This is a genomic window from Pseudomonas sp. D3-10 (assembly GCF_051132175.1).
Taxonomy (GTDB): Bacteria; Pseudomonadota; Gammaproteobacteria; order Pseudomonadales; family Pseudomonadaceae; genus Aquipseudomonas.
The window spans coordinates 629,176-744,518 of record NZ_CP071668.1 but is presented as its reverse complement, the minus strand read 5'-3'; the positions used below and the strand labels follow the sequence as shown (position 1 = coordinate 744,518).

Below are 115,343 nucleotides of genomic sequence, written 5' to 3'. Positions count from 1 at the left end.
GGCACGGATTTCCTTGGCGTATTTTTCGCCCAGGTAGGCCCCACGAACATAAAGCGCCAGGTCGGCGCTGCGGACCTGGCCCAAATCCTGTCCAACGGACGAGCGCACACCTTGTTTCGGGTTGTCTATCCCAGCGTTGTCGTCGTACCCATAAATCGCGAGTTCCAGCAGGCTGGTTACCCTCCTGTCACTTCCCAGCCCCGGGAAGTAGTCGATAAGAACCGTCTCCGGATCCACCGGTTCTCGTACGCCCTTGCTGCGCATATACGGAGCAATCGCTTGCGTGACGGTACGCTTGGCAAAGTCGACAAAAAGTTCATAACCCGCCAACTGCTCATCGAAGACCTGCTGATGGACCAGGGACTCTTGCTTCAAGCCACTGATGCTTCGCCGCGATTCAAGTGGCAAGGCCGAGTACCAGCGAGGCGAGTCGTGCCATTCCACCTGCTGCAGATTGTGGTTCAGCCCTGTCAGGACAGCCTGCTCAAGACAATGCCTGAGCCCTTTTTGCGTCCCTCTGGGGTCCCTGCTCAGATCCCATGTGGTCGGCTTTTGCCTCACGCCGACAAAATATTCCCGAGCGCTGTCACGTTCAACCGGGGATATCTGCTGCACCAGGTATTCACGACCCGTTTCGCTCGCAATCCAGCTACCGATCTCGGCGCTCACGGCCCGAAGCGAAGGCAGGGCGATCCACTCCTGCCCATCGGGCTTACCAGGGGCATACAGCAGGGGGGCGCTGGCTTGTCCCTGTGCATCGTCGTGGTAGAACAGCAGCAGATCGGCGCATCGGAACGAATTGGGCAGTTCGACATTGGTAACCTGCAATCCACCCACGCCTTGTCCAGCAAATGAGCTGTTCAGCAAGGTGTAGAGCTCGTCGTGGCTGGACACCGTGACTAGGCCCGCGCACCGCGCGACAAATGCGCTGTGTCGCAATCGCGCCATGAACCAATCGAGCAGGGCGTCCTTGAGGTCCGCGCGGTTGTACCGACTCGACAATGCAGAAAAGTAACCGGCAGGTGCGTCCAGGCTCGACAACATCTGCCCCACGAATGCCGAGGCAAGGGGCTCGTTGCGCAGCATGCCGCCATTCTCCACCAGGCGCACCGTCACCGCATCGGGCCTGACCGGCCCCGCCGCCACCAGTTCACTCAGGTTATAGGTTCGCACAGGCTGGCCAATGACCGCTCGCCACTGCAGCTGCACGCGAACCCTGTCAGGTTCGACTTCCATGTCCAGCTCGCGCCTGATGTAGCCTTGGGCCTGGCGCCGAGCGAACGCTTCCAGGGAGCCCAAGCCGTCGAGCAATTCATCGACCATTGCCTGGGTTTGCCCAGCATGTTCGCTCAACGCCTCCAACCGTTTACGGTCGGCTGCACCCAACCCCCGTAGCCAATCAGGCAATTGCGCACGCATTATCGCTTCCAATGCCCGTCGCTCCCGAGGGGTCGCCAGCGCATTCGCTTTCCCCATGTGGCGCCAGGATTGTTGCAGCTCCTCTATCCTTGCGCGCAGTTGCTCGACATCCAACCCAACCAACCTTTGCGGTTGAAGGATGGCGTCGATTGCCGCCACATGCTCGTTGAGTTTTTCCTGGACGATGCTTTCGAGCGCAGCATCGTGTCCGGCCATTTTCCAATGGCGCCGAAGATAGTCCTCGTAATGGTTGAGGATGGTCGAAGCGGTCCCTTCGAGGACCTGCTCGAGGATATCCCGACGTTCAGCCGAGAACCCCAGGTCAGCCCCCCCTTCCCAGCGATAAGGCGCATCCTGATGCTCGTCATAAACCGCGGGCGACGGGTCGATCTTGCGTTGCAACACCGCGTCGAGCAGCGTGCCAATGAAGTCTGAATCGATGTTGCCATGACGATAATGGGTACGCAGCCCGACCAGCAGATAAACTTCCAGCTCCTCCAGAAAAGTATTCTGGGCCTGCATCTTTGCCTCGATAACAGTCTGCCAGCCCGTCAGCTTTTCCAGAATCGCCTGGGCAGATGCCTCTTTCCGGTCAGATAACGACGTCGCGCCATCCCTGTCTTGTTGCCACTCGGCCATGTCGTCCATGCACATCCTTCCCTGTTGTGTGGATGCGCACCTTATCCGCCCTGCGGCAGGCCAATGTCATACATATATATATCGAAACACCAACCGGGCCAGTCCAGGCCTCGCTTATCCACTTTGGGAGCGACCTGGCGTACACTGCGCGCCTTTGCAGCCTCCTGCTGCCCCCTATCGATTTTTCAAAGGTGCCCGCCATGCCTTGGCTGCAAGTACGCCTGGCCATCAGCCCGGAACAAGCCGAAACCTACGAAGACGCCTTTCTTGAAGTAGGTGCCGTATCGGTGACTTTCATGGACGCCGAAGACCAGCCGATCTTCGAGCCTGAGCTCAACACCACCCCGCTGTGGTCCCACACCCACCTGCTGGCGCTGTTCGAAGGCGGCACCGAGGCGGCCAGCGTGCTCGCCCATTTGGAGCTGCTCACCGGCGGCCCGTTGCCCGAACATCACAGCGAAGTGATTGAAGACCAGGATTGGGAACGCAGTTGGATGGACAACTTCCAACCCATGCGTTTCGGCCAGCGCCTGTGGATCGTGCCGAGCTGGCATGCAGCGCCGGAACCGGACGCGGTGAACCTGCTGCTGGACCCGGGCCTGGCCTTCGGTACTGGCACTCATCCCACCACCGCGCTGTGCCTGGAATGGCTCGACGGCCAGGACCTGGACGGCTGCAATGTGCTTGACTTCGGCTGCGGCTCGGGGATCCTGGCCATCGCCGCCCTGCTGCTGGGTGCCAAGGAAGCGGTCGGCACCGACATCGATGTCCAGGCCCTGGAAGCCTCCCGCGACAACGCCGGGCGCAACAACATCGACGAAGCGCTGTTCCCGCTGTACTTGCCCGAGGATCTGCCGAAGGTACAGGCCGACGTGCTGGTGGCGAACATTCTTGCCGGCCCGCTGGTGTCCCTGGCGCCGCAATTGTCGAGCCTGGTCAAACCGGGCGGACGCCTGGCATTGTCGGGCATCCTCGCCGAACAGGGTGAAGAAGTCGCTGCCGCTTATGCCGCGGATTTCAACCTGGACCCGATCGCCAATCGCGATGGCTGGGTGCGCATCACTGGACGTCGGCGCTAGAATGACCGCCTGTATCGACCGGATTGCCGCATGACCGACAGCTTCGTCACTCAGTGCCCGCATTGCCACACCAGTTTTCGCGTCAGCCATGCTCAATTGAGCGTCGCACGCGGGGTGGTTCGTTGCGGCTCGTGCCTGCAAGTGTTCAATGCCGCGAAGCAATTGCTGGAGCAACGCGCCACCAAGGACGTCGCTACTGCTCCAGCTTCCCCGGCAAAACCCGTGGTCGAAGCGCCACGGGCGATCAGCCAGAAACAATGGACTGCCGCCGAACTGGATCTCGATGACCTGGACAAGGAACTGGCTCGTCTGGAACGGCGCGACAAACGCGCACCCGACACCTTCGGACGGCGCCGCGAAGACAACCTGAGCGCACTGCGCGAGCATCCTTCGAGCGACCAGGAGCCCTGGGCTGACAGCCTGTACAGCGAATCCACCGCCGAGCGCGCCGAGACCGCCATCCAGCCCCCTCTCGAACCGTTCGAGCCCCATGAACCGGCCCGCCCGCCGCGAACCGAGCCATCCTTGTCCCTGGCCCTCGAGCCGCTGGAACCGGACGATGAGCCCGTCGCCCCGCTGAGCCTGGCGCCGGACGAGGAGACCGACGAGCACCTGGAGCGACTGTCCGCCACGGACGACCTGGACGACGAGCCGGAGCCGCTGGCGACACCGCGCAAGAAACGTGATCGCCAGGAGCCCGGCATACGCGCCGAAGCCCTCCAGGACCTGGACGACGACCCGCTGCAACTGGATTGGCGCAAACGCCGCTCGCCCTGGGGCCGGCGCTTGCTTTGGGGTTTGCTGGTGCTGCTCGCCGCCGCCGCCCTGGGCGGTCAGTACATCGCCTATCACTTCGAGGAATTGGCTCGCCAGGACCAGTACCGCCCGTGGTTCCTGCAAATCTGCCCGGCCATCGGCTGCGACGTCCCCTCCAAGGTCGACATCGCCAAGATCAAGAGCAGCAACCTGGTGGTGCGCAGCCATCCAGAGTTCAGCGCAGCCCTGGTGGTGGATGCGATCATCTACAACCGCGCGCCCTTCTCCCAGCCCTTCCCACTGCTGGAGCTGCGCTTTGCCGACCTCAACGGCCACCTGATCGCCAGTCGCCGTTTCAAGCCGGGTGAGTATTTGGGCGGCGATCTCGAAGGCCGGGGGGAAATGCCGCCGCAGACGCCGATCCATATCGCCCTGGACATCCTCGATCCGGGACCGAAGGCGGTGAACTACAGCCTGAGCTTCCATTCGCCCGAATGAAGGCTGCAGGGTCGATCGATTGACGACGGCATTCTGACTCGCCCGACCCAAACCAAACCGCTGGCGATAACGGAATAGCTGTTCAGATTTTATCCAATTCGACCTTTATCCAGTCATCGAGAGCGGGTATCATGCCAACCCTTTTTCGAAGTCTCATGATCCGGCCCCACTTCAGGGAACTCCTATGTCGGCGGTACGCATCGGCCCATATACATTGCAGAACGGTCTGGTCCTGGCCCCTATGGCGGGCGTCACCGACCAGCCCTTCCGTCAGTTGTGCAAACGATTGGGCGCAGGACTCGTGGTTTCGGAAATGGTCACCAGCGACATGAGTTTGTGGAACACCCGCAAATCGCGCCTGCGCATGATCCACGAAGGTGATCCCGAGCCGCGCTCGGTACAGATCGCCGGTGGTGATGCACAGATGTTGGCGGAAGCGGCCCGAGCCAACGTAGAGCTGGGGGCGCAGATTATCGATATCAACATGGGCTGCCCGGCGAAGAAGGTCTGCAACAAGGCCGCAGGCTCGGCACTGTTGAAAGACGAAGCGCTGGTCACCGAGATCCTGCAGGCGGTTGTCGCCGCGGTCGATGTGCCGGTGACCCTGAAGATCCGCACCGGATGGGACCGGGAGAACAAGAACGGCCTGACGGTGGCGAAGATCGCCGAACAGGCAGGTATCACGGCGCTTGCGGTCCATGGCCGCACCCGTGCCGACCTGTACACCGGCGAAGCCGAGTACGACACCATAGCCGCGATCAAGCAGGCGGTGTCCATTCCGGTCTTCGCCAATGGCGATGTCGACTCGCCCGAGAAGGCCCGGTACGTGCTGGACGCGACCGGTGCCGACGGCCTGTTGATCGGCCGGGCCGCCCAGGGGCGGCCATGGATTTTTCGTGAAATCGAACATTACCTGCGCACGGGAGAAAAGCTCGCTGCGCCGCAGTTGTCCGAGGTGGAACGTATTCTGCTAGAGCATCTGGCCGCGCTGCATGCCTTCTACGGAGAAGTCATGGGCGTACGCATCGCTCGCAAGCATGTGGGCTGGTATCTCGCAACCCTGCCGGGCGCCAGGGAGTTTCGCGCCCGTTTCAATCGTTTGGATGGTACGCAAGCACAATGCGCCGACGTTCAGGCGTTTTTCGCCGAACGTTACAAGAGCCTGACAGGGGACGAAGGGGTGGCCGCATGACGATGATGACCGAGACTTTAGTGAGTGGAACAGCACCCGTGAGCGACAACGTGAATTTGAAACAGCACCTCAATACGCCCAGCGAAGAAGGCCAGACCCTTCGCGGGAGCGTCGAGAAGGCGCTGCACAATTATTTCGCCCACCTTGAGGGCGCTGCCGTCACGGATGTGTACAACCTGGTGCTCTCCGAAGTCGAGGCGCCTCTGCTCGAAAGCGTGATGAACTACGTCAAGGGCAACCAGACCAAGGCCAGCGAGCTGCTGGGCTTGAATCGCGGAACCCTGCGCAAGAAACTCAAGCAGTACGATCTACTTTAAGCATTCAATCAAACCAGAAAGGCGCCCGCGTAAAAAACGGTCGCCTTTTTTGCTGACTTCCCTTGCTTTTGATGGAACCTGAAATGACCGACCAGACCACCCGCCTGCCGATCCGCCGCGCCTTGATCAGCGTCTCCGACAAGACCGGGATCCTTGAATTCGCCCGCGAGCTGCAACAGTTGGGCGTCGAGATCCTCTCCACCGGCGGGACCTTCAAGTTGCTGCAGGACAACGGCGTCGCCGCGGTGGAAGTCGCTGACTACACCGGTTTCGCGGAAATGATGGACGGTCGCGTCAAGACCCTGCACCCGAAAATCCACGGCGGGATACTGGGCCGTCGCGGCATCGACGACACCATCATGAACGAACATGGCATCAAGCCGATCGACCTGGTAGCGGTCAACCTCTACCCGTTCGAAGCCACCATCAACAAGCCCGGCTGCGACCTGCCGACCGCCATCGAGAACATCGACATCGGCGGCCCGACCATGGTCCGCTCGGCGGCCAAGAACCATAAAGACGTGGCGATCGTGGTCAACGCCAGCGACTACGCCAGCGTGCTGGAAAATCTCAAGGCCGGTGGCCTGACCTACGCCCAGCGTTTCGACCTGATGCTCAAGGCCTTCGAACACACCGCGGCCTACGACGGCATGATCGCCAACTACATGGGCACCGTGAACCAGGCGGCCGAAACCCTGGGCACCGAAGGCCGCAGCGAATTCCCGCGCACCTTCAACACCCAATTCGTCAAGGCCCAGGAAATGCGCTACGGCGAGAACCCGCACCAGAGCGCGGCGTTCTACGTGGAAGCCAAGCCTGCCGAAGTCGGCATCGCCACCGCCACCCAGTTGCAAGGCAAGGAACTTTCCTTCAACAACGTAGCCGATACCGACGCCGCGCTGGAATGCGTGAAGAGCTTCGTCAAGCCAGCCTGCGTAATCGTCAAGCACGCCAACCCGTGCGGCGTGGCGGTGAGCCCGGACGCCGAGGGCGGCATCCGCCAGGCCTACGAGCTGGCCTACGCCACCGACACCGAGTCGGCCTTCGGCGGCATCATCGCCTTCAACCGTGAACTGGACGCCGAGACCGCCAAGGCCATCGTCGAGCGCCAGTTCGTCGAGGTGATCATTGCCCCCTCCGTCAGCGAAGAAGCCCGCGCTATTGTTGCCGCCAAGGCCAACGTGCGCCTGCTGGCCTGCGGCCAATGGTCGGCCGACCGGGCGCCAGCCTGGGACTACAAGCGCGTCAACGGCGGCCTGCTGGTCCAGAGCCGCGATATCGGCATGATCGGCAGTGAAGACCTGAAGGTCGTTACCCAGCGCGCCCCGAGCGAGCAGGAAATCAACGACCTGATCTTCGCCTGGAAAGTCGCCAAGTACGTCAAATCCAACGCCATCGTCTACGCCAAGAACCGCCAGACCATCGGCGTCGGCGCCGGTCAGATGAGCCGCGTGAACTCGGCTCGCATCGCCGCCATCAAGGCTGAACACGCTGGTTTGCAGGTCCAGGGCGCGGTCATGGCCTCCGATGCGTTCTTCCCGTTCCGTGATGGCATCGACAATGCGGCCAAGGTCGGCATCACCGCGGTGATCCAGCCGGGTGGTTCGATGCGTGATGCAGAAGTGATTGCGGCGGCAGATGAAGCCGGCATCGCGATGGTATTCACAGGCATGCGCCACTTCCGCCACTGATACACCGACCCACTGTGGGAGCGAGCTTGCTCGCGATAGCGCCGGTTCAGTCAGCATTGGCGTCCGCTGACGCACCGCCATCGCGAGCAAGCTCGCTCCCACAGAAAGGCAGCTTTAACGCTGCATCCAGAATCAGCGTCATCGAGGTTTTTTGAAATGAATGTTTTGATCATTGGCAGCGGTGGCCGTGAACACGCCCTGGCCTGGAAAGTGGCTCAGGATCCGCGCGTGCAGAAGGTCTTTGTCGCTCCGGGCAATGCCGGCACCGCCATCGAAGCCAAGTGCGAGAACGTCGCCATCGACGTGCTGGCCCTGGAGCAACTGGCCGATTTCGCCGAGAAAAATGTCTCGCTGACCATCGTCGGTCCGGAAGTACCACTGGTTGCCGGTGTAGTCGATCTGTTCCGCTCCCGTGGCCTGGACTGCTTCGGCCCGACTGCCGGCGCCGCGCAGCTGGAAGGTTCGAAAGCGTTCACCAAGGATTTCCTGGCGCGCCACAAGATCCCAACTGCCGACTACCAGAACTTCACCGAAATCGAACCGGCATTGGCTTACCTGCGCGAAAAAGGCGCACCGATCGTGATCAAGGCCGATGGCCTGGCCGCTGGTAAAGGCGTGATCGTGGCCATGACCCTGAGCGAGGCCGAAGAAGCCGTACGCGACATGCTCGCTGGCAACGCCTTCGGTGACGCCGGTTCCCGTGTGGTAATCGAAGAATTCCTCGACGGCGAGGAAGCCAGCTTCATCGTCATGGTCGATGGCAAGAACGTCCTGCCCATGGCCACCAGCCAGGACCACAAGCGCGTCGGCGATGGCGACAGCGGCCCGAACACCGGCGGCATGGGTGCCTACTCCCCCGCGCCAGTGGTCACCGCCGACGTTCACCAGCGCGTGATGGACCAGGTCATCTGGCCAACCGTGCGTGGCATGGCCGAGGAAGGCAACGTCTACACCGGTTTCCTCTATGCTGGCCTGATGATCGACAAGGCTGGTAACCCAAAAGTCATCGAATTCAACTGCCGTTTCGGCGATCCTGAGACCCAGCCGGTCATGCTGCGCCTGCAATCGAGCCTGGTGCTGCTGGTCGAGGCCGCTCTGGCCCAAGCGCTGGACAAGGTTGAAGCCCAATGGGATCCACGTCCGAGCGTTGGCATCGTGCTGGCGGCCGGTGGTTACCCGGGCGACTACGCCAAGGGCAGCGCCATCAAGGGCCTGGAAGCCGCCGCCCAGTTGGAAGGTAAGGTTTTCCACGCAGGTACGGCATTGAAGGACGGCCAGGTCGTGACGGCTGGTGGTCGAGTGTTATGCGCCACTGCCATGGGTGCCAGCGTCGACGCCGCTCAGCAGCAAGCCTACAAGCTTGCCGCGCAGATTGATTGGGAAGGCTGTTTCTACCGCAAGGACATTGGCTACCGTGCCATTGCACGCGAGCGTGGCGAAAACCTGGAATAATCCGGTCATTCAGACAGGCAAGGGTCCAGAGCTCTTGCCTGTCTGCTCGGGCGCCGCGCATAGTTATCATCTGGCATCAACCTACGAAGGGATTTCGCCGTGCGCTGGCTCAGGATTGCCATAAGCTTGACCGTTACCCTGCTGACGCTGCTCTGCGTGTTCCCGGCACAGGCTGCGCCCGGCAGCGGCTGGGCGGTATTGCTCGACGAACAGGGCGACCTGAAGCTGAGCGACATCCGCTCTGCCCGCTATACCAACCAGTTCAGCCCCATTGACCTGGATCACCTCAAGGCAGCCGAGCCGGGGGGAGCCCTGTGGCTGCGCTTCCGGCTTTCCCCCGACAGGCATGAACAGATCCTGCGGGTCTTCGCGCCCGATCTGTCGCGCCTGAATCTTTATGTGCTGGATGGCGACACTCTGGTCAGCCAACAAGTCACCGGCAACGCCATGCCGCATACCGAACCTACGGTGCCCAGCAGCGATTTCATGCTGCCCTTGCCGCGCAGCGATAAATCGCTGGACGTCTACCTGAGACTGGCATCGCGCTACGAACTGCGCCCCTATGTCACGTTGCAGCCGGCGGTCCTGGCGGCGGCCAACCAGAACCAGACGCTGGTCTATGGGCTGTTGTTCGGCTGTATCGCCATGCTGATCCTGCACAACCTCACCCGCTACGCTTATACCCGGTCGCGCAGTTGCCTGTGGCTGGCCGCCTGCGAAGGGCTGCTGATGCTCAGCCTGGTACTGCTGCTGAACCTCGCTGGGGCCTGGCTGCCTGACTGGCCGGCGATCCAGACGCCGGGTGCCTATCTGGCCTTGTTGCTGACCGCGCCCTGCGGCTTGATGTTCGCCTATCGTTATTTCGCCCCACTGGGACCGCATCCATTGGACCGGCTGCTGCTGGGCGAAATTGTCTTCATTATGCTCTGCAGCCTGTTGCTGTTATTCGTCAACACGCTGCCCCTCAATATCATGACTTATGCGCTGGTGGCCCTGGCCGGCCTGAGCATGCTGTTCGTCAGCGCCTGGCACTGGCAGAAGGGCTACCGCCCGGCGCGGCTTTTCGTCGCCGCCATGGTGGTGTTCAACCTGGGTACGCTGATCATTCTTCCAGCCCTGCAAGGGCTGACCGAAGTCGCGCCCCAAGGGCTGATCGTCACCTTGCTGGTCATTATCTGCGTCAGCGGCCTGCTGATGAGCGTCGCGTTGGGCGAACGCCAGCGATCGATCAATGAAAACCGTTTCAGCCTGAGCCGCGACCTGGCGGCGAGCAATGCCGAGATCAACGCCAAGGCCGAGTTCCTGGCCAAGATCAGCCACGAGATCCGCACACCGATGAATGGCGTGCTGGGCATGACCGAGCTGTTGCTGGGCACGCCGCTCTCCGTCAAACAGCGCGACTACGTGCAGACGATCCACAGCGCCGGCAATGAACTGCTTACCCTGATCAACGAGATTCTCGACATTTCCCGTCTCGAATCCGGGCAAATCGAGCTGGATGACGTGCAGTTCGATCTCAATGCACTGATCGAGGACTGCCTGAGCATCTTCCGCGCCAAGGCCGAACAGCAGAATGTCGAGCTGATCAGCTTCATCCAGCCCCAAGTGCCTCGGGTCATCAGCGGCGATCCGACGCGGCTGCGTCAGGCGCTGTTGAGCCTGCTGGAAAATGCCTTGAAGAAAACCGATGAAGGCGAGGTCCTGATCGTTGTCGCCCTCGACGAGCGCAGCAGTCAACCGCGCCTGCGAATCGCGGTACAGGACAGCGGCTCGCCCATGGATGCCGAAGAACGCGAAACGTTGATGCATGCCGAGCTGCACAGCAAGAACGTCCTATCGGCCACGCGCCTGGGCGGCAACCTGGGGCTGGTCATCGCTCGCCAGTTGATCATGCTGATGAATGGCGAATTCGGCATCAAGAGTGGCAGCAGCCAAGGCAGCACCTTGTGGCTGACCTTGCCGCTGGACCCAGACCGCCTGGAACATCCGACCGCCGACCTCGATGGCCCGCTACAAGGCGCGCGGGTTTTGGTGGTCGATGACAACGACACCTGCCGCAAGGTGCTCGTGCAGCAATGCAGCGCTTGGGGCCTGAACGTCAGCGCCGTACCGTCGGGCAAGGAAGCCCTCGCGCTGCTGCGCACCAAGGCGCACCTGCGCGACTACTTCGACGTGGTGCTGCTGGACCAGAACATGCCTGGCATGACCGGCATGCAACTGGCCGCCAAGATCAAGGAAGACCCAAGCCTCAACCACGATATCCTGCTGATCATGCTGACCGGCATCAGCAACGCGCCCAGCAAGATCGTGGCGCGCAACAGCGGCGTCAAGCGCATCCTCGCCAAACCCGTGGCAGGTTACACGCTCAAGACCACCCTGGCGGACGAACTGAACCAGCGTAATAAAGGCCAGGCGCCGAATGTCCCGGTCAACGCCGGTCTGCCACTCCCAGTGAAGGTCCCCAGCGATTTCCGCATCCTGGTGGCAGAAGACAACACCATCTCCACCAAGGTCATTCGCGGCATGCTCGGCAAGCTCAATCTGCAACCCGACACCGCCAGCAACGGCGAAGAAGCGCTCAAGGCGATGAAAGAGCAACGCTACGACCTGGTCCTGATGGACTGTGAGATGCCCATTCTCGATGGGTTCTCCGCCACCCAACAGCTACGCGCCTGGGAAGTCGGAAACCAGCGCACCCGCACGCCAGTGGTGGCGCTCACCGCGCATATCCTCGCCGAACACAAGGAGCGCGCTCGCCAGGCGGGCATGGACGGGCACATGGCCAAGCCGGTGGAACTGTCGCAGTTGCGTGAGCTGATCGAACACTGGGTGGCCCAGCGCGATCAGCAAAACAATACAGCGCATACGTCCTGAGCCGACAGGCGCCAAATCGCCTGATAGACTCCCGTCGTCTTCCTCTGTCACGAGCCTTGACCATGCTCCATGTGCTGTTCAGCGTTTACCTGAAAATGTTGGTGCTCTACAGCCCCTTTTTCGTGCTGTCGTGTTTTATCAGCCTGACACGCGGCTATTCCCGCAAGGAACAGCGTCGCCTGGCCTGGAAAGTCGCGACCGCAACGCTGGTTTCCAGCGTGTTGCTGTATTTGTTTGGCAGGGTGATCTTCAGCGTGTTCGGCATCACGGTGGATGCGTTCCGTATCGGCGCCGGCAGCGTCTTGTTCATTTCGGCCTTGGGCATGGCCCAGGGCAAGTCGGCGGTACAAACCGATAATGTTCAGCAGGACGTGACCATCGTCCCGCTGACCATTCCGTTGACCGTCGGCCCCGGCACCATCGGCGCCCTGCTGGTGATGGGCGTAAGCCAGCCGCACTGGGACGACAAGCTCATGGCGATCATCAGCATCGCCCTGGCCAGCTTCACCGTCGGCGTGGTGCTCTACCTGTCCAGCCGCATCGAGCGAATCCTCGGCGACCAGGGCTTGCAGATTGTCAGCCGGCTGATGGGGTTGTTTGTCTGTGCGCTGGCGGCCCAGATCATTTTTACCGGGGTGAGAGGCTATCTGGTGCCGTGACCTTGGCCGAGAAAGGAATTAGCTGCTCTTGCGGCGGCTGAAGCGTTTACTAAGAACTTCCCTGCGATGCTTGCCCAAATACCCTTCAATATCGTTCCTGAGTGCCTCGTAACGTTCCGGGTTGAAGGTCACGAACGATTTGCCCCGGAAGATATCCCGTGCCGACGCACGCCAGTTCACGAAAAGAACGCCACCGTTACTTGAGGAGCCGGTCTGTTTTATCGAACTGGAGGATGCGATGAGAATACCGTTGGGTAACTGCTCACAAGGAAGGACAGACAGGCGCGCACCATCGGCGGACTTGACTTGGGTATTGAATAGGTCAATGGTCTCCTTGTCCTGCTTCAAACCATCAATTGTCGTACTGACCACCGCACCAAGTACCGTTGCCGCCGGTAGGCTGGCTTTCACGCCATCGATAACTCCTTTGACGATGTCGCTGATGACATTGTCCATATCCACCTGTAGCGAATTTTCGGAATAGCGCGAGTAGCCGTCATCGGCCACAAAGCAGCCAAGATCCTGCAAGCATCGAATGAAAGCCTCATACCAGCCATGAGTATTCTTGCCGCCAGGCACCTCATAGTTGGCCTCCATGATTGACATGGTGATCAGGTTCTCCATGATCGCCATGTTATTGAGCGACATATTATTGCCATAACCCAAAAGTGCATCCCCGAGCATCAAGGCATCCATTTCCTTGTTGGGATTATCCTGCACTGTCTGCATAACGGACCTGCGCGTACGCCGCCCGGTATCAACCAACGCCTTCCGCCTATTGATGCGAGCACTCACCAACTCCAAACTTTGCGCAACGCTAACGACACTATCAAACTTTTCCATACTACTTTCCTTTTTTAATGACTGACCGCTCCTGCGGACAAAAAACAATCTAAACCACGCACAACCAAACTCACAATCAAAAAGCAAATACGATATATGTCGCACCACCCCTACCACCGCCAAAAACATATTTAGACGACAACTATCATTCCTACCTTTATAAACACTCTGCGATAGTAGCCCTTCAACTAACCCACCCTCTCTAATGAAGGAAATTTTTGTCATGGCCGACAAACCATTAACCGGACTCGTAACGGGCCCGAATCTGTTCTCATATATCGGGGCACTTTCCCTACAAGACCACGACGACATTGCAGACTGCACCAATATAGCCACCCTATCGGCCGACCTCGGCTATCTCCGTCACGCCAACCCCCGCGATTGGTTTGGCGAATATGTCAACACACTGAATTTTCTCGGCTGGGGGCTTTATGACGGGTCTATCTTCGAAAGCACACAACACTCTTTATCCGGTTCCGTGGCAGAGTTCCTGGTACGAAGCGCCGACGCCATGCGTGATTCACGGCAAGCGAATGCGATGATCGATACATTGGACACCTTCAAGGCCAACAGTCCTGCCCTGTTATCGTTCGATACGGAAACGCTCCAGGGCGAGTCATTTCAAATCGTCCCGGCCCGGTACGACTCACAAGGCAACCTGCATATCGCTCTGTTTAAGCTCGAACTGAGCGTAAATGTAAAAAGAAGCAGTTTTTTGTTCTGGAACTGGGAAAACCGCACTGCCCGAGTGATCCAACGCAAAGCGTACTTGAGACTTGACAGAAGCACGCTGGACACACGAAGGGAATTAATCCGGAAGAAACTTGACGAGCAAGTCATGAGACGATTTTCCCTACGAAGCAATCGCCGCATAAGCGGCCAGTAACGGAACTCAAGGGGGCGCTATCCGTTTAGCGCCCATTAAAAAGGGCTGCTAATGGATCACATGCGCAGCCCTTCTTCTTACCGCTCGATTTAGCCAGGGATCAACCCGCCAAATCGACTTCCCTCGCCGCCGATGTTTCCAGTAACTCCTTTAGCGTGATGCTCTGGCTACCCGACAAAGCGACCACCTGCGTCACCCATGTCGAAACGGAATAGTAACGAGCCCCGCCGAAACTGAACCGCACATTGCCACGCAAGCTGACATCGGTGGCAAACACCTCACGACAAATCACACTGCGTCCGCTGTTCGGATCAAAAATCACCAGGTGTTCATCGACAATGCTCAACTGTAGTTGCTCAGGCTCCTTGAGGTCCCAGACCAACGTGCCGGGAACGGTAGCCTTGTCGGGCAATGAAGGCCGGCAGTCAAGGATGACCGACTGGACTTGCCACCAGATGGACGGTGGAAGTCGGTAAGTCACCGCACCTTCGCCCATGCGCAGGACCAACGTTGTCACATCGTCTGGAAGCAGCGCGGGCAGATCATCAATCTTCGTTTCGGCGCTCTGGACAACCAGCACCTCGCCCTCACGCTGAACATAGCTGAGCGGTCCCGCATCCCCTTCGCGGGGGTATGTCAGCAGTTTCCCATCCTTGTTTTCGCGAAGTAACACGTTGGTCTGGTGCTGGGTTCCAAGCACCTCGAATCCTTGCGCGAAGGCAACCCTGGGCACCCGGATCATGCGCCCGGTATCGGCGACGAACCACGCCAGGCCATCAGGCACTTCCACCGTCAACAGGGCGCTATGGGCGACGGACCTCGCCAATCGCTCAAGCGCTTCTTGCTCTCGCCCGCCCTGGGTGACCACCCACTCACGGGTGACTCCGGTGAGCAAAGCGTGTCCAGGATCTCGCAGCATGATCACCAGGCCCTCCTCGGTGACACCACGCAATCCCGGTCCGTCGACCGTCAGGTTGACGAACTTCCAGGGCGCCCACTCACGTTTCGCAGGAGCCAACACGTCAGCCTGGAGCAACTGCGAACCTTGACCGAACGCGCGCTCCACCTGTTCATGATCGATCAGGGCCTGGCGAAGGACCTCGCCATTGGACATATCGAACAACCAGGCCGCCTCGCCATCCGGGGTGACGTTCAAAAGACGAAGGACGGTCGCGTGCTCCGGTTTAGCCAGCAGCAGCCTGTTGTCGATGTACCAGGCGTACAACCTCGTCTTGCCGTCGGGAGCGACCAGCCCCAGAAGATCGAAACGATCGGTGTTTTGCTTGCGGGCGAGTGACTCCAGGGCAGGCCACCAATGCTGTTGTTTCTGCGGCGGCGCCTTGAACCAATGTTCGTTTATGCCCCCAAACCGAAGGTCTCCCTGGCGGGTCAGGTTGAAGAACAAGCCGTCGGTCCTCATGGCCGCGTATCCGTTGTCCATGGCAACGAAATCCTCGACGAACCCTCTCTGCCGCCATTTATCGGACCAAACTGCCTTGCCATCGACAAGGGTGCGCTGCCGACGACACACCGTCCGGTATTTGCGGTCGAAAATCATGAATGCATCGATTTCGTCTGCCAGGCTCAACAGGGTCAGCTCGGTCCCGTCCTTGATCGTGTCAGGCCAGCTGCGGTAATGCTTGGGTGGCGGCACGGGACGAATGATCAGGTTATCGCCCCAGCGCACCCACGCCATATCCCTGTCTGCATCGTTCAGCTTCCAGCAGATCGATACAAAGGGCGCCGGTTGCCAGGTGACAGTTTCGAAAGTGTGCATCCCTCCAAACGTTGACGAATATTCAAAACCATCCGCAAGCACTAGCGACCAGTCGCGAAGGGTTTCGCTGCTCCCTAGAAGTGCTTCCAGATGGGGGTCCAAACCTCGTGTGATCGAAGTCAGCAGCAGTCTCTCATCCTGGATGACGTAAGCCAGAACATCGATGCTGCGATCCTTGCGGGTAATCTGCTGCACGATATGGATGATCCCCTGTGCGTCTGCCTCGACACTCTTGATCACCGCCTTTACGCTTATTGAACCCCACAACCAATAGTGTCGGCTCAACAGCCCTGTCTTAGCGTCGACTTGCCAGATCCTCACATCCTTCGTGTCATAGAACCAGGCATAACCATTTACCACCGCCCCAAGCGATGTCGGTTCGTCACCTATGATTTCATCGCGGATGTAGAGGAAACGGTCCTCTTTCGAGTCGTACCAAGCCGTAACGTGTCGCGGGGGTTTCGGGTCTTCGAACGGAATCAGGTATTGACGAACCGGCGTGTACGGTGCCGTCAGCCGGTGCTGTTGGTTCAAGGCCTTGAAATATTCCTGCAGTGCCTGCTGGCCCTGGCACTCCGGCACCACCTCCAGGACAACATTGAGCTGGCGAGAGCCTCGGTCTACCTGGAACACTTTTCCTTGGGCGGTCCGCAACAAAACCTCATGGCTTCCAGTTGCAGTGAATGTCACCTCAACGTCACCAATGGACAGACGTTCCGTGGATGGAAACTTGATATCGCTTTCCTCGGCCCAGGGAGCGTCCAGTATCCAGGTCGAATGACCTGATTGCGTTGTACCGAGAGCCAGCTTCACACCGGGGTTGATCAGCACCGCACACCGCTTGCCGGCGCCCTGGATGCGATAAGTGATCAATTTGTGCCAGATCGGCGGAAGCTCGGGGATCACCAGCGAACGATCGGTATCATCCAGCACTACATCGATCGTGGTTGAACTATAGTCCGGCTCGAAAAGACGATGGAGGATGTAGTCACTGGGAAACGAATAGAAGGAAAAAAGGAACAGCCATTCGCCGTTCGCCTTTCTTTTCTCCAGGCGTCGCGCCGTGTCGAAACCGGTGTCATGGCGCCAGTTCGCAAAGGGCAGAGCCTTGTATTCGTAGCGGTAACAGGTCTGCGGAATGCACGGCAAGACGATGGCTTGGCCGGCGGGCGGCGTGAAGCTGACTCGAGACGGCAAGTCCAGTTCCCCGCGGATATCGATCGGCTGGCCGCGGTCGGTCGAAAACGATGGCACGCCAAAATGATCGTACAAGGGATACAGCTTGGGACTGCCCAGGTTCAGGGTTCCATCGGCCAGATTCACGGCGTCGATGATCAGCGACGGGCGTGGCTTCCAGGCGCCATGAGCCGCGTCGAGCCGATAGGCGTTCAAGTGGGCTTTTGCCACCTCATCGAAAAACAACCCGACCTGCTTGGCTTCCTCGGCAATGTTGGCAAACCCCTGGGCCAGTGCGGCGACTCCAACGCCCAGCCCCGCCAGCAACACGGAAGCGCTGCCGAGGAACGCCCCGGTCGTGGCGCCCGCCATCAGGGCACCCGCCGACAATGCAAGGCCGCCCGAATCGAAAGCCAGTTGGGTACCGAACTGCGCGCGTTCAACATCGTTATGCGCGGTCGCTAATTGGTAGATGTCGAACCCGACATTCGCCAGTTGCAGCAACCCCCCCGTCGCTTCGCTCATAGTGGCGCCCACGGAGGCCTTGACCACCGGCGCGACGGTGCTAGCGATCAGTTTCTCCTCATCCAACGCTTTGCGAACCAGGCCGACCAGCCCGGCGACGTCGGCCACAGTGCCATGGGCCATTTGCGCGTAATTGACATAGGCATGCAATCGCACCGCCAGGGTGAGGGGACGGTCGGCCCCTTCCCGTCCCCTCAGCGCGTTCATCAACGCCTGGATGGCGAAACCGGCGTTCAACGTATGAACGCCGCCCACCGCATGGGCATCGTCCGTGGCGGTGGGCTGGTTGGCCAACGTCGAGAAACGTTCCGAAAGGTGGTTTTTTATGCGCAGGAGACGATGGTCATCGGTCTTGATCTGTACCGGATGCCCTGGATCGGCCGGATCGACCATGGTTATCCGGTACGTCCCGTCCGGATCACCCTCCAGAGTGTCGAACAGCGGTACGAGGCTTGAGGCAGACTCACTCGTCTGTTGCAAACGCGTTGTCGCGTCAGCGATCTGTTGCGCCCACCAATGGCCATCCAAGGCCAGCAAGCAACTGCCAAGTCGCGGATTGTCCTGGAGCGATTGTCCCCGGGCGCTGGCGATCCGCGTCCTGACAGAGCGTTGCGACTGGCCTCGTAAGGCGTCGGGTAGCAACAACTGCGAAACCCGTACCGTATTGGGTAATACCTCCTTTGCCACCCGGCTACCATCCAGCTCGATCAAGTCAAACGAAGGATGAGTCTCTTCGCCATATGCGCCGTACTGGGCGGCCATCCCCTGGGTGATAAAAAACTCTTCCAGCGCCTTCGTAAAACCCGTGGCGTCCTCATAACCGAACACGCCAAAATTCGGATCGTAGAAGTGGTAGGTTTCGTGTCCGCCTTCGATAGTCTTTGCGGCAAGCATGACGTGATTATCTGAATTGAGCATCAATGTACTGGCCGTCTTGTTCTGCAGAATATGCACGACCTCACCCAGATCAGCGCGTTCGAGGGCATTACCCACGTTGTCCACTTTCATCTCACGCAACGATTCCAGGCTGCTCATGAAATCAGGCGAGTCCCCCTCGTCAGATGCCGCGATCGCCAGCTCGAATCGATTACACAGGGTTCGAATGGCATCCGCCCCCTGAGAAAAAGCAGCCGCCATGGCCAGGGACAATGGGTAGCAACGCCCAGCTACGCGATCACCCGGGCCCTGGAACAGTAGGTCCTGTGGTACGGACCTGAAAGCGTTCGGGTCAACGGCAAACAGAACAGTGTTCAACCGCCTGACTATCTGGCTCCGGTATTCATGCATCGCCGCCTGCTGGACGCGCTCTACGTATTGACCCCACTGACGTAACGTCAACGGCTTTTCGAGCAGGGACCTCCTCAGCCCCAACGCGGTTTCGTCATGCCGGGGACCACCGTTCACCGCACTTTCAATCCCTGCCAGGAACGCCGGGGCCTGATGCGCATATAACGCGCGCTCGATTGCTGTGTAACGGTTCAGGGTCCCGGGTTTCTTGAAATCATTGAGCAGGTTTTCCAACTGCGGGCGAGCCGCGTCGAAACTGGCATTGTCCAGCCTCTTCAAACCGATCAATGCCCCAATCTGAAGGCGTTGCAGCGGTCCCAACTGGAGAACGTCAAGATGCCCGCCAGCCATCTCGTTCAAGAGTTGCCCAATGGATAACGGTTGCACCCGCTGTTCGCGCGGTGGCGCTGGCATGAGTTTTCCGTTGCTTTGGGCACGAATGGATTGGCGGTCATCGAACCCCAGGGGAATGACCTCATCGAATACCACCTCACCGGTGTGGCCCTGACTCATCGCGGCAATGAAGGGCTCGCCCAACTCATCGGCGAGTGGCTGTAGCACGTCGGTGGAGAGTACATGGCGCCCCTCGATCACCGGCCAGCCTTCCTCGAACTCGATACTGTACGGCTTGAGCAGTTCCGCCAGGTTCGCGGTGTAGCGGGCTTGCATTCGGCCCTCGGTCCAGCGAGCTTTTTCGGCCGCGAACCAGGCGTCCATGTCTGCGGCATTTTCCTTCCATGAATGGTCCTGCTCTTCCTCCGTCATGTTGTTGAAGCCCGTGTTCAACCGAACGGATTTGCGCAGCGCTTCAGCCCCCTGTGGCGTGAGGAACCTGCTCCCATACTCCATCAGGCCCGCCCGCACGGCGCCCGGCCCCGTCAGGAATATCGATCCCTCGGCCTGGGGACGTAAACCGTCACTGAAATAGTCCATTATTGCCACGCGAAGCCTCATGGCACGGCGATCTTCAATGCCGGTCTTTTCGTCGACGATATCGAATTCAACCTTGAGAACTCCCTCCGCAAGATTCGAGATGCGGTCGGCCTCATGGAAATTGATATTATCTTTTCCGGCTTCGCGCTCAACGGCGAGCAATGCCTGATGATGAATCTCGAAGCGCTCGATAATGGCATTGACCGCAGCCGACCCCGGATGGCTGACAATCAAGGCATTGGATTCCCCATCGTCGATCTGGGCCAGGCGCAAACTGTCGGCACGCGCACGGCCATCCGTAAACGGCGCAAACACCTCCTTCGACGACGGGGCAGTTTCTGCAAATTGTTCCAACGCCCCGCGATGCTCTTCAGGGATGTCAGCGGTGTAGTCCGTGTATCGATCGACCAGCGCCTGGCGACCCGGCATCCAACCGGGATTCTTGTTCAGCAGTAACTGCAACACACCCAGTCGTTCGGCACGCTTGAGACGGCTGACATCAATGCCCGCCATGCTCTGGACAAAGGGTGGCAAGAAGTCCACATCGCTGTAGATACCACCTTCGTCATGCACCACCAGCATCCGCACAATGTCCGAGGCTGCCGCGAGGTTGCCGCGCAAGGACATTTCACGATGATAAAAATCCCCCAGACGAGGGAAAGCCTGAAGCTCACGGACACTGCGCAGTTGCACGCCTTCGTCGCTCAAACCGTGCATGACTTTAGCGTTCTTATTCTTCAGTGCGCGCAGAACACTTTCATCGCGTTCATATCCGCGAACCAATAAATCGATGCGCGCCTCATCTGCATTTTTACCCTGCTGAACTGCCCGATCGATGTGCCTGGACATCTGGCGCTTTAGGGCCGTTACTCGCACTTCATAGCGATCCGCCAGTTCATGACCCGAGGTCGCGACCTGCTCTTCGCCACCCCATGTATCAGCCTTCGCCGCCTCAACGATAATTCGCGTAGTTTCGTGTACCAATAGCCCATCCGGGTCATGCCAGACATTCACGGTGAAATCTTTGGGCATTACCTGTTTCCACAGGCGAAGGTAATCCAGCTGAATATCGCCCAAGCCTCCGCCAAGCCAAACAAAATGCAGTTTTCGTGGCACTTCGCTGACAGGTTGTTTCATTAACTCAATACGGTTGGACAGGCGCGTTTCGTAACTTTCTACCCTGCGATGACTACGCCTCAGGCCCCTATCCTCGCTGGCCGGGTCCGAAGACGATTCTGACGCACGCCTACGCCTGCTTTGCCCCTGAAGCGACTCCAAGGTTCTTTTCAGGAACGCCAAAGGCGTCAGCATTTCAGGCGTATCTCGCGTTTTGACACAGCTGTCATAGTATCTAAGCGCTGCGTCGTATCCTTCGGTACCTGTATAAGGCGTCAATATTCGCTCTAGCGCATCGCGCGCCACCAACTTGTCGAAAGTGGCGTAATCCCTCACGGGTGAATCTTTGAATCGTTTCATAAAACGGCAATTCCATTTGATATAACAGCCCGACGGGGCGGGCATTGTTTTAATCGAGCACTTCCCTGCACTCGCGCATACTTTTAAAAAACAATAGAACAGTTCACATTTGACGACACAAACATAACCGTCACCCGGGCGAACCTCAACCAGTCGCTCCGTCAATCATCATTCAAGATAAAACCATTAAAAAGTTACACTTCACCGCGAGGCAGCCGAATACCGTCAAACAAGACCTGACAACTAACCTGAACTAACTCGCCTCAACGAATCGGTCCAGACTCATAAAAAGGAGGGTAACTTAAAGACAGCGACCCGAACGGGCCGCCAGATTTTTTCAGAGCGGTTTATCGCCGTACCACCGTGGGGTGTAGACCCAGTTCCCACCCTCGGCACGAGGGAAGACACAGGTCGTGGAAGAACCCACAAGCACCATCGTGCGCATGTCGACCTGCTCCGGGGTCAGCTGCCCCAGTGTCGTAACACGCAATGTCTGGCCGGGACGGCCTATGTCGCGCCCCAAGACCACCGGAGTATCCGGAGCACGGTGTTCTGCCACGATCTCAAGCGCACGGCCCAGTTGCCATGGGCGAGAACGGGAAATCGGATTGTAGAACGCCAGGGCCAGGTCGGCTTCCGCCGCCAGGGCCAGGCGCTTCTCGATAATCGACCAGGGCTTGAGATTGTCCGACAGCGACATCACGCAGAAATCGTGCCCCAGCGGCGCGCCGGCCTGGGCGGCAGTGGCCAGGGAGGCCGACACGCCCGGCAGGATTTGCAAGTCGACGTTATGCCAGCCCGGGTCACTGGATTCATGCAACGCTTCGAGCACCGCCGCCGCCATGGCGAATACGCCAGGGTCACCCGAAGACACCACCACCACCGATCGCCCCTGGGCAGCCAGTTCAAAGGCGTGCCGGGCGCGCTGCATCTCTTCACGATTGTCGGTGCAATGCTGCATCTGGTCGGCACGGAAAGGGCCGGCCATGCGCACATAGGTTTCATACCCCAGCACGTCGGTGGCGCGGTCAAGTTCGGCGCGCACGGCCGGCACCATCAGCTCGGCCGCGCCAGGGCCAAGACCGATCACCGCCAGACGTCCGCGCGCGCGTCCGATCCGTTGCGGATCGACGGGTTGTGCGGCCACGGCAATGGCGATATTGCCCGTGGTCTGAATCGATACCGGCTGCCCCAAGGCACCGGCCAGCCACTGCGCGACGCTGCCGTCGGGCGCGGCGAATCGCAGCGGTACGCCCAAGGCCGAAGCGGCTTGTTGCAATTGCGGGCGCGCCATGTCGCTGTCCGCCGCCAACAGGCAGGCCAGTGACTGCACTGCAAGCCCCGCCTGGGCCAGCGCTTGGACAATGGCGGTGGAATCGTCTGACGCGCCGGCGCTCACCGCGACCACGACGTTGCGCGGATAGATGCGCAACTCATCCGCCGCCGGCACGCCCGCGGCACTGTCGACACGAATCGCCAGCCGCGCCTGTGCATCCTGTGGCAACTGCGCCTGGTCCAGCCACGGCGCCGAGCCCTCGATCCGCACCGGCTCACCGGCCAACAGGTCGGACACGAAGCGCTTGCCTTGCTCCAGGTCGCCAAGGCTGTAGCCGCCTGGCGGATTAAGCAGGCATGTGCCGAAACGCAATTCGCCGCTGGTGGTGATGGCCGGCGCGACTTGGAGCGCCCCGGCAATCTCGCGGGCCATGACGTTCACGCCCCCCAGGCCGCCCAGTAACGGCACCACGGCGCTGCCATCCTCGGCCACGGCGAGCACCGGCGGCTCGACGCCCTTCTCCAGCAACAGCGGCGCCAGCGTGCGGATGACAATGCCAGCCGCGCATAGCGCGATGATCGGCGAATCCTCCTGATAGAGCTGGCGCAACGTTGCGCCAAACTCGGCGTATGGCCGATCGCTGCCCTCGACCCGGCCCGCCAGCCCATGGATCAAAGCCTCGGGATAACGCTGCTGGATTCGCCGGGCCGTTGCCAGGCTGCCGGTGCCGAGAATGACAATGGCAGGAGCTTTTGCCGTCATCCCTGCCACCGTTCGCCAGGGACGATGATCAGCGAGAAATACGGCGAGGACATCGGCTCGACTTCATCCAGCGGGACGATTTTCTGATTGGCCATGGTAGCTCGCTCCACATACAACGCCCGCCCATCCAGACCCAGCTCCTGCAACACCTGTCGAACCTTGGGGAAGTTGCGTCCCAGCTTCATGATGACCGCCGCGTCGGCGTCGGCCAGCCGGCGCTTGAGTTCCCCGTGGGGCAATACCCCCGAAAGCACCGACAAGCTCTGGTTGCGATAGACCAGCGGCGCGCCGAGCACCGAGGCACCACCGAGCATCGAGCACACGCCCGGGATGACTTCGGCGACATAACGCTCGGCCAGCCGATCGTGCAGGTACATGTAGGAGCCGTAGAAGAACGGGTCGCCCTCGCAGATGACCGCCACGTCGCGACCGGCGTCCAGGTGTACCGCCAACTGTTCGGCGGCGGTGTCGTAGAAGTCGGCGATCACCTCTTCATAGGACAGCGGCGCTGGCAGCACCTCGGTGGTGACTGGATAGACCAGCGGCAGCAACGTTTGCGCGACCTGCAAATGCGCCTCGATGATGCCGAAAGCGTTGCCCTTCTTGCCCTTCGCGACGAAGTACGCCACCACGGGCGATTCGCGCAGCAGGCGCAAGGCTTTGACTGTGATCAGTTCGGGGTCACCGGGCCCTACGCCGAGGCCGATCAGGCGTCCTGGCTGCTGCATCATTCCACCTCCGTGGCGAGGGCGTTGACGGCGGCGGCGGCCATGGCGCTGCCGCCGAGCCGCCCTTGCATGATCACGAACGGCACGCCCCGGCTGTTGGCCGCCAGCGCCGCCTTGGATTCGGCGGCGCCGACAAACCCCACCGGAAAACCGAGGATCAGGGCCGGTTTTGGCGCCCCGGCGTCGAGCATTTCCAGCAGGTAGAAGAGTGCCGTTGGAGCATTGCCGATGACCACGACGCTGCCTTCCAGGTGTGGGCGCCACAGCTCAAGGGCCGCCGCCGAGCGGGTGTTGCCCAGGTCCAGGGCCAACGCCGGCACGCGCTCGTCACGCAAGGTGCAGATCACCGGATTGTTGGCCGGCAGGCGAGCCCGCGTCACGCCCTCGGAAACCATCCGCGCGTCGCACAGGATCGGCGCGCCGGCCGCCAGCGCCTGGCGACCGGCCGTGCCCGCGCCCTCGGAAAACTGCAGGCCATCGACCGCCTCGACCATGCCGCAAGCGTGGATCACCCGCACCGCGAGTTTTTCCAGATCGGCCGGTATGCGCGCCAGGTTGGCCTCGGCGCGGATGATCGCGAAGGAGTTGCGATAGATCTCCTGACCGTCGCGGATGTAATCAAGCATCAAGGGGGCTCCGGGGATGAGCGTCGAGCCAGTGGTCGAGCGCTTCGATAGTCAGATTGTGCGCCTGCAACGCGCCGAAACCCGGCAGCGTCGCATCGCGAAAATACAGGTCATAACGACCGGGGGCGACCGCCAACAAGGTGACGGGCGCGATATGGGCCGCCGCGCAGGAACGCGGGCAACCGGACAAATGAATGCTCAGCGCCTGGCCACGGCGGTGCAGCCGCTCCGCCAATTGGTGAGCGTCGGCCTTGGTGTCGGCCATGGCCTTGGCGCAGCCACTGGACCCGGTGCACGCGATGAGCTGCGCCAGGGGCTGATCGACCGAAACCAACAGGCCCAGCGCCTGAAGCCGCGCCAGTACACCGGCGGCGTTATCGGCGCGAACGTTAGGCAGCAACAGGCTTTGCCAAGGGGTGAAACGAAGGCTGCCGTCGCCCTTCTCCCGCGCCAGCCGCGCCGCGCCGCGCAGCATGGCGGCATCGAGCCGGCCCAGGGGAACCGCGGCGCCAACGAAAACGCCCTCGTCATGCTGGGGATGAATACCGATGTGCAAGCCATCAGTCGAAGCAACCCGCCGCCAATCCGGGCAGGGTTGCAGCGGTACCCGGCGGGCCAAAAGCGTGACGAATTCATCCGCGGAGAGTTCAGCCAGCAACTCACGCATGCGGTTCTGGTCGGGGCGGGCCAGGTCGAGGAACAGCTCAAGTACCGCCACCACCAAGGCGTGCCCTTCGGCCAGGGGTACCCGTCCCGCCGGCTCGTCCAGCGGGACGCCAGCGAAGCCGAAGGCCAGCCAGGGCTCACCATCGCGTACCAACGCCGACAACCACAGGTCGTGGTGATGTTCCAGCATCGCCAGTGCTTCTGCACCGTCCAGTTGCACGGCGAACTTGGCCGACAGTTCATGGAAACGTTCGTGGGTTTGCAACGTAGTGAGGATCTGTTCGGCCAATGGGCGAGTGTCGATGAGCATCCGCCGATCGATGCCGGCCGAGGGGCTGAGCATGAGATTGCGCACGTCATCGCCGGCCGGATTGCGAGGGCCAAGCCCAGCAGCCAGCAAAGACTCGATCAGCGCGTCGCGCTCGGGGCCGATCCCACGAACTTGCAGGTTGGCTCGGTTGGTCGCCTCGATCACACCGCCGGCGAACCGCTCGGCCACCAATGCCACGGCCTCGGCCTGGTCCGCCTGGATCGAACCGCCATCGAGCTTGATCCGACAGATCCCACCGTCCAGCGCCTGGACGACACGCAGCAACCCGGGGCAACCCGAGGGGCGTATGACGTGGCGGGACGGACGTTCGTTCAAGTTATAACCGGCAAGTAGGAGCGCCGCATCGGCGAAAGGCCGCCATTATGCCTGCTTTGCCTGGGGTCATGAAAAGCTTGCTGGTCGGATTGCCGATCGTGCATACACAAATCCTGTATCCATCACACATCCCACTGTGGGAGCAATGCTGTTCAGCAAAGGCGAACACTTGGGAGCGAGCTTGCTCGCGATAGCGGTGTGCCTGAAAAAATGAGTGTTGAATGTGACGCCGGCATCGCGAGCAGGCTCGCTCCCACGAGGGATGGTCCACGCCTGATCCGCCAGGGCGCGGTATGATGGCGGCCCGGTTCGCGGACGCAACCAGTGCGCCGAACAACCCCATTTATTCGAGGAACAGAGATGACCCCCTGGCTGACTGTAGTGGGCATCGGTGAAGATGGCTTCAAGGGCCTGGGCCGAACGGCTCGCCATGCATTGCTGCGGGCGCCGCGGATTCTGGGCAGCGCTCGTCAGTTGGAACTGTTGCCACTGTGTATTCGCGGCGAAAGGGAGCTATGGCCCAGCCCGTTCTCCCTGGAGCCGCTGCTGGCTCGAAAGGGCGAAGCAGTGTGCGTGCTGGCCAGCGGCGATCCGATGTTCTATGGCGTGGGCGCCAGCCTGGCGAAACAAGTGCCGGGTGATCAGATGCTGGTCATCCCCGCGCCGTCCTCTTGTTCGCTGGCGGCGGCGCGCATGGGCTGGCCGCTGCAGGACGTGGTCCCGCTGTCGCTGGTGGCGCGCCCCCTGGCGGTGCTCAATGGGTATTTATCCACAGGCGTGAGGCTGTTGCTGCTGAGCAATGATCGCCACAGCCCCGGCGCGGTGGCGACGTTGCTGCGCGAGCGCGGCTTCGGCCCGAGCGCCATGACTGTGCTGGAGCATCTCGGCGGTGCGGCAGAACGCCGGATCGACGGTTGCGCCGCGCAATGGTCCGATGAAACCGTCGCCGACCTGAACCTGATCGCCATCGAATGCCGGGCCGAACCATCGACACAGCGCCTGTCACGCCTGGCCGGTCTGCCGGACACCGCGTTCGAACATGACGGCCAATTGACCAAGCGCGACGTGCGCGCCATCACCCTCGCCCGCCTCGCCCCCACGCCTGGTGAATTGCTGTGGGATGTCGGTGCCGGGAGCGGCTCCATCGGCATCGAATGGATGCGCACCCACCCCAGTTGCCGGGCCCTGGCCATCGAAGTCGACGAGGGCCGCCAAGGCTTGATCGAACGCAACCGCGACACACTCGGCGTGCCGGGCCTGCAATTGATTCGCGGCAGCGCCCCGCAAGCGTTGGAAAACCTGGAGCGGCCGGACGCGGTGTTCATCGGCGGCGGCGTCACCCGCGAAGGCGTACTCGACACCTGCTGGGCCCACCTCAAGCCCGGCGGGCGGCTCGTCGCCAACGCCGTGACCCTGCAGAGCGAAATGACCCTCATGGGCTGGCGCGAACGCCATGGCGGTGAGCTGACCCGCATCCACATTGCCCAGGCGCAGCCGTTGGGTGAGTTCGACACCTGGCGCCAGGCGCTACCGATTACCTTGCTGGACCTGACGAAGCCCCTCGATGCGTGACGAAACCGCCGAACAACCCGCCCCCCTGCGTAGCGGCCTGACCACCGGCAGTTGCGCCACCGCCACCAGCCTGGCGGCGGCCCGCTTGTTGTTGCGCGGCACCGAGGCCGACGCCGTGGAAATCGTCTTGCCCAAGGGCAAGCAGGTGCAGATGCGGCTGGAGTTCTGTCGATTGACCGAGCAAGGCGCCGAGGCCGGGACGATCAAGGACGCTGGCGATGACCCGGACGTGACCCACGGCGCCCTGCTGTTTTCCCAAGTGCGCTTGGTAGCCGAACCCGGCGTGCGCTTCGTCGCCGGTCGCGGCGTGGGCACGGTGACGCGACCGGGGCTGGTGCTGGGCGTCGGTGAGCCGGCAATCAACCCGGTGCCACGCCAGATGATCAACGATCACCTGGGCCGGCTGGCCGAGGAAAGCGGCTACGCCGGTGGCTTCGAAGTCACGGTCAATGTCGAGGGTGGCGAAGCCTTGGCGCTGAAAACCATGAACCCGCGACTGGGCATTCTCGGCGGCCTGTCGATCCTTGGCACCAGCGGCATCGTCCGGCCCTTTTCCTGCGCGGCCTACATCGCCTCGATCCACCAGGGCATCGATGTGGCGAAAACCAACGGCTACCTGCACATCGCCGCCTGCACCGGCAACGCCAGCGAAGACACCATGCGCCGGGTCTATAACCTGCCGGAAATCGCCCTGATCGAAATGGGCGATTTCGTCGGCGCCGTGCTCAAGCATGTGCGCAAGGTACCGGTGGAAAAACTCAGCCTCTGCGGCGGCTTTGGCAAGATCAGCAAACTTGCCGCCGGCCACATGGACCTGCACAGCCGCCATTCGAGCATCGACCTGCCACAACTGGCCGAATGGGCCGCCGCCCTCGGCGCCGATGAGGTTTTGCAACAGGGCATCCGGCAAGCCAATACCAGCCAGCAAGCCCTGGCAATGGCCAGCGCCGCCGGCATCGCCCTCGGCGATGCAGTGTGCGAGCACGCGCTGGCGTTCGCCCGCAGCGTGGTGCCGGCCCAGGTCCAAGTCGAAGTCTTCGCCATCGACCGCCAGGGTGGGATTGTCGGTCACGCCGGAGCCTTGTCATGAAGAGCCTTGAAATGAAACGTATCCTGCTCCTCGGTGGCGTCACCGAAGCCCTGGCCATCGCCCGCACGCTTGGCCCCCAGCACATCTACAGCTTGGCCGGCATCGGCCGCATCCCCACCGACCTGACCTGCCAGGTGCGCGTCGGCGGCTATGGCGGCGCCGCAGGATTGGCGCAATTCATCCGCGCCGAGGGCATCGACCTGCTGTTGGATGCAACTCACCCCTACGCCGCCCAAATCAGCCACAACGCCGCCCATGCGGCCCACGCCTGTGCCATCCCCTGCTGGGCCCTGCGCCGTCCGGCCTGGCAGCCCCGGGCCGGCGATGACTGGCGCGAAGTCGCCGACTGGGCCGAACTGATCCAAGCCCTGCGCCCCTTCCACCGGCCTCTGTTCACCCTTGGCCGAGAGCCGCTGCAACACATGCATGAAATCCCGCCAGAGCAATTCTGGACCTTGAGGGCGTTGGACGTTTACCCCGGCAATGAGCGCTGCGAAGTGATTGGAGCCCGGGGGCCGTTTCATATCGAGGGCGAGCGTGAGCTGTTCGAACGGCGGCGGATCGATGTGCTGGTGAGCAAGAACAGCGGCAGCACCGCGACTGAACCGAAGCTGGACGTGGCGCGGGAGCGAGGAGTGCCGGTATTGGTACTGAAGCGGCCAGTGTTGCCGGAGGTGGATCGGGAGTTTGGGACGGCGGATGAGGTGTTGCAGGGGCTGCGGCAGTAGGCCTGACAGAAACCTGCACAGTCCTACAAGCCTGTCCTGTCAGCACCACTCATCTGAAAATATTTTGCTACTGTTACTCACAAGCCCTGCGACCCTACACCGCACGTGGCTTTTTTACTTCTGCCTCCCGATCAGGCTAAATACCGGCCACCTGATCGCCCAACCGAGCGGATTGCCCCATGTCCCGACAACGGCTTGCATTTGCCTGGATCGCCTGCTTCGCAGTGCTGTTCAACATGCTCGCCATGCCGCTTTCCAATGGCAGCGGTGCGACCGCCGACACGCCAACCGAACAATTGCTCTGGGGCAGTTTCTGCTCTTCCGGCGGAACAAAAATGGTAGCGATTTCCCTGGGTAAGTTCGAACAGGGAACGCCGCGACAGGATCCTCACTCGACCATGCAGCATTGCTGGTGCTGCTCAGGCCCGGCGCCGTTGGTGGCGATTGCCGGGCACGCCCCGCAGTTGTATCTGGATGCGCAACTGGCCCATCGCAATGTCGTCCATTCGAAGCTCGACAGCCCCACGCCACGCCAACAATGGCCCAGTCTAAATCCCCGCGCCTCGCCTCTGGCCTGATTCTTCCGCACCCACCTGCGCCCTGAATCGTTCCGGAGAATTGCCATGTTGAACAGACTCATCCTGCTGGTCGCCCTGCTGCTTCCCGTTGGCTTCGCCCAAGCTCACCAGTACAAGGCCGGGGAGCTTGAGATCGCCCACCCGTGGTCCCAGGAATTGCCGCCCAATGCGCCGACCGTCGCCGGCTACTTCATTATCCACAACAGCGGCAGGTCCGAGGATAAACTGCTCAGTGTCGACTCACCCATCGCCGGCAAGGCCGAGCTCCATGAACATGTGATGCAAAACGACTTGATGAAAATGCAACCGGTGGACGGCATAGTTATCGCTCCAGGCGCAACGGTGACCTTCGCACCGATGGCGTACCACGTGATGCTGCTGGACCTGAAGGACCGTAGCCTGCTCAGCGACGGCAAACGTTTCCCCATGACCTTGCATTTCGAAAAGGCCGGGGATGTCACGGTGAACGTCACGGTGCAGAAAAAAGCCCCCGACGGCACCCAAACGCACATGCACGCCCAATAGACATAGCCGCCCATGCAACTTCGTCGCGCCAGCCTTTCCATGCACCGCCGTCAGCCATTGAGCCTGACCCGCGGTAGCTGGATCAGCCTGTTCGCCATGCTGATGATATTTATCGGCCCGCTGGTTTCCCAGTCGATGCCGATGGATCAGCGCATGTCCATGTCCACGCCTGTATCCATAGGCATGGACATGGAGATGGGCATGGACATGTCGGCGCACGAAGCGCCAGCAGATGACGATTGCCCGCCCCAGAGCGACCATCATGCGCTGTGGGAGAAATGCGGTTATTGCAGCCTGCTGTTCAACTGCCCCGCGTTGCCTGGCGGCCACACGTTCACCGTCTTCGCCACACCGTTTACCCGCACCTACACGAGCCCTTTCCCGCGCCTGGGCCATGCCCGACCGGCGCTCTTCCCTGGCGCCCGCACCCGCGCACCGCCCCTCGACGCGTAAGCCTGACGCTTGCTCACCCGCATGCGGGACAGCCCAAGGCTGTCCTGCATGCGGGTATGAGCGCCTGACAGCTTGGCCGAAGCAAACATAAAAAACTGTGGGAGCGAGCCTGCTCGCGAAAGTGATGTGTCATTCACATCATTGTTGGCTGGTCCGCTTTCGCGAGCAGGCTCGCTCCCACATCGATTGCATCGTTCAGCCCCCATTTGAAGAACCGAATTTGCCCTGCGGAGCGCTTTGCAATGAGCCTACCGAAACCGAACTTCTACAACCTGGCCTGGCGCTGGCATTTTTATGCCGGGCTGTTCGTGGCGCCGTTCATGGTCATGCTGGCCCTGACCGGCATCATTTACCTGTTCAAGCCGCAACTCGACCCATTGATGTACGGCAACCTGTTGAACGTACCGGCCGGGCATCACACCCTGGCAGCCGACGATCTGCTCAAGCAGGTCCGCCAGGCCTACCCCGAAGGCCAGGTCACGCAGTACCTGCCACCGGTCAGCGCCGAACGCAGCGCGCAATTCGTGGTGATCGACAAGGGCCACGAGCTGAACGTCTTCATCGACCCCTTCCGTGGCAACGTACTCGGCGAGCAGGATGCAAAAAACAATCTGCAAGCCATGGCCCGGGCGATCCATGGCGAGTTGCTGATCGGCACGGTGGGTGACCGCTTGGTGGAAATGGCCGCCGGCTGGGGCGTGGTGCTGGTGGTTTCCGGCCTGTACCTGTGGTGGCCGCGCGGGCAGTCGTCGGCCGGCGTCCTCTGGCCGCGCTGGAGCGCGCGCGGGCGGGTGTTCTGGCGTGACCTGCACGTCGTCGTCGGCTTCTGGGGCGCCGCGTTCCTGCTGGTGATGTTGCTCAGCGGCATGACCTGGACCGGCTTTTGGGGCAAGCAATACGCGGACCTCTGGAACCGCTTCCCGGCGGCGATGTGGAATGACGTGCCCAAGTCCGACGTCGAAGCCGGCAGCCTCAACAACGCTCACCGCCAGACCGTGCCATGGGCCATGGAGAACACGCCGATGCCGATGTCCGGCGACCATGCCGAACACATGGCCCACGGCGGCATGCACGAAGGCCCCGCCGCGCCAACCGTCAGCCTGCAGGCGGTGCAGGACATCGCCGCCGAACGCCAGGTCGAGCCCGGCTACAGCATCACCTTCCCAACGACCGCCTCGGGCGTGTTCACCATCGCCGTGTTCGCCGATGACCCGCGCAACGACGCGACTCTGCACGTGGACCAATACACCGGCAAGGTCCTGGCCGATGTGCGCTGGGAACATTACAGCGTCGTGGCCCGCGCCACCGAAACCGGCGTGATGCTGCACGAAGGCAAGATGTTCGGCCCGCTGAACCAGATCCTTGTGCTGCTGGTTTGCCTGATGATCCTGCTCAGCGCCGTGAGCGGCGTGGTGATCTGGTGGAAGCGCCGGCCCCTGGGCAAGTTCGGCGTCCCGCCGCTGCGCCACGACCTGCCGACGTGGAAGACCGGGGTGTTCATCATGCTGGCCCTGGCGGTGGTGTTCCCGCTGGTGGGGGTTTCGCTGGTGGTGGTGTGGTTGCTGGACCGGCTCGTCACACGCTTGAATCGTCAACCTGAGATCGTCTCATCTTCAAGCTGAAGACCGCGCGTTAACGAAAAGCGGCGCGAAACCTCTACAATCGCGCCCGCTTCCCAAAGGATGAATACCTTCCCCTGTAGGAGCGAGCCTGCTCGTGATCGCAATCGGTCAGTCGCATCTTAATCGGCTGACCCACCGCGATCGCGAGCAGGCTCGCTCCCACAATGGACTGGGGTTGCGAGCCAATAACTTGAGTGAACGCATGACCTCCCTGACCCTTTCCAATCTCGCCTGGACGCCCCTGGGCCATGGCCATTGCCATCACCAGTTCCAGCTGCGTGACGCCACGTTGCAGGTGGCGGCCGGGGAGTTTGTCGGATTGATCGGCCCCAATGGCAGCGGCAAGACCAGCCTGTTGCGCTGCGCCTATCGCTTCAGCCGGCCGGAACAGGGGGAGGTCAGACTCGAGCATCACAACCTCTGGCAACAATCCTCGCGCTGGTGCGCACAGCGCATCGCCGTGGTGCTGCAAGAGTTTCCCGACGCCTTCGGCCTGACGGTGAAAGAAGTGGTCGCCATGGGTCGCACGCCTCATAAGGGCTTGTTTGATGGCGACAACGAAGAAGACCGCAGATGGGTGCTCCAGGCGTTGGAATCGGCGGGGCTCGAAGGCTTTGGCGATCATGCCTTCGCCACGTTGTCGGGCGGGGAAAAACAGCGGGTGATCCTTGCTCGCGCCCTGGCCCAACAACCGCAGTTGTTGATCCTCGACGAACCGACCAACCACCTCGACCCCCACTATCAGTTGCAATTGCTCCAACTGATCAAGGGCCTGGGCATCGGCACCCTCGCCAGCCTCCACGACCTCAACCTGGCGGCCGCCTTCTGCGATCGCCTGTACGTGATCGAACATGGGCGCATCGTCGCCAGCGGCACGCCCAGGGATGTCCTCACCGCCGAGCTGTTGCGCGAGGTGTTCGGCGTCGAAGCCCTGGTGGACGAACATCCCCTGTCCGGCTACCCACGAATCACTTGGATAACCCAACCATGACCTTGCGCTTGCTGCTGTTGCTACCCCTGCTGCTGGGCAGTGCCCATGCCCTGGCCGAAGCCACCCGCTACCCCTTGACGATCCAGAGCTGCAATCGCCAGGTGGTGTTCAACGAGGCCCCTCGCCACGCCGTCAGCCATGACATCAACATGACGCAGATGATGCTCGCTTTGGGCCTCAAGCCGCGCATGGTCGGCTACAGCGGCATCAGCGGTTGGAAATCGGTGACACCCGAGATGGCGAAGATCCTCGAAGGCCTGCCGGAACTGGCCGCCAAATACCCCTCGGTGGAAACCCTGCTCGATGCCAACGTCGATTTCTTCTTCGCCGGCTGGGACTACGGCATGCGCGTGGGCGGCGACCTGACCCCGCAAACCCTGCAACCACTGGGCATCAACGTGTACGAGTTGACCGAATCCTGCGCCTTCGTGATGAAACGTCCGCCGGCTTCCCTGGAAGACACCTACAACGACCTGCGCAACCTGGGGAAAATTTTCGACGTGCAGGACCGCTCCGATGCGCTGATCGAGACGATGCAGGCCCAGGTGGCCGAGGTGCGCAAGCATCTTCCAACCCAAAGACCGCGCGTGTTCCTGTATGACAGCGGCGAAGATCGCGCCATGACCTCTGGGCGCCTGGGCATGCCCCAGGCCCTGATCGACGCTGCCGGCGGACGCAACATCCTCGATGACGTGGAAACCAGTTGGACCCGGGTGAACTGGGAGAACGTGGTGGAGCGCAACCCCCAGGTCATCGTGATCGTCGACTATGGCGAAGTCAGTGCCGAGCAGAAGCAGCAGTTCTTGCTGGCGAACCCGGCCCTGCAATCGGTGGATGCGATCAAGCACCGGCGCTTCATCGTGATCCCCTACGTGCAGGCCACCCCGGGCATCGATAACGTGCTGGCGGTGCAAACCCTGGCGCGGGGTTTCCACGGCCAATGAACGATCGTCGCTACGCCGCCCTGCTGATGATTCTCGGCGCGCTGTTGCTGGTGTCGTGCGTGGTGTCCCTGGGCTTCGGGCCGGCGCGCGTGCCGGTGGCCGTGGTCTGGGACCTGTTGCTGCACAAGGCCTTCGGTGTCGGCGAGGTGTATTGGACGCCCGGCCAGGAACATATCGTCTGGCTGATACGCGTCCCGCGCCTGCTGCTCGGAGCCCTGGTGGGCGCGGGGCTGGCGTTGATCGGCGCGGTGCTGCAAGCGGTCACGCGCAACCCACTGGCCGATCCGCATCTGCTGGGCGTCACCTCCGGCGCGACCCTGGGTGCGGTGATCGTGGTGTTGCATGTCGGTGAAATCATCGGCCTGCTGACCCTGCCCCTCGCCGCGTTCATCGGTGCATTGCTGAGCATGTTGCTGGTGCTGGCCATCGCTGCCCGCCACGGTCGCCTGGAGAGCGATCGCCTATTGCTGTGTGGCGTGGCGGTGTCCTTCGTGATGATGGCGGCGGCCAACCTGCTGTTATTCCTCGGTGATCATCGCGCCAGTTCGGCGGTGATGTTCTGGATGCTCGGTGGCCTGGGCCTGGCGCGCTGGGAACTGCTGGCCGTGCCAGCCGCCAGCGTGCTGTTGGGGCTGGTGTTGCTGCTGGGCATGGCCCGGCCCTTGAACGCGCTGATGGCCGGCGAGCAGACCGCCGTGACCCTGGGCCTGAACGCGGCGAAGGTGCGGCTGTGGATTTTCCTGATCGCGTCCTTGATGACCGGCGTGCTGGTGTCCATCAGCGGCTCGATCGGCTTTGTCGGGTTGATGGTGCCGCACATCGCCAGGCGCCTGGTGGGCGCCGAGCACCGTCGGTTGTTGCCTGCCTGCGTGCTGCTCGGCAGCCTGTTCCTGGTGTGGGTGGACGTGGCGGCCCGCACGCTGATCGCGCCGGAGGATTTGCCGATTGGGGTCGCTACCGCGGCCATCGGCGGGCTTTTCTTCATTGGCTTGATGCGCCGTCGTTGAAAAGATGCTTCTTTTTGTACACGCCGAACAGCTCGGTCCCCAGCCCTCCATGACGAAAATGCTCAAGCTCCGCTCGGACCATATCAATGACCAGCGCCCGATCTTGCGCTTGTTCAAGATTGAAATTTCCACTGTAGGCCAGATTGACCATTCGCCAGAGGAAGCAGTTGGTACGGTAAACATCCACAGGCTTGAGCCAGCGTTCAAGCAGCGCGGTAATGTCCTCGCTTCGAATCCCCTCGAAACACCCAATCGAGTGGTCCTTGTCTGGAATGACTGAATCGACGACCTGGGTATCGGCATTTAACCGATAACGCGCCGGCAAGGCTGAGAACGCCGCATCAGCAGCGACTATCGCGTCGGGCCACAAGCGATTGCCATTACGTCCCACCGCCTCCCCGACACTCCAGAACTCGCCGTCATTTTTCAAACTGCGGGAGATAAAGAACATGACCTTTTCCAGCTCTACCAAATGATGCAATGCCGAAACACAAATAATGACATCCCACTGCTCACCGGTAGGCACCAGGTTGTTCGCATCCGCCACGATCAAGTCGAGGCTGATGCCTGGCGGAAACTGCGTTGCAGCGATCTGCAGCAGGTCCTCATTGATATCCAACAGCGACCACTGCACCCCTTCGGGAATAGCCGCCGACAGGCCCGCCTCTATCCGCGCGGCGCCACTGCAGATCGACAAGACTTTTATTTCCCCATGATCCCTGACTTTCTGGCGCAGCCTCGCTTGGAAATCAGGCGGAGTTTGCGGGACATTCGCCCTCAGGAGACGAGTCGCATAGGAGTAGGCTGCCTCACCTTCGAACGGTTCGAGGATCACAACATCAGCCTGCGCACCACGCTCTGGCGCAGGAGCCATTCCATCCAATCGGCGCACGTTGCGAGCAACGCCCATTGCATTAGCACGCTGTTGTTCCTGCACTTTGGAGTAGAACTCGTTCCGGTAGACGCTACTGAAATGCGCTATCTCGTTTTTCATGCGCATTGAATGATGTGTCTTCGCCAGAAGGGCCTTCATCTCCCCCTCCCTGGCGATGCACAAGTCAGATATCGCTAGCCAGTCGGCGGTAGGATCGTTCTGCGCACCTGGCCCGCACTCTATCAAGAGACGGCCACGTTTGCCGGCCAACCAAGCCAGATCCAGCGTTACCGTCCTGCATTCCGACGGTGTAGGCCCTCCTTCAAAATGAAACATGCCAAGTGGACATTCGGCTTGGGCCCCATCATCCAAAAAAACAAAGGCACAGGTGAGCCCATCCAAACTGATGCTGGGCAGGGCAGCCGAAAAGCGAACGTATAACCTTGAATCAGAAGACACCGTCAGCGTGCTACTTCGAAGGCGTTCACCAGCGGTGAGAATCAGCGAATACCGTCCTTCCCTCAAATGCGTCACATGCATCCATCGGGGATGCTCGGCCCGTCTGACTTCAGGCAGCACGTCAAAAACAGCCGTCTCGTCCAAAAGAAAATGGTTCGCAACGCCAGCGTCATTCAAACGGATTCCCCTACTTCACAATGGCAGAAGCGTCAGCATAGTCGGGCAGTTGAAAATTTCACCTTGAGTCAACCCCGATCCACGCCCCAATGCGGAGCGGCACATTGCACCAACACCCGCGATACGGTCACTGATGGTGCATTGTCATTTTCCTGCCTCGCCGCCATCCCCGCGTTTCAACGCCTTTCTCCAACTGGGCACACCCCTTGCAAAAGCGCTTCCAGCGTTTGCATCTGCCCTTAAAAATCATAAGTCCACGGAGATCGCACAATGAAGCGTCGTAGCTTGATCAAGGCTTTTACACTCTCGGCAAGCATTGCCGCGATGGGCATGACCTGGACCGTCCAGGCCGCCGAGACCATCAAGGTTGGCATCCTGCATTCGCTGTCCGGGACCATGGCGATCTCCGAGACGTCCCTCAAGGACATGGCGTTGATGACCATCGACGAGATCAACGCCAAGGGTGGGGTCAACGGCAAGAAGCTCGAAGCGGTGGTCGTGGACCCGGCGTCGAACTGGCCGCTGTTCGCCGAAAAGGGCCGGCAATTGCTGACCCAGGACAAGGTCGCCGTGGTGTTCGGCTGCTGGACCTCGGTGTCGCGTAAATCCGTGTTGCCGGTGTTCGAAGAGCTCAATGGCCTGCTGTTCTACCCTGTGCAATACGAAGGCGAAGAAATGTCGCCGAACGTCTTCTACACCGGCGCGGCGCCGAACCAGCAGGCGATTCCGGCGGTGGAATACCTGATGAGCGAAGAAGGCGGCAGCGCCAAGCGCTACTTCCTGCTGGGCACCGACTACGTCTACCCGCGCACCACCAACAAGATCCTGCGCTCGTTCCTGCACTCCAAAGGCGTGGCGGACAAGGACATCGAAGAGGTCTACACCCCATTCGGCCACAGCGATTACCAGACCATCGTGGCCAACATCAAAAAATTCTCGGCCGGCGGCAAGACTGCCGTGATTTCCACCGTCAACGGCGACTCCAACGTGCCGTTCTACAAGGAGCTGGCGAACCAGGGCCTGAAGGCCACCGACGTACCGGTCGTGGCGTTCTCGGTGGGCGAGGAAGAACTGCGCGGCATCGACACCAAACCCTTGATCGGCAACCTGGCGGCGTGGAACTACTTCGAGTCCGTGGATAACCCGGCGAACAAGAAGTTCGTCGACTCCTGGAAAGCCTACGCCAAGGCCAAGAACTTGCCGGGTGCCGACAAAGCCGTGACCAACGACCCGATGGAAGCCACCTACGTCGGCATCCACATGTGGGCCCAAGCGGTGGAAAAAGCCAAGTCCACCGACGTCGACAAAGTCCGCGAAGCCCTGGCCGGCCAGACCTTTGCCGCACCGTCGGGCTACACCCTGACCATGGACAAGACCAACCATCACCTGCACAAGCCCGTGATGATCGGCGAGATCCAGGCCGACGGTCAGTTCAACGTGGTCTGGCAGACCGAAGGGCCGATCCGCGCGCAACCGTGGAGCCCGTTCATCGCCGGCAACGACAAGAAGCCTGACTACGCGGTGAAGAGCAACTGAGCCCATGGGAGTCGGCCCTGATCCCCGGGCCGACACACACCCCTTGTGGGAGCGAGCCTGCTCGCGATAGCAGCGGATCAGCCAGAAGACATGTGACTGACACACCGCTATCGCGAGCAAGCTGGCTCCCACAAAGAAAGAAGTTTGCGCAAGGCCTAGCATATGCCCACCGCCCTTTACCGCCTCATCCTCGCCCTGGCCCTGCTGTTGCCACTGGGCGCCCATGCCGGCGACGCCGAAGACTTCGTCGCCGCCAACCCGACCCAGCAGGCCAAGCTCCTGGAAACCTGGGCCGCGCAGCCGGAGCCTGAGCGTGTCGAACTGATCAACGCCTTGCAGCAAGGCCAGTTGACCGTCGATGGCCAACCCAAGACCCTGCGCCTGAACAACCGCTTGCGAGGGCTGATCGAAACCGCCCTGGCCAGCCATCAACTGCTCGCCGTCGATGCCGGCGTGCGCCTGGCTGCCGCGCAACAGCTGCAAAAAAGCGCCCGCCCGGCGCAACTGGCGTTCCTTGATCGGCAACTGGCCGGCGAGCAGGACGAAGATGTCCACGCCGCCCTGAGCCTGGCCCTGGCGAATTTGCAACTGGTGGACACCAACCCCGCCGTGCGCCTGGCGGCCGTGCGACTGCTGGGGGAAACCGGCGACCCGCTGGCCCGCACTCGCCTCGAAAACCTGCTCGAACCCGGTGTCGAAACCGATGCCGCCGTGCGCACCGCCGCCGAAACCAGCCTCGGCCAGGTCAAGCGCAAACTCCTGATCGGCGAGCTGCTGGGCCAGGCGTTCAGCGGCATGTCCCTGGGCTCGATCCTGCTGCTGGCCGCCCTTGGCCTGGCGATCACCTTTGGCTTGCTGGGGGTGATCAACATGGCCCACGGCGAGATGCTCATGCTCGGCGCCTATTCCACTTATGTGGTGCAGATGCTGTTCCAGCGCTTCGCCCCGAACGCCATCGAGTTCTATCCGCTGATCGCCTTGCCGGTGGCGTTTTTCATCACCGCCGCCATCGGCATGGCCCTGGAACGCACGGTAATCCGCCACCTCTACGGACGGCCCCTGGAAACCCTGCTCGCCACTTGGGGCATCAGCCTGATGCTGATCCAGCTGGTGCGCCTGGTGTTCGGCGCGCAGAACGTGGAAGTCGCCAACCCGGCCTGGCTGTCGGGCGGGATCCAGGTGCTGCCGAACCTGGTGCTGCCGTACAACCGCATCGTGATTATTGCTTTCGCGCTGTTCGTGGTGGTGCTGACCTGGTTGCTGCTGAACAAGACGCGCCTGGGCCTGAACGTGCGCGCCGTGACCCAGAACCGCAACATGGCCGCCTGCTGCGGCGTGCCCACCGGGCGGGTGGACATGCTCGCCTTCGGCCTCGGCTCGGGCATCGCCGGGCTCGGTGGCGTTGCCCTGAGCCAGATCGGCAACGTCGGCCCGGACCTGGGCCAGAGCTACATCATCGACTCGTTCCTGGTGGTAGTGCTCGGCGGCGTCGGCCAGTTGGCCGGCAGTGTGTTCGCCGCATTCGGCCTGGGCATCGCCAACAAGATCCTCGAACCGCAGATCGGCGCCGTGCTCGGCAAGATCCTGATCCTCGCGCTGATCATTCTGTTTATCCAGAAGCGTCCGCAAGGCCTCTTCGCGCTTAAAGGACGGGTAATCGACTGATGAACCAGCCCCTGATGCTTACGGCCACGCAAAAGGCCGGACCCAAAGTCACCCTCGCCGTCGGCGCGGTGATCCTCGCCGTGCTGCTGAGCCTGCCAGTGTTGTCGCTGTTGGCGGTGGATAACCCGCTGCATGTCTCGGCATATACCCTGACCTTGGTGGGCAAGATCCTCTGCTACGCCATTGTCGCCCTGGCGCTGGACCTGGTCTGGGGCTACGCCGGCTTGCTCTCCCTGGGCCACGGCCTGTTCTTCGCGCTGGGCGGCTACGCCATGGGCATGTACCTGATGCGCCAGGCCGCCGGCGATGGCGTGCCGGCGTTCATGACGTTCCTGTCGTGGACCGAGCTGCCCTGGTACTGGGCCGGCACCGACAGCTTCCTCTGGGCGATGTGCCTGGTGGTGCTGGCGCCGGGCTTGCTGGCGCTGGTGTTCGGTTTCTTCGCCTTCCGCTCGCGGATCAAGGGCGTGTACTTCTCGATCATGACCCAGGCCCTGACCTTCGCCGGGATGTTGCTGTTTTTCCGCAACGAGACCGGCTTTGGCGGCAACAACGGCTTCACCAATTTCCGTTCGATCCTGGGCTTTGGCATCACCGAGCCGGGCACCCGCGCGGTGCTGTTTTTTGCCACAGTGCTGCTGTTGGTGGCGAGCCTGTTCATCGGCTGGCGCCTGGCTCGCAGCAAGTTCGGCCGGGTGCTGACCGCCCTGCGCGACGCGGAAAACCGCCTGATGTTCTGCGGCTACGATCCCCGAGGCTTCAAGCTGTTCGTCTGGGTGTTGAGCGCGGTGTTGTGTGGCCTGGCCGGGGCGCTGTACGTGCCGCAGGTGGGGATCATCAACCCCAGCGAAATGTCGCCGACCAACTCCATCGAGGCCGCCGTGTGGGTGGCCCTCGGCGGGCGCGGCACGCTGATCGGGCCGTTGCTGGGCGCCGGCGTGGTCAACGGCATGAAGAGCTGGTTCACCGTGGCGTTTCCGGAATATTGGCTGTTCTTCCTCGGTGCCCTGTTCATCGTCGTGACCCTGTATCTACCCAAAGGCGTTATCGGGCTGTTGAAGAAAAGGGGCGAACAATGAAAATCACACCGACAGCGGATTTCATGCTCGAACCGATTATTGAACCCCCTCTCGATGCCAATCGGGACCAAGGCAGCAGCCGCGACGCCATTGGCCTCGGCCGGGCCGCCGGCGTAGGCCTGAACACCCGCCACGGCACCATCCTGACCCTGGAAGACATCAGCGTCAGCTTCGACGGTTTCAAGGCGCTGAACGACCTGAACCTGTACATCGGCGTCGGCGAACTGCGCTGCATCATCGGCCCCAACGGCGCCGGCAAGACCACGCTGATGGATGTCATCACCGGCAAGACCCGTCCCAGCCACGGCAAGGCCTGGTTCGGCGAAACCCTCGACCTGACGACCATGAGCGAAGTCGAGATTGCCCAGGCCGGCATCGGGCGCAAGTTCCAGAAGCCGACTGTGTTCGAAGCCCTGAGCGTGTTCGAGAACCTGGAACTGGCGCTCAAGACCGACAAATCGGTGTGGGCCAGCCTGCGGGCGAAGCTGACCGGCGAGCAACGCGACCGCATCAGCGAAGTGCTCGAGACGATCCGCCTCGCCCCTTCGGCCAACCGCGCCGCCGGGCTGCTGTCCCACGGCCAGAAGCAGTTCCTGGAGATCGGCATGCTGCTGGTGCAGGACCCGCAACTGCTGCTGCTTGACGAGCCGGTGGCGGGCATGACCGACGCCGAAACCGACTTCACCGCCGAGCTGTTCAAATCCCTGGCGGGCAAGCATTCACTGATGGTGGTGGAGCACGACATGGGCTTCGTCGGCGCGATTGCCGACCACGTCACCGTGCTGCACCAGGGCAGCGTGCTGGCCGAAGGGTCGCTGGAACAGGTGCAGGCCGATGAGCGGGTGATCGAGGTGTACCTCGGTCGCTAGATCGAAACATGCTGTTCCCTGTGGGAGCGAGCCTGCTCGCGAATGCGGGGTATCAGTCGGGATAACTGTGACTGACACACCGCATTCGCGAGCAGGCTCGCTCCCACAAGGGACACAAGGGGATTCAAGACATGCTGCAAGTCGACAAGCTGCACCAATACTATGGCGGAAGCCACATCCTGCGCGGCCTGTCGTTCGACGTGAAGGTCGGCGAGGTGACGTGCCTTCTCGGTCGCAACGGCGTGGGCAAGACCACCCTGCTCAAATGCTTGATGGGCCTGCTGCCGGCCAAGGAAGGCGTGGTGAATTGGGAAGGCAAGGCCATCACCACGTTCAAGCCGCATCAGCGGGTCCACGCCGGCATCGCCTATGTGCCGCAGGGCCGGGAAATTTTCGGGCGGCTGACGGTGGAAGAAAACCTGCTGATGGGCCTGTCGCGCTTTCCGGGCTCAGAAGCCAAGGAAGTACCGGCCTTCATCTACGAATTGTTCCCGGTGCTGCTGCAGATGAAACAACGCCGTGGCGGTGATCTGTCCGGCGGCCAGCAACAGCAGCTCGCCATTGGCCGGGCCCTGGCCAGCCGGCCGCGACTGCTGATTCTCGACGAGCCCACCGAAGGCATCCAGCCGTCGGTGATCAAGGAAATCGGCGCGGTGATCAAGAAACTCGCGGCCCGGGGCGACATGGCGATTTTGCTGGTGGAGCAGTTCTACGACTTCGCCGCCGAGCTGGCTGATCAGTACCTGGTGATGTCCCGGGGCGAGATCGTGCAGCAGGGCCGTGGAGAAAATATGGAAGCCGAGGGTGTGCGCGGATTGGTTACGATCTAGTCTGTAGCGTCCCGACGACAATCAGAAAATCATGAATCTACCTGTATCGCCATCCGCCCTGTTCACCCCCAGCTGGCACGCCGAGCTGGACTTGGGCTATGCCCGATTCGGTGATTGCACGCGCCCGGTCCAGCGCCGGCACAAAGGCCCGTTGCGGGTGCAGAAGCACTTGTACGCCGAAGGTCCCGAGGTGTGCCAGCACATCATCGTCCACCCGCCCGGCGGCATTGCCGGTGGGGATCGGTTGGACATTTCGGCCCAGGTCGGCCAGGGCGCCTGGGCGCAATTGACCAGCCCCGGCGCGGCCAAGTGGTACCGCGCCGCCGGCCCGGCGTACCAGCAACTGAGCCTGAGCGTGGCCCCTGGCGCGACCCTGGAATGGCTCCCTCAGGAAACCATCGTCTTCAGCGCGGCCCAGGCCGAACTCAGCACGAACATCGATCTGCAAGGCGACGCCCGCTTGTTCTACTGGGACATCGTTGCCCTCGGTCGGCCGGCCAGCGGCGAGCGGTTCGACGTGGGACACTTTCAGTCGTGGCTGGACATCCGCCGCGACGGCCAGTTGCTCTGGCACGAGCGTCAGCGCATCGCCGGTGGCGATGGGTTGCTCGACTCCCCCATCGGCCTGGGCGGCGACCCGGTGTTTGCCACCTTGCTGGTGACCGGCGAGATCGACAGCGAGCTGCTGGAGCGCTGCCGCTCCCTGGACCATGCCGTGCGTGGCGACCTGACCCAACTGCCCGGCCTGGTCGTGGCACGCTGCCTGGCGAGCGAGGCATTGTTGGCGCGGGGGTGGTTGATTGAGTTGTGGCGCTTGCTCAGGCCTGCATTGCTTGGAAAAGAAGCCGTGCCACCAAGAATCTGGAGTACTTAGTTATTTCCTCTGTGGGAGCGAGCCTGCTCGCGAAAGCAATAGAACATCCAACATGATTGTTGACTGACACACCGCTTTCGCGAGCAGGCTCGCTCCCACAGTGGAATGTGTCTACTGCAAAATTTTTATCTGCCCTTATGGATTGCACATGGACCTGACCCCACGCGAAAAAGACAAGCTGCTGATCTTCACCGCCGGCCTCGTCGCCGAGCGGCGACTGGCCCGGGGCTTGAAGCTCAATTACCCAGAGGCCATGGCCTACATTTCCGCCGCGTTGCTCGAAGGCGCCCGCGACGGCCAGACCGTGGCCGAGCTCATGCACTACGGCACCACCTTGCTGAGCCGCGAGCAGGTGATGGAAGGCATCCCGCAAATGATCCCGGAAATCCAGGTAGAGGCGACGTTTCCCGACGGCACCAAACTGGTCACCGTCCACCAACCCATCGTCTGAGGCAACGGCATGACTTATCAGATCCGAGACGCCCAGCACCGCGACCTGCCGGCGATCCGCGACATCTACAACGATGCCGTGCTCAACACCACGGCGATCTGGAACGAGCAGCCCGTGGACCTGGGCAATCGCCAGGCCTGGTTCAGTGCCCGGCGCTCCCAGGGCTACCCGGTACGGGTGGTCATCGATGCCGGGGACAACGTGCTTGGGTATGCCTCGTTCGGCGACTGGCGGCCGTTCGACGGCTTCCGCCACACCGTCGAGCATTCGGTGTACGTCTGCCGGGACCAGCGCGGCAAGGGCCTTGGCCCTGTGCTGATGAGTGACCTGATCGAGCGCGCCCGGGCCTGCGGCAAGCACGTCATGGTCGCCGCTATCGAGAGCGGCAACGCGGCGTCGATTCGCCTCCATGAGCGGGCGGGTTTCGTCACCACCGGGCAGATGCCCCAGGTGGGCACCAAGTTCGGCCGTTGGCTGGACCTGACCTTCATGCAGTTGGTCCTCGACCCCGGGGCGCCACCGCCCGCCATGGACAAGGAGTAATACCGAATGAACGCCGCCCAGTTGCGTCGAATCCACGCTGAAAGCTTTGCGCATTATCGCCAGGGCCTGGTCGACCTGTTGCTCGACGCTGTGGGTCATGGCGCCAGCGTGGGGTTCATGGCCGACCTGGATGCCGTACAGGCCAGGGCTTATTTCGACGAAGTCCAGGCCAGCCTCAATCAGGGTCACCTGCTGTTGTGGGTGGTGGTCAAGGATGAACAGGTACAGGCCAGCGTCCAGCTCGCCCTGTGCCAGAAGCCCAACGGCCTCAACCGTGCCGAAGTACAAAAACTGCTGGTGCGCGGCGACGCTCGTCGCAGGGGCCTGGGCCAGCAATTGATGAGCGCCCTGGAGCTCGGCGCCCGTCAGCACAAGCGTGGGCTGCTGTACCTCGACACCGAGGCCGGTTCCGAAGCCGAGGCGTTCTACCGAGCCATGGGCTACACCCGCGTCGGAGAACTGCCCGACTACTGCCAGAGCCCGGACGGGACCTACACCCCGACCGCCATCTACTACAAGACTTTGGGACAACCGCAATGATTCCAGGCCAATACCAGGTTCAGCCCGGCGATATCGAGCTCAACGCCGGCCGCCGCACCGTGACGCTGAAGGTCGCCAACAGCGGCGACCGGCCGATCCAGGTCGGGTCGCATTTTCATTTTTTCGAGACCAACGACGCCCTGGCCTTCGACCGCGCCGCCAGCCGTGGCATGCGCCTGAACATACCGGCCGGCACCGCCGTGCGCTTCGAGCCGGGTCAGAGCCGAGAGGTGGAACTGGTGGACCTGGCCGGGCATCGCCGGGTGTTCGGGTTTGCCGGGCGGATCATGGGCGACCTTTAGGTCACGGCATTTGCGTTGGCCCCTTCGCGAGCAGGCTCGCTCCCACAAGGGAATGCGATCAATTGTGGGAGCGAGCCTGCTCGCGAAAAGTGAGCGCAGCGAACGGCCTTACTATTAATTGAGTCTCAAGGCGAGCACATGAAGATTTCGAGACAAGCCTACGCCGACATGTTCGGCCCCACCGTCGGCGACAAGGTCCGCCTGGCCGACACCGAGCTGTGGATCGAGGTGGAAAAGGATTTCACCACCTACGGCGAAGAGGTGAAATTCGGCGGCGGCAAGGTGATTCGCGATGGCATGGGCCAGAGCCAGCTGTTGGCTGCCGAGGTCGTCGACACGCTGATCACCAACGCGCTGATCATCGACCACTGGGGCATCGTCAAGGCCGATGTCGGCCTCAAGGAGGGACGCATCGCGGCGATCGGCAAGGCCGGCAACCCGGACATCCAGCCCGACGTCACCATCGCCATCGGCGCCAGCACCGAAGTGATTGCCGGCGAAGGCATGATCCTCACCGCTGGTGGCATCGACACCCACATCCACTTCATCTGCCCGCAGCAGATCGAAGAAGCCTTGATGAGCGGCGTCACTACCATGATCGGCGGCGGCACGGGCCCGGCCACCGGAACCAACGCCACCACCTGCACCTCCGGGCCGTGGCACCTGGCGCGCATGCTGCAGGCCGCCGATGCCTTCCCGATGAACATGGGTTTCACCGGCAAGGGCAACGCCAGCCTGCCGGAGCCGCTGGTCGAACAGGTCAAGGCCGGGGCCATCGGTCTGAAGCTGCACGAAGACTGGGGCACCACCCCGGCGGCCATCGACAACTGCCTCAGCGTGGCCGACCAGTACGACGTGCAGGTCGCGATCCACACCGACACCCTCAACGAGTCCGGTTTCGTCGAGACCACCCTGGCCGCGTTCAAGGGCCGCACCATCCACACCTACCACACCGAAGGCGCCGGTGGCGGTCACGCGCCGGACATCATCAAGGCCTGCGGTTTCCCCAACGTGCTGCCCAGCTCCACCAACCCGACCCGGCCGTTCACCCGCAACACCATCGACGAACACTTGGACATGCTGATGGTCTGCCACCACCTGGACCCGAGCATTGCCGAGGACGTGGCGTTCGCCGAAAGCCGTATCCGACGCGAGACCATCGCCGCCGAAGACATCCTCCACGACCTCGGCGCTTTCTCCATGATCAGCTCCGACAGCCAGGCCATGGGCCGCGTTGGCGAAGTGATCACGCGCACCTGGCAGACCGCGGACAAGATGAAAAAGCAACGCGGCGCCCTGCCCGGCGACGGCGAAGGCAACGACAACTTCCGCATCAAGCGCTACATCGCCAAGTACACCATCAACCCGGCGATTACCCACGGCATCAGCCATGAAGTGGGCTCCATCGAAGTGGGCAAGTGGGCCGACCTGGTGCTGTGGCGCCCGGCATTCTTCGGCGTCAAGCCGACGCTCATTCTCAAGGGCGGAGCGATTGCCGCCAGCCTGATGGGGGACGCCAACGCCTCGATCCCGACGCCGCAGCCGGTGCATTACCGGCCGATGTTCGCCAGCTACGGCGGCTCGCGACACGCCACCAGCCTGACGTTCATCAGCCAGGCCGCCGCCGAGGCCGGGCTGCCGGAACAGCTTGGGCTCAAGAAAAGAATCGCCGTGGTCAAAGGCTGCCGCGACGTGCAGAAGACAGACCTGATCCACAACGACTACCTGCCTAGTATCAACGTCGACCCGCAGACCTATCAGGTCAAGGCCGACGGCGTGCTGCTGTGGTGTGAACCGGCCGACGTGTTGCCGATGGCGCAGCGCTATTTCCTGTTCTGAACAGAGCCGGCGGCGAGAAGGCAAGTGCCCTCGCCGCCGGTTCGCCTTACAGGTCTGTACTCTCCTGGGGCGAATCCAGTTCATCCTGGGTCAACGACTGGATCAGCTCCGCTTCCTTGAACCTTTGCTGCAAGTCCAGCGCCTCGGTTCGACTGTTGTAGTCCGCTTCCTCCAGGGTTCCGTCCGCTTTCTGCTCATCCAGCGCCAGCAGATCCTCAGTGAGGGCGTCGGTCAATGCCTGGAAGTCTGCCGCGTGTTGCTGCTTCAAATAGTCGATCCAGAAATCACGGCCCACCAGTGACTGCATTTGTTCGGGCGAGTCGTCCAGGGACAACACCTCGGCGGCCGCGGCATCAAGCATGGCGCTGGAGACGTTGCCCAGGCTGGTGAAGCGTCCACCTTTCGGTTGCCCCGGCAATTCCAGCCGGTCCCGGAGCCCCGCACGATAGGCCAACCGGACCTCGACTTCCTCGATCTGCCTGATCAACTCGGTCTTTTGCGCGGCGGTGAGTTCTTCACGAGCATTGATGGCAGCACGACGCCCCTGGATGTCCCGCAGCGCTATACGCTCCACTTCATCCAGCCGGAACAATCCCTTGGCCAGGCGAATCAGCGTGGCAGCCTCATCCCCTTCCACCGGCAACGCCTTGGCGTTGTGGATCATCAATTTGATTTCCAGATTGCTGAACGACAACGAAGCACGATCTTCACAGGCCGGCTCTCCAGCCAATTCAAAAAGCTCACGACGCAAGTCAGTGGAATCCCGGGCAGCCTCCAGCATTTGCCAGACGCGGGCCTGCAGGTCCGAATAGTTCTCGGTGTCCTGGTAGGACCCGATCAATCGACTCAATAGCTGAAAGAACTCCCCGGATTGCGGCTCCGCCTGGAGGCTTCGCCACAGGTCTTTTCTATCCTGCTGTTGTTCAGGCGGCAGATCACGCAACCATGGCCGCACACCTGTGCGCCCACCCACCGGAGCGTTGGCCGCCAGCTGGAGTGTTCCTTGCATTCGCGGGGCGGTCCATTCGGGATGGGCCTGATGAAGATTCGCCCAATACTCACGCAGGCGCTGCCTGGTCGCCTCGCCCATCGGATTGCCCTGGATAAAGGTCACGCCATTGAGCCGGGCCATGGCGTGGGCCTGGTCGGCGGGCGGATCGATCACGTGTGCCGGCACTTCGGTCAGTTGGTTGGCGCGCAAGTCCAGTTCCTCCAGCGGCTGTTCCAGCAGGCCCGTGGGCCAAGTGTCGATCCTGGTGTTTCGAAGCGACAGCTCCGTCAGGGCCGGCATGGCGCTGAAGTCCGGCAAACGACCCAGTGGATTGTCGTTGAGGGTAAGGAATTCCATGGCGGGCAGGCCGGCCAGGATCTCAACGCCACGCGGCGTCAGGCCGATCTGGTTCGATGCCAGCGTGAGGTTGTTCAGACGGGGCATTGCCGCCAACGCCTCCGGCACTTCGGTCAGGTTGTTAAAGCTCATGTCCAGCCAACGAACGGCAGGAAAACGCGTGAGGAAACCGTTGCAGGCTTGTTGCGACAAACCCATGTTATTAAGTTTCAGGAAGGTCACGTGGCTGAAATCAGCCGACAGTTGCGGCAACGACCTCATATGCATCCAGCTCAAATCAAGCTCATACCCGACACGCCGGCCGTCGACCACGATGATGGCCCGGGACTGGCGCCTCCAACATTTACGGATACGATCGGCGGTGTTTTGCTTGACTCGTCGCCATGACGCCGCTAAGTCGTCGTTCCCTTCATCCGTCTCGGTGGAAGCGACCCAACGGTCCAGCTCGTCGCGCAACGTACGGTACTCGGTTTCAAGGCGACCGATCTCCACGGTCGCTCTGTCGCCCAGTTCCCGCACGAAGGCCCGGGCTTCCTGGGACGAATAATCGGGAAACAACTCTCGCACCCGTCTTTCAGGCGACCGGCCCAGGCGCAGCCATTCCAGCGGCCCGCCCAATGGATAGCCGTATCTGCCCGAGGCCAGGCGCATTGGCGACACGAGCAACGGTTTGACTGCCGGCATCTTCAAGACCTTTGCCAATGAACCCCGGCTCACCGGCGCCGCGCCGATAGCCGTCTTCAGCAACGCGCCATGATGAATCGAGGGGCGGCCCATGGCCTGGCGTTCGGCATCCGGCAGCGCATGCTGCAAGGCCGCATAGAGGCTGCCCTCGCTGCTCAGGTCGTTGCCGCTGTCGTCATGGGCTTGATAGAGATCGTCACGCTTGACCACGATCTTGACCTGCGTCGAGTCCGACGGCCCGACACTGTCGATCAATCTGCCCGAGGTGAAATCCTCCCTCAGTTCGATGCGTACCGTATCGCTCCAACCCGCCAGGGTCTTGAGGGTCGCCAGCGCCAGGCGGGGTGTATCCGCCGTGGCCAGGCTCTCTTGGTATAACCCTTCGTAGGCCCGGTTCAAGCGGATCGCCCGCTGGAAGTGACGCAGCTCTTCGGCGATGCGCAGCGGGAGGGGTTTGGTCTGGGTCGCATCGGTGTAATCCCATCCGGCCATTTGCCGGGTTTCGCCGGGACTGGCGTGGACCATTATCTGCTCTATGGCGGCCGCCGGAACCGAAGGAAAACGGGATTGGATCAGCTTGACCCGCGGGTCTTTCGACACATCGCCCTTGGCGTAGTGATCATGGATCAGTTGGTTTTTCTCACGCACCGCCACTTCAAGGAGATTCTTGCGAAACTGTTGGATCCGGGCGTTCATGTCGGTTTTCGCGATGGCCGGCCGCGTGCCGGCCAACAGATCATTGCCCGTCGCATCCACGGCCTCGATCAGGTTCCTGGGGAATGAAGATGAATCCACTTCCGTATCGCTGACGATGACTTCACGGACCATGGACGTTCCATCCGTTGGGTGAGCGTATTCCCACAGAGACTTGCCCGCGCTGTCGATCACCTTCAGCTTCAAGTTTTCTGGCCATGGGCCGTAACCCGTGAGCAAGTGCAGCTGCGTCATCGAATCGGCTTTCTCATAGATCAGCGGATCTTCGCTTTGCATGTGCAGCAGGAAAGCATCGACCTTGCGAGCGATGTCGAAGCGCTTGATCGTGTCGTCGAGCAACACCGGCACCGGCTCGCCCTCGGCGTGCATGCGCCGCAGCGTGTCCTCGCTGGTGCCACTGGCGGTACGAATGTGCTCGAGCTCGGCATCGCTGAAATCCTTGACCCGATGGCCGAGCCGGCGCATCAGGGTCGTACCGTCCCAGCTTCGCGGCTGTTCCAGCTCATGGTTCCAGGCACCGCTGCCGTTGTTTGTCAGCTCGGGCTGATAGGCATCCGGCCGGGAAGGATGGCGAATGCGATAACGTTGGGTGGCCGGGTCTTGCTGGACTTCGTAGTGACTGTCGTCCAATGGCAAGACGTCGCGGCCATTGACGCGGTGCAAGCCCAGGGCATCGGGTTGCGAATTCGCGGGCGGCTCCAGATCGCTCCGGTAAGGCGCCAGGTCGGGTCGCCAGAGCCGTCTTTCGCCAGTCGGCGAAGTGACGGGCGCCAATTGATCCACCGTAGCCGACGGCATGATGCGCGGGAGCACTTTGGCGCCTGCCACCATGAACGCGGCGTTAAGCGCCAGGCTGGAAACGTGCGCCCATATTTCCTTGGTTTCTCCCTGCTCGAACGCCTCGATGCCTTCGAACGCCTCGTACAGCATCTGCAACGCCCACACCGCCATCATCACCTGACCGAGCCCGGGAACAACGAACGCCGCCATGTTGAGCACATCGATGACCGTGCTTTCCCAACTTTCCAGGCGCGCCTGACGCGCCTTCTTGTCTTCATCCCCTGTAGGAACTGCCGCGACCCGTGCGTCTTGGTAAATCTTGCGGACCTGATTTACCCGTAGCGTCTCCCACAAGAAACCCTTGAGGTCGGACGCGCTCATCGGCAGCCTGGGCAGGTTCGACTTGAGGGGGAAGTCGCCTTTGGCATCGGTTTGCGAAGAGGGTTTGAAGAGACGGTTGAAACGCTCGAAGAAATGCCCTTGCTCATGCAACGGCACGAAGCGGCTGAAGAAGCGCCGGTAGTCGAGGTTGTGGAGGCGGCGACGCAGTTCGACCATGAATTCGTAGCTGGAGGCGTATTCCTTCACCGGGTGCTCGGGGTCGTCCGGGATATACGCCACGACCCGCTCCAACCGGGTACTGCGGTCGCGCTCTGGCCCGATCAGCAAAGGCCCGACAAGCTCGACGTCAAGGACCGTCAACGTCGCGAAGGTCACCGCGCGGCCGTCCAGCTCGGCCGAGGGCTGCCCACCCACTACCCGCTGCAACATTCGGTAGGTGTCCTGCCGGATGTCCGCCTTGGCGTGGGCGATCTCGGTACTGATCGTGAGGAGTTGCTTGTGATGCTCGCGCAACTGTTCATCCAACCGTTCGCGGGCCTGGCGGTCGTTCGGTTCCAGGATGGTCGTGAGGTGTTCCCGATACTTGCGTCCCAGGTCGAGCTTGCGGCATAGCTTGATGAACGCCTCGGGGGCTATGGGCAATGCTCCCGCGCGCACGGATTCCAGGGTATGACTCAAGGTGCCATCGGCGGACACCGGCGTGGTGGTAATGAGGTGGCAATCATCGCAGTCGAGCTTGTGCTCTTCATCGGGTTCGAAATTGGCCAGCGCGACGTCCAATAACGAACCGCCCCGGTATTGGTAAGTGTCGTAGCCCTCGCCCGTCAGTCGATGGAGCAAGTTGATACCCATGTCGGTACGCGTCTTGACCGCGAACTTGCGGGCAAAATAAACCTCCCGAACATTGAGCGTACGCCTGAAGGTTGTCTGGATGGCCTGGCTGAGCAAGGGTTCGGCGAAGGTCCGTATGTCCTGGACCTTGCCCAGCGCGTAGTCGACCTGGTTGAAAATTGCGCAGTAGCGCTCGTGAATGCTTTTTAGGTTGGCCCTGGTCTGGTGGGTCGTCTTCACGTACCAGTCTGGAAGCTCCAGGTCATGATCGCTCAGCGCCTTCTGGCGCTGCGCGGTGGCTTTCATGTAGCAGGAGGAAATGCGACTTCTGAGCAGATCGTCGTGCTCGCCGTGTTTCGAAGCGGGTGAAGTCGTGGCGCTTTTTGCAACGGTAGGCTCTGGCATATCGGGTCATCCTTGAGGTTGGAAAACCCGAGCCTATCCATTGCTCGCTCCGTGAATGCGGTAACTATTTATCGCTTCCATCACAGGACATGACAAACAACCCACCGCGGCCTCACCCCCGCTCCGGACCCAAGAATCCGCGTTACAGATCAGTACTTTGCACCTGCGCGTCCAGCTCTTCCTCGGTCAATGACTGGATCAGCTCCGCTTCCTTGACGCTGTGCTGCAGGCCCAGTGCCTCGGACTTGGTCCCATAGTCAGCCTCCTCCAGGGTTCCGGCCGCCTTGGCCTCATCCAATGCAAGCTGGTCGGTGATAAGGGTGTCGGTCAGCGCCTGGAACGCGGCTTCATGCTGCTGTTTCAAAAAGTCGATCCAGAATTCACGCTCCAGCAGCGATTGCACCTGCCGAGGTGAATCGTCCAGGGCCAGGACCTGGGTAGCGGCTGCATCCAGCATGTCCTGGGTGACGTTGCCCAGGTGGACAAAACGCCCGCCTTTCGGCTGCCCCGGTAACGCCAGCCGATCCCTCAGCCCCACCCGGTAGGCGAGGCGCACTTCGACTTCCTCTATCTCTGCCAGGTGCCGGGCCTTCTGCTCGGCCGACAGGTCCCGGCGGGCCGTGATGGCGTCACGCCGTCGCTGAATGTCCTCCAGAGCGATGCGCTCCACTTCATCGATGCGAAACAATCCCTTGGCCAATTTGATCAACGTCCCGGCCTCAGCCTCGCCATTGGCCGTGGCCTTGGCGTCGTGAATCATCAATCTGATTTCCAGGTAGCTGAACGATAACGCTGCGCGGTCCTCACACGCCGGAGCCCCCGCCAGTTCGAACAACTCACGACGCAGGTCGGTGGAAGCCTCGGCCGCTTCCAGCATTTGCCAGACACGCAACTGCAGGTCCGAGTAGCTTTCTTCGCCTTGATAGGAGGTGGCCAGGCGATTCAACAGCTCGAAGAACTCACCCGATTGCGGTTCACTCGCCAGGCTTTGCCACAACGCGCGTTTGTTGGGTAATTGGCTGTCGGGCAAATTCTGCACCCACTGCTGCACATTGGCCGCCGTTCCCACCGCGACATGACCAAACGCCCCGTGTTGACGCAACGTTATCCACTCGGGATGCTCACGCCACAGGTCCGCCCAGTAATCATGCAGGCGCTGCTGGGTCGCTGCGTTCAATGGATTGCCTTGGAGGAAAGTCACGCCGTTGACGCGGGCCGTGGCAAGGACGTCAGCCGCCGCCGGGTTGAGCAGCGCCTCCGGAACGTCGGTCAACTGGTTGTCGCGCAAATCGACGAACTCCAGCGGCAAGCCGTGCAGGCCGGCGGGCCAGGTGTCGATTCCGGTGCCCTTGAGGCCCAGGCCGCGCAAATCGGACATTCGACTGAAATCCGGCAGCTGCCCCACGGGGTTGTTTTCCAGATTGAGGACCTTCAGTCGGGTAAGACCCTGCAGGACTTCAACACAACGAGGGGTCAGAGTAATGGTGTTGTCCTTGAGCAGCAGCTTGGTCAGGCCATCCATTGCCCCCAAGGCCGCGGGAATTTGGGCCAGGCGGTTGTCAGTCATGTCCAGCCAGCGAAGAGAGGAAAAACCGGAGAGAAAACCTTCGCAGGCCTGTTGTGACAGGTCCATGCCTGCCATTTTCAGCGAGGCCACGTGGCTGAAATCCGCCGACAGCTCCGGCAGGTAACCGACTGTCAGCCGGCCCAGATCGAGCTGATAGCCCGCCGCGCGGCCATCCGCGGCTGTCTCCACGGCGGTCTGGCGCCTCCAGCAACGCTTGATCTGATCGGCCACCCCGCGCTTGCGCACGGGTGGCACCTGCTCCATGCGGTCGCCCGAATAAATCCAACTGGTCGTATTGGCCCAACGGTCGAGGTCCCGATCCAGCATGTCCAGCTCGATCTTGCGTCGCTTGAGCTCCGCCACGGCGCCGTCGCCCAATGAAGCCAGCAACGCCCGGACCTGTTCGTTCGTATGGTTGGGGTACAACTCCAGAACGCGACTTTCCACCGAACGCCCCAGCCCCAACAAGGCTCGCAGCCCGCTCAGCGGGTATCCCACCGCGCCCGACGCCAGGCGCATCGGTGAGCGGAACGATGGCTTGATGGCGGGCAAGTTCAAGATTCGCGCCAACGAATTGCGCGGCACTGGCGCTTTCCCGAGGGCCTTTTCCAGCAGGCCGCCCTGGTGGATCGAAGGGCGCCCCATGGCCTGGCGCTCGGCGTCCGGCAGGGCGTGTTGCAACGCGTCGAAGACGCTGCCCCAATGGCTCAATTCATTGCCCCGGTCATCAAGGGCCTGGTAGCGAGCACCGTCCCTGACCACGATCTTGGTCTGCGCCGCCTCCAGCGGCCCGATGCTGTCGACCAAGGCGCCGGAGGCATGATCGTCTCGCAGTTCGATACGCACCGTGTCGCTCCAGCCGGGCAGGGTCTTGAGCGTTGCCAGCGCCAATCGGGGCGTGTCCGCGGTCGCCAACGCAGGCTGGTACAGGCCTTCATAGGCCCGGTTCAAACGCACCGTTCGCTGACAATGACGCAGTTCCTCGGCGATGCGCAGCGGAATCGGCTTGGTCTGGGTGGGATCGGCGTCATTCCACGCGGCCATCTGCTGAAGCTCCCCACGGTTGGCATCGGTGATCATCTGCTCGATGGCCGCGGCCGGCACCGATGGGAAGCGGGATTTGATCAACGCCACCCGAGGGTCGACTGGCTCTTGGCTCCTGGCGTAGTAATCATTGAGCAACTGGACTTTTTCACGCCGCGCCACTTCCGCGAGGTTGTTCCTGAGCTGGCGAATCCGAGCATCCATGTTCGTTTTCGCTATCGCCGGACGGGTGTCGGCCAGCAGATCCTTCCCGGTCGCGTCCACCGCCTCGATCAGATTCTTCAGCACCGAAGAGGTACGCACCTTTGCCTCGGGAATGATCACATCACTCACCGGAGCCGAGCCCTGGGATGGACGAACATACCGCCAGAGCGTCTTGCCCGCCCCGTCCACCACCTTCAATCTCAGCCCGCTTGGCCAGGGGCCATAACCGGCAAGCAAGTGCAACTGCGTCACTGGATCGGCTTCGTCCTGTCGCAGCGAATCGTCGCTTTGCAGTTGCCCGATAAAATTGTCGACTTGTCGCGCCAAGTCAAAGCGCTTGACCGTATCGGCCAGCAATGCGGGCATCGGCTCGCCTTCCACATGCATGCGTCGCAACACGTCCTCGCTGGTGCCACTGGCGATGCGGATCTGCTCCAGTTCGCTGTCGCTGAAATCCTCGACCCGATGGCCCAGCCTGCGCATCAGGGTTGTGCCTTTCCAACCCTGTGGTCTTTCGAGTTCATGGTTCCAGGCGCCGCTGCCGTTGTGCGTCAGCTTGGGCTGGTAGGCATCCGGCCGGGAAGGGTGACGGATGCGATAGCGGTGGGTAATCGGGTCCTGTTGTACTTCGTAGTGGTGCCCGTCCAATGGCAGGACCTTGCGGCCACTGACCTCGTACAGCCCTAGACTGTCCGGGACGGCGCCGGCGAGTGGGCGCAAAGGACTGCGGTACGGCGTGAGATCAGGGCTCCAGAGTCGCGACTCCCCGCTGGCCCGTTCAACCGCTTCCAACCGATCCACCCTGGCCGATGCCTGGATCTTCGGCAACACTTTGGCGCCTGCGACGATAAACGCGATATTGAGCGCCACGCTGGAAAAGTGCGCCCACATCTCCTGGGTCTCCCCCTGCTCGAACGCCTCGATACCTTCGAACGCTTCTTCGAACATCTGCACGGCCGCCACGGTCAGCATCAGTGGCCCCAACGCAGGCACCACGAATGCCAATTGGTTAAGCACGTCGATCACCGTGTTCGTCCAACTCTCCAGGCGCGCCAGGCGGGCGGCTTTGTCTTCATCGGCGGTGGGCACCGCCACCGTTCGCGCGTCCATCTCGATTTTCTGCAGTTGCTCGCGGCGCAAGGCTTCCCACAGCGAGCCGGTGATGGGCGATGCGGCCATGCGCAAATTTTTCAACGAGGGCTTGAGCGGATAGTCCGATTGGGTATCGGCCTCGGGAGAGGGTTGGTACAACTGGTCGAACTGCTTGAAAAAATGCCCTTGCTGGCTCAGCGGTACGAAACGGCTGAAAAACTGTCGGTAGGCGATGCCATGGAGGCGCCGACGCAGTTCCACCATGAACTCGGTGCTGGACGGATACTCCTTGAGAGGATGCTCGGGATCGCCCGGTAGATACGCCACCACACGCTCCAGGCGCCGGGTATTTTCCCGGTCGGGCCCCATCAGTACCGGGCCGACCAGTTCGGTGTCGAAGATTTTCAGCGAAGTGAACGTCACCGGTCGCCCGTCGAGCATGGCGCCGTCCTGATCGCCGACCACTTGCCGCAGCATCAGGTACGTGTCACGGCTGATGTCGGCCTTGGCCCAGGCGACTTCGACACTCAGCGCCAACGACTGACGGTGGTGGTCGCGCATTTGCTGGTCCAGACGGCGGCGGGCGTCTTCGTCAGCGGGTCGAGCGATGGCGCGAATGTGCTGCTGGTAGCGGCGCCCCAGGTCCAGCTTGCGGCATAGTCTGGCAAAGGCGTGCGGAGCGATTGGCAACGCCCCCGCCCGAACGGCCTCCAGCGTAGGCGCAGGCGTACCGCTGACGGTCAGCGCCGTGGTGGTGATGACATGGCAGCCATCGCAATCGAGCTTTTGCTCTTCGTCGGGTTCGAAGTTCGCCAGTGCCGTTTCCAGCAGCGAAGCACCTCGGTACTCGTAGGTATCCCAGGCCTCGCCCGTCAGGCGGTGAAGCAGCGTGCTGCCCAGGTCCTTGCGTGTCTTGCTTGCGTACTGGCGGGCGTAATAAACCTTCTCCACATTCAGGGTTCGCTTGAATTCCTGCTGGATGGCCTGGGTCAGCAACGGCTTGGCAAAGGCGCGGATATCCTCGATGCGGCCCAAGCTGTTGTCGATCAGGTTCAGGCTGGCGCGGTAGCGCGCATGCTGGTCCTTGAGGCGGGTCCGGGTTTCGTGGGAGGTCTTGGGGTACCAGGCCGGGAGTTTCAGGTCGTGGTCGCTCAACGCCTGCTGGCGCCGCATGACGGCCCCGATGTACCAATCGGGAACGCGCTGCCTGAGCAGGTCGACATGGACGCCGCGATTTTCAGGCAGCGGCGTCATGCCGGGGTCGCTAACGGCAGAAATAGGTAATGGCATTTCGGATCATCCTTGATGGTGGAAAACCCGAGCCTACCCAGCGCGTCACTGACGAGTGCGGTAACTATTTATCGTTTTTTTCCGCCAGGGACCCCGCGCGTGCCTACTCCACCCAACGGCCCAGTTGCTGGCGCAGCCGACGGTTCTCGGATCGCAACTGCTGGACCTCCTCCAACAGATCCAGCGCCAGCGCGACACCTTCCCATTCCAGTTCCAACTCACGGCGCAGCTTGGCGGCCCGGCGGGCCAGGACCAGTTCGTAATCGGTGAAACGCCAATCGGTCGGGGCCGCGCCGTGGGGCTCGAGGATGCCGTGCTCGACGATTTCAATCACGTGGACATCCGCCAACGCAGCGGCTTCACAGAATTCCATCAGGTTCAGTTCGATGATCGGGTCGTTCATGGTCTGCTTCTCCCAATGCTTCAACTGTCGAGTCTAGCCAGGATTGTGAAAACCCGGTTTTGTGGCGAGGGAGCTTGCTCCCGCTCGGCTGCGCAGCAGTCGTAAAACCTGCCTACCGGTTTTTCCTGGCGCACCGTGTCGAATGGTTTTGGGGCTGCTTCGCAGCCCAGCGGGAGCAAGCTCCCTCGCCACGGCGTGCGTTGCCAGGCCTGTGATTACCGGTCAGAAGTGCTCCCGAGGATCGAACGCAGCTTTCTTCGCCAACTCGGCCCACAACGCCTTGACCGATTCATCGCTGGCCTTGGGCATCACGGCCTTGAGCTGTACGAACAGGTAGCCGCGCTCGCCGGCCTTGTTGCGCAGGCCGTGGCCCTTGGCGCGCATGCGCTGGCCGTTCTGGCTGCCTGCCGGCACCTTGAGGTTGATCTTGCCGGTGAGGGTCGGCACCGCCACCTCGGTCCCCAGGGCCAATTCCCACGGCGCCAGGGGCAAGGTGATGATCAGGTCCCGGCCTTCGACGTCGAACTTGGGGTGCGGGGCGAAACGAATGGTCAGGTACAAGTCGCCATTGGCGCCACCGCCGATGCCGGGCGCGCCCTGGCCCTTGAGGCGGATGCGCTCGCCATCGGTCACGCCCAGCGGGATTTTCACGTTCAGGCTCTTGCTGGTATTGCTCACGTGCTGGCCCGCCGCGTTGTATTGCGGCACCTGGAAACTGACCTTCTTCGACTCGTTCGACAGGGTTTCTTCCAGGAAGATCGGTAATTCCATTTCCACGTCTTGCCCCCGACGGCCGGCGCTGCGACCCGATTGACGGCCACCGAAACCCGGCCCGCGATTGCCAAAGATCGAACTGAAGAAGTCCGAGAAGTCACCCGTATCCTGGCCACCAAAACCGCCACGGCTCTGCCAACCCGGCGGTCCCTGGAATGGCTGTCCGTGCTGACCATAACGGCGCAGGTCGTCGTACTCGGCACGCTTGTCGGCGCTTTTCAACGCCTCATAGGCTTCGGAGACGTCCTTGAACTTGGTTTCGGCGTCCTTCTCTTTGCTCACGTCCGGGTGGTACTTGCGCGCCAACTTTCGATAGGCAGCCTTGATCGTGGCATCGTCGGCCGTCGGCTCGACACCCAGGATCTTGTAATAGTCTTTGAAGTCCATCTTAAGCATCACCATCCGTTATCGATGTCGCACCGCCACGCACGGCATGCCCGGATGACCGGACAGCGGGTTGACCAGCCTCAAGATTGGGACCGGGCGGCGCATCAGAAGTTTATCGGCAGCGGGTGGCGGTTCTTGTGTCCGCCCGATGGCTGCCAGGCTCATGCCAGCAAGTTTGGGGGTGTGACGTCGTCTTTCAAGGCCCGTGTTTGGGAATTAGCGGATAACCGGCCTTCGAATCCGCGCCGCACTGGCATACACTGCGCGGCCGTTTTTTCGACCGGAATCTGAAAGACATGAAAAACGCATCCCCGGCCCGTGCCTGCGGCATCGACTTCGGCACGTCCAACTCCACTGTCGGCTGGCTGCGCCCCGGCATGGAAACGTTGATCGCGCTGGAGGACGACAAGATCACCTTGCCCTCGGTGGTCTTTTTCAATCAGGAAGAGCGCCGCCCGGTGTACGGTCGCCTGGCGCTGCACGAATACCTGGAAGGCTACGAAGGCCGGCTGATGCGTTCGCTCAAGAGCCTGCTGGGCTCCAAGCTGATCAAGCACGACACGAGCGTGTTGGGCACGGCGATGCCGTTCAAGGATCTGCTGGGGTTGTTCATCGGCCAATTGAAGAAACGCGCCGAAGCCACCGCCGGTCGAGAATTCGAAGAAGTGGTGCTGGGCCGCCCGGTGTTTTTTGTCGATGACGACGAAATGGCCGACCAGGAAGCCGAGAACACCCTGGTAGACGTCGCCCGCGCCATTGGCTTCAAGGAAGTGTCGTTCCAGTACGAGCCCATCGCGGCGGCTTTCGACTATGAATCGACCATCGAGAAAGAAGAGCTGGTGCTGATCGTCGACATCGGCGGGGGTACGTCGGACTTCTCCCTGGTGCGCCTGTCGCCCGAGCGTCGTACCCACGATAACCGTCACGCCGACATCCTGGCGACCGGCGGCGTGCACATCGGCGGCACCGACTTCGACAAGCAACTCAGCCTGCAAGGCCTGATGCCGCTGTTCGGCTACGGCAGCCGCATGAAAAGCGGCGCCTACATGCCCACCAGCCATCACATGAACCTGGCGACCTGGCACACCATCAACGCGGTGTATTCGCAGAAATCCACCCTCGCCCTGGGCAGCATGCGCTACGACATCGAAGACACCGGCGGCATCGACCGGCTGTTCAAGCTGATCGAACAGCGCGCCGGGCATTGGCTGGCGATGGAAGTGGAAGAAACCAAGATCCAGCTGACCCACGCCGACCAGCGCCACGTGGCCCTGGACCGGATCGAGCCGGGCCTGAGCGTGGACTTGAGCCGCGCCCTGTTCGAGTCGGCCATCGACAGCTTGCTGGAGCGGGTGCGCGGCAGCGTCACGCAACTGCTCAACGATGCCGGTATCGGTGTGGACCAGGTTGACACCGTGTTCTTCACCGGCGGCTCCAGCGGCATCCCGGCGCTGCGCAACAGCGTCTCGGCGATGCTTCCCCAGGCGCGGCATGTGGAAGGCAATATCTTTGGCAGTATCGGCAGTGGATTGGCGATCGAGGCGATGAAGCGGTATGGGAGTCAGGCCTGATTCAGGACCGAGGCGCACCCTTCGCGAGCAGGCTCGCTCCCACAGTTTGACCGAATGCGATCGAACTGTGGGAGCGAGCCTGCTCGCGAAAGCGGTAGATCAATCGATACAACGGTCGGATCAAACCATCCCTACCTGCTTCAACTCACTCTTGAGATACGCATAGTAGATAGGCCCCGCCACCACCCCCGGCAGGCCGAACGCGGCTTCGAACACCAGCATCGCCATGAGCAATTCCCACGACTTGGCGCTGATCTGTCCGCCGACGATACGGGCGTTGAGGAAGTATTCGAGCTTGTGGATCACGATCAGGTAACCCAGCGCGGCCACCGCCACCCAGATCGACAATGACAGGGCGACCACAGTGATCAGGGTGTTGGACATCAGGTTGCCGATCACCGGCAACAGCCCCAGCAGGAACGTCATCACGATCAGGGTCTTGGTCAGGGGTAGCTGGATGCCGAACAGCGGCAGCACCACCGCCAGGAAAATCCCGGTGAAGAACGTATTGAGCAGGGAAATCTTGATCTGGGCGAAGACGATGTTGCGAAAGGCCTTGACCAGCAGGTTCAGGCGATCGAACAGCGCAGCGGCCAGGGGCTTGCGCTTGGTCAGGTCGGGGATGCGCTGCAGGGCGACGATGGCGCCGAGCACCATGCCGATCAACAGCGTCACGAACATGTGGGCCGCGTCCTTGCCCACCAGCTGCAGGTCGCTCAAGTGCTTGCTCACCCAATCACCGATCGCCACCCGGAACTCGGCGGCGCTGGCCGGCAGGTAGGCATCGATGAACGGCGGCAGTTGCCCACGGGCGCGATCGACCACGGTCATGAACTTGTCCAGGGAGGCCCCGGGATTTTCCGCTTCGTGCAGCAGGAAACTGAAGGCGCCGGCAAAGATCAGGGTCAGCACACTGACCACCAACGTGCCGAGCAATGCCACCGCCAACCAGCGGGCACGCCGGCCTTCGATCAATCGTTGCAACTGCGGAGTGAGCATGTTGACCAGCTCGAACACCAGCAACCCGGCCAACAGGCTCGGCAACAGGCGCAGCGGCAACACCAGCAACAGCCCACCAAAAATGATCACCCAACTGATCACCAACAACACATGACGCTGAGAAAACGTTGGCATACAGCCCCAGGACAAAACGGCATGAAAGGATCGGCAGTCTGCCAGCGATCCGCTGGCAGCACTAGGGATTGTATCGGCCGATTTGGCCCAGGGCTCAGAAGATCCGGCGCTTATTTTTTCTTCAGGCACTCACTCATGAACGCCTTGCGAGCGTCACCCTTCAACGCCTGCTCGGTGGCAGTGGCATTGCAGCTTTTCATGCGGTCCTGTGGGGTCGCCTTGAGGCAGTTGCTCATGAAGGCCTTGCGTTCGTCACCCTTGAGGGCCTTGGTGGTGGCGTCGGCGTTGCAGGTGGTCATCTTGGTTTGTTGGGCCGTGGCGGCGAACCCCTGGGAACACAGCAGCAAACCCATCATCAACAAAGGGACACGGAGCATCTTCATGATGTTTCTCCTGGTTGCCGCACGAGGGTGTGGCGATGGGGTGCAGTGTAGACAAAGCCTGTTACACCTTCATCTGTTCGATTTCCCGAGCATGAACTACCAGTGTCTGGAGCATGTCGGCAACGAACGATAACGCGCGACGCCCTGCGTCCTACAAGCCTGCCGCCTTCAACCGCTCGGCATGCTCGACAAACAACCGGATCGGCTCCGCCCCCCTGCCCACCAGCCCCAGCGACTGATTGACGATGTCGAAATGGTCCAGCGGGTAGTCATCCCGGATCACCGTGCCCAGGTGCGAACTGTAGCGCCCGACCATACCATCGCACTGCCCGGCTTCGCGCACGAAGGTGCGGGCGAACAACCGGCAGCTTCGATTGGTGCCATCGAAGAGGTTGCGACCCTTGTCGGTCTTGCCCGGCTGCAACGTCCCCGACCAGGAGTAGTAACGCACGCCATTGACCTCTTCCGGCCCGTGTCCGCCCCAGGTTTGGGGCAGCCCCTGTGGATAACGTTCGTTGAACAGCGCCACCCCGGCAGTGGTGAGCGAAGCATGGGATGCCTTCAGGTCGGCTGGCAGCCGTGGCCCGTGATAACCGGTGTCCAGCAGGCTCATGATCGCGTTGATCAGCCGCAGCAAAGCACTGAGCACCCGGCCTTTGGCGCTGTCGGCCGGGTAATGGGTTTGCAGGTAATCGGCTAGCTCGGAACCGTGGTTCGTACCGGCCACCGAAGAGACCGACGCCACCAGGTCCGGGCGTTTGGCCGCGGCGTAGCGGGCAGTGAGGGCGCCCTGGCTGTGGCCGATCAGGTTGACCTTTTGCGCGCCGGTTTGCCGCAGCACTTCCTCAATCCGGGCCAACAGCTGCTCGCCGCGAACCTCGGATGAATGCAAGGGCGAGACCTTCACAGGAATCACCACGGCCCCGCCCCGGCGCAATGCCTCTGCGATGCCATACCAGTACGGATACAACACCAGGCGAATGAAACCGAGCATGCCCGGGACCAGCACCAAGGGGTAGCGAGTGGCACAGCGTTGCGACATGGCGACATCCTTGCGATCAAGAGGTGGTCAGCATCAGTACCGATGATGACCAGTCTATGACACCCGAGGCACTTCAGCCCGATCGCGGCAAGACCCAGGTCCTCAAAAGGTTCGGGCGAGCGCCAGCAAGCGCTGCTCGGCCTCGGCATAGGAACGCGCGAAGCTGTGCTCGGCCGACTCTTCGCCTTCGGCCGCCACCACCGTCACGTCGTTGATACCGATGAAGCCCAGCACCGCCCGCAGCCAGGTGTCGGCGTGGTTCATGGCCTCCAATTGGCCACCGGGGCCGAAGCCGAAATCACCTCGGCTGGTCACGATCAGCGCCTTTTTGCCCGACACCAGCGGCTCGTACTGGGAAACACCGTTGTCGAGGCTGTGGTTGAATGTCACGCCGATGCGTACGATCTGGTCGACCCAGGCTTTCACGCCGCTGGGCACGCCAAAATTGTGCATGGGTGCCGAGATTACCAAGCGATCGTGGGCTTGCAGTTCGGCAACCAGCGCATCGCTCAGCGCCAGGTCGGCCTGCATGGTCAATGGCCGCGCCTGGGGCTCGGAGTAAAACGCCGCCGCAATAAAGGCTTCGTTGACCGCAGGGATGACGGTGCGGCCCACCTCGCGGCGAGTCGGTTGGCAAAGTGGATTGGCGGCCTGCCACGCCGCTATGAATGCCTCCGTCAGACGTCGGGAATGGGAACGCTCACCGCGTGGGCTACCCTGTACGACAAGAATGCTGCTCATCTGTAACTCCTTCTAATGCGACTACAATCGGAACGGCCTGTGGCTTTAAGATTGGAGCCCGGTCGCCCTCGATCGCAAATGAGCGTTAGTTCATCCGGATGAGTTGTTTTCATCCATACGGAGATTTCCAATGTTTGCCACCCTGCCCCTCAATGCCTTGCGAGCCTTCGAGGCGGCTGCACGCCTGCTCAGTTTCAAGGCGGCGGCCGAAGAGCTGGCGGTCACCCCGACAGCGATTTCCCACCAGATCCGCTCCCTGGAAACCTGGTTGGGGGCGCAGTTGTTCGAACGCTTGCCGCGCCGGGTACGCCTCACCGACGCGGGACAGCGGCTGTTCCACAGCTTGCACGGGGCATTGCTGGAAGTTGCACAAAGCGTTGACAGCCTGCGCCCGCAACGCAGCACCACGCACCTGACGATATCCACCACGGCGGCGTTTGCCGCCCTGTGGCTGGTGCCGCGCCTGGGGCGGTTTTACGCGCGCCATCCGAACATCAACGTACGCCTGGACACCCATTGCGAAGTCATCGACTTGCTTCAGGACGCCAGCGTCGATCTGGTGGTGCGCTACAGCCTGGACGGCTACTCGAACCTCTATGGCATGTGCCTGTTCGAAGAGAGCTTCGGCGTGTATGGCTCGCCGGAACAAGTCGCGCTGGCCACCCGGCAGCCGCCGACACTGATCAGCGTGCGCTGGCATAACGCCAAGCTGTACGCCCACGGTTGGGACGCCTGGTGCACCCAGGCGGGGGAAAGCTGGATGACCCGGCAACCTTGCATACGTGAATACGATGAAGAGCACTACGCCCTGCAAGCGGCCATCGCCGGCCAGGGCCTGGTATTGGCGAGCAATATCCTCGCTTCGCAAAGCGTCGCCAGCGGGTTGCTGGTGGGTTATCGCCCCAAGGTCCAAGTCAGCGGTGCCGGCTACAGTGCGCTTTGCGTGCCGGGACGAGAGCGGCACCCGCCCGTGCGGGCTTTTTTCCAATGGGTGGAGGAGGAAGCACGCTTGTCCGGGCACGCCTTGAAAAATCCGGTAAAACTTTTCCAGGATCGCATCACTCAGAACTAGAGCGATCGCGCCAGCAGAGCGTGACGCCTAACCGGATCAGCCTCCAGGAGAACGAGATGAGCGACATGCACTTATCCGACGTCACGACCCTGCGCGAACGTGCGCGCCAGAACGTCCAAAACGGCGCGGTCACCGAAGGCTACAACGCCGATCGACAGGAAATCATCCGCCTGCTCAACGAAGCATTGGCCACCGAACTGGTCTGCACACTGCGCTACAAGCGTCACTATTTCATGGCCACCGGCCTGAAGGCCGGTGTCGCGGCGAGTGAGTTTCTGGAACACGCCAACCAGGAATCCGAGCACGCCGACAGGCTCGCCGAACGCATCGTGCAACTGGGTGGCGAACCGGAATTCAACCCCGACCTGTTGACCCGGCACTCCCACGCCCAGTACGTGGCAGGCAATACGCTCAAGGAAATGGTGTTCGAAGACTTGGTCGCCGAACGTATCGCCATCGACAGCTATCGGGAAATCGTCCAATACATCGGCGAAAAAGACCCAACCACTCGGCGCATCTTCGAAGACATCCTGGCCCAGGAAGAAGAGCACGCTGATGACATGGCCGATATCCTGGCCGATCTCTGATCCGCCTTTCGAGAGCAGGCTCGCACCCACAGGGGATCGCGTTCTTCTTTTGAAGAAACTCGATCGAAGGCGGGAGCGAGCCTGCTCGCGGTGAGGCCGGTAGCATCACTACTCGGCTACCGAGTAGGCTTGACCGTGACCGGCGCCTTGCCCCCCTTCATCTGTTCAAGCAACGGCGCGCACTGGTTCGGCTCGCCACCGCTGGGCGCGACCAGGGCCAACAGCCCCGCCGCCGGTGCGGCGATGACACCCAGGGCAACCATCCCGGCACCGCGCAACATCAGTGGCACGGCCTTGACGCCGGCGGCAGGGTTGGCAAACGTGCCCCGCACGTACAGCGGCGAGCGTAGAGAAATCAACCGCCAGCCCTTGGACTCGGGCGTGACGGTCAGGTCCAGTTGTTCGGTGGCCATGTTCGCCGTACCGTCGATATAGATAATCGCGTTCTCGGTGTCGAACACGAACAGGCGCGTGGTCGCCAAGCCGGTCTTGATATCGAAGTCAGCCGCTGCGCAGTTGATCTTCACTTCCTTGTCGCCAAAGATTTTTCCCACCACGTAATTGCCGACGTTGAGCCCCGCCAGTTCCATCAGCTCGCGGCTGATGGCGCCGTCGTTGATGAGCATCTTCAGGGTGCCATTGGAGGTGCCCAGCAACGCCGCCACCGAATTGCCGCGTCCGGAAATATCCGCGTCGCCATTGAGTTCACCAAAACTGGTCTTCATTGGCTCGAATCCCGGGAACAACTGCTTGAGCTTGAAGCCCCGCGCAGTCAATTTCGCCTGGCCTTCGAGGGGCTGGGTGTGGCCGTTGAGGCGGATCTGCGCATCGAGCCGGCCACCGGCGACGCCAAAGCGCAGGGGCTCCAGGCTCAGTTGGCCGTCGTTGAGCACCAGGTGCGTGTAGAGATCGGTGAACGGCAACTGCTCGCTGTGAACGATACGCTTGCCGGTGAACTCCACGTCGGCGTCCATCGCACTCCAGCGTTCGGTGCGGAACTCCTCCACCGGCAACACCTTGTCGGACGGTTGTTTGCTGGCGCCGCCACGGGCTTTTTGTTCGGCATTGGAGTCCGCGCCGATCAGCGGCGCCAAATCACTGAACAACAACTGGTCGGACACCAGCGCACCGCTGAGTTTCGGCCGGGGCTGGCTGGCGACATAGGCCAGGTTACCGTGGATGTCACTGTCGCCAATCTTGCCGTTGAACGCCTCGTAGCGAAACTGTGCGCCGTCCGGCTCGTGGAGCTTGGCGATCAATCGGCCGTCCGTGGAATACGGTGGCGAATCCGGCAGGGTCACGCCCGTCAGCGGGTAAAGATTGGCCAGGCTGTTGCCGGACAGCTTCAAACGCAGGTCAAGGGCGCCGAGGTTCTTTGGGTCGGTCAGGGTGCCGGCCAGTTCGACGCGGGTGTCGGCGATCTTCGCCTGGGCCTGCAATGGAAAAGGTTGTGCCGCATCCTGCAACGCCAGCAGGCCGCCGACCTTGCCGGATCCGCTGAGACCCTGCCCGTGATATTGCCCGTCGACCTTGAAGGCAAAGGCATAGTCTTGTGGTGACGAGCCCTGTTCCCGGGTTCTTTTCGCGGTTTTTTCCCCGACGATATCACTGAAGGGAATGGGCTTGCCCAACGGGTCGACCAGCACGTCGAGCCGGGTCTTGAGCGTCTGGTCGTCGAGCGTGACATGCCCCTTGTCAAAACCGATGGCGCCGATGTCCACCACCCAACTGGACGGTTCGGCGTCCGGGTCCTTTGGATCGAACTGGAAAGTCCAATTGGCCCGTCCATCGGCCAGGCGCTGCAGGCTGGCGTCGGGGCCGGTCAGGTCGATACGCGGGATGGCCACCCGCCGCGCCAGCAACGCCAGGGGCGAGATATGCAACTCGACGCGCTTGAGCGTGACCATCTGCGGGAGCTTCGACCAATCCGGGTTGCCCAGGGTCAGGTCTTCGGCGACCACATGCGGCCATGGCAGCCATGCCCGCCAGCCGCCCTCGCGGGGTTCGCGCCGCCAGATCACCGCCAGGTTGCCATTGATTGCGAATGGGCGATGCAGCTCTTCGGAAACCTTGGCATTGAGCGCAGGCTTGATGCGGTTCCAATCGAAGAACGCGATGAACAGCACCAGCACGGTCAGCAGGACAACGAGGCAGGCAAAGCCCCAGGCGAAGATTTTTGAGGTGCGCGTCATGCACAAGGCTCCTGAGGCAGATGGACGTCCGGACCGCGACGTCTGGGGCAGCACGAACCTGTAGCCGGCTCGTTGCGATGATCGTTGGACAGGCAAAACGGCCAACAGGTTTACCACCAAGGGTGACGAACGGCACTAAAAAAACACGCACGAACCTGACCGACTCGACAGCTACCTGTTACCGCCCCCGCACATCTGCGGGGCGCGAGTGAGTACAAACTACCCACTTCAGGGCAAAACTGCTGCCCTGAAACCCCCGTTCTAGAGCCTTTGCGCGGAACAATCAATTCTGTTGATTATTACCATTGTCTTTATGAACTTTTATATCGACTTATCGAGAGTAGCATTGCCCTCGTACCCACTTTTCAGCCCTCCCGAGGAGCAACGATCATGAAACGCCAAATACTGATGAGCCTTTCCCTTTCACTGCTGGCCTCTACCGCTTTCGCCCTGCCAGCTTCCGAACAAGCCACTCCACAGGTCAAGGACAGCCACTCTGTCTACAGCCAAACCGTCGCCGAAGGTGGCCGTGACCGCCTGGAAGAAAAAGGCCTGGTTGAAGGTGGCTCCGACCGTACTCCACAAGGCCAGACCTTGGCTGCCGATGGCTCCGACCGTACTCCACAAGGCCAGACCTTGGCTGCCGATGGCTCCGACCGTACTCCACAAGGCCAGACCTTGGCTGCCGATGGTTCCGACCGTACTCCACTGGGCGAATCCCTGGCCGCTGACGGTTCCGACCGCACCCCACTGGGCGAATCCCTGGCCGCTGACGGTTCCGACCGCACCCCACTGGGCGAATCCCTGGCCGCTGACGGTTCCGACCGCACTCCACAAGGCCAGACCTTGGCTGCCGATGGTTCCGGTCGCACTCCACAAGGCCAACTGCTTGCTGCGGACGGCGGCGATCGCGTCATCAAACGCCGCGGCGAAGTGAGCTGAGCCCATGGTGGTTATGAAAAAAGCCCGATTCCTTGAATCGGGCTTTTGATTTTCCAGCACCTCGTTTTACCCGATTACCTCCTACCGTTCGACGACGGCAAAGCCGATTTGCTAGAGTGCGTCGCTCCCATGACTCGGAAGTCAGTCCTGCGATGCTGCCCCGCGCCGAACAGAAACAACAGACCCGAAACGCCCTGATGGACGCAGCCCGCCACTTGATGGAATGTGGCAGGGGGTTCGGCAGCCTGAGCCTGCGTGAAGTGGCCAAGACGGCAGGCATCGTACCGACCGGGTTCTACCGACACTTCCAGGACATGGACCAATTGGGCCTGGCACTCGTCAGCGAAGTCGGCCAGACCTTTCGCGAAACCATACGACTGGTACGTCACAACGAGTTCGTCATGGGCGGCATCATCGACGCGTCAGTGCGGATTTTTCTCGACGTGGTTCATGCCAACCGATCCCAGTTCCTGTTCCTGGCTCGCGAGCAATACGGTGGATCGCAGCCGGTCCGACAAGCCATCGCGAGGCTGCGTGAAGACATCAGCTCGGACCTGGCCGCCGACCTGGCGCTGATGCCGAAACTCCAGCATCTGGACCTCGCCGGGCTCAACGTAATGGCCGATCTCATCGTCAAGAGTGTCTTCGCCACCTTGCCGGACATCATTGACCCGCCCGCCGAAGCCCTGCCCGAGCACCTCACGCCCCAGGCGAAGATTACCCAGCAACTGCGGTTCATCTTCATTGGCCTCAAGCATTGGCGTGGATTGGGCAGTACCGAATAGCGCCTGATGTTTCCTTAGTGGGAAGGCGCTTGCTCGCGATGGCGGAGTCTCAGTCCCCTGATTGCTTACCTGACACACCGCCTCCCGAAAAACCACGGGACAGATGTTCCGTGATGTAGGAAAAGGCGCATCCGAGCCTGCGAACTTTCCTATTCGCTGCAAATGCCACCCGCGCCGGAATTGCGCTCAATCAGCGGCTCATCGTCTTATTCATCGCTTCCGAGAACTGTCAACGCGCCCTTGCGTAAGACGGACTGGTATAGGAGCCATGAAAATGAACGCAGAAGATTTTTTGCCCACGGTAGAGCCAGCCGTGGGCCGCCGTGCGCGCCGGAATGAAATGAAGGAGAACACCCAATGAACAGAGGCTATTTCATTGGCCGGGGCGACAAGACCACGTGTGGTGGTGAAGTGCTGGATGGCGATGGCAGGGTCAATATGTTCGGCCTGCTGCACGCCCGCGAAGGGGACCGGGTTTCGTGTGGAAAGGACGGAAAAATCTATCAGATCAGGGGCGGCATAGCGCACATGGTCAGCCATGGCAAGCGAATGGCCGGCACGTTGGATAGTCACAGTACCTGCCCCTGCAAAGCGCAACTGATCCCCTCGGTATCCTGGGCCACTTATGAAGGTGCGAATTCTGCACCGCAAGCCAACCGAGCCGCTCAGCCGGCTCCACAGCCCGCGACCGCGACCCACGCACCAAGTGCTTCACGCCAATCGTTTCTCGCCCCGTCAATCAGCCCGCCGCCCCGCACATCCACCCGCGTAGAACCCCTGGAACCGGGCTTCTACGTTGTGCCCAGAAGCGTGACCCGCGAAGCGCTGGAGGCGACGCTGTTCCAATCACCTGACCCGGCGGTGATGCGCAAATTCCGCGCGCTCAATCCTTATGGCGATGTGGTCAAGGCCGGTTCGATGATCGTGCTGAGCGATCCGAACAATCATCAATGCACCCGCGAAGAGGCGCTGTTGATGGAAACAGCAATATGGATCAACGATGCCCTTGAGCCGCTAAGCGCGGACGAGGCCGACTTCATGGCCCGGCATCGAGATGAAATCGAGACTTTCTTCGCCCAAGGCTCGACTGCCATCGGTGTTGGTGAAGCCATCTTCGCCAAAAATCTGGAGGACGTTAAAACTGTTCTGCGGGATATCGAGGCGTTGCATCAACGTACTTTCCGGCGCGATGGGCACTTACGGTCGTCGGATTTTTTTGCAGAGCGCAAACAACTGCTCTCTAGGCTCGACACTCATCTGACCACCCTGACGCGAAAGGGCACTGGGCTTCCAGATCATCCAAACTTGAAAAGCGCCTTGGGCATCTCCAGTCGCAGTTTGGTCCACCGTTGGACCAAGGCTGGTGGCGCAGGTCAGATTCCAGGTTATGCGACACATATTGAGGGTGTCTCCAAAGCGGCCAAAATCATCAAGTACGGGGGGTGGGTTGGCCCGATTATTGGTGGTGGCGCTTCGTATATGAAGGTCCAGGATGTTTGCACGGCAGATAGTGCGCAGGCTTGTAAGAAAGTTAAGTTCGCTGAGACTGGCAGCTTCGCGGGTGGCGTGGCAGGTGGTGTAGCAGCAGGCGCCGCCCTGACTGGGCCTGTGGTTGGAGCGATCTGTATCGGGTTAAGTGTGCCGACAGGAGGGTTGGCAATGGTGGGGTGCGGTCTTCTGGTGGTCGGAACGGGGTCGCTTGCGGGGGGTGTCCTTGGAGGAATACTGGGTGAAAAAACAGGCGAACTTATCTATGAGGCTGCCCAATGACTGTGAGCGTCTCTGAAAAATTATTTATGGTCGTTGGGATAATTGATTTGGGAGGAATTTTCATTTGGATTGGAATGTGTCTGTACTTGGCTTACAAAAAAATGGACCTAATATTGGATCACTTGAAAAATTGTTCAGCTGTCATGACGATCGCATCACTGCGCCATGGTGGTCCTTGGGGAAAATTGATGCTGGTAGGCGGTATTTCCGGACTCATCACCTTTCCCAATTTCTACCTCAAAAGAGGCGGACTTAATGTCGAAGACATAAATAGTTTTCCCGCGAGCCTTAAGCGCAAGCTAGTAGCACTGCAGTGGTGTGTCATCGCACTTCTATCGGTAATGATTGCTCTTGCCATGCTCGTTAAGTTTGGTCTCGCTTAGTCTTCCTGTCCCATAGCTCGACCTGTGTCTTGTGATTCAACTCTGATCGCGATGGTCAGCACATCATATGGCCAGAAAGGCACTGTCAGGCTTGAACTAGGCAGCGCTTTCGTTTGGGAGCGAGCTTGCTCGCGATGGGGGCAGGTCAGGCAACTCTGATGTCGGCTGGTCTACCACTATCGCGAGCAAGCTCGCTTCCACAGTGCGCCGTGCAAGCTACAAGATGGTGCGCAACACCACCAAGCGCACCATAACGGCACGCAATCCGCCCCATCCTGAAACGCCATCCCCAGGTATTTCCTACACCATCTTCGATTGGCAAGCCCCTTGCTCTAAACACAGCAATGTTCATTGCTGGAAGCACTCCGATGCTGGTGATTCACCGCAGAATCGACACACAACCAGGCTGGGACGCCGAGTTGCACCTGACCTTCGACGCACGCAGCAAAAGCCGCCTGCGCTGTTTCAGTGCCGAAGGCGAGGACGTGGGGCTGTTCCTCGAACGAGGCCAGCCACCGCTGTACGATGGCGAATGCCTGCAGGCCGAGGACGGGCGCATCGTGCGTGTCTGCGCGCGTCCCGAGCAGTTGCTGCATGTCACCTGCGCCAATGCGTTCGAGTTGACCCGCGCGGCCTACCACTTAGGTAATCGCCACGTGGCCCTGCAAGTAGGCGATGGCTGGCTGCGCTTGCTGGACGACTACGTGCTCAAGGCGATGCTCGAACAGTTGGGCGCCACCGCCGAATCCATCGAAGCCCCATTCCAGCCAGAACACGGCGCCTACGGCGGCGGCCACCATCATTCCCGGCACGGCGATGAAGATTTCAACTACGCGCCGCGCCTGCACCAGTTTGGTGTGCGCACATGAACCCGGCCTGGGCGCTGCTGCGCCTGGCCAGTCCGCAACTGCCGATTGGCGGCTACAGCTATTCCCAGGGATTGGAAATGGCGGTGGATAACGGCCAGGTTCGGACGCCCGACGACGCACGCCAATGGCTCAGCGACCAAATGCTGCTGAACCTGGCGCGCTTCGAAGCGCCTCTACTGCTGGCCCATTGCACAGCCGCCGCGGCTGACGATTGGGACGGGCTGCGGCAACTTTGCGAGCAACACCGCGCCAGCCGGGAAACCCGCGAGCTGTTTCAGGAAAGCCGGCAGATGGGTTACTCGTTGCAGCAGCTGCTCGCCGGCCTGCCGGAACTCGACAGTGCGGCCCGGAACTTTCTGCAGCAGCGCGGCGAACCCCACCTAGCGCTGGGCTGGGCCTTGGCGGCGCGCGCCTGGAACATCGGCCCGCAGGACGCCCTCGCCGCGTGGTTGTGGAGCTGGCTGGAAAACCAATTGGCGGTGCTGATGAAAACCCTGCCCCTGGGTCAACAAGCCGCCCAGCGTCTGACGAGCGAGTTGCTGCCGGTGCTTCAACAAGCCCAGCACATCGCCTCGAACATCGATCCCGATCATTACGGCAGCGCCGCGTTTGGCCTGTCCCTGGCGTGCATGGCTCATGAGCGCCAGTACAGCCGCCTGTTTCGTTCCTAGGAGACACATATGAACACACAACCTCTGCGCGTGGGTATCGGCGGCCCGGTGGGCTCCGGCAAGACCGCGCTCACGCTTGCCCTGTGCCTGGCCCTGCGCGAGCGCTACAACCTCGCGGTGGTCACCAACGACATCTATACCCGCGAGGACGCCGACTTCCTGGTGCGCAACGAAGCCCTGGCGCCGGAACGGATCATTGGCGTCGAAACCGGCGGCTGCCCACACACGGCGATCCGTGAAGACGCGTCGATCAATCTGGAAGCAGTGGACCAGTTGAACCGGCGTTTCCCAGGCCTGGACCTGATCCTGGTGGAGTCCGGCGGTGACAACCTGTCGGCTACCTTCAGCCCCGAACTGTCAGACCTGACCATCTACGTCATCGACGTTTCGGCGGGCGACAAGCTGCCGCGCAAAGGCGGGCCGGGTATCTGCAAGTCCGATTTGCTGGTGATCAACAAAATCGACCTGGCGCCACTGGTCGGCGCGTCCCTGGAAATGATGAACAGCGATACCCAGCGGATGCGCAACGGCAAGCCGTTCGTCTTCAGCAACCAGAAGACCGGCCAGGGCCTGGACGACATCATCGCCTTCATCGAGCGCCAAGGCCTGTTGACGGCCGCGTGATCTTTCCCATTCCAACAAGGAAGCTTCTCCATGACATGCAAACGTATCTGCGGCGCCCTCGCCCTGCTATTGACCCCGGCGCTGGCCTTCGCCCACCCCGGCCACGGCGATAATGGCCTGATCGCCGGGCTGGGCCACCCGATCGGCGGGCTCGATCATTTGCTGGCGATGCTCGCGGTCGGTTTGTGGGCCGCCCAACAACAAGGCGCTGCGCGCTGGGCACTGCCGTGTACCTTCGTCGGCGCAATGCTGCTTGGCGGCGTGCTGGGTTTTGAAGGCCTGCACCTTCCGGCGTTGGAAAGCGGGATCGCCGCCTCGGTACTCGCCCTGGGCCTGGCGGTGGCACTGGCCGTGCGTCCACCGCTGGGCCTGGCTGTCGCTGCGACTGCGGTGTTTGCGCTGTTCCATGGCGTGGCCCATGGCTTGGAGCTGCCGGACATGTCCAGCCCCTGGGCTTACGCCGTAGGCTTTGTCGCAGCGACAGCGGCGTTGCACGGCGCAGGTTTTGCGCTGGTGCGGGTGTTGCCGCGAGCGGCGGCGCCATTGGTGCGGTTGGCTGGGGCGGCTTCGGCGGCGGCTGGGGTTTGGCTGTTGGCGGGTTGATTCTCTAGCGCCCAGCCGGCCCTCATCGCGAGCAAGCTCGTACCCACACTTTGATCGGTGTACGCCCCGCCCTGTGGGAGCGAGCTTGCTCGCGATGACGGACTTACAGGCGTCATCTCTCTGGAGTCGGTCACTCTGCTACCATGTCGCGCATTCGCCCCCGCCGTGACGACGTCCGCCAATGCCTGATGCTTCCCGCCCCGCTCCCCAGCCTGAATTGACCGCCCTGTTCGCCACGGTGCGCCAGCATTTTCACGACGTGATCGTGCCGATGTGGCAGGGCCCGGGCTGGAATGCCGAACTGGCGTTGCCCTATGAATCCCTCGACAGCCAGCACCAGCCGCTGCCGCCCCAGCGTTACCGGGCCATGGCCTGTGCGCGGCAGCTGTATGTGTTCGCCAGCCTGATCGGTGAGGTGCCGCAGGCCGAGGAGCGCGCCGCCGCGTTGTTCCGCTCATTGCAGCGGCATTTCCACGACGCCGAACATGGCGGCTGGTTCTACAGCATCGACCCGCAGGGCGCGCCGCTGGACACGGGCAAAGACCTTTATACCCACGCGTTTATCCTGTTCGCCTGCGCCCATTACTGGGGCAAGGTTCGCGAGCCGTTGGTGGAATCGACGTTGAACGCCGCGCTGGAAGTGATCAGCCGGCGCTTCGCCACCGGAGACGGTCTCTACGAAGCCAGCCTGGGGCGTGACTGGTCGACCTGCCAATCCGGCCCGTTGCAGAATCCGCTGATGCACCTGGCCGAAGCGTTCCTGGCAACCCTCTCGGTTCGCGACGATGCCACCGTGCGCCAGGCGTTGCTGAGCCTTTGCGATGGGATGTACCGGCACTTCGTGGACCCGGAACAGAAGGTCATGATGGAGAAACCACTCAAGGCTGTGGATAACTGGTTCGAGCCAGGCCATCAATTCGAATGGTATTTCCTGCTGGCCTCATCGCCCTTGTTGCGTGGTGGCAAGCTGCACGCGGCGCTGGAGCACAGCTTTGGTTTTACCGAGCGACAAGGTGTCGATCCGGACTCCAGCGCGGTACGCGCGATGCTGAGCCTGGCGCCGCAATCGACCCCACGCGACGCCACTCAACGCATCTGGGCCCAAGCGGAATACCTGCGGGCATTGACGTTGCGCCCGGGAAGCGACAATGCCTTGCTGCGTCAACTGCAAGCGCTGCAGCAGCATTTCCTGCATCCCCGGGGCTGGAATGAATGTCTTGACGCCGACGGCATCGTCAGCCGCCGGGACATGCCTTCGACCACCCCTTATCATCTTCTGACCTGCTACCGCGGTCTGGCCGACTACCTGGCGTAACACTTTTCGTGGCGAGGGAGCTTGCACCCTCGCCACAAGAGCTCATCAATTCCAGCTCAATAAGGCCAGCGGTCAGGCCTTGTTGCGTTCGATGGCGAACCCGGCCCAGGTCTGGCTCACCGGCATCAGTTCGAGGCTGTTGATGTTGATGTGCGCCGGGGTGTTGAGCACCCAGAAAATGGTGTCGGCGATGTCCTGCGGTTGGATCGGCTCGGCGCCGGCGTAGGTCGCGTCGTAGCGCGCCTGGTCGCCACCAAAACGCACCAGCGAGAACTCGCTCTCGCACAGCCCCGGCTCGATGTTGCTCACCCGCACACCCGTGCCTTGCAAGTCGCAACGCAGGTTCAGGGAGAACTGTTTGACGAACGCCTTGCTCGCGCCATAAACATGGCTGCCTGGATACGGGTAATTACCGGCAATGGAACCCAGGTTGATGATCCCGGCGCCACGACCATGGGCGATCAGGCGCGGCAGCAGCAGGCGCGTGCTGTAGATCAGACCTTTCACATTGGTGTCGACCATGGTGTCCCAATCATCAAGGTCGCACTTGGGCGCCGGATCGACGCCCAAGGCCAGGCCGGCATTGTTGATCAGCCCGCGCAGCGTGGCAAAGGATGGCGGAAGGTTGCCGATGGCCTCTTCCATGGCCTTGCGATCACGCACATCCAGCACCAGGCCATGGACCTCGGTCTGCTTCGACAGCTCGGCACAAAGGGCATCGAGGCGTTCTTCACGACGGCCGGTCAGCACCAGCTTCCAACCGGCCTCGGCGAAACGACGGGCACAGGCTTCACCAAAACCGGACGTCGCGCCAGTGATAAACAGGGTGTCAGACATCGTGTTCTCCTTGCTTGGGCTTCAAACAGCCATTGAATGGAAATCGGCCCACAGCATGCCCGGGCTGGCCCGCCAGGGGCAAGGCTTGATCAACGCTTTAATCCTGCGATTGCTCAAAAAACAAACAATAAGCGTCAGGCCTTGTCCAGTAAGGGCCGCAGCGGGTTGCCCGCACCTTATCCACAGGTAGGTCCACAATAAACGGGGGCAAGTGGAAAACCGGTAACCCTTTGTGCACAAGGCTTTGCGCGGGTTTTGGAATATTTTTTCGCTTGACCTGGCAAGTCAGGTTGTGCAGATCAGGTTATCTGCTATAAGGCGGCGCTTGATGCCGCGATGGCTCCAAGCCAGCAATCACGCCGCTGAGCGCCGTCTTTCCAGAGTTTAGTCACAGACTTATCCACAGGCTTGCCCCCAGACTTTCGAGCCCATTTCCACCCACATAAAACTGTTGACAACAGCCGCTCCCCTTTAACCAAAAATGCCTGATCAAAAAACGATCACAGGCCTGAAAGGCACGTATTCAAAGGCTTACAGCCAGCTACTCCCACGTTACCCACAGCCAGTTCCACAGCAAACGGGGACAAGTCAAAACCGTGACAAAACAACTGTTTGCGGCGACTTTATGTCGCGGTTTCACAGAGGGTCAGGATTGTTGTCCACAATTCTGAAAAACGTACAAAGCCCCTGTGGGAGCGAGCCTGCTCGCGAAGGCGAAGTGTCAGATACATGGATGTCGACTGATCCACCGCTTTCGCGAGCAGGCTCGCTCCCACAGAGGCCGAAGGTGAATTGGGGAAATAAAAAAACCGGCGATCCCTCGCCGGTTCCTCATTGCAGCCGCCGCCTCAATGGCCGCCAAGATACGCGTTACGCACCTCTTCGTTGGCGAGCAGTTCCTTGCCGGTACCGGTCAGGCGGATTTCGCCGTTGACCATGACATAGGCCCGGTCCGACAACTTGAGCGCGTGGTTGGCGTTCTGTTCCACCAGGAAAATAGTCATCCCGGTGGAAGCCAATTCACGCAGGGTGGCGAAGATCTGTTTCACCACGATCGGCGCCAGCCCCAGGCTCGGCTCATCGAGCAGCAACAACTTCGGCCGGCTCATCAGTGCCCGGGCAATGGCGAGCATTTGTTGCTCGCCGCCGGACATGGTCATGGCCCGCTGGTTGCGCCGCTCCTTGAGCCGGGGAAACAACTCGAACATGCGCTGCATGTCTTCGCTGGCATATTTGTCGCCAATGGGGATGGTGCCCATCAGCAGGTTTTCCTCGACGGTCATGTCCGGGAATACCCGCCGTCCTTCCGGCGATTGGGCGATACCGTTGGAGGCGATGTAGTGCGACGACTTGTGGGTGATGTCCACGCCTTGGTAGATGATCTGCCCGCCCGCAGCGCGGGGCTGGCCGAAGATCGACATCAGCAGCGTGGATTTGCCCGCGCCGTTGGAGCCGATCAGGCTCACCGTTTCGCCTTCGCCAATGTGCATCGAGACTTTCTTCAGGGCCTGGATCGGCCCGTAAAATACGTCCAGTTCCTTGAGTTCGAGGATAGGTCCACTCATACCAGCTCCTCTTCGTCGGCGCCCAGGTAGGCCGCGATCACCTTCGGATCGTTGCGAATCGCCTCGGGACCACCCTCGGCGATCACGTTGCCGTGGTCCAGCACCACGATGTGGTCGGAAATACTCATCACCATGCCCATGTCGTGTTCGATCAGCACCACGGTCAAATCATGCTCGTCGCGCAGCAGCCGAATCATTGCGCTCAGCGCTTCGGTTTCCTGGGGGTTGAGGCCGGCGGCCGGTTCGTCGAGGCAGATGATCTGCGGACGCGTGCACATGGCCCGGGCGATTTCCAGGCGGCGCTGCTGGCCGTAGGAAAGCTCGCCGGCCAGGCGGTTGGCGCAATCCACCAAGTCCACCACTTCCAGCCAATAGAAGGCATGGTCCAGGGCGTCGCTTTCAGCTTTGCGATAGCCCTTGGTGTTGAGGATGCCCGCGATCAGGCTGCGGTTGACCCACATGTGCTGGGCCACCAGCAGGTTTTCCAGTACCGACATTTCCTTGAACAGACGAATGTTCTGGAAGGTGCGCGCCAGGCCGGCGCGGTTCACCAGGTGGGTGCCGCCGAACATCTTGTAGTACAGCCGGCTGGCGAAGGATTTCGGCGAGACAAAATCAGTAGGACGAAACGCTTCGCCCAACAGCTTGATCACGTTGGTCTGTTCGCCGCGTACGTTGAGTTCGATCTTGCCGCCCGAGGCCTTGTAGAAGCCGGTCAGGCAGTTGAACACGGTGGTCTTGCCCGCGCCGTTGGGGCCGATCAGGGCGAAGATCGAGTTGCGCTCGACCTGCAGGCTCACGTCGCTGAGGGCTTTGATGCCACCAAACTGCATCATCAGGTTTTCGACTTTGAGTACGACTTCGCTCATGGCGCTACCCCCTTGCGCGGCGTCACGCCGGTACGGCTGATACGAATCAGGCCGCGCGGGCGCCAGATCATCATCAACACCATCAACACGCCGAACAGCAGCACCCGGTATTCAGAGAAACTGCGCAGAAGCTCCGGTGCCACGGTGAGCACGAATGCCGCGATCACTACACCCACCGTCGACCCCATGCCGCCCAGCACGACGATGGCCAGAATCAGCGCCGACTCGAAGAAGGTGAACGAGGATGGGTTGACGAAGCCCTGATAGCTGGCGAAAAACACACCCGCCAGGCCCGCGGTGGAGGCACCGATGGTGAAGGCCGAGAGCTTGACCAGCACATGGTTCAGGCCCATGGAGCGGCAGGCAATTTCATCTTCGCGCAAGGCTTCCCAGGCGCGACCGACCGGCATGCGGGTCAGGCGATGCTTGATATACAGCACCAACAGGACGGTGATGAACAGCACGATGTAAATGAACAGGAATTTGACGTTGGGGTTGTAGTCGATGCCGAAGAACTCATGGAACGGCACCCCACCGTCCTTCGCTCGCCTGCCAAATTCCAGGCCCATGAAGGTCGGGGAAGGCACCGGCATGCCATTCGGTCCGCCAGTGAACGACAGCCAGTTATTGAGCACCAACCGGATGATTTCGCCAAACCCCAGGGTCACGATGGCCAGGTAGTCACCGTGCATTCGCAACACCGGGAAGCCCAATATGCACCCGGCCATCGCCGCTGCGATGGCGGCCAGCGGCAACACGGTCCAGAAACCCAGCCCCAGGTATTGGTAGCCCAGCGCCAGCCCATAGGCACCGATGGCGTAGAACGCCACATAACCCAGGTCGAGCAGCCCGGCCAGGCCGACCACGATGTTCAGGCCCAGGCCCAACAGCACGTAAATCAGCCCGAGGATGACCACCGTCAGCACGTACTTGTTGGCGAAGAATGGAAACACGATGGCGATCACGATCAGCGCCGGGATGATCCAGCGCAGGCGCGACTTGTAGTCCGGAGGCAGCACATGCACGCCGGAGCCGGTGCTCTCGAAACCCTGGAGAATCTTGAGTCCCTTGGGGGTTTGCAGGAACAGGCTCAGGGCAAAGCGCCCGACCATCACGATCGCCACCAGCCAGCCGACGCGGGCCGGCTGCAGGTTGAAACTGTAGCCATCGAGCACCACGCCGACGATCGGCCCGAACACAATCAGCGAGATCAGGCCGGCCAGGATCGCGTCGATGACGCTCTGTTTGATATCAAGCGGTTTATTGGCAGCAGACATACTTACACCTTCGCCACGAGTGGGCGACCCAACAGGCCTTGGGGACGGAAGATCAGAATCAGCACCAGCAGCGAGAAACTGAACACGTCTTTGTAGTCGGAGTTGATCAGACCGGAGAACAGCGACTCGGAAATCCCGAGGATGATCCCGCCGAGCATCGCCCCAGGCAGGGAGCCGATGCCGCCGAGTACCGCCGCGGTGAACGCCTTGATGCCGATGATGAAGCCGGCATAGAAGTCGAAGGTGCCGTAGTTCATGGTGATCAGCACACCGGCCAGGGCCGCCATGGCTGCACCGATGATGAACACGTAGGAAATCACCCGGTCGGTGTTGATCCCCAGGATCGAGGCCATCTTGCGGTCTTGCTGGGTGGCGCGGCACATGCGTCCGAGCTTGGTGTACTTGATGATGTAGGTCAGCAGCGCCATGCCGGCGAACGCGGCGATCAGAATGAAGATCTTGGTGTAGGTGAGCTGCACGAAACCGGTACCGATGTCGACGCGCATGGCGCCTTCAAGCAGTGTCGGAACACCCTGTTGGCGGGCGCCCTGGCTGATCTGTGCGTAGTTTTGCAGGATCAGCGAAATGCCGATGGCACTGATCAGCGGTGCCAGCCGGGTTGAGTTGCGCAGGGGTTTGTAGGCGACGCGTTCGATGACCCAGCCGTAGACCCCGGTGACCACGACCGTGAACACGAGGGTGCCAAGGATCATCAGCGGAAAGGATTCGATACCGAAGTAAGCCAGCAGAGCCAGACTGATTGCCGCGAGGTAAGCGGAAATCATGTAAACCTCGCCGTGGGCGAAGTTGATCATGCCGATGATGCCGTAGACCATTGTGTAGCCGATGGCGATCAGACCATAGACCGACCCGAGGGTCAGGCCATTGATCAGTTGCTGCAGGAAAATACCATCCATAACGCAATCTCACGCAGTGAGACAGCACATCCCGGGGACGCGACGACGGGTTCGAAGCCCAGCGCCCAAAAATGTGCGGCTCGTAGAAAAAAACAGACGGGCCGTTGGCTAATGCCAATCAGGACAGGGTGAGCACAGTCTCTGTGGCGAGGGAGCTTGCTCCCTCGCCACAGGCTAGTCATCCCTTCAAATTACTTCTGTTTTTCCAACTGGTGGTATTTGCCATCCTTGTCCCACTGGTAGACCACGTAGTCGGAGACTTTCAGGTCACCCTTGGAATCCCAGGTTTTTTCGCCCATGACGGTTTTCACCGGGTTGGCTTTCAGCCACTTGGCAGCGTCTTCGCCCTTGTTGGACTTGGCGCCGTTGAAGCCGGCGGCCAAGGCCTGGACCGACGCATAGGCGTACAACGTGTAGCCTTCAGGCTCGACGCCCTGGGCACGGAAAGCGTCCACTACGGCCTTGCTGTCGGGCAGCAGGCGTGGGTCGGCGCCAAAGGTCATGTACACGCCATCGACGTATTGCGCGCCGCCAGCGGTGGTGACCAGTTCGTCGGTGACGATGCCGTCATCGGACATGAATTTCACGTCCTTGAGGCCTTGTTCGCGCAGCTGGCGAACCAACGGGCCGGCTTCCGGATGCAGGCCGCCGAAGTAGACCACGTCGGCACCGGCCGAACGGATCTTGGTGACCACGGCGCTGAAGTCTTTTTCACCACGGGTCAGGCCTTCGTACAACACCGGGGTCACACCACGCTTGGCCAGTTGTGCCTTGGTGGCATCCGCCAGGCCTTGGCCGTAGGTGTCCTTGTCGTGCAGCACGACGACTTTCTTGCCCTTGAGAACATCGACGATGTAGTCGCCGGCCACGATGCCTTGCTGGTCGTCACGACCGCACATACGGAACATCGCGCTCAGGCCACGCTCGGTCACGGCAGGGTTGGTGGAGCCAGGGGTCATGGCGATGACGCCGGCTTCGTCATAGACCTCGGAAGCCGGGATGGTGTTGGACGAGCAGAAGTGCCCGACCACACCGATGACCTTGTCCTGGTCAACCAGACGGTTGGCCACGGCCACGGCTTGCTTGGGTTCGCAGGCGTCGTCGCCGGCTACCAGTACGATTTTTTCGCCGTTGACGCCACCCGCTTTGTTGATGACATCGGCCGCTGCCTGCGCACCTTTCATGTATTGCTCGCCAAACGCAGCGTTGGCACCGGTCATCGGCCCCGCCACACCGAATTTCACATCAGCTTGAGCAAACGCAGAAACACCCAGCGCAGTTGCCACTGCGAGGGCCAGAAAGCCTTTCTTGTAAAACGTCTGGGACATGAGGTGGTGCTCCAAGGTTTTTTTTAGTTGGCACTGCGACTTCACTTCACTGAAAAGCTCAGAGCAAGGGCCGTGCCATCGGTTTTTTATTCTTAAAAAAGTCGCTGCTTTATTGTTATTTCGACTGTTTCGGGCCCTTTTTCACAGGGCGTGCAACCGTCTAAACCGCAAGAGGTGCAACCTGATTTAAAAGTAGGTAAAACCCTCCCTGAGCCATCATTGCAACCGCCGCATGAAACGGCGTGCAACCACTGTGTAACAACCTACGTCACCGAACTGCACACTGTCGGTGCGCGGCTGCTACAACCCGCACCATAACAGGCTAGACGTTGAACTAAAAAACGCCGCCATCCGAAACACTTTTCAACAATCAGATGACGATGCGCAAGCACTGGCCCGCGTGGTACAGCGAAAAGCCCGCTTCATACAGGCAACTGCGCAGGCCGACACCCGCCAAAGGCTGCATCGGCGCGAAGGGGATCGGCAGCGCCTTGGCATCGCCGTGGCACAGGTAATCGGCAAATGCCTTGCCCACGACAGTGCCGGTGGTCACGCCCCGCCCGTTGTAACCGGTCACTGCCACCAGGCCGGGGGCCGGTTCGAACAGACGCATCAAATGATCAGGCGTGAAAGCGATGCAACCGGTCCAGGTGCATTCCCATTCCACCGGCTTCAGGTAAGGGAAATAGTGCTGCTGCACCCGGTCAGCCCAGGCCTTGAGGAACCAGGCTGGCTTGCGGTTACCGTTGCCCAGGCTGCCCAGCAGCAGGCGACCGTCCTTGTCCCGGCGAATGCTGCTCAACACCTGGCGGGTATCCCAAGAGCCCTGCCCGCCCGGCAGGATGCGTCGGGCCGCCTCGTCGTCCAGCGTGACCGAGGCCACCTGGTAGTAATAACCGGGGAAAAAATTGCGCCGCAATTCGGTCCAGTCGCCCTCGGTATAGGCGTTGGAGGCGATCACGACTTGCTCGGCCAGCACCGAGCCCTGGGCGGTCTGAACCGACCAACGCTGGCCTTGGCGCTCCAACCGCGTCACCGGCGAATGGTCGAACATCTGGGCGCCAAGATCCTTGGCGGCTTTGGCCAGTCCACTGGCATAGGCCATCGGATTGAGCGTGCCGGCCCGACGATCGAGCAACGCCGCGGCGATCTTGTCGGTGCCGGTGGCATCGACACAGGCTTGGCCGGTGAGCAGCTCAACCGGCGCGCCACGGCGCTTCCATTGTTCTTCGCGGCTGCGCAGGTCCGCCTCGCCCCGGGCGTTATGGGCCATGTGCAAGGTACCTTCGCGGCGCAGCTGGCAATCGATGGCGTACTTGTCGACAAGGCTGAACACCAACGCCGGCGCGGCGCCCAGCATACGGTTGAGCTGGCTGCCCACTGCCGCGCCAAACCCAGCCTCGATCTCGTCCGGCGGGATCCACAGGCCGGCATTCACCAGCCCAACGTTACGCCCCGATCCGCCATGCCCGGCCCGATGAGCTTCAAGCACCGCGACACGCTTGCCTTGCTCCAGCAAATGCACCGCCGCCGACAGGCCGGTAAAACCTGCGCCGATGACGCAGACGTCCACCTTGATCTCGCCAGTGAGCGCAGTATTTTCAGGCCTTTGCGGCGTCAGTTTTTCCCACAGACATTCTTCGCGTAACGGCATTGCCAGACTCCAACAGAAACCCAACAAACACACAATTCAATGTAGGAGCGAGCCTGCTCGCGATGGCGGCGAATCAGTCACATCAGAAGTGATTGGCACACCGCTATCGCGAGCAGACTCGCTCCCACAAGGACACTTGACCGGTTCTCAGTCAAACGTAATCCCCTGCGCCAACGGCAACTCCAGCGAGTAATTCACGGTGTTTGTCTGACGGCGCATGTAGGCGCGCCATGCATCGGAGCCGGATTCGCGACCGCCGCCGGTTTCCTTTTCGCCACCGAAGGCGCCGCCGATTTCCGCGCCGCTCGGGCCGATGTTGACGTTGGCGATGCCGCAGTCGCTGCCCACCGCCGACATGAATTGCTCGGCTTCACGCACGTCGGTGGTGAAAATGCAGGAGGACAGGCCCTGGGGCACGGAGTTGTTCAAGTCCAGCGCTTCAGCGAAATCCTTGTAGCCGACCACATAAAGAATCGGTGCGAACGTTTCATGGCGCACCACGTCGCTTTGCTCCGGCATCTCGACGATGGCGGGCGAAACGTAATAGGCATTCGGGAACTGATCTTCGAGCTGGCGCTTGCCGCCAAACACCCGCCCGCCTTCGCTCAGGGCCTGCTCCAGTGCGTCCTGCATGTTCTCGAAGCTTTGCTTGTCGATCAGCGGGCCCACCAGATTGCCTTCCAACGGATGACCGATGCGCACTTTCGAGTAAGCAGCCTTGAGCCGGGTGACGATTTCTTCCTTCACCGACTCATGGGCGATCAGCCGGCGCAAGGTGGTGCAGCGCTGGCCGGCGGTGCCGACGGCGCTGAACAGGATCGCGCGCACCGCCATGTCCAGGTCGGCGCTCGGGGCCAGAATCATGGCGTTGTTACCGCCCAATTCGAGAATGCTGCGGGCGAAGCGCGCCGCGACTTTCGGCGCCACTTCACGCCCCATGCGGGTGCTGCCTGTGGCGCTGATCAACGCCACGCGCGGGTCGTCCACCAAGGCTTCGCCGGCATCGCGACCGCCGATGATCACCTGGCTCAGGTACGGTGGCGCGTCGCTGAAGTTCTTCAGTACGCGCTCGAACAAGGCCTGGCACGCCAGGGCGGTCAGCGGAGTCTTTTCCGAAGGCTTCCAGATCACCGGGTTGCCGCAGACCAGGGCCAACGTGGTGTTCCAGGCCCAGACTGCAACAGGAAAGTTGAAGGCGCTGATTACGCCGACCACGCCCAGCGGGTGCCAGGTCTCACGCATGTGATGGCCGGGGCGCTCCGACGCGATGGTCAGGCCGTAAAGCTGGCGGGACAGGCCGACGGCGAAATCGCAGATGTCGATCATCTCTTGCACTTCGCCCAGGCCTTCCTGGGTGATTTTGCCGGCTTCCCAGGACACCAGTTCACCGAGGTCGGCCTTGTATTCACGCAACAGATCGCCGAACTGGCGCACCAGCTCGCCACGACGGGGGGCCGGCACCTTGCGCCACAGGTCAAAGGCATGCTCGGCCCGGCTGACCTGCTGCTCGACCTCGGCGGCGCCTTCCCAGTTCACCGCGCCGATGCGACTGCCATCGATGGGCGAATGCACTGGCTGTGTGCCGTTCTGGTACAAGGCCGGGTCGACACCCAGACGATCAAGCAATGCAGCAACCATGGGTAAATTCCTCAAGCGAAAGACAATGGGTTGGCAGCCGGACGAACACGGCTGATCAGACCTGTAGTTGTAGCTGGCCCGAGACTTGCCAACAAACGACCTTTAAGCGAGATATCATTCCGTTTATTCATGCTGCCACTGAAGCAGACTCTTCAGCACAAAAGCAGAGCGACAAAAAATAAGGCTCCATCATGCTCAATAAACGCTATTTGCCGTCGATCACCGCGCTGCAGTGCTTCGAAGCGGTGACCCGTCACCTGAGCTTCACCCGCGCCGCCGAAGAATTGAACCTGACCCAGAGCGCCGTCAGCAAACAGGTCGCGCAGTTGGAAGAGTTGCTCCAGCATTTGCTGTTCCGTCGCGTGCGTCGACGCCTGCAATTGACTCCCGCAGGGGATTTGTACCTGGGGGAAGTACGAAAAATCCTCACCCAAGTTGAGATGTCCACTCATTACCTGCGTTCCTACGGTGGTGACACCGAAGTCCTGCGCGTGTCTACGCCACCAACGTTCGGTGCGCGCTGGCTGGTCCCACGGCTCAAGGGCTGGCGCCTGCGCCATCCCAGCATTCATCTGGACCTGTGCAGCGAGCAAGAGGCCGATGACTTACAGCAAGGTCGCAGTGACCTGGCGTTCTATTTTGGCCAAGCCTCACGACCCGGAACTGAATCCTTGAAACTGTTCGGCGAAGAACTGGTGCCAGTCTGCGCTCCGGGCAGCCTGCCGGACCAGCCTTTCACCGACCCGACGCAACTGACCGATCTGGTCCTGCTGCAAAACGCCTCGCGCCCACAGGCTTGGCACGACTGGTTCGAAGACCTGGGTTATCACACCGAACACAGCTACCACGGGCCGCGCTTCGAAACCTTCTATATGTGCATCCGCGCAGCCCAGGTCGGCTGCGGCGTGGCCCTGCTGCCCAGGTTCCTGGTGGAAGAAGAACTGGCCGACGGCAAGCTGGTCATTCCCTGGCAGCATGCGATGCCCAGCACCAATGCCTATTATCTGGCTTATCCGGAACATTCGGCGGAAGTGCCCAAGGTGCGGATGTTCGTGGAGTGGATGTTGGAGCAGATCGACGGTGCTGATATTGCGCAACAATAAGAGGGCTCCTCGCCACAAAGGCGTGTGAGGCAAAAAACACTGGCAAAACCCACCACGGTTATGCGCCACTAGCCCTTTCACTACGAACTGCCGTACGCCGCTGCCCGCCGCAGCCACCTGTCTGGAGATTCACGTTATGAGCGAGAGTGTATTTGCCGATCGCATCGTGCAGAACCTGCTCGACACCGACTTCTACAAGCTGACGATGATGCAGGCGGTGCTGCATAACTACCCCAACGTCGAAGTGGAGTGGGAGTTCCGCTGCCGAAACAGCGAAGACCTGCGGCCCTACCTGGCGGAGATCCGCTTCCAGATCGAACGCTTGGCCGAGCTGAGCCTGAGCGCCGACCAGTTGGGTTTTCTCGAACGCATCTGCTTCTTGAAACCGGACTTCCTGCGCTTTCTGGGCCTGTTCCGTTTCAACCTGCGCTATGTGCACACGGGCATCGAAAACGGCGAGCTGTTTATCCGCCTGCGCGGGCCATGGCTGCACGTCATCCTGTTCGAAGTGCCTTTGCTGGCCATTGTCAGCGAAGTGCGCAACCGCTATCGCTACCGTGAAATCGTTCTGGAACAGGCGCGGGAACAGCTTTATCGCAAGTTCGACTGGCTGAACGCCAATGCCAGTGCCGAGGAATTGTCCGAACTGCAAGTGGCCGATTTCGGCACCCGCCGTCGGTTCTCCTACCGAACCCAGGAAGAAGTGGTCAACGTGCTCAAGCACGACTTCCCGGGACGCTTCGTCGGCACCAGCAACGTGCATCTGTCCCGTGAACTGGACATGAAACCCTTGGGCACCATGGCCCATGAGTGGATCATGGCTCACCAGCAACTGGGCCCAAGGCTGATCGACAGTCAGATCGCCGCGCTCGACTGCTGGGTGCGCGAATACCGAGGGCTGCTGGGCATCGCGCTGACCGATTGCATCACCATGGACGCCTTCCTCAAGGATTTCGATCTGTTCTTCGCCAAGCTGTTTGACGGCTTGCGCCATGATTCGGGTGACCCGGTCATCTGGGCCGAGAAAGCCATTGCCCACTATCACAAGCTGGGTATCGACCCGATGAGCAAGACCCTGGTGTTCTCCGACAGCCTGACATTGCCAAAATGCCTGGAGATTTTCCGCGCCTTGCGTGGTCGCATTAATGTGAGCTTTGGTATCGGGACCAACCTGACCTGTGACATTCCAGGCGTGGAGCCCATGAGCATCGTGCTTAAAATGATCAGTTGTGACGGGCAACCCGTGGCCAAGATTTCAGACGAGCCCGGTAAGACCCACTGCAAGGACCCGAATTTCGTCGCCTATATGCGACATGTTTTCCAAGTACCTGCCGCCCTTTCTGGCACATCAAGCAAGGAGTGAATTCATGCAAGCCGTACAGCGTGAGATTGCTGAACAGCTCAAGGTCCAACCGCCATTTGCCGATGACGCCGCCCTCAAGGCCGAAATCGCTCGTCGGGTGAGCTTCATCCAGGACTGCCTCGTCAACTCCGGGCTCAAGAGCCTGGTACTGGGCATCAGCGGCGGGGTCGACTCGTTGACCGCCGGCCTGTTGGCCCAGCGTGCCGTGCGCGAGTTGCGGGAAAAAACCGGCAATGCGGCGTACAAGTTCGTTGCCGTGCGCTTACCGTACGAGACCCAGTTCGACGAACACGAAGCCCAGGCCTGTGTCGATTTCATCGAGCCAGACGAGCGCCATACCGTCAATATCGGCCCGGCGGTCAAGGCATTGGCCAAGGAAGTCCTCGCGTTCGAGGGCAAGGCGCCGGGCTCGCGGGATTTCGTGTTGGGCAATACCAAGGCGCGGATGCGCATGGTGGCGCAATACACCATCGCCGGCGCCGAACAGGGCATGGTGATCGGCACCGATCATGCGGCCGAAGCGGTGATGGGGTTCTTCACCAAGTTCGGTGACGGCGCCTGCGACCTGGCGCCGCTGAGTGGGCTGGTGAAAAACCAGGTCCGGGCCATCGCCCGCGACTTTGGCGCGCCGGAATCGCTGGTGGAAAAAGTCCCCACCGCCGACCTGGAAGACCTGTCGCCTGGCAAGCCGGACGAAGCGGCCCACGGCGTGACCTATGCCGAGATCGACGCGTTCCTGCATGGCCAACCGATTCGCGAAGAAGCGGCGAAGATTATCTGCGACACCTACCGCAAGACCGAGCACAAGCGAGTGATGCCGTACGCTCCTTGACCACCATTTGGTGGACAGGCCCATGTAGGAGCAAGCTTGCTCCCACAAAGGTTATTGCCTGGTATAAAAAAAGCGCCCTGCACGGGGGCGCTTTTTTCTGCCTGAAATTTGTTACTTCAGGGTAACCGTGCCTTTCATCATCGAGATGTGGCCCGGGAACGAGCAGAAGAAACCGTACTTCTCGGCAGCGTCCAGCTTAGAGACATCGAAAGTCACCGAGTCGGTTTCCTTGGCGCCGATAACCTTGGTGTGTGCGATAACGCGGGCGTCACCCTCCTTGAGATAGTTCTTGTCGATACCGGCGCCCAGGCCATCGGTGGCGATCGGCTGCATGTCGGCCTCTTTGCTCAGCACCCAGTTATGACCCATCACGTTTTTCGGCAGGTTACCCGAGTGAGTCAGCTCAACGGTGAACGTCTTGCAGCTCTTATCGATTTCGATGGCCTTGGTGCTGAAGGTCATCTGGTCGGTGGAATCGATGGTGGTTTTGCACTCCGCTGCCATCAGTTGGCTGCTGGCCAGCGTCAACAGGGATACTGCTACAAGTTTGGCGAACATCATGAATCTCCAAAGCATGGTTAACGAAATCCGTCAGAGGGGAAGACTGCCTGATTTTCTGGCAAGTTCCTATGACCTGAGTCAAAGATTGTATACAACTTAAGACTATCAGCCTGATGGACAGAATCAACCGGCCAGAAGTATGACGCACCTCTAAGATCTGTCCCATCAACCCTGGAGTGCTGGTCATGAACCTCAACAGCCTGTTATGCAGCTTGCTCGCCGCCTACGCCTGCGGTGCCAGTGGCACCTATGAAAAACCTCGCCGCGAGGTTTAATTCTTTGCGCAACAAAGGGCAGGCTTTACTCTGGTCCGGTCATCGAATCGCGGAGTGAAGCATGTCCATAGCGTCTGTTTGTGTATTTTGCGGCGCCAGCACCGGCAGCCACCCGGCCTATCTGGAAGCGGCCCAGGCCCTGGGCCGTGCTTTGGCCGAACGAAAACTCACCTTGGTCTACGGCGGTGGCGCGGTCGGTCTTATGGGTGTCGTTGCCGATGCAGCCCTCGCCGCTGGCGGCGAAGTGATTGGCATCATCCCGCAAAGTTTGAAAGACAAGGAAATCGGTCACAGCGGCCTGACGCGCCTTGAAGTGGTAGACGGCATGCATGCGCGCAAGGCCCGCATGGCTGAGCTCAGCGACGCCTTCATCGCCTTGCCCGGCGGGCTCGGCACCCTGGAGGAACTGTTCGAAGTCTGGACCTGGGGTCAGCTCGGTTATCACGGCAAGCCGCTGGGGCTGCTGGAAGTGAACGGTTTCTACAGCAAGCTCACCGGCTTCCTCGATCATATCGTCGGCGAAGGCTTCGTCCGCGCGCCGCATCGTGACATGCTGCAGGTGAGCGAATCTGCGCACACACTGCTCGATGCGCTGGACGAATGGCAACCGTCCGTGCAGCCAAAGTGGGCCGAACAAAAACCAAGCTAACGGCTCGGTCCCGATACAGGGCAGAATACGCGCCGCTCAACCTCACCTTCGACCCCAGAGGATCGCCCATGGCTAAACCCAATTATTCCTTCGCCAAACGTCAAAGAGACCTGGCCAAGGAGCAGAAGAAAGAGGAAAAGCTCCAGCGCAAGAAGGCTTCGGCTGAAGAAGCGGCCCTGAACCCGGACAGCGACGGCGACGGCGCGGCAGAAAACGATGTGGATGTGCCGAAAGACCAGGCACCCGACGCCTGAATTCAGCGTTCCGTCGATGCCCTGTGGAAGCGAGCTTGCTCGCGATGACGGTTTGCCTGGCCCTTCCATGCTGGCTGAACCGCCGCTTTGGCGAGAAGGCTCGCTCCCACGATGGATCTTCTTATGACTCCAGCGGCATCACCGTCACCCGAACATCCGGATCATGGGTACCGCCCCCCAGGATCACCCCGCGCAGCGGCGACACATCGGAAAAATCCCGCCCCCAGGCCAAGGTGATGTGTTCCAGCGCCGGCTGCACGTTGTTGGTCGGGTCGAAGTCCACCCAGCCCAGCACCGGGCAGAACACCGAGACCCAGGCGTGTGACGCATCGGCCCCGATCAGCCGGGCCTGGCCGGGCGGTGGCTGGGTCAGCAGGTAGCCACTGACATACCGCGCCGCCAACCCGCGGGAACGCACGCAGGCCAACATCAGATGGGCGAAATCCTGACAGACACCCCGGCGTCGCTCCAGCACTTCTACCAGCGGTGTCGCGACCTGGGTGGCCTCGGCATCGAAGGTGAACTCCTCGAAGATTTTTTCCATCAGCGCCCGCACACCGACCATCAACGGTCGGCCGGCCGGGAAACAGCTCTCGGAAAATTCGACGAAGCTGCGCTTGAGATGCACGTAGGGTGATTCGAAACGGTAGCGGCACGCGTCCATCCATTGTGCCGTCAGGGGCCGGCCGCTGTAGGTCAAGGCGTTACCGGTCGACTCCCAGGCCGGCGACAGGTTGAAATCCAGCGCGGGCCGCGCGAGCACCTCGACGCTCAGCCGGGCGTTGACCAGCAGCTCATCGTGAGGCCGCTCGAAAGCCAGGCGGGTCAGCGGGTTGCCGAATACATCGTGTTCGTCACGGCGGGTCGTCGGCTCCGGGCTGATGGACAGCTGTTGCTCGGTACAACGCTGCCATTCGCAGTGTCTCGGCCATAGATGAGCCAGTTGCTGCGCGAGGGACACCGGGCTGTCGTAGTGATAATGGGTGTCGTGGAGGATCTGGTAACGGGCACTCATCAGACGGATACCGTGCGTTGGCTGACATCGTCAACGTGGGCGAAGTGTCGCAAGGCCAGGCGATCGGAGACCTGGGCGCTGACGTCGGCGACTTCCTGTAACAGATCGGCCAGGCCATCGACCGCCGCGCGCAAGCTGGCCTCACCGAACAGCGGATTCTCCAGGCACCGCAAGTCGAACCGCGAAAGGCGCGCCACCAACTCCGGCAGGGCGGTTTCCCTCGGCGCGGCAAAATCATCGTTCAAGCGCTTGAGGGTGCGTGCCACCAGTTTCAATTGGAAGAGCACCGCATGGGGGTTCTGTTCGTCCAGCAACAACAGGTCGAGCACCGGAATCAACTGCGCCACCGCCAGGTAGCGCGAGCGGTACGTGATACTGCTGTTGCCCAATTCCAACAACCATTCCAGCCCGGCCTGATCGAATACCGCCTCGCCCCGCAGGAACGCCGCCAGGCTGCTGCTGAGAAATTGCAAGCGCTCCAGGCGTCGGCCGATCATGAGAAAACGCCAACCCTCGTCGCGCGTCATGTCGTCCAGGGCGAACCCCGACAATGCGGCCAGGGACATCACCAGGCGGTTGAGGAAATCCAACAGCTCGCCGAAATCCGGCTCGCTGGTTTCCAGCTCCATGGCTTCCCGCTGCAACTCCACCAGTGCCTGCCAGTTCTCCCGCGACAGCTTGCCGCGCACCTGCGAGGCCGCCCACTGCAAGCGCTGCAGGTTGGAGCGCAGGCTGAACGACCAGTCATCCCCCAGGACCGCAGCCAGCAAGCGCTCGGGCAATGCCCCCTCCTCAGGCAACAACATCAGGCTTTCGCCCAGAGACACCGCCGATTGCAAGGCCTGGGGGTCATCGCCATCGACGTACCGCGCCAACATGATCCGCAAAAGACGCGCACTGTCATCGCAACGCTCGCAGTAGCGACCGAACCAGAACAGGTTTTCCACCACCCGGGAGGGCAGGTACGGATCACGCCGCACCAGATCGTGAACACCCACGGTACGCTGGGCCTTCCATTGCTCGCCGCCGGGTGCCTGCTCTCCAAGCACCCAGGTGTCCTTGCTGGCACCGCCGCGCTGCATCGATACCACTTCGGCATCGGCCTCGGCGGCCACTCGGGCCAGGCCGCCGGACAAGACCCGATAATCGTCTTTTCCCGCTACGGCATACACGCGCATGCCGATCGCCCGGGGCTGGAGCTGGCCGTGTTCGGCCTGCCACACCGGAGCCTGGGACAGTTGCGCCAACTCTTGCGCGACATACGCATAGGGCCGCGCCTGCATGCGCGCCGCCAGCTGGCCGCGCTGCTCCTCGTTCAGATCGCGGCCGAACACCGGTGCGAAACTCTGGGAAGGAAACGCCGGCTTGATCAACAACTGGGGCAATTTCTCCAGCGCCTGGGCCAGCACCGGCGGCTCGCCGCACCACCAGGTGGCGATGGAGGGCAGCAGCAGTTCTTCGCCGAACAGATACTGGTTGATCCGCGGCAGGAAGCCCAGCAGACCTGGCGACTCCAGCACGCCACTGCCCAGGGCATTGGCCACCAATACCCGGCCCTGGCGCACCGCGTCCAACAATCCGGGTACGCCAAGGGCCGAATCGGTGCGTAACTCCAGGGGGTCGCAGAAATCGTCGTCGAGCCGACGCATGATCGCGTGAACCCGGCGCAGGCCGCTGAGGGTCTTGAGGTACACCGTGGCGTCCCGAACGGTCAGGTCACCGCCCTCCACAAGGGGATAGCCGAGTTGGCGCGCCAGGTAGAGATGTTCGAAATAGCTTTCGTTGAATCGTCCCGGCGTGAGCAATACCACCAGCGGCGGCTCGCCATCGCTGGGGGCCTGTCGCGCCAGGGTTTCCTGCAAGGTGCGGAAGAAACCGGACAGATGCCGCACCTTCAGGTCGCGATAGAGATCGGGAAAGGCACGAGAGACGATCATGCGGTTTTCCAGCGCATAACCCGCCCCTGAGGGCGCCTGGGTCCGATCGGCGGTGACCCACCAGCGGCCGTCGGGCGCACGCGCCAGATCCACGGCATACAACTGCAGGAAATCACCGTCCGGCGGAGCGATGCCCTGGCAAGGCCAGAGGAAATTGTTGTGTCCGAAGACCAGCTCCGCTGGCAGCAGCCCTTCACTGATCAGCCGCTGCGGTCCGTACAGGTCGGCCAGTACCGCATTGAGCAAACGCGCGCGCTGGGCAATGCCGGCCGACAACAGCTTCCATTCCTGGGCGTCGATGACGTGGGGCAGAAGGTCCAGCTCCCACGGCCGGTCGGCGCCCTTAGGGTCGGCATAGACGTTATAGGTGACACCGTTTTCCTGGATCTGCCTTGCCAGCAGTGCCTGGCGCTGGACCAATTGGCCCGGCGTGCTGCGCTGCAACTGGTCGAACAGCCGTTGCCAGTGCGCACGCACCGCGCCGCTGCCGTCCAGCAGTTCGTGATAGGTGCCCGTCGTCAGCGGGTAACGGTCAAGCAGGTCAGGCATGGAAAGCTCGGCAGGACAGCGATGATAGGTGAGACTAGCGCAAGCGCATGACGCCCGGATAGGTGTGTTTGTGTTGGATCCGACCTGGGTTTTCAGAGTGCAATCGTGGCGAGGGGATTTATCCCCCGCCACAAGGTCCAGCTAGCTTTTTGAGGTCCGGTGAAAGCGTCGCAGATCGAGCGTGAAGGGAAACTCGTCATCCACCGCCAGGCTGGGTATCGGCAATTTTCCGGGCGTATGTCCGATACGGAAGAATCGCGCCATCCGCCGGCTCTCCGCTTCGTTGGCGTTGACAGGCAGGCTGTCATAGTTGCGCCCGCCCGGATGCGCCACGTGGTATTGGCAGCCGCCCAGGGAGCGCTGCATCCAGGTGTCGAGCACATCGAAGACCAACGGCGCATGGACCGGGATGGTCGGCTGCAAGCAATTGAACGGTTGCCACGCACGGAAACGTACCCCGGCGACAAACTCCCCCACCCGGCCGGTGGGCTGCAACGGCACCGGCACGCCATTGCAGGTCAGCAGGTAACGTTGTGGCGCCAGCCCCGTAAGCTTGATCTGCAACCGCTCCAGGGACGAGTCCACATAACGCACCGTGCCGCCCGCCGAGCCCTCTTCCCCCAGCACATGCCAAGGCTCCAGCGCCTGGCGCAACTGCAGCTCGACACCGTTGACTGCGTAGTCGCCCACTTTGGGAAAGCGAAACTCCAGGTGCGCGGCGAACCACTCGGCACGCAGCGGGTAGCCGGCGCCATTCAACTCTTCGATGACCTCGGCAAAATCCTGCTCGATGAAGTGCGGCAACAGGAAACGATCATGCAGCTCGGTGCCCCAGCGCGCCAGTTTGGCCGGTGCATAGGGCTCGCGCCAGAACCGCGCCACCAGCGCCCGCAACAGCAATTGCTGGGTCAGGCTCATGCGCGCGTGGGGCGGCATTTCGAAAGCGCGCAGCTCCAGCAAGCCGAGCCGTCCGGTGGCGCCGTCCGGCGAATAGAGCTTGTCGATGCAAAACTCGGCGCGATGGGTGTTGCCGGTGACGTCGATCAGCAGGTTGCGCAGCAGCCGATCCACCAACCACGGCGGGCATTCGTCGCCAGGCTGTGGCATTTGCGCAAAGGCTATTTCCAACTCATACAACGCATCGTTGCGCGCCTCGTCCACGCGCGGTGCCTGGGATGTCGGGCCGATGAACAATCCGGAAAACAGGTAGGACAATGACGGGTGGTTGTGCCAGTAGCTGATCAGGCTACGCAGCAAGTCCGGGCGCCGCAGGAACGGTGAATCTGCCGGTGTCGCGCCGCCCAGTACGAAATGGTTACCGCCACCGGTACCGGTGTGCCGGCCATCGATCAGGAATTTCTCGGTGGTCAGCCGGTTCAGTCGCGCTTGCTCGTAAAGAAACTCGGTGCGCTCGACCAATTCTTCCCAAGTTGCCGAAGGCTGCACGTTGACCTCGATGACACCTGGGTCTGGCGTGATACGAAAATTGCTCAGGCGCGGATCGCTCGGTGGCTCGTAGCCCTCCAACAAAACAGGGCAACCCAGTTCCTGCGCCGTCGCTTCGATGGCGCTGACCAACTCCAGGTAATCCTCGACCCGCTCCAGCGGTGGCATGAACAGGTACAGCCGCCCTTCCCTGGCCTCTGCGCAGAAGGCGGTGCGGGTCAGCCAATCGGCCGATTCGTCGACCTTTGGCACGCGCTCCTGTTCCAGCGCCGGCTCGCCGTGATGCTTCAACTGCTCGGTGTCGGGTAGCTCGGGCAAATCCTGGTTCGGGTCGGTGGGGTGGATGAACGGATATTCGGCCGCCGTCACCCACGGCTGAGACGCCAGCGGCAGGCGGTAGCCCAGTGGCGAATCCCCCGGCACCAGCCGGCAATGATCGTCGCGCAGGTACCAGCGCCCGCTTTGCCATTGGTCGCCCTTGGCGGTGCGTGCCAGCGGCAGGACCTGACCGACCACCTTGCCCAGCCCCTGGCTGAAGACCTTGCGCAATCGCGCCCGCTCCAACGGGTCTTCCAGACGGGAATCCTCAGCCGTCACGTTCGAAGGCAACGAGCCTTCGCGCCAGAGATAATGGAAATTATCCTCGTAGGCGGGAAACACGAATTGCGTGGGAATTTTCAAGCGTTCAGCGACACTCGCCAGAAAACGCCCAGCCAATTCGCCATCGGCGCCGTAGTCTTTTTTCTCATTGGCAATCAACGCGCTGTTGTGCCAGATCGGCACCCCGTCACGCCGCCAATAGCAGTTGAGCGACCAACGCGGCAATTGCTCGCCGGGGTACCACTTGCCCTGGCCGAAATGCACCAGCCCCTGCGGCGCGTAATGTTCGCGCATGCGCTGGAACAATTCTGCGCTGAGGCGGCGCTTGTCCGGTCCAAGCGCCGCGGTGTTCCACTCGGCGCCGTCCGGGTCATCGATGGAAACGAAGGTCGGCTCACCGCCCATGGTCAGGCGCACGTCACCTTCCTGCAGGTCCGCATCGATCTGCCGACCCAACGCCTGGATCGCCAGCCATTGTTCTTCGGTGTAGGGTTTGGTGACCCGTGGCGCTTCCCAGATTCGCTCGACGGACATCTCGTGGCTGAACTCACACTCGCACGGTTCCACCAGGCCACTGATGGGCGCCGCCGAGGACGGATCAGGACTACACGCCAATGGGATATGCCCTTCGCCGGCGAACAACCCGGACGTGGCATCGAGGCCGATCCATCCGGCGCCGGGCAGGTACACTTCGCACCAGGCATGCAGGTCGGTGAAATCCACTTCCGTACCGGACGGGCCGTCGAGGCTTTTCACATCGGCGGTCAGCTGGATCAAGTAACCGGAGACAAAACGCGCCGCCAGGCCCAAGTGACGCAACAGCTGCACCAGCAGCCAGGCCGAGTCGCGACAGGAGCCGGACGCGTGCTCCAACGTATGCTCCGGCGTCTGCACGCCCGGCTCCATGCGGATCAGGTAGTTGATGTCTTCGCTCAAGCGCTGGTTGAGCGCCACCAGAAAGTCCACCGCTGGCAACGGCGTGCGGTCGACGCTGTCCAGATACGCCTTGAATTTCGGCGTCAGCGGAAGCTTTTCCAGGTAGGGCATCAGCTCGTGTTTTTCGTCAGCCGCATAGGTGAACGGGATTTTCTCGGCGTAAGGCTCGAGGAAAAAATCGAACGGATTGAACACCGCCATCTCGGCGACCAGATCGACCTCCACCCGCAGCTCATCTGTCTTTTCCGGGAACACCAGCCGCGCGAGGTAATTGCCCTGGGGATCCTGCTGCCAATTGATGAAATGCTGATCGGGGGAAACCTTCAGCGCGTACGAAAGAATGCGCGTGCGGCTATGGGCCGCCGGACGCAGGCGAACGATCTGTGGACCGAGTTCGACAGCGCGCTCGTAGCGATAGTGTGTGACATGGTGCAAAGCGACATGGATCGACACGGCGTGCCTCCTGCGGAGCCTGGGCGTTATCGAAAGCGGCGCAAGACTTATGCCATGCAGGCAGGCCGGACACTTTCAACCTCTACTCAGGGCAGTAGAGCACTAAAACCGCGCGATGCCTGTATTGATCTGCGAAGGCCGCACATAAATGCGGCGCAGAGGGTAGCGAATCGACTCAGCGGCGCGGGCGCGAGGCCTTGGCGGACTGGATGATGCGTTCGCGTTGGTGACGGATTTCGATGAGTTCGCTGCGCATTTCCCGGTGGCGTTTGCTATTGAGCAGCAATAGCCCCAGTAGCGGCAACAGCACTGCAAACACGTAAACACCTTGGTGCGGTCCATAAGCGAACGTCGGCAGCACCGCCGCCAGGCAAGCGAGGAAATAACCCGCCACGCACCAGATCGCCCAGGCGCGCCCGCGTGCGATCATGAGATTGCCCAAGACCAGGACACTTACTAGAGCCAAAGTGCCGAGACCAACGTAGTTGCTCCTGACGGAAGGCTCCAAGGCACGCCAATAAGTACCTGCGCACAAAACGAGCAGCGTAGACCCGGAAAAGCAGCCCAGAAAGATCGCCCCCATGAACACCGGAAAATAACGGGCGAGGAACTGCCTCAGTGATCCGCCGCCGATCATTCCGTGAACTCCTCATACAGCCCGACGGCAACAGTCTTCACGGCGCCATCACCGGTATAACTGCCGATGATCCCCAAAGCGCCGCCGAGAGAATCCTTTATCTGAGTCAGCGTGGCATGCCTGATTTCAGCGGAGGAATAACGCTTGGGCAAGGCGCCCGCTCGTTGCTGCAGTTTAAGCAGCTTGGCGGTAAGACTCGGATCTTTCAGGGTCAACAATTCCTTTGTCAGTTTGCTGCGCTCCTGACGACTCAGGCCTTTGAGCAACTGATACCAGCTCTTCCCGGTGCCCGCTGCTTTGCTGGCCTTTAGCAGCCGAACAGTCGTGAGAGCCGAGCCACCGACGCCGACAAGGGAAACACCGTCAAGAATGGGGCTTACGATGTTGTACCAATCGGCGTCGTTCATCTCATCGTTGCCAGTAGGATTGGTCAACTCATTCGCCACCCGCATCCCGCCTATGACGCATTGCGCGGTACTGGCCGTCGCGGCAGCGGCGCCCAGCGCAACGACAAAGGCACTGGCCCCCGCCGTAAACGGCACAGCGACGCTCCCACTGAACACCACCACCCAACCGATGACAGCGGCGACACAGGAAAAACCGGCATTCATCGACTCAGTCCCGAGCTTTGACTCACGCGGGCTGCTTTTTACCTGATCGATGAATTGCTGCGGGGCGATGTACTTCTTGGCCTCGCGCAAGATGATTCGCTTGGGCGCGATGCTGCAAATCGGCTTGAATTCGCGCAGCGTCACTACGTTGTACTCGGAATCGATGTACACCACGCCCGCCCCGGCAATGTTGGGGTCGGCATCGATGGCGGCGAACAGACGTGGCAGGTTGACTTGGCTTTCAATGCGTTTGCGGGCCATGAACTGGGAGAAGTTCAGGTCCATGCCGATGCCCGTTGTAGCGCTGCTCATATGAATCGTCCTTGAAAATCGATGGATTTAATTCTTTCCACACAGAACCCCTGTGGCGAGGGAGCTTGCTCCCGCTCGGCGGCGAAGCCGTCGTAAACCGGCCGGCACGGTCTGCCTGGGAACATTGCATGGGATTGTTGGGGCCGCTTCGCAGCCCAGCGGGAGCAAGCTCCTTCGCCACAAAAAGCTATGCATCCGCCGTCACGCCGTTGGCGGTCGCCACGATAACAAACAGCCAGCACGCCCGCTAGAAAGCAAAACGCCAGCATTTAAGCTGGCGTTTTAGGTGGCGGATGATCAGCGCGGCACGACAGGCTTGCGCGCCGGCTTGGGCCCCTTGCCCTTGGCCGCGTCCTTGCGCTCCTTGGCGGCCTTCTGGTTGCGGGCGAACGCGGCGGCCTTGGCCTGCTCGCGCTTGTCCCAGGCATTGCCGCCATCACTGGCGCGCGGAGGCAGGCCGGTGTGCTGGGTCAGGATCTTCGTGGTTTCCTTGCCCACTTTGTGGCTGCCAGCCGGCGTCGAGTTCTTGCGACGAGCGCTCTGGTAGCTGTCGGTCGAAGGCTGATGCAGCGGGATCAACTGATGCTTGCCCGGCCCGATCAGGTCGGCGCGGCCCATGCGGGTCAGCGCCTCGCGCAGCATCGGCCAGCCTTTCGGGTCGTGATAGCGCAGGAAGGCCTTGTGCAGACGGCGCTGGTCCTCGCTCTTGACGATGGTCACCGCGTCGCTCTTGTAGGTCACCTTGCGCAACGGGTTCTTGCCCGAGTGATACATGGCGGTGGCCGTGGCCATCGGCGACGGATAGAACGCCTGCACCTGGTCGGCGCGGAAGCCGTTGCCCTTGAGCCACAGCGCCAGGTTCATCATGTCTTCGTCGGTGGTGCCTGGGTGGGCGGCAATGAAGTACGGAATCAGGTACTGCTCTTTCCCCGCTTCCTTGGTGTACTTCTCGAACATCCGCTTGAACTTGTCATAGCTGCCAATGCCCGGCTTCATCATCTGGTTGAGCGGGCCTTCCTCGGTATGCTCCGGGGCGATCTTCAGGTAACCGCCGACGTGGTGCGTCACCAGCTCCTTGACGTATTCCGGCGACTCGACCGCCAGGTCGTAACGCAGGCCGGAGGCAATCAGGATCTTCTTCACCCCAGGCAAGGCCCGGGCGCTGCGGTACAGCTGGATCAGCGAAGAATGGTCGGTGTTCAGGTTCGGGCAGATGCCGGGGAACACGCATGACGGCTTGCGGCACGCCGATTCGATTTCCGGGCTCTTGCAGGCGATGCGGTACATGTTCGCGGTCGGGCCGCCGAGGTCGGAGATGACACCGGTGAAGCCTGGAACCTTGTCGCGGATCTCTTCGATCTCGCGAATGATCGACTCTTCGGAACGGTTCTGGATAATCCGCCCTTCGTGCTCGGTGATCGAGCAGAAGGTGCAGCCACCAAAGCAGCCGCGCATGATGTTCACCGAGAAACGGATCATCTCGTAGGCCGGGATTTTCTCCTTGCCGTACGCTGGATGAGGAACACGTGCGTAAGGCATGCCAAACACGTAATCCATTTCTTCGGTGGTCATCGGAATGGGCGGCGGGTTGAACCAGACGTCGACTTCGCCGTGCTTCTGCACCAGCGCACGGGCGTTCCCCGGGTTGGTTTCCAGGTGCAACACACGGTTGGCGTGGGCGTAGAGCACCGCGTCGCCACGGACCTTTTCCACCGACGGCAGGCGGATCACGGTCTTGTCGCGGGTCATCTTCGGGCTCGCCAGGATCTGCACGACCTTGGCTTCGCTCGGGTCCTCAACCGGCCCCTTCTCTTGCTCGATGGCGCAAGCAGCGGTGTCCTGGGTATTCACGTACGGGTTGATGATCTTGTCGATCTTGCCCGGACGGTCGATGCGCGTGGAATCGACTTCATACCAGCCTTGCGGCGTGTCACGGCGGATGAAGGCGGTGCCGCGCACATCGGTGATGTCTTCGATCTTGTGGCCGTAGGACAGGCGCTGGGCGACTTCGACGATCGCTCGCTCGGCGTTGCCGTAGAGCAGGATGTCGGCGCAGGCGTCGATCAGGATCGAGTTGCGCACCCGGTCCTGCCAATAATCGTAGTGAGCAATGCGGCGCAGGGACGCTTCGATACCGCCCAGCACGATGGGCACATGCTTGTAGGCTTCCTTGCAGCGCTGGCTATAGACCAGACTCGCACGGTCCGGCCGCTTGCCCGCCAGGCCACCTGGGGTGTAGGCGTCATCGGAACGGATTTTCTTGTCGGCGGTGTAACGGTTGATCATCGAGTCCATGTTGCCGGCCGCGACACCGAAAAACAGATTGGGCTCGCCGAGCTTCATGAAATCGTCTTTGGACTGCCAGTTTGGCTGCGCAATGATACCGACACGAAAGCCCTGTGCTTCCAGCAAACGACCAATGATCGCCATGCCAAACGACGGGTGATCGACGTAGGCATCACCGGTCACGATGATGATGTCGCACGAATCCCAGCCGAGCTGATCCATCTCCTCCCTGCTCATGGGCAGGAACGGCGCCGGGCCGAAACATTCGGCCCAGTACTTGGGATAGTCAAATAACGGCTTGGCTGCTTGCATGTCGATGACCGGTATAAAGGATGAAAAATCGCGGGCGCGGAATATAGCACAAAAAATAACCAATTGTGGCGAGGGAGCTTGCTCCCGTCCGGCTGCGCAGCAGCCGGATATCCCACACAGCTCGATTACAAGTACAACTGGGTCTGCTTCGCAGCCCAGCGGGAGCAAGCTCCCTCGCCACAAAGGCTGATCAAGAGAACAGGTTATTCGTCATCATCAAAATTGTAGCTACCCGGCGCCAGGTTCTCGAAGCGTGTGTATTTGCCGATGAAGGCCAGGCGAACAAAGCCGATCGGGCCGTTCCGCTGCTTGCCGATGATGATTTCGGCGATACCCTTGTGCTCGGTCTCGGGGTGATACACCTCGTCACGGTAGACGAACATGATCACGTCGGCGTCCTGCTCGATCGCTCCGGATTCCCGCAAGTCGGAGTTCACCGGGCGTTTGTTCGGACGCTGTTCCAGCGAGCGGTTCAACTGGGACAGGGCCACCACCGGGCAGTTGAATTCCTTGGCCAGGGCCTTGAGGGAACGGGAGATCTCGGAAATCTCGTTGGTCCGGTTGTCACCGCTGGACCCGGGGATCTGCATCAATTGCAGGTAGTCGATCATGATCAGCGCGATGTCGCCGTGCTCACGCACCAGGCGGCGGGTCCGGGCGCGCATTTCCGATGGGCTGATCCCCGCCGTGTCGTCGATGAACAGCTTGCGGTCGTTGAGCAGGTTGACCGCCGAGGTCAGGCGCGGCCAATCGTCGTCTTCCAGTTGGCCGGAACGGACCTTGGTCTGGTCGATACGCCCCAGGGACGAGAGCATACGCATGATCAGCGATTCGCCTGGCATCTCGAGGGAGTACACCAGCACCGCTTTGTCGCTGCGCAGCACGGCGTTTTCCACCAGGTTCATCGCAAAGGTCGTCTTACCCATGGACGGACGGCCGGCGACGATGATCAGGTCGGACGGCTGCAGGCCGCTGGTCTTCTCGTCGAGGTCGGTGTAGCCAGTGGACAAACCGGTAATGGCGTTGTCGGTGTTGAACAAGGTGTCGATGCGGTCGATGGCCTTGGTCAACAGGTCGTTGACGCTCACCGGGCCGCCGGTTTTCGGTCGTGCCTCGGCGATCTGGAAGATCTGCCGCTCGGCTTCGTCGAGGATCTCGGCGGCGGTGCGTCCTTCCGGGTTGAACGCGCTGTCAGCGATCTCGGTGCTGATGCCGATCAGCTGACGCAAGGTTGCCCGCTCGCGCACGATCTGTGCGTACGCCTTGATATTGGCGACCGACGGTGTGTTTTTCGCCAGTTCGCCCAGGTAACCGAGGCCGCCGACTTGGGACGTCTGCCCTTCCTTGTCCAATTGCTCGGCCAGGGTCACGACGTCGATCGGCATGTTCTGGTCGGCCAGCCTGGCGATCGCGCGGAAAATCAGGCGGTGGTCATGCCGGTAGAAATCGCCGTCGGAAACTTGATCGAGCACACGCTCCCAGGCGTTGTTGTCCAGCATCAGGCCACCGAGCACGGCCTGTTCGGCCTCGATGGAATGCGGAGGCACCTTCAGGGCAGCGGTTTGCAGATCATATTGCTCGGGGGCGGTGATTTCGTTCATGGCCACGTCTGGTTATGAAATTCAGCAATTGCAGAAAGACAAAGGGCACGACCCTGTAGACAGGATCGTGCCCGATGTTACCGGCAAGCACCCGAGGGTGCCAGCCGACAGGTGGTGCTTAGGCTGCTACCACGACAACGCGTACGGTGGCTTCAACTTCGGCGTGCAGGTGCACGGCTACGTCGAATTCGCCTACGTTGCGGATGGTGCCGTTCGGCAGACGAACTTCGCTTTTCGCAACTTCAACGCCGGAGGCGGTCAGTGCGTCAGCGATGTCGTGAGTACCGATCGAACCGAACAGCTTGCCTTCGTCGCCAGCGGTGGCAGTGATGGTCACTTCCAGCTCGGCCAGTTGGGCAGCACGGCTTTCAGCCGATGCCTTACGGTCTGCGGCGGCTTTTTCCAGCTCGGCGCGACGCTCTTCGAACGCAGCCAGGTTGGCAGCGGTCGCAGCGGTGGCCTTGCCGAAAGGCAGCAGGTAGTTACGACCGTAGCCGGCCTTAACGTTTACTTTGTCGCCCAGGTTGCCCAGGTTGGCGATTTTTTCCAGAAGGATCAGTTGCATGTGAAAATCCTCTAACTTTTAACCTTCACCGTTCGCGTTGTCGGCGTCTTTCGGCGCCATACGACCGCGAAAATCAATCAGGCTGTCGACGATGGCCAGGACCACCAGCAACGGATAGATCAGCTGCATGAACAGCAGCAACGTGACGTACAACCCCACCAGCCAGAATCTGGCCAGTCGCTTTTGCGCCACCAGCCCGTGAATCAGGGACAGGGCGGCAAAGACCAGCGGTACACTGCACAACGGCGTGAGCATTGCCATCTGCGGACCGAAGTTCGGCCCCAGAAGCATGCCCGCCAACAGCAACATCGCCAGCCCAAGCGGGAAACGGATGGCGCGAAATTCGCGACCAAAACCACCCGGGTTGTACAACAACGCCTGCCAGTAGCGCCCGATAACCAGGCTCAGCACACTGACGATCTGCAACAAGGCCGCAATCAGTCCGGTCAGGACGGGGGCGATCAGGGACGCGAAACGCGCCTGCTCTTCTACCGACATCCGTTGGTAGAGATCACCGAGTGCCTCGGGCAGGATTTTTATCAAAGCCTGCGACAGCATCTCGATCTGGGGCGCAAAAGCCACCCCGAGCACCACTGAAAACACCACACCTATCGCTATGCTGACCAGCAGCACGCGGTTCCAGGATTCGCTGGCGCGCAACACCAACGCCAGCGCCGAAGACCCCAGCAGCACCATGACTGCACGCGGGTCCGCGGAATACATCCACCAGAGCAGGGCTGGCAGAAGTCCCAGAGCAAGAACGCCCAAGGCGTCCCTCAATCCGCGCCGCAGGAGTACAAGACTCCCGGCGGCAGCACCCAACCAGTACAACAACGGCAATGCCGCACATCCAGCCACTACAAGAGTGGCCTGCATACGTCCCCGCATGATGAAGTCAGCTAAGGCGCGCATGCATTCAATCCCTTACTACTTGTCGACTGCCCGGTCTCAGCGGCCGTGGCTGTCGGTGTAGGCCAGCAGGGCCAGGAAGCGGGCGCGCTTGATAGCGGTGGCCAGCTGACGCTGATAACGAGCTTTGGTACCGGTGATACGGCTTGGAACGATTTTGCCGGTCTCGGATACATAGGCTTTCAGAGTGTTGAGATCTTTGTAATCGATCTCTTTCACGTCTTCAGCGGTGAAGCGGCAGAATTTACGACGACGGAAGAAACGTGCCATGTGATTGGCTCCTTAAAAGGTCCGTGGATTACTCGTCAGCGTTATCGCTGTTGTCGCTGTCGCTATCGCTGTCATCGCCTTCGGCGCTGTCAGAATGCTCAGGACGGTCGCGACGCTCACGGCGCTCACTGCGGTTTTCTTCAGCCTTGAGCATCTCGGATTGGCCAGTGATGGCTTCTTCGCGACGGATGACCAGGTTACGGATCACTGCATCGTTGTAGCGGAAGTTGTCTTCCAGCTCGGCCAGGGCCTTGCCGGTGCACTCAACGTTCAGCATCACGTAGTGAGCCTTGTGAACATTGTTGATTGCGTAGGCCAGTTGACGACGGCCCCAATCTTCCAGACGGTGGATTTTGCCGCCGTCTTCTTCGATCAGCTTGGTGTAACGCTCAACCATGCCGCCGACTTGCTCGCTTTGATCCGGGTGGACCAAAAAGATGATTTCGTAATGACGCATGAATGCTCCTTACGGGTTGTAGCCTGCCGCTCAAAAACGGTCAGACAAGGAGTGAATGACACTTATGGACTTGAGGACGCTAGACACATAAGTGCCTGCCATCACAGCAAGGGGCGCAATTGTAGAGAAGGGCCGAGGGCGGCGCAAGGCAATTGGTGATTATTTGAACAACCGCATTTGCCCCTTACACAAAACCAATGTGGGAGCGAGCTTGCTCGCGATAGCGGTATCTCATTCAACATAGATGCCGAATGTCAGACCGCTTTCGCGAGCAGGCTCGCTCCCACAGAGGGTTACTGCAAGATCAGTTTTTTTTGGCGGCCGACTTGGCGCCACGCTGGCGCTGAGCCTCGAACAGGCACACACCGGTGGCGACCGAGACATTGAGGCTGCTGACGCTGCCGGCCATCGGCAGCTTGACCAGGTAATCGCAATGCTCGCGGGTCAGACGGCGCATGCCCTTTCCTTCGGCGCCCATGATCAGGATGGTAGGGCCGGTCAAGTCCTGGTCATAAATACTGACCTCGGCCTCGCCCGCCGTGCCGACAACCCACAAGCCGCGCTGCTGGAGCTTTTCCAGGGTGCGCGCCAGGTTGGTCACTGCCACCAACGGGATAACTTCCGCAGCGCCACAAGCGACCTTGCGCACGACCGGCGTCAATGTCGCGGACTTGTCCTTGGGCACGATCACCGCCAACGCACCGGCGGCGTCCGCCGAACGCAGGCAGGCGCCGAGGTTGTGCGGGTCGGTCACGCCATCCAGTACCAGCAACAACGGCGCGCCTTCGGTGCGATCGAGCAGCTCGTCGAGCATCGCCTCGCCCCATACCTGACTCGGGCTGACCTCGGCCACGACGCCTTGATGCACCCCTTCGACCCAGGCGTCCATCTCACGCCGCTCGGCCTGACCGACCGCAACGCGGTTTTCGCCGGCCAGCTCGACCAAGGTCTGGACACGCGGGTCGCTACGACCTTCCGCCAACCAGATCTGCTTGACCCGCTTGGGGTGGTGACGCAACAACGCCTCCACGGCATGCACGCCGTAGATTTTTTCCAACTGACTCATGATTTGGCCTTGGGTTTACGCGCCCCGCCACTCTTGGCAGGGGCCGAGCCTGCTTTCGGCGGGCCTTTACGGTGTTTGCTCGGCTTGCTGCTCGCCTTCTCCGGAGCCGACCGGCCGGCCTTGCCCCCGGACGCCGCTTTACCGCCGCTCTTGGCTTCGGCCAGCAAGGCCTGTTTCATTTCGCGACTCTTACGCAATTCGGCGTTTTTCGCCGCCGCATCGCTCGGACGATAGGCTTCGCCGGCCTTTTCCTTGGCCGGACCGCGACGTCCGGATTTGGACGGTGCGGGCTCGGCGGCGGTCTTGGCGGCAGGCGCTGTGGTTTCGGCGCCACGCTTCTTGCGGCCGATCGGTGCGCTGATGGTTTTTTCCGCCATCTCGAAGTCGATCTTGCGTTCATCCAGGTCGACGCGCATCACCCGTACTTCGACGGTATCGCCAAGACGGAAGCTGCGGCCGGTGCGTTCGCCGGCCAGGCGGTGATGCACGGGGTCGAAGTGGTAGTAGTCACCCGGCAGCGCGGTGACATGCACCAGGCCCTCGACGTAGATATCGGTCAACTCGACGAACAGGCCAAACCCGGTCACGGCGGTGATCACGCCCGGGAACGACTCGCCAACGCGATCCTTCATGTACTCGCACTTGAGCCAGTTCACCACGTCGCGAGTCGCTTCGTCGGCGCGCCGCTCACTCATCGAGCACTGCTCGCCGAGTTGCTCCAGAGCCGCTTCGTCGTACGGGTAGATACGCGCCTTCGGAATGGTCATCGCACCGGCACGCTTGACGTGCGGGGTGTTCATCTTCGAATGGATCACGCTGCGGATGGCCCGGTGCGTGAGCAGATCGGGATAGCGACGGATCGGCGACGTGAAGTGGGTGTACGCCTCGTAGTTGAGGCCGAAGTGGCCCTGGTTATCGGCGCTGTACACCGCTTGGCTCAAAGAACGCAGCATCACAGTCTGGATCAGGTGGAAGTCCGGACGATCCTTGATACTCGCCAGCAGGGCTTGGTAATCCTTCGGCGTCGGACCTTCCTTGCCTTTGTGCAGGGACAAGCCAAGCTCACCGAGGAAGGCCCGCAATTTTTCCAGGCGCTCCGGCGGCGGGCCGTCGTGGACCCGGTACAAGGCAGGGATTTCATGCTTCTTCAGGAACTCGGCGGTAGCGACGTTGGCCGCCAGCATGCATTCCTCGATCAGCTTGTGGGCATCGTTGCGCACGGTCGGCCGGATTTCGGCGATCTTGCGCTCGGTACCGAAGATAATCCGGGTTTCCTGGGTTTCGAAATCGATCGCGCCCCGTACGTGACGCGCCGCCAGCAATACCTTGTACAGCGAATAGAGCTGCTTGAGGTGCGGCAGCACATCCGTGTATTCACCACGAAGCTTGCGCGACTCGGCCAGCTTCGGCGTTTCCAGCATCGCGCTGACCTTGTTGTAGGTCAGGCGCGCGTGGGAATGGATCACGGCTTCATAAAAGCAGTAGTCAGTCATCTCGCCGGCTTTGGAGATGGTCATCTCGCAAACCATGGCCAGGCGATCGACATGGGGGTTGAGCGAGCACAAGCCGTTGGACAGTTGCTCTGGCAACATCGGCACGACGCGCTCGGGGAAATACACCGAGTTGCCGCGCACCTGGGCTTCAGCGTCCAGCGCCGAGCCGAGCTTCACGTAGCTGGAAACGTCGGCAATGGCCACGTACAACTTCCAGCCGCCGGAGAACAGGCGCAACTTGCCGGGCCGGGCTTCGCAGTAGACCGCATCGTCGAAGTCCCGGGCGTCTTCACCGTCGATGGTGACGAACGGCAGGTGACGCAGGTCGATGCGCTTTTCCTTGTCCTTCTCTTCGACTTCCGGCTTGAGCTTGGCAGCCTCTTTCAGGACCGCTTCAGGCCAGACGTGAGGAATGTCGTAGGTGCGCAGGGCAACGTCGATTTCCATGCCCGGCGCCATGTAGTTGCCGACCACTTCCACCACATCGCCCTGAGGCTGAAAGCGCGGGGTTGGCCAGTGAGTGATCTTCACCTCGACGAACTGCCCGATCTGCGCGTTGGCGTTGCGACCTGGGGTGACCAGCACTTCCTGCTGGATCTTCGGGTTGTCGGCGACGACGAAGCCGATGCCACCTTCCTCGAAATAACGCCCCACGATGGTTTCGTGCGCACGGGACACCACTTCGACGATCACGCCTTCACGGCGCCCGCGCCGATCCAGGCCGGACACCCGGGCCAGCGCACGGTCGCCATCGAACACCAGGCGCATCTGCGCCGGGCTCATGAACAGATCGTCGCTGCCATCGTCGGGGATCAGGAAACCGAAACCATCGCGGTGACCGGCGATACGGCCCAGGATCAGGTCGAGCTTGTCGACCGGAGCATAAGTGCCACGCCGGGTGTAGATCAGTTGAGCATCGCGCTCCATGGCACGCAGACGGCGGCGCAGGGCTTCGAGCTGGTCCTCGGTGGTCAGGCCGAACTCTTCGACCAGCTGCTCACGGCTAGCAGGCGAACCCCGATCGGCGAGATGCGCCAGGATCAGTTCGCGGCTAGGAATAGGGTTTTCATATTTTTCCGCTTCACGAGCGGCCTCGGGATCGAGGGACTGCCAATCGGCCATTAGAGAGTTTTCACCTTGTCTATATGCGGGTTAGTTTGGCATAGGCGTAATGAAACGGGAAATTTCAAGCAGCAGATGCCTTTTCTAAAGTCTTTCGACAGGCCTTTGAAGCCCCTGATTGCACCGCTCGTGAAATTTAGCGTTTTTTTTGTTCCTGGGGGTTTACAGTTAAAAACACGCTCCGTATAGTGCGCGCCATCGACGACGCACTCACGTTGCCGATATTGCCCAGATGGTGAAATTGGTAGACACGCCAGCTTCAGGTGCTGGTGACCGCAAGGTCGTGGAAGTTCGAGTCTTCTTCTGGGCACCAATTTCGAGCAGCAGGTCAACGGCCTGCCAGCCTCACAAAAACCCGCGAAAGCGGGTTTTTGCGTTTCAGGCCCCTGGAATGTGTTTGGCAATTATCAAAATAAAAACAGGGGTTTACAGATCAAAACGCGCTCCGTATAGTGCGCCACATCAACAGCGGCAACGCTGCAGATGCTGCCCAGATGGTGAAATTGGTAGACACGCCAGCTTCAGGTGCTGGTGACCGCAAGGTCGTGGAAGTTCGAGTCTTCTTCTGGGCACCAAATTCAAGCTTCAAGGTTTATATGCCTTGAACCCCACAGAAACCCGCGAAAGCGGGTTTTTGCGTTTCCGGCACCCGAAAACTCCCTCGCCATAACGCACATGAGAAACAATATCGTTTATCATTGTTACAAGTTTTTGCTACACGACAGTGAGGAACCCCGCGAATGATGTTTCGAACCACCCTGCGCCGCGCCCTGACCTGCACCCTGCTCGGCCTGACCCTCGCAACACCCCTCACCCAAGCCGCCGACAAAATTGAACTGACACTCTATAACGGCCAACACAAAGAAGTCGGCGATGAACTGGCCAAGGCCTTCGAAGCCAAGACTGGTATCCACGTCAACGTTCGCAAGGGCAGCAGCAACCAGCTCGCCAGCCAAGTCGTCGAGGAAGGCGACCGCTCCCCGGCCGATGTGATCTATACCGAGGAATCGCCGCCGCTGAACAAACTTGGTGAACAAGGTCTGCTGGCGAAGATCGACGATGCGACCCTCAACGTGCTTCCCAAGGATTATGTCGCCAGCAACGGCTCCTGGATGGGCGTGACCGCTCGCGTTCGCGTGGTTGCCTATAACCCCAAACTGATCGATGAAAAGGACCTGCCGAAAACCGTCCTCGATTTCGCCCAGCCACAATGGCAAGGCAAGGTCGGCTTCGTACCGACCAGCGGCGCATTCCAGGAACAAGCCGTTGCGATCATCAAATTGCACGGCAAGGAAGCCGCCGAAGAATGGCTCACCGGGCTACGTGCGTTCGGTAAGGTCTACAGCAACAACATGGTCGCCCTCAAAGCCGTGGAGAACGGTGAAGTGGCGACGGTCCTGGTGAACAATTACTACTGGTTCGCCCTGCAGCGGGAGAAGGGACAGCTGGATTCCAAGCTGCATTACTTCACTGGCGGTGATGCCGGTGGCCTGGTCACCGTCTCCAGCGCCGCGGCACTGAAATCCAGCAAACACCCCAAGGAGGCCCAACAGTTGCTTGCCTATATGGCCAGCGAGGAGGGGCAGCGGGTGATTACCCAGACGTCCGCCGAATATCCTTTGCACAAGGGCATGGCGTCGGATCGCGGCCTCAAGCCATTCAATGAACTGGAGCCGCCAAAAGTGACGCCCGCCGACCTGGGTAACGCCGAAGAAGCATTGGAGCTGGAACGTGAAGTCGGCTTGAACTGATGACGTCGTCGCTGAGCGCCTCTCCTCCAGCCGGGGTCTACGTGCCCCGGCGCAAGCGCCCCTCGATCGGGTTGCTGCTGCCCGTGCTGCTGCTCGTTTTGCTGAGCCTGCTGCCACTGCTCTACGTCGTCACCAAGACCTGGCAGGCCGGCTGGACCGAGGCACTGCATCTGTTGTGGCGGCCCTATGTATTCGGCTTGCTGCGCAACACCTTGGCGTTGATGGCCGGCGTCACGCTGGCCTGCGGCATCGTCGGCCTGTCCCTGGCCTGGCTGCTGGAACGCAGCAACCTGCCGGGGCGTCGGATCTGGGGCGTTGTCTTGTGCCTGCCGTTCGCCGTGCCGGCGTTTGTCAGCAGCTTCACCTGGGTATCCCTCAGTGCGCAATTCGAGGGATTGGGCGGGGCAATCCTGGTGATGACCCTGTCCAAATACCCACTGATTTTCCTCCCCGTGGCCGCAACGCTGCGCAACCTCGACCCGTCCCTCGAAGAGTCTGCCCGCACCCTGGGGCAAAATCGCTGGGGCGTGTTCTTTCGCGTCACGCTCCCGCTGCTCTGGCCTTCGCTGCTGGCCGGTTCGTTGCTGATTGCCCTGCACATGCTGGTGGAGTTCGGCGCACTGTCAATCATCGGGCTGCAGACCTTCACCACAGCCATCTATCAACAATTCGAGCTGGAATTCAGTAACGCCAATGCCGCCATGTTATCGGCGGTGTTGCTGACGCTGTGCCTGGTCCTGTTGTGGCTGGAACTGCGGGTGCGCGGCAAGGGGCGCCATGTGCGCACCGGGCAAGGCGCGGCACGCCAGGCCGAACAAGTACGCCTGGGCCGGTGGATGCTTTGCGGTCAACTGTATTGCCTGGCGTTGGCGATCATCGGCAGCGGTATCCCGCTGGGAATGCTGGCGTATTGGCTGGCCGTGGGCACTTCCGCGGCGTTCCCGGCGGGCGAGATCGGCGAAGCGCTGCTGTCGTCCCTGGCGCTTTCGCTGGGCGGCGCCGCCCTCTGCCTCGTATTGGCGGTACCGGTGGGCCTGCTGGTGGTGCGCCACAAGGGGCGGCTGGCGATCTGGGCCGAGCGCCTGCCCTACTTGCTGCACGCGCTGCCGGGCCTGGTCATCGCCCTGAGCCTGGTGTATTTCGCCCTGCACTACGTGCCCGCGCTGTACCAGACTTCCGGCCTGCTGCTGATTGCCTATGCGCTGCTGTTCCTGCCGCTGGCCCAAGCACCGGTGCGTACGGCGCTGAACAAGGCCGCCCCACAACTGGAAGAAGCGGCGCGGACGTTGGGGGCTTCGTCGCTCGGTGCGTTTTGTCGGGTGACCCTGCCGATCATCTTCCCGGCCCTGGGCGCGGCGTTCGCCCTGGTGTTCCTGGATGCGATGAAGGAATTGACCGCGACGCTGTTGCTGAGCCCGACCGGACTCAATACGTTGGCGACGGCGGTCTGGGCACATACGTCGAATGTGGAATTCGCAGCGGCGGCGCCCTATGCGGCGCTGTTGATTCTGGTGTCGGGGTTGCCAGTCTATTTGCTGACGACGCGGATGTATCTGAGTCGCTGAGTCCGCTTTCGCAAGCAGGCTCGCTCCCACAAAGTTGGTGTAGACACCCGTTTTGTAAACGGCAAAAAACCTGTGGGAGCGAGCCCGCTCGCGAAGGGCCCGCCACAACCTCGAATCAAGCCCTGAACTGACCCAGGCTGGCCTTCAACTGCGCCGCCAGTTTATCCAGCACCTTGCCGCTGGCCGTGGTCTCGACCACCGCCTGGGCAGCCTTCTCGGCCTGGGCGTGGATGGTCTCAACCCGGCCGCGTACCGCTTGCGCGCCCTGGGCTTGATGCGCGGCTGCTTGAGTCGCCAAGCCGATGGCCGCGTGAACCTGCTCGACCGACGCCTGCACCGACTGCTGCAGCCGCGCGCTGTCACGCAACACTGACAGACCTTCATTGGCCTGCCGTCCCGCTTGGCCGATGGCCGCCACGGCTTCGCGCGCGCCTTGTTGCAAGGCCACGATGTGCGCCTGGATATCGCCCGTCGAGCTCTGGGTCTTGCTTGCCAGCGCCCGCACTTCATCCGCCACCACCGCGAAGCCGCGTCCAGTCTCCCCGGCGCGCGCCGCCTCGATGGCCGCATTCAGGGCCAACAGGTTGGTTTGCTCGGCAATACCATGGATCACCGTCAACACGACTTCGATCTGCTCGCTCTGCTGGGCCAGCCGTTCGATGACTTTCGCCCCCGTGTCGACCTGCCCGGCCAACGCTTCGATCAAGCCGCCGACCTTGGCTGACGTGCGGGTGGTTTCATCGGTGGCCTGACGGATCTCCGCTACCTGTTGCAAGGCCGCCTGCATCGCCTGGCTTTCCGATTGAGCCTCATCGGCCATCTGCGACAGCGCACGCAGGCTCTCGGCCACTTCATCGCGCTGCATGCCGGCCGCCGCGTCGGCGCCCGAGTTGCGCAGCGTCATCGCGCCGATCTCCTGACCGGTACGCTGGGCCACATCGCCCGCCTCGCGCACGATGGGTTGCAATTTATCCACAAAGCGGTTGACCGCCGAAGCCATGTCGCCGATTTCGTCCTTGCTGTTGATTTGCACGCGCTTGGTCAGGTCACCCTCGCCCGCCGCCAGATCGTTCATCGCGGCGATCAACAACTTCAAGCGATTGACCACCCGACGCCCCAGCACCACGGCCAACAACACCAACACGCCCAACCCTACCAACGCCAGGCCCAGGCCGATGCGCCAACGCAAGGTCTCTGCGGCTTCTTGAACCGTGACGGCGGTATTGGTCTGCATATCGGTGGCGGTGGCCTGCGCCGAGCCCAGGCGGCCACGCATGGCTGCGGCACTGTCGGCAGCCGCGCCCTTGAGGCTGTCGCCCACCAATTGATCGCTGCTGGCAATCAGCGCGGAGAAGCGCTGGTCGAGCGCCTTGAGGTCGGTTTCCACCGAGGCGGTGGAAACGCCCATCAGCACCTTGCCGATCTCGACGCCATTGGGGTTGATCGACGCTTCGAGGTAATAAACCGATGGATCGTTCTTCGCCGCATCCAATACTTTATCCAACGCCCGATCGCCCTTGCCCTTTTCCAGCAGGGCCTTGTTGATCGGATTTTCCCGGTTCAGGTAGCGAGTCAGGTGTTCCCCTGCGGCGTCGTCATAGATGACGAACAGTACATTGGGATTGCGCTGGGCCCGACGGGCGAATTCGGACAGGGTGGGCACGTCGCTGTCCCACATTGCCCGGGGCGCGACCGAGGCCAGAAGCTGCGCCATATCATTGGCGGAATCCCTCAGGTCTTTTTCCAGGGTTGCACGCAGTTGAGCCTGCTCTTCCTTCAGACGGGAAGACAACCCCGCGGTCAATCGCTGGCGGGTACTGGTGGACAAGCTGTCCAGGCTGGAGGTGACTTCTCGCCCAGCCTGCTCCAACTCACCCGCCAGTTTCTGGCTGTCAACGCCCAGGCGCGCGCCCAGGTCGGACTCAAGCGCGGTGACCGTGCTTCGGGTCAGCGCAACGGCCACCAGCACCTGCACCAAAAGGGCGATACCGAGGGTAACGAAAACAGGCCGCAGCAAACGGCTTTGTAACAGTGAGAGAACGGCCGAC

The 115,343-nt window shown here is 61.3% G+C and carries 89 protein-coding genes, 2 tRNA genes and 1 pseudogene (1 of these 92 running past the window's edge); 51 read left to right on the top strand and 41 right to left on the bottom strand.

The window, feature by feature from the left end:
• Window positions 1–2,067 carry the 5' portion of a dermonecrotic toxin domain-containing protein gene (locus J3P90_RS03150; RefSeq protein WP_434675816.1) on the bottom strand. The gene continues 786 nt to the left of window position 1, outside the view, so the window shows 2,067 of its 2,853 coding nt (coding positions 1–2,067); it begins with the start codon at window positions 2,065–2,067; its stop codon lies off the left edge, out of view.
• A 191-nt stretch (window positions 2,068–2,258) separates the two neighbouring features.
• Between J3P90_RS03150 and prmA the strand changes: the two genes are divergently transcribed.
• The 8 genes from prmA (at window position 2,259) to J3P90_RS03110 (ending at window position 12,576) form a co-directional block, all read left to right on the top strand.
• A complete protein-coding gene (gene prmA / locus J3P90_RS03145) occupies window positions 2,259–3,137 on the top strand; it encodes a 50S ribosomal protein L11 methyltransferase (RefSeq protein ID WP_420766273.1) in 879 nt (292 codons plus the stop codon).
• A 30-nt stretch (window positions 3,138–3,167) separates the two neighbouring features.
• Window positions 3,168–4,391, top strand: coding sequence for a DUF3426 domain-containing protein (locus J3P90_RS03140; protein WP_434607976.1), 1,224 nt, complete (start codon window positions 3,168–3,170; stop codon window positions 4,389–4,391).
• Window positions 4,392–4,575: 184 nt separating this feature from the next.
• On the top strand, window positions 4,576–5,583 hold the full coding sequence (dusB, locus tag J3P90_RS03135) for a tRNA dihydrouridine synthase DusB (RefSeq protein WP_434560863.1): 1,008 nt from the start codon (window positions 4,576–4,578) through the stop codon (window positions 5,581–5,583).
• A complete protein-coding gene (gene fis / locus J3P90_RS03130) occupies window positions 5,580–5,900 on the top strand; it encodes a DNA-binding transcriptional regulator Fis (protein ID WP_007921650.1) in 321 nt (106 codons plus the stop codon). Before dusB ends, fis begins: the two co-directional genes overlap by 4 nt.
• An 83-nt stretch (window positions 5,901–5,983) precedes the next feature.
• Window positions 5,984–7,591: a bifunctional phosphoribosylaminoimidazolecarboxamide formyltransferase/IMP cyclohydrolase gene (gene purH, locus J3P90_RS03125; RefSeq protein WP_434675815.1), complete on the top strand. Its 1,608-nt coding sequence runs from the start codon at window positions 5,984–5,986 to the stop codon at window positions 7,589–7,591.
• A gap of 156 nt (window positions 7,592–7,747) precedes the next feature.
• Window positions 7,748–9,043 carry a phosphoribosylamine--glycine ligase gene (gene purD / locus J3P90_RS03120; protein WP_434560865.1) on the top strand — a complete coding sequence of 432 codons (1,296 nt, stop codon included), beginning with the start codon at window positions 7,748–7,750 and terminating at the stop codon, window positions 9,041–9,043.
• Window positions 9,044–9,142: 99 nt separating this feature from the next.
• Window positions 9,143–11,917, top strand: coding sequence for a response regulator (locus J3P90_RS03115; RefSeq protein ID WP_434607982.1), 2,775 nt, complete (start codon window positions 9,143–9,145; stop codon window positions 11,915–11,917).
• Window positions 11,918–11,979: 62 nt separating this feature from the next.
• Window positions 11,980–12,576 carry a MarC family protein gene (locus tag J3P90_RS03110; RefSeq protein WP_230148745.1) on the top strand — a complete coding sequence of 199 codons (597 nt, stop codon included), beginning with the start codon at window positions 11,980–11,982 and terminating at the stop codon, window positions 12,574–12,576.
• Window positions 12,577–12,594: 18 nt separating this feature from the next.
• On the opposite strand, the gene J3P90_RS03105 is transcribed toward J3P90_RS03110, so the two are convergent.
• On the bottom strand, window positions 12,595–13,419 hold the full coding sequence (locus J3P90_RS03105; protein WP_434607984.1) for a hypothetical protein: 825 nt from the start codon (window positions 13,417–13,419) through the stop codon (window positions 12,595–12,597).
• A gap of 223 nt (window positions 13,420–13,642) precedes the next feature.
• On the opposite strand from J3P90_RS03105, the gene J3P90_RS03100 reads away from it, so the two are divergent.
• Complete coding sequence (locus J3P90_RS03100) at window positions 13,643–14,305, top strand: hypothetical protein (protein ID WP_434649066.1); 663 nt, start codon at window positions 13,643–13,645, stop codon at window positions 14,303–14,305.
• A 100-nt stretch (window positions 14,306–14,405) separates the two neighbouring features.
• On the opposite strand, the gene J3P90_RS03095 is transcribed toward J3P90_RS03100, so the two are convergent.
• The 5 genes from J3P90_RS03095 to cobG form a co-directional block, all read right to left on the bottom strand.
• On the bottom strand, window positions 14,406–21,479 hold the full coding sequence (locus J3P90_RS03095; protein WP_434675814.1) for a TcdA/TcdB pore-forming domain-containing protein: 7,074 nt from the start codon (window positions 21,477–21,479) through the stop codon (window positions 14,406–14,408).
• Between the two features lie 337 nt (window positions 21,480–21,816).
• The gene (gene cobJ, locus J3P90_RS03090; protein WP_434675813.1) at window positions 21,817–23,517 is read right to left on the bottom strand and encodes a precorrin-3B C(17)-methyltransferase; all 1,701 of its coding nucleotides are present in this window, start codon (window positions 23,515–23,517) and stop codon (window positions 21,817–21,819) included.
• Entirely contained in the window at window positions 23,514–24,245 is a 732-nt protein-coding gene (locus J3P90_RS03085; RefSeq protein ID WP_434676534.1) for a precorrin-2 C(20)-methyltransferase, read from the bottom strand. Before J3P90_RS03085 ends, cobJ begins: the two co-directional genes overlap by 4 nt.
• On the bottom strand, window positions 24,245–24,871 hold the full coding sequence (locus tag J3P90_RS03080; protein ID WP_434560877.1) for a precorrin-8X methylmutase: 627 nt from the start codon (window positions 24,869–24,871) through the stop codon (window positions 24,245–24,247). Before J3P90_RS03080 ends, J3P90_RS03085 begins: the two co-directional genes overlap by 1 nt.
• Window positions 24,864–26,183 (bottom strand): precorrin-3B synthase, encoded by a 1,320-nt coding sequence (cobG, locus tag J3P90_RS03075; protein ID WP_434607993.1) that lies wholly within the window; start codon window positions 26,181–26,183, stop codon window positions 24,864–24,866. Before cobG ends, J3P90_RS03080 begins: the two co-directional genes overlap by 8 nt.
• Before the next feature lie 360 nt (window positions 26,184–26,543).
• Here cobG and cbiE point away from each other — a divergent pair, with 360 nt between their 5' ends.
• The 10 genes from cbiE (at window position 26,544) to J3P90_RS03025 (ending at window position 35,693) form a co-directional block, all read left to right on the top strand.
• Window positions 26,544–27,755: a precorrin-6y C5,15-methyltransferase (decarboxylating) subunit CbiE gene (gene cbiE, locus J3P90_RS03070; protein ID WP_434607996.1), complete on the top strand. Its 1,212-nt coding sequence runs from the start codon at window positions 26,544–26,546 to the stop codon at window positions 27,753–27,755.
• Complete coding sequence (locus tag J3P90_RS03065; RefSeq protein ID WP_434560883.1) at window positions 27,748–28,845, top strand: cobalt-precorrin-5B (C(1))-methyltransferase; 1,098 nt, start codon at window positions 27,748–27,750, stop codon at window positions 28,843–28,845. The genes cbiE and J3P90_RS03065 overlap by 8 nt, the downstream gene beginning before the upstream one ends.
• A gap of 11 nt (window positions 28,846–28,856) precedes the next feature.
• A complete protein-coding gene (locus tag J3P90_RS03060; protein ID WP_434675812.1) occupies window positions 28,857–29,573 on the top strand; it encodes a cobalt-precorrin-6A reductase in 717 nt (238 codons plus the stop codon).
• Between the two features lie 179 nt (window positions 29,574–29,752).
• Window positions 29,753–30,151, top strand: coding sequence for a DUF2946 domain-containing protein (locus J3P90_RS03055; RefSeq protein ID WP_434675811.1), 399 nt, complete (start codon window positions 29,753–29,755; stop codon window positions 30,149–30,151).
• 45 nt (window positions 30,152–30,196) lie between these two features.
• Entirely contained in the window at window positions 30,197–30,676 is a 480-nt protein-coding gene (locus J3P90_RS03050) for a copper chaperone PCu(A)C (protein ID WP_434560885.1), read from the top strand.
• 12 nt (window positions 30,677–30,688) lie between these two features.
• A complete protein-coding gene (locus J3P90_RS03045) occupies window positions 30,689–31,129 on the top strand; it encodes a DUF2946 domain-containing protein (protein WP_434560887.1) in 441 nt (146 codons plus the stop codon).
• 242 nt (window positions 31,130–31,371) lie between these two features.
• Window positions 31,372–32,751 carry a PepSY-associated TM helix domain-containing protein gene (locus tag J3P90_RS03040; RefSeq protein ID WP_434560889.1) on the top strand — a complete coding sequence of 460 codons (1,380 nt, stop codon included), beginning with the start codon at window positions 31,372–31,374 and terminating at the stop codon, window positions 32,749–32,751.
• A gap of 202 nt (window positions 32,752–32,953) precedes the next feature.
• The gene (locus tag J3P90_RS03035) at window positions 32,954–33,742 is read left to right on the top strand and encodes an ABC transporter ATP-binding protein (protein WP_434608005.1); all 789 of its coding nucleotides are present in this window, start codon (window positions 32,954–32,956) and stop codon (window positions 33,740–33,742) included.
• Window positions 33,739–34,686: an ABC transporter substrate-binding protein gene (locus tag J3P90_RS03030; protein WP_434675810.1), complete on the top strand. Its 948-nt coding sequence runs from the start codon at window positions 33,739–33,741 to the stop codon at window positions 34,684–34,686. The genes J3P90_RS03035 and J3P90_RS03030 overlap by 4 nt, the downstream gene beginning before the upstream one ends.
• A complete protein-coding gene (locus J3P90_RS03025; RefSeq protein ID WP_420766252.1) occupies window positions 34,683–35,693 on the top strand; it encodes a FecCD family ABC transporter permease in 1,011 nt (336 codons plus the stop codon). The genes J3P90_RS03030 and J3P90_RS03025 overlap by 4 nt, the downstream gene beginning before the upstream one ends.
• Here J3P90_RS03025 and J3P90_RS03020 read toward each other — a convergent pair.
• Window positions 35,668–37,203, bottom strand: a complete 1,536-nt coding sequence (locus J3P90_RS03020) for a class I SAM-dependent methyltransferase (protein WP_434675809.1) — start codon at window positions 37,201–37,203, stop codon at window positions 35,668–35,670. The two genes, J3P90_RS03025 and J3P90_RS03020, sit on opposite strands and share 26 nt — an antisense overlap.
• A 270-nt stretch (window positions 37,204–37,473) precedes the next feature.
• Here J3P90_RS03020 and urtA point away from each other — a divergent pair, with 270 nt between their 5' ends.
• From urtA to ureC, 11 genes are all read left to right on the top strand, one after another.
• The gene (urtA, locus tag J3P90_RS03015; RefSeq protein WP_420766250.1) at window positions 37,474–38,739 is read left to right on the top strand and encodes an urea ABC transporter substrate-binding protein; all 1,266 of its coding nucleotides are present in this window, start codon (window positions 37,474–37,476) and stop codon (window positions 38,737–38,739) included.
• A 162-nt stretch (window positions 38,740–38,901) separates the two neighbouring features.
• Window positions 38,902–40,404 carry an urea ABC transporter permease subunit UrtB gene (gene urtB / locus J3P90_RS03010; protein WP_434608014.1) on the top strand — a complete coding sequence of 501 codons (1,503 nt, stop codon included), beginning with the start codon at window positions 38,902–38,904 and terminating at the stop codon, window positions 40,402–40,404.
• Window positions 40,404–41,483 (top strand): urea ABC transporter permease subunit UrtC, encoded by a 1,080-nt coding sequence (urtC, locus tag J3P90_RS03005; RefSeq protein ID WP_420766248.1) that lies wholly within the window; start codon window positions 40,404–40,406, stop codon window positions 41,481–41,483. Before urtB ends, urtC begins: the two co-directional genes overlap by 1 nt.
• Window positions 41,480–42,352, top strand: coding sequence for an urea ABC transporter ATP-binding protein UrtD (gene urtD, locus J3P90_RS03000; protein WP_434608018.1), 873 nt, complete (start codon window positions 41,480–41,482; stop codon window positions 42,350–42,352). Before urtC ends, urtD begins: the two co-directional genes overlap by 4 nt.
• Before the next feature lie 131 nt (window positions 42,353–42,483).
• Window positions 42,484–43,182 (top strand): urea ABC transporter ATP-binding subunit UrtE, encoded by a 699-nt coding sequence (gene urtE / locus J3P90_RS02995; protein WP_434560905.1) that lies wholly within the window; start codon window positions 42,484–42,486, stop codon window positions 43,180–43,182.
• A 31-nt stretch (window positions 43,183–43,213) separates the two neighbouring features.
• Window positions 43,214–44,056, top strand: a complete 843-nt coding sequence (locus J3P90_RS02990) for an urease accessory protein UreD (RefSeq protein ID WP_434675808.1) — start codon at window positions 43,214–43,216, stop codon at window positions 44,054–44,056.
• Between the two features lie 148 nt (window positions 44,057–44,204).
• Window positions 44,205–44,507 carry an urease subunit gamma gene (gene ureA, locus J3P90_RS02985; RefSeq protein ID WP_420766244.1) on the top strand — a complete coding sequence of 101 codons (303 nt, stop codon included), beginning with the start codon at window positions 44,205–44,207 and terminating at the stop codon, window positions 44,505–44,507.
• A gap of 9 nt (window positions 44,508–44,516) precedes the next feature.
• A complete protein-coding gene (locus J3P90_RS02980) occupies window positions 44,517–45,050 on the top strand; it encodes a GNAT family N-acetyltransferase (protein ID WP_434675807.1) in 534 nt (177 codons plus the stop codon).
• 6 nt (window positions 45,051–45,056) lie between these two features.
• Window positions 45,057–45,590, top strand: a complete 534-nt coding sequence (locus J3P90_RS02975) for a GNAT family N-acetyltransferase (protein ID WP_434560911.1) — start codon at window positions 45,057–45,059, stop codon at window positions 45,588–45,590.
• Window positions 45,587–45,892 (top strand): urease subunit beta, encoded by a 306-nt coding sequence (locus tag J3P90_RS02970; RefSeq protein WP_420766241.1) that lies wholly within the window; start codon window positions 45,587–45,589, stop codon window positions 45,890–45,892. Before J3P90_RS02975 ends, J3P90_RS02970 begins: the two co-directional genes overlap by 4 nt.
• 138 nt (window positions 45,893–46,030) lie before the next feature.
• Window positions 46,031–47,731, top strand: a complete 1,701-nt coding sequence (gene ureC / locus J3P90_RS02965; RefSeq protein ID WP_434560913.1) for an urease subunit alpha — start codon at window positions 46,031–46,033, stop codon at window positions 47,729–47,731.
• A gap of 46 nt (window positions 47,732–47,777) precedes the next feature.
• Here ureC and J3P90_RS02960 read toward each other — a convergent pair whose 3' ends face one another.
• From J3P90_RS02960 to J3P90_RS02945, 4 genes are all read right to left on the bottom strand, one after another.
• Window positions 47,778–52,835, bottom strand: a complete 5,058-nt coding sequence (locus J3P90_RS02960; RefSeq protein ID WP_434675806.1) for an NEL-type E3 ubiquitin ligase domain-containing protein — start codon at window positions 52,833–52,835, stop codon at window positions 47,778–47,780.
• A 142-nt stretch (window positions 52,836–52,977) separates the two neighbouring features.
• Window positions 52,978–58,032 (bottom strand): NEL-type E3 ubiquitin ligase domain-containing protein, encoded by a 5,055-nt coding sequence (locus J3P90_RS02955; RefSeq protein WP_434675805.1) that lies wholly within the window; start codon window positions 58,030–58,032, stop codon window positions 52,978–52,980.
• A 103-nt stretch (window positions 58,033–58,135) separates the two neighbouring features.
• Window positions 58,136–58,435 carry a chaperone modulator CbpM gene (locus tag J3P90_RS02950; protein WP_420766237.1) on the bottom strand — a complete coding sequence of 100 codons (300 nt, stop codon included), beginning with the start codon at window positions 58,433–58,435 and terminating at the stop codon, window positions 58,136–58,138.
• A gap of 222 nt (window positions 58,436–58,657) precedes the next feature.
• Window positions 58,658–59,596 carry a DnaJ C-terminal domain-containing protein gene (locus J3P90_RS02945; RefSeq protein WP_434675804.1) on the bottom strand — a complete coding sequence of 313 codons (939 nt, stop codon included), beginning with the start codon at window positions 59,594–59,596 and terminating at the stop codon, window positions 58,658–58,660.
• Window positions 59,597–59,892: 296 nt separating this feature from the next.
• On the opposite strand from J3P90_RS02945, the gene J3P90_RS02940 reads away from it, so the two are divergent.
• Window positions 59,893–61,167 (top strand): Hsp70 family protein, encoded by a 1,275-nt coding sequence (locus tag J3P90_RS02940; RefSeq protein WP_434675803.1) that lies wholly within the window; start codon window positions 59,893–59,895, stop codon window positions 61,165–61,167.
• Between the two features lie 120 nt (window positions 61,168–61,287).
• Here the strand turns inward: J3P90_RS02940 and J3P90_RS02935 are convergent, their stop codons facing one another.
• From J3P90_RS02935 to J3P90_RS02920, 4 genes are all read right to left on the bottom strand, one after another.
• Window positions 61,288–62,301 carry an AI-2E family transporter gene (locus J3P90_RS02935; protein ID WP_420766234.1) on the bottom strand — a complete coding sequence of 338 codons (1,014 nt, stop codon included), beginning with the start codon at window positions 62,299–62,301 and terminating at the stop codon, window positions 61,288–61,290.
• Between the two features lie 110 nt (window positions 62,302–62,411).
• Entirely contained in the window at window positions 62,412–62,684 is a 273-nt protein-coding gene (locus tag J3P90_RS02930; protein WP_434608034.1) for a PsiF family protein, read from the bottom strand.
• A gap of 151 nt (window positions 62,685–62,835) precedes the next feature.
• Window positions 62,836–63,726, bottom strand: a complete 891-nt coding sequence (locus tag J3P90_RS02925; RefSeq protein WP_434649089.1) for an alpha/beta fold hydrolase — start codon at window positions 63,724–63,726, stop codon at window positions 62,836–62,838.
• 102 nt (window positions 63,727–63,828) lie between these two features.
• On the bottom strand, window positions 63,829–64,467 hold the full coding sequence (locus J3P90_RS02920) for an FMN-dependent NADH-azoreductase (protein ID WP_434560922.1): 639 nt from the start codon (window positions 64,465–64,467) through the stop codon (window positions 63,829–63,831).
• Window positions 64,468–64,597: 130 nt separating this feature from the next.
• Here J3P90_RS02920 and J3P90_RS02915 point away from each other — a divergent pair, with 130 nt between their 5' ends.
• The gene (locus J3P90_RS02915; protein ID WP_434675802.1) at window positions 64,598–65,539 is read left to right on the top strand and encodes a LysR substrate-binding domain-containing protein; all 942 of its coding nucleotides are present in this window, start codon (window positions 64,598–64,600) and stop codon (window positions 65,537–65,539) included.
• Between the two features lie 56 nt (window positions 65,540–65,595).
• Window positions 65,596–66,126 (top strand): ferritin-like domain-containing protein, encoded by a 531-nt coding sequence (locus J3P90_RS02910; protein ID WP_420766229.1) that lies wholly within the window; start codon window positions 65,596–65,598, stop codon window positions 66,124–66,126.
• A gap of 116 nt (window positions 66,127–66,242) precedes the next feature.
• Here J3P90_RS02910 and J3P90_RS02905 read toward each other — a convergent pair whose 3' ends face one another.
• Window positions 66,243–68,318: an AsmA family protein gene (locus tag J3P90_RS02905; protein WP_434675801.1), complete on the bottom strand. Its 2,076-nt coding sequence runs from the start codon at window positions 68,316–68,318 to the stop codon at window positions 66,243–66,245.
• 390 nt (window positions 68,319–68,708) lie between these two features.
• On the opposite strand from J3P90_RS02905, the gene J3P90_RS02900 reads away from it, so the two are divergent.
• From J3P90_RS02900 to J3P90_RS02860, 9 genes are all read left to right on the top strand, one after another.
• Window positions 68,709–69,260, top strand: a complete 552-nt coding sequence (locus tag J3P90_RS02900; RefSeq protein ID WP_434675800.1) for a hypothetical protein — start codon at window positions 68,709–68,711, stop codon at window positions 69,258–69,260.
• Window positions 69,261–69,412: 152 nt separating this feature from the next.
• Window positions 69,413–70,045 (top strand): TetR family transcriptional regulator, encoded by a 633-nt coding sequence (locus J3P90_RS02895; protein ID WP_039592574.1) that lies wholly within the window; start codon window positions 69,413–69,415, stop codon window positions 70,043–70,045.
• A gap of 357 nt (window positions 70,046–70,402) precedes the next feature.
• Entirely contained in the window at window positions 70,403–71,815 is a 1,413-nt protein-coding gene (locus tag J3P90_RS02890) for a PAAR domain-containing protein (protein WP_434675799.1), read from the top strand.
• The gene (locus J3P90_RS02885) at window positions 71,812–72,198 is read left to right on the top strand and encodes a hypothetical protein (RefSeq protein WP_420766225.1); all 387 of its coding nucleotides are present in this window, start codon (window positions 71,812–71,814) and stop codon (window positions 72,196–72,198) included. The genes J3P90_RS02890 and J3P90_RS02885 overlap by 4 nt, the downstream gene beginning before the upstream one ends.
• A gap of 368 nt (window positions 72,199–72,566) precedes the next feature.
• Complete coding sequence (ureE, locus tag J3P90_RS02880; RefSeq protein WP_434649100.1) at window positions 72,567–73,067, top strand: urease accessory protein UreE; 501 nt, start codon at window positions 72,567–72,569, stop codon at window positions 73,065–73,067.
• The gene (locus J3P90_RS02875) at window positions 73,064–73,738 is read left to right on the top strand and encodes an urease accessory protein UreF (protein WP_434560936.1); all 675 of its coding nucleotides are present in this window, start codon (window positions 73,064–73,066) and stop codon (window positions 73,736–73,738) included. The genes ureE and J3P90_RS02875 overlap by 4 nt, the downstream gene beginning before the upstream one ends.
• Window positions 73,739–73,747: 9 nt before the next feature.
• Window positions 73,748–74,362, top strand: a complete 615-nt coding sequence (ureG, locus tag J3P90_RS02870) for an urease accessory protein UreG (protein WP_420766222.1) — start codon at window positions 73,748–73,750, stop codon at window positions 74,360–74,362.
• Between the two features lie 30 nt (window positions 74,363–74,392).
• Window positions 74,393–74,965: a HupE/UreJ family protein gene (locus J3P90_RS02865; protein WP_434560938.1), complete on the top strand. Its 573-nt coding sequence runs from the start codon at window positions 74,393–74,395 to the stop codon at window positions 74,963–74,965.
• 181 nt (window positions 74,966–75,146) lie between these two features.
• Entirely contained in the window at window positions 75,147–76,280 is a 1,134-nt protein-coding gene (locus J3P90_RS02860; RefSeq protein WP_434675798.1) for an AGE family epimerase/isomerase, read from the top strand.
• A 72-nt stretch (window positions 76,281–76,352) separates the two neighbouring features.
• Here the strand turns inward: J3P90_RS02860 and J3P90_RS02855 are convergent, their stop codons facing one another.
• The 8 genes from J3P90_RS02855 to amaB all read right to left on the bottom strand — a co-directional run bounded on the left by J3P90_RS02855 (window position 76,353) and on the right by amaB (window position 86,365).
• Entirely contained in the window at window positions 76,353–77,117 is a 765-nt protein-coding gene (locus J3P90_RS02855; protein WP_434608057.1) for an SDR family oxidoreductase, read from the bottom strand.
• An 848-nt stretch (window positions 77,118–77,965) separates the two neighbouring features.
• Window positions 77,966–78,682 (bottom strand): ABC transporter ATP-binding protein, encoded by a 717-nt coding sequence (locus J3P90_RS02850; protein WP_053117959.1) that lies wholly within the window; start codon window positions 78,680–78,682, stop codon window positions 77,966–77,968.
• Window positions 78,679–79,551 carry an ABC transporter ATP-binding protein gene (locus tag J3P90_RS02845; RefSeq protein WP_420766217.1) on the bottom strand — a complete coding sequence of 291 codons (873 nt, stop codon included), beginning with the start codon at window positions 79,549–79,551 and terminating at the stop codon, window positions 78,679–78,681. Before J3P90_RS02845 ends, J3P90_RS02850 begins: the two co-directional genes overlap by 4 nt.
• Window positions 79,548–80,828, bottom strand: a complete 1,281-nt coding sequence (gene livM / locus J3P90_RS02840) for a high-affinity branched-chain amino acid ABC transporter permease LivM (protein WP_434560944.1) — start codon at window positions 80,826–80,828, stop codon at window positions 79,548–79,550. Before livM ends, J3P90_RS02845 begins: the two co-directional genes overlap by 4 nt.
• Before the next feature lie 2 nt (window positions 80,829–80,830).
• Window positions 80,831–81,745, bottom strand: coding sequence for an ABC transporter permease subunit (locus J3P90_RS02835; protein ID WP_420766215.1), 915 nt, complete (start codon window positions 81,743–81,745; stop codon window positions 80,831–80,833).
• Window positions 81,746–81,936: 191 nt separating this feature from the next.
• Complete coding sequence (locus J3P90_RS02830) at window positions 81,937–83,073, bottom strand: ABC transporter substrate-binding protein (RefSeq protein WP_420766214.1); 1,137 nt, start codon at window positions 83,071–83,073, stop codon at window positions 81,937–81,939.
• 370 nt (window positions 83,074–83,443) lie between these two features.
• Window positions 83,444–84,727, bottom strand: a complete 1,284-nt coding sequence (gene amaA / locus J3P90_RS02825) for an L-pipecolate oxidase (protein ID WP_434675797.1) — start codon at window positions 84,725–84,727, stop codon at window positions 83,444–83,446.
• 147 nt (window positions 84,728–84,874) lie between these two features.
• Window positions 84,875–86,365 (bottom strand): L-piperidine-6-carboxylate dehydrogenase, encoded by a 1,491-nt coding sequence (gene amaB / locus J3P90_RS02820; protein WP_420766212.1) that lies wholly within the window; start codon window positions 86,363–86,365, stop codon window positions 84,875–84,877.
• Between the two features lie 191 nt (window positions 86,366–86,556).
• On the opposite strand from amaB, the gene J3P90_RS02815 reads away from it, so the two are divergent.
• The 3 genes from J3P90_RS02815 to nadE all read left to right on the top strand — a co-directional run bounded on the left by J3P90_RS02815 (window position 86,557) and on the right by nadE (window position 89,663).
• Entirely contained in the window at window positions 86,557–87,468 is a 912-nt protein-coding gene (locus tag J3P90_RS02815) for a LysR family transcriptional regulator (protein WP_420766211.1), read from the top strand.
• A 136-nt stretch (window positions 87,469–87,604) separates the two neighbouring features.
• Window positions 87,605–88,831, top strand: coding sequence for a nicotinate phosphoribosyltransferase (gene pncB / locus J3P90_RS02810; RefSeq protein ID WP_420766210.1), 1,227 nt, complete (start codon window positions 87,605–87,607; stop codon window positions 88,829–88,831).
• Between the two features lie 4 nt (window positions 88,832–88,835).
• The gene (nadE, locus tag J3P90_RS02805) at window positions 88,836–89,663 is read left to right on the top strand and encodes an ammonia-dependent NAD(+) synthetase (RefSeq protein ID WP_420766209.1); all 828 of its coding nucleotides are present in this window, start codon (window positions 88,836–88,838) and stop codon (window positions 89,661–89,663) included.
• Window positions 89,664–89,774: 111 nt separating this feature from the next.
• Here the strand turns inward: nadE and azu are convergent, their stop codons facing one another.
• Entirely contained in the window at window positions 89,775–90,221 is a 447-nt protein-coding gene (gene azu / locus J3P90_RS02800; RefSeq protein WP_434560950.1) for an azurin, read from the bottom strand.
• Between the two features lie 339 nt (window positions 90,222–90,560).
• On the opposite strand from azu, the gene J3P90_RS02795 reads away from it, so the two are divergent.
• Both J3P90_RS02795 and J3P90_RS02790 read left to right on the top strand, forming a co-directional pair.
• Window positions 90,561–91,148, top strand: a complete 588-nt coding sequence (locus J3P90_RS02795) for a TIGR00730 family Rossman fold protein (RefSeq protein ID WP_434608065.1) — start codon at window positions 90,561–90,563, stop codon at window positions 91,146–91,148.
• A 68-nt stretch (window positions 91,149–91,216) separates the two neighbouring features.
• The gene (locus tag J3P90_RS02790) at window positions 91,217–91,402 is read left to right on the top strand and encodes a hypothetical protein (RefSeq protein WP_434675796.1); all 186 of its coding nucleotides are present in this window, start codon (window positions 91,217–91,219) and stop codon (window positions 91,400–91,402) included.
• A gap of 121 nt (window positions 91,403–91,523) precedes the next feature.
• On the opposite strand, the gene J3P90_RS02785 is transcribed toward J3P90_RS02790, so the two are convergent.
• The 13 genes from J3P90_RS02785 to rnr form a co-directional block, all read right to left on the bottom strand.
• A complete protein-coding gene (locus tag J3P90_RS02785) occupies window positions 91,524–92,417 on the bottom strand; it encodes a transglutaminase family protein (RefSeq protein ID WP_420766205.1) in 894 nt (297 codons plus the stop codon).
• Complete coding sequence (locus tag J3P90_RS02780) at window positions 92,417–94,903, bottom strand: circularly permuted type 2 ATP-grasp protein (protein ID WP_434675795.1); 2,487 nt, start codon at window positions 94,901–94,903, stop codon at window positions 92,417–92,419. The genes J3P90_RS02785 and J3P90_RS02780 overlap by 1 nt, the downstream gene beginning before the upstream one ends.
• A gap of 141 nt (window positions 94,904–95,044) precedes the next feature.
• Window positions 95,045–98,338 carry a DUF2126 domain-containing protein gene (locus J3P90_RS02775; RefSeq protein ID WP_434675794.1) on the bottom strand — a complete coding sequence of 1,098 codons (3,294 nt, stop codon included), beginning with the start codon at window positions 98,336–98,338 and terminating at the stop codon, window positions 95,045–95,047.
• Window positions 98,339–98,513: 175 nt separating this feature from the next.
• The gene (locus J3P90_RS02770; RefSeq protein WP_420766202.1) at window positions 98,514–98,975 is read right to left on the bottom strand and encodes a hypothetical protein; all 462 of its coding nucleotides are present in this window, start codon (window positions 98,973–98,975) and stop codon (window positions 98,514–98,516) included.
• Window positions 98,972–99,898, bottom strand: coding sequence for an NAD synthetase (locus J3P90_RS02765; protein ID WP_420766201.1), 927 nt, complete (start codon window positions 99,896–99,898; stop codon window positions 98,972–98,974). The genes J3P90_RS02770 and J3P90_RS02765 overlap by 4 nt, the downstream gene beginning before the upstream one ends.
• Window positions 99,899–100,195: 297 nt before the next feature.
• The gene (locus J3P90_RS02760) at window positions 100,196–102,496 is read right to left on the bottom strand and encodes a YgiQ family radical SAM protein (protein ID WP_420766200.1); all 2,301 of its coding nucleotides are present in this window, start codon (window positions 102,494–102,496) and stop codon (window positions 100,196–100,198) included.
• 203 nt (window positions 102,497–102,699) lie between these two features.
• Window positions 102,700–104,097 carry a replicative DNA helicase gene (gene dnaB / locus J3P90_RS02755; protein WP_420766199.1) on the bottom strand — a complete coding sequence of 466 codons (1,398 nt, stop codon included), beginning with the start codon at window positions 104,095–104,097 and terminating at the stop codon, window positions 102,700–102,702.
• 118 nt (window positions 104,098–104,215) lie between these two features.
• Window positions 104,216–104,662, bottom strand: coding sequence for a 50S ribosomal protein L9 (gene rplI, locus J3P90_RS02750; protein ID WP_003186385.1), 447 nt, complete (start codon window positions 104,660–104,662; stop codon window positions 104,216–104,218).
• 18 nt (window positions 104,663–104,680) lie between these two features.
• The gene (locus J3P90_RS02745; protein ID WP_420766198.1) at window positions 104,681–105,574 is read right to left on the bottom strand and encodes a hypothetical protein; all 894 of its coding nucleotides are present in this window, start codon (window positions 105,572–105,574) and stop codon (window positions 104,681–104,683) included.
• 36 nt (window positions 105,575–105,610) lie between these two features.
• Entirely contained in the window at window positions 105,611–105,841 is a 231-nt protein-coding gene (gene rpsR / locus J3P90_RS02740) for a 30S ribosomal protein S18 (RefSeq protein ID WP_002551829.1), read from the bottom strand.
• A 28-nt stretch (window positions 105,842–105,869) separates the two neighbouring features.
• Window positions 105,870–106,298, bottom strand: a complete 429-nt coding sequence (rpsF, locus tag J3P90_RS02735; protein ID WP_420766197.1) for a 30S ribosomal protein S6 — start codon at window positions 106,296–106,298, stop codon at window positions 105,870–105,872.
• Window positions 106,299–106,602: 304 nt separating this feature from the next.
• Entirely contained in the window at window positions 106,603–107,364 is a 762-nt protein-coding gene (gene rlmB, locus J3P90_RS02730) for a 23S rRNA (guanosine(2251)-2'-O)-methyltransferase RlmB (protein ID WP_420766196.1), read from the bottom strand.
• Window positions 107,361–109,979, bottom strand: a complete 2,619-nt coding sequence (rnr, locus tag J3P90_RS02725; RefSeq protein ID WP_434560964.1) for a ribonuclease R — start codon at window positions 109,977–109,979, stop codon at window positions 107,361–107,363. The genes rlmB and rnr overlap by 4 nt, the downstream gene beginning before the upstream one ends.
• 226 nt (window positions 109,980–110,205) lie before the next feature.
• On the opposite strand from rnr, the gene J3P90_RS02720 reads away from it, so the two are divergent.
• The 4 genes from J3P90_RS02720 to J3P90_RS02705 all read left to right on the top strand — a co-directional run bounded on the left by J3P90_RS02720 (window position 110,206) and on the right by J3P90_RS02705 (window position 113,295).
• Window positions 110,206–110,292 (top strand) — tRNA-Leu (locus J3P90_RS02720).
• Window positions 110,293–110,467: 175 nt separating this feature from the next.
• Window positions 110,468–110,554, top strand: a tRNA-Leu gene (locus J3P90_RS02715).
• A gap of 165 nt (window positions 110,555–110,719) precedes the next feature.
• Window positions 110,720–111,730: an extracellular solute-binding protein gene (locus J3P90_RS02710; protein WP_434675793.1), complete on the top strand. Its 1,011-nt coding sequence runs from the start codon at window positions 110,720–110,722 to the stop codon at window positions 111,728–111,730.
• Window positions 111,730–113,295, top strand: a complete 1,566-nt coding sequence (locus J3P90_RS02705) for an ABC transporter permease (RefSeq protein ID WP_434675792.1) — start codon at window positions 111,730–111,732, stop codon at window positions 113,293–113,295. Before J3P90_RS02710 ends, J3P90_RS02705 begins: the two co-directional genes overlap by 1 nt.
• Before the next feature lie 115 nt (window positions 113,296–113,410).
• On the opposite strand, the gene J3P90_RS02700 is transcribed toward J3P90_RS02705, so the two are convergent.
• Together J3P90_RS02700 and J3P90_RS02695 are read right to left on the bottom strand one after the other, a co-directional pair.
• Window positions 113,411–114,115 (bottom strand): methyl-accepting chemotaxis protein, encoded by a 705-nt coding sequence (locus tag J3P90_RS02700; protein ID WP_420766316.1) that lies wholly within the window; start codon window positions 114,113–114,115, stop codon window positions 113,411–113,413.
• Window positions 114,116–114,316: 201 nt separating this feature from the next.
• Window positions 114,317–114,370: pseudogene (locus J3P90_RS02695) on the bottom strand (hypothetical protein); the annotation flags it as partial.
• Window positions 114,371–115,343 lie beyond the last annotated feature (973 nt).

Coding starts and splice junctions, on each gene's coding strand:
- J3P90_RS02905 (WP_434675801.1), bottom strand. CDS start 68,318: ATGACGCGCACCTCAAAAATCTTCGCCTGGGGCTTTGCCTGCCTCGTT.
- nadE (WP_420766209.1), top strand. CDS start 88,836: ATGCAAGCCGTACAGCGTGAGATTGCTGAACAGCTCAAGGTCCAACCG.
- J3P90_RS02990 (WP_434675808.1), top strand. CDS start 43,214: ATGAATCTACCTGTATCGCCATCCGCCCTGTTCACCCCCAGCTGGCAC.
- ureC (WP_434560913.1), top strand. CDS start 46,031: ATGAAGATTTCGAGACAAGCCTACGCCGACATGTTCGGCCCCACCGTC.
- J3P90_RS02780 (WP_434675795.1), bottom strand. CDS start 94,903: ATGCCTGACCTGCTTGACCGTTACCCGCTGACGACGGGCACCTATCAC.
- J3P90_RS03055 (WP_434675811.1), top strand. CDS start 29,753: ATGTCCCGACAACGGCTTGCATTTGCCTGGATCGCCTGCTTCGCAGTG.
- J3P90_RS03095 (WP_434675814.1), bottom strand. CDS start 21,479: ATGAAACGATTCAAAGATTCACCCGTGAGGGATTACGCCACTTTCGAC.
- J3P90_RS02860 (WP_434675798.1), top strand. CDS start 75,147: ATGCCTGATGCTTCCCGCCCCGCTCCCCAGCCTGAATTGACCGCCCTG.
- J3P90_RS02765 (WP_420766201.1), bottom strand. CDS start 99,898: ATGAGCAGCGCTACAACGGGCATCGGCATGGACCTGAACTTCTCCCAG.
- ureG (WP_420766222.1), top strand. CDS start 73,748: ATGAACACACAACCTCTGCGCGTGGGTATCGGCGGCCCGGTGGGCTCC.
- rpsF (WP_420766197.1), bottom strand. CDS start 106,298: ATGCGTCATTACGAAATCATCTTTTTGGTCCACCCGGATCAAAGCGAG.
- J3P90_RS03100 (WP_434649066.1), top strand. CDS start 13,643: ATGGCCGACAAACCATTAACCGGACTCGTAACGGGCCCGAATCTGTTC.
- J3P90_RS02945 (WP_434675804.1), bottom strand. CDS start 59,596: ATGGACTTCAAAGACTATTACAAGATCCTGGGTGTCGAGCCGACGGCC.
- ureA (WP_420766244.1), top strand. CDS start 44,205: ATGGACCTGACCCCACGCGAAAAAGACAAGCTGCTGATCTTCACCGCC.
- J3P90_RS03105 (WP_434607984.1), bottom strand. CDS start 13,419: ATGGAAAAGTTTGATAGTGTCGTTAGCGTTGCGCAAAGTTTGGAGTTG.
- purH (WP_434675815.1), top strand. CDS start 5,984: ATGACCGACCAGACCACCCGCCTGCCGATCCGCCGCGCCTTGATCAGC.
- J3P90_RS03045 (WP_434560887.1), top strand. CDS start 30,689: ATGCAACTTCGTCGCGCCAGCCTTTCCATGCACCGCCGTCAGCCATTG.
- J3P90_RS03030 (WP_434675810.1), top strand. CDS start 33,739: ATGACCTTGCGCTTGCTGCTGTTGCTACCCCTGCTGCTGGGCAGTGCC.
- J3P90_RS02910 (WP_420766229.1), top strand. CDS start 65,596: ATGAGCGACATGCACTTATCCGACGTCACGACCCTGCGCGAACGTGCG.
- J3P90_RS02915 (WP_434675802.1), top strand. CDS start 64,598: ATGTTTGCCACCCTGCCCCTCAATGCCTTGCGAGCCTTCGAGGCGGCT.
- J3P90_RS03080 (WP_434560877.1), bottom strand. CDS start 24,871: ATGCTTGATTACATCCGCGACGGTCAGGAGATCTATCGCAACTCCTTC.
- J3P90_RS02955 (WP_434675805.1), bottom strand. CDS start 58,032: ATGCCATTACCTATTTCTGCCGTTAGCGACCCCGGCATGACGCCGCTG.
- J3P90_RS03140 (WP_434607976.1), top strand. CDS start 3,168: ATGACCGACAGCTTCGTCACTCAGTGCCCGCATTGCCACACCAGTTTT.
- urtA (WP_420766250.1), top strand. CDS start 37,474: ATGAAGCGTCGTAGCTTGATCAAGGCTTTTACACTCTCGGCAAGCATT.
- J3P90_RS02785 (WP_420766205.1), bottom strand. CDS start 92,417: ATGAGTGCCCGTTACCAGATCCTCCACGACACCCATTATCACTACGAC.
- J3P90_RS02855 (WP_434608057.1), bottom strand. CDS start 77,117: ATGTCTGACACCCTGTTTATCACTGGCGCGACGTCCGGTTTTGGTGAA.
- J3P90_RS02950 (WP_420766237.1), bottom strand. CDS start 58,435: ATGAACGACCCGATCATCGAACTGAACCTGATGGAATTCTGTGAAGCC.
- J3P90_RS03110 (WP_230148745.1), top strand. CDS start 11,980: ATGCTCCATGTGCTGTTCAGCGTTTACCTGAAAATGTTGGTGCTCTAC.
- J3P90_RS02830 (WP_420766214.1), bottom strand. CDS start 83,073: ATGTCCCAGACGTTTTACAAGAAAGGCTTTCTGGCCCTCGCAGTGGCA.
- J3P90_RS02900 (WP_434675800.1), top strand. CDS start 68,709: ATGAAACGCCAAATACTGATGAGCCTTTCCCTTTCACTGCTGGCCTCT.
- urtD (WP_434608018.1), top strand. CDS start 41,480: ATGAAAATCACACCGACAGCGGATTTCATGCTCGAACCGATTATTGAA.
- urtC (WP_420766248.1), top strand. CDS start 40,404: ATGAACCAGCCCCTGATGCTTACGGCCACGCAAAAGGCCGGACCCAAA.
- dusB (WP_434560863.1), top strand. CDS start 4,576: ATGTCGGCGGTACGCATCGGCCCATATACATTGCAGAACGGTCTGGTC.
- livM (WP_434560944.1), bottom strand. CDS start 80,828: ATGTCTGCTGCCAATAAACCGCTTGATATCAAACAGAGCGTCATCGAC.
- J3P90_RS02710 (WP_434675793.1), top strand. CDS start 110,720: ATGATGTTTCGAACCACCCTGCGCCGCGCCCTGACCTGCACCCTGCTC.
- J3P90_RS02940 (WP_434675803.1), top strand. CDS start 59,893: ATGAAAAACGCATCCCCGGCCCGTGCCTGCGGCATCGACTTCGGCACG.
- J3P90_RS02745 (WP_420766198.1), bottom strand. CDS start 105,574: ATGCGCGCCTTAGCTGACTTCATCATGCGGGGACGTATGCAGGCCACT.
- J3P90_RS02815 (WP_420766211.1), top strand. CDS start 86,557: ATGCTCAATAAACGCTATTTGCCGTCGATCACCGCGCTGCAGTGCTTC.
- J3P90_RS02875 (WP_434560936.1), top strand. CDS start 73,064: ATGAACCCGGCCTGGGCGCTGCTGCGCCTGGCCAGTCCGCAACTGCCG.
- J3P90_RS02890 (WP_434675799.1), top strand. CDS start 70,403: ATGAACAGAGGCTATTTCATTGGCCGGGGCGACAAGACCACGTGTGGT.
- J3P90_RS02700 (WP_420766316.1), bottom strand. CDS start 114,115: ATGGCCGATGAGGCTCAATCGGAAAGCCAGGCGATGCAGGCGGCCTTG.
- amaA (WP_434675797.1), bottom strand. CDS start 84,727: ATGCCGTTACGCGAAGAATGTCTGTGGGAAAAACTGACGCCGCAAAGG.
- J3P90_RS02920 (WP_434560922.1), bottom strand. CDS start 64,467: ATGAGCAGCATTCTTGTCGTACAGGGTAGCCCACGCGGTGAGCGTTCC.
- J3P90_RS02930 (WP_434608034.1), bottom strand. CDS start 62,684: ATGAAGATGCTCCGTGTCCCTTTGTTGATGATGGGTTTGCTGCTGTGT.
- J3P90_RS02975 (WP_434560911.1), top strand. CDS start 45,057: ATGAACGCCGCCCAGTTGCGTCGAATCCACGCTGAAAGCTTTGCGCAT.
- J3P90_RS03040 (WP_434560889.1), top strand. CDS start 31,372: ATGAGCCTACCGAAACCGAACTTCTACAACCTGGCCTGGCGCTGGCAT.
- J3P90_RS03025 (WP_420766252.1), top strand. CDS start 34,683: ATGAACGATCGTCGCTACGCCGCCCTGCTGATGATTCTCGGCGCGCTG.
- J3P90_RS03035 (WP_434608005.1), top strand. CDS start 32,954: ATGACCTCCCTGACCCTTTCCAATCTCGCCTGGACGCCCCTGGGCCAT.
- J3P90_RS03085 (WP_434676534.1), bottom strand. CDS start 24,245: ATGCAGCAGCCAGGACGCCTGATCGGCCTCGGCGTAGGGCCCGGTGAC.
- J3P90_RS02770 (WP_420766202.1), bottom strand. CDS start 98,975: ATGATCGGCGGCGGATCACTGAGGCAGTTCCTCGCCCGTTATTTTCCG.
- J3P90_RS02960 (WP_434675806.1), bottom strand. CDS start 52,835: ATGCCAGAGCCTACCGTTGCAAAAAGCGCCACGACTTCACCCGCTTCG.
- J3P90_RS02885 (WP_420766225.1), top strand. CDS start 71,812: ATGACTGTGAGCGTCTCTGAAAAATTATTTATGGTCGTTGGGATAATT.
- J3P90_RS02935 (WP_420766234.1), bottom strand. CDS start 62,301: ATGCCAACGTTTTCTCAGCGTCATGTGTTGTTGGTGATCAGTTGGGTG.
- J3P90_RS02895 (WP_039592574.1), top strand. CDS start 69,413: ATGCTGCCCCGCGCCGAACAGAAACAACAGACCCGAAACGCCCTGATG.
- amaB (WP_420766212.1), bottom strand. CDS start 86,365: ATGGTTGCTGCATTGCTTGATCGTCTGGGTGTCGACCCGGCCTTGTAC.
- pncB (WP_420766210.1), top strand. CDS start 87,605: ATGAGCGAGAGTGTATTTGCCGATCGCATCGTGCAGAACCTGCTCGAC.
- ureE (WP_434649100.1), top strand. CDS start 72,567: ATGCTGGTGATTCACCGCAGAATCGACACACAACCAGGCTGGGACGCC.
- azu (WP_434560950.1), bottom strand. CDS start 90,221: ATGTTCGCCAAACTTGTAGCAGTATCCCTGTTGACGCTGGCCAGCAGC.
- cobJ (WP_434675813.1), bottom strand. CDS start 23,517: ATGACGGCAAAAGCTCCTGCCATTGTCATTCTCGGCACCGGCAGCCTG.
- J3P90_RS02760 (WP_420766200.1), bottom strand. CDS start 102,496: ATGCAAGCAGCCAAGCCGTTATTTGACTATCCCAAGTACTGGGCCGAA.
- J3P90_RS02850 (WP_053117959.1), bottom strand. CDS start 78,682: ATGAGTGGACCTATCCTCGAACTCAAGGAACTGGACGTATTTTACGGG.
- J3P90_RS02980 (WP_434675807.1), top strand. CDS start 44,517: ATGACTTATCAGATCCGAGACGCCCAGCACCGCGACCTGCCGGCGATC.
- J3P90_RS02835 (WP_420766215.1), bottom strand. CDS start 81,745: ATGGATGGTATTTTCCTGCAGCAACTGATCAATGGCCTGACCCTCGGG.
- J3P90_RS02705 (WP_434675792.1), top strand. CDS start 111,730: ATGACGTCGTCGCTGAGCGCCTCTCCTCCAGCCGGGGTCTACGTGCCC.
- urtB (WP_434608014.1), top strand. CDS start 38,902: ATGCCCACCGCCCTTTACCGCCTCATCCTCGCCCTGGCCCTGCTGTTG.
- prmA (WP_420766273.1), top strand. CDS start 2,259: ATGCCTTGGCTGCAAGTACGCCTGGCCATCAGCCCGGAACAAGCCGAA.
- J3P90_RS03065 (WP_434560883.1), top strand. CDS start 27,748: ATGCGTGACGAAACCGCCGAACAACCCGCCCCCCTGCGTAGCGGCCTG.
- dnaB (WP_420766199.1), bottom strand. CDS start 104,097: ATGAACGAAATCACCGCCCCCGAGCAATATGATCTGCAAACCGCTGCC.
- rpsR (WP_002551829.1), bottom strand. CDS start 105,841: ATGGCACGTTTCTTCCGTCGTCGTAAATTCTGCCGCTTCACCGCTGAA.
- J3P90_RS02790 (WP_434675796.1), top strand. CDS start 91,217: ATGGCTAAACCCAATTATTCCTTCGCCAAACGTCAAAGAGACCTGGCC.
- J3P90_RS02925 (WP_434649089.1), bottom strand. CDS start 63,726: ATGTCGCAACGCTGTGCCACTCGCTACCCCTTGGTGCTGGTCCCGGGC.
- J3P90_RS02845 (WP_420766217.1), bottom strand. CDS start 79,551: ATGAGCGAAGTCGTACTCAAAGTCGAAAACCTGATGATGCAGTTTGGT.
- cbiE (WP_434607996.1), top strand. CDS start 26,544: ATGACCCCCTGGCTGACTGTAGTGGGCATCGGTGAAGATGGCTTCAAG.
- J3P90_RS02865 (WP_434560938.1), top strand. CDS start 74,393: ATGACATGCAAACGTATCTGCGGCGCCCTCGCCCTGCTATTGACCCCG.
- purD (WP_434560865.1), top strand. CDS start 7,748: ATGAATGTTTTGATCATTGGCAGCGGTGGCCGTGAACACGCCCTGGCC.
- J3P90_RS02970 (WP_420766241.1), top strand. CDS start 45,587: ATGATTCCAGGCCAATACCAGGTTCAGCCCGGCGATATCGAGCTCAAC.
- rlmB (WP_420766196.1), bottom strand. CDS start 107,364: ATGAGTCAGTTGGAAAAAATCTACGGCGTGCATGCCGTGGAGGCGTTG.
- rnr (WP_434560964.1), bottom strand. CDS start 109,979: ATGGCCGATTGGCAGTCCCTCGATCCCGAGGCCGCTCGTGAAGCGGAA.
- urtE (WP_434560905.1), top strand. CDS start 42,484: ATGCTGCAAGTCGACAAGCTGCACCAATACTATGGCGGAAGCCACATC.
- rplI (WP_003186385.1), bottom strand. CDS start 104,662: ATGCAACTGATCCTTCTGGAAAAAATCGCCAACCTGGGCAACCTGGGC.
- fis (WP_007921650.1), top strand. CDS start 5,580: ATGACGATGATGACCGAGACTTTAGTGAGTGGAACAGCACCCGTGAGC.
- J3P90_RS02795 (WP_434608065.1), top strand. CDS start 90,561: ATGTCCATAGCGTCTGTTTGTGTATTTTGCGGCGCCAGCACCGGCAGC.
- J3P90_RS03060 (WP_434675812.1), top strand. CDS start 28,857: ATGAAACGTATCCTGCTCCTCGGTGGCGTCACCGAAGCCCTGGCCATC.
- J3P90_RS03050 (WP_434560885.1), top strand. CDS start 30,197: ATGTTGAACAGACTCATCCTGCTGGTCGCCCTGCTGCTTCCCGTTGGC.